Origin of the sequence: Microbacterium sp. P03 (assembly GCF_043556235.1) — a bacterium.
Lineage (GTDB): Bacteria > Actinomycetota > Actinomycetes > Actinomycetales > Microbacteriaceae > Microbacterium.
Genome location: NZ_JBIGIM010000006.1, coordinates 1 through 115343, shown reverse-complemented (window position 1 = coordinate 115343; position 115343 = coordinate 1). Strand labels below are relative to the sequence as shown.

Genomic DNA, 115343 nt, shown 5'->3' with positions numbered 1-115343 from the left:
AGTCCGACCCGGCAGCGGCTCACCCTCCGTGACCGGGTCGAGACACGATCAGCCGAGGGCGGCGAGCCACGAGGAGGCGGGCTGCTCCCACTGCGCGTAACGGTCGGGGTATGCAGAGATCTGCACCGCCTGCGCGGCATCCGCGAAGCTCATGCTCTGCCAGCCCGCGATGTCCAGGAGTCCGCGCGTCGTCGACCCGTTGGGATCCGACGGGCCGCCGAAGAACGCCCGCGCGGCACGGTCGCCGTCGCGCACCTGGTCGGCGCTGCCCCAGCCCATGCTGGGACGCTGTTGGAACAGCCCGAGCGAGTCGCGGTCGCCCCAGTCCAGGTTGCGCAGCCACGATTCCTGCATGGCCGTGCCGAGTGCAATGGTGATGCCACGGTCGGGCACGCCCATCTCGCGGCCGACACGGATGATCAACTGCGCGTTGGCCGCCTGTTCCGCATCGAGGCTCGAGCTTGCCGCGGCGGACAGGGGGGTGACGGATGCGGCGGCGACCATACCCGCGGCCGGAAGGGCGATGCTCTGCCCGGGGTAGATGATCGACGCTGTCGTCAGTCCGTTCGCGTCGAGGATCGCGCGGGTCGTCGTGCCGTGACGGCTCGCGATCGCGCTGATCGTGTCGCCTGCCTCGACGGTGTACGCGCCGGATGTCACGGCGGGGGCCGACGCCGGCACCACGGCGGCGGGCGCCGACGCCGTGGCGGCGACCGACCCGGGGAGGGCCAGAGCCTGACCTGGATAGATGATCGACGCCCGCGTCAGGCCGTTGGCGTCGAGCACGGCTTGGATGCTCGTTCCGTGCGCCCGTGCGATCGCACTGATCGTGTCTCCGGCGGCGACGGTGTACGACCCCGATGCGGCGGGCGGCGTCGCAGGCGCAGCGGACGCGGGCGCGGCGGCGACGGCGCCGTTCAAGCGCAGCACCTGGCCCGGATAGATGACAGAGGAGCGGCTGAGTCCGTTGATCGCGAGCACGTCGGCGGTTCGCAGGTCGAATCTCCCGGCGATCGCACTGACCGTGTCTCCCGCGGAGACGGTGTAGGTGTCGGGTGCGACGGCGCTCTGCACCCGCGCCGAGACCGCGGCGTGGGAGCCGGTCGCCACAGGGTGGACACCGCTGCGAGGTGTTTCGCGCGCGTGGGCGCGCTCGTCTCCGGCTGCGTGCGCGGGCATCGCCGTGAGCGACATTGCGAGCGAGCCGACGATGACGGCGGGTACGCCGATGCCGAACGCGCGGTTCTGCATCGGGTTCGGGCGGGCGGGCGGGCGGTGCATTTCGGGTGGTCGCACGAGTTTTCCCTCTCCGGTGACTTCCCACACCGTGTCACGGAAGTAAAAAGGTGTCAACCAGTGATAAGGGAGTTGCAGGTGGTGCAGAAGTGATGAAAGTGTACTGGGCGTCGACCACGCCGCTGCCGGACGCCCGCCGCGCCGCGGTCACCGGCTCCAGGTTTCCGAAGTGAGATAGTGGACTCGTGACCGGAGAGACCGACCCCCGCATCGAGACCGAATGGCTGACGCTGCCGCAGCTCGTGGACGTACTCGGACTTCCGCTGACCAGAGTGCGTCAGCTCCTGGACGAACGCCATCTGATCGGCACGCGCCGTACGGGTGCGCTCACCGTGCCCTCGGTGTTCATCGTCGAGGACGAGCCGTTGGGCTCCCTTCGCGGAACCATCTTCGTGCTCCAGGACGCCGGCTTCACCGACGACGAGGTCATCGACTGGATGCTCGCGGACGAGGAGTCCATCGGAATGCCGCCGATCGCGGCCTTGCGAGCGGGACGCAAGAGCGAAGTGCGCCGCGTCGCACAGTCCGCCGGCTGAGGGCGGTTCCGTCAGGCGGTGCGAGCGGTCGCGGCGTGCGCCAGCCTGCGTAGTTCGCCCAGTGCATCGTCGGCGAGCGGGGCGCCCGTGAGCGCATCGTCGGCGGCCGCCACGTAGTCGGTGATGAGCGCCTCGACGCGATCGAGCCCGCCGGAGGCGACGATGGCCGTCTGAAGCGACGAGATCTGCGCCGTATCCAAGGATGGATCGCCGATGAGACCGTCCATCCGCGAGCGGTCTTCGGGCGACATCCCCTCGCGGGCATACGCGATGAGCACGGTGCGCTTCCCCTCGCGCAGGTCGTCACCCGATGGCTTACCGGTGACGCTCTCGTCGCCGAAGACCCCCAGAACGTCGTCGCGCAGTTGGAAGGCCATGCCGATCGGGTGACCGAACGCGGAGAGCGCATGCTGCTGCGCCGTGTCGGCGCCGGCCAGGGCCGCCCCGATCAGCAGCGGCTGCTCCACGCTGTAACGCGCGGACTTCAGCGAGGCGACCCGGAGCGCGCGCTCCGCCTGCAACTCGTCGGCCGCGGCGCGGAACGCCGACTCCTCGGCGACGTCGAGGAACTGGCCGACCGTGACGACGCGACGCATGAGCGCGTACTCCCGGCGCGCACCGGCGCCGGCATCGGGGGCGGCCTCGGCGAATCCCTCCTCGGCCAGATCGTCGCTCCACGCCACGAGCAGGTCACCCAGCAGAATGGCCCCGGAACGGCCGAACGCGGCGGCATCGCCCTCCCAGCCCGCCGCGCGGTGCTGCGACTCCAGAGCGCGGTGGGCAGCGGGGCGCCCTCGACGGGTGTCGGAGTTGTCGATCAGATCGTCGTGGACGAGTGCTGCGGCGTGAAAGATCTCGAGAGCGGATGCCGCGGCCACGACGCCGTCGTCGGGCGAAGTCATGCGCCCTGACGCCTCCTCCACAGCCCTCCACCCCGCCAGGCAGAACCGCGCGCGCAGACGCTTCCCGCCCTGGAGGGCGGCGATCGCAGCTTCGATCAGACCTTCGCCTTCGGGGCCCCATTCCTGTGCTTCCACACGTCGGGCGGTGAAGAAGTTGTCCAGACGCTGGGAAACAGCTTGAATCGGATCCGTGGTCGGCGACACAGGCCTAGCCTAGTGATCGACGGCGGACGTAGACTTTACGCCCAGGGAATCTCAGAGGGGGAAGCATGCCACTCTCCGAACAGGAGCAGCGTCTGCTTGACGAGATGGAACGCCATCTCATGCACAACGACGCAGATGTCGTGAGCGCGTCCACGGACGGCCGAACTCTGAGTTATCGGAACATCGTCTACGGCACCATCCTCGTGCTGGTGGGGCTCGGCGGCCTGATCGCCGGGGTGTCCATTCCACTCGTGGTGGTGGGTGTCATCAGCTTCGTCGTCATGCTGGGGGGAGTGATCCTCGCGGTCACGCCGACGCGGGCGGGCAACGGTCGCGTGGCTGCCGATCCGGCACAGCCCGCGAAGGCGAAGGCCTCGTCATCCGGATCCTTCATGGACCGCATGAACGACCGGTGGGAGCGCCGCCAAGAAGACCGCTGAGCACCGAGTCCGCCCGCGTCAGCAGGCGGCGAGAAGTTGCAGAGCACCGACCTTCGGGTCGGTGCTCTTTTTCGTGCGCCCGTCGTCCTGCGTCGTCGCGCGGAGAACCCCCCGCCGGGCGCACGTGGGTCGTCTGCCGCACCAGTCCCGGCAATTCTGTAGGTAAGTGGAGGGAAGTGGAGTAAAGTGGCGAACGCAACCCAGCGGGGCCGGACGAAGGGGGGTGGTGGCGATGCTTCTCGGCACGCACGCTCCCAAGCTCGACGACAAGGGTCGGGTCATCCTCCCCGCGAAATTCCGTGAAGACCTCGGCAACGGCATCGTCGTGACCCGCGGGCAGGAGCGGTGCCTGTACGTGTTCAGCACGGAGGAGTTCGAGCGGGTGCACGAGCGCATCCGCGAAGCGCCGCTCTCCAACAAGCAGGCACGCGACTTCCTGCGCATGTTCCTGTCGGGCGCGAGCGCCGAGAAGCCGGACAGCCAGAACCGCATCACGATCCCGCCGCCGTTGCGCGCGTACGCGGGCCTCGAGAAGGACCTCGTCGTCACAGGGGTCGGTGCGCACGCGGAGATCTGGAACGCGGACGCCTGGAACGCCTACGCCGACAGCAACGAAGACAGCTACGCCGATATGGAGCAGGAGGTGATCCCGGGCCTCTTCTAGCGTCCTCGGTTGCGATCTCCCGCCGCTCACGCCCTGACACACTTCCCCGGTGCCAGGTCGGAGCGGAAGGGGATCGGAATCTGGGAACAGGGCCCCGAGACCATGAGCCTCCGCGACATCCACACCCCCGTCCTGCTCGACCGCTGCGTCGAGCTGCTCGCTCCCGCGCTCGAGCGCGACGGCGCCGTCCTCGTGGACGCGACCCTCGGCATGGGCGGACACTCCGAAGCCTTCCTCGAGCGCTTCCCCGGAATGCGGCTCATCGGGCTCGACCGCGACCACGACGCCCTGCGTATCGCGGGCGAGAGGCTGCAGCCGTTCGGTGACCGCGTCACCCTGGTGCATACGGTCTACGACGGCATCGGCGAGGCGATCACCCGGAGCGGTCTCCGCTCCGTCGACGGGATCCTCTTCGACCTGGGGGTGTCGTCGCTGCAGCTCGATGTCGCAGACCGGGGATTCGCCTATGCACAGGATGCACCCCTGGACATGCGGATGGATCAGAGCGGCGGCACGACGGCCGCCGACATCGTCGCGACCTACGGGGAAGGCGATCTGCGCCGCATCTTCGAGCGGTACGGCGAGGAGAAGCTCGCGGGCCGCTACGCCCGTGCCATCATCTCCGCTCGCGGCGCCGGCCGCATCGAGCGCTCGGGTGAGCTCGTCGACATCCTTCAGGCCGCCACGCCCGCGGCTCTCAAACAAGCCGGTCATCCCGCGAAACGCGTCTTCCAGGCATTGCGCATCGAGGTCAACGGCGAGCTGTCGGTGCTCGAGCGGGCGATCCCCTCGGCTCTCGAGCGTCTGCGTGTCGGCGGGCGCATCGTCGTGATGTCCTATCAGTCCCTCGAGGACCGCCTGGTCAAGCGCGTGCTCGCAGACGCCTCGACCTCGACTGCTCCGGCCGGTTTGCCGGTGGAGCTTCCCGAGCACGCCCCGCAGTTCCGCCTGCTGGTCAAGGGAGCGGAACAGGCTTCGGCCGACGAGATCGCGCGCAATCCGCGCGCGACCCCGGTGCGGCTGCGCGCCGCCGAGCGACTCAAGGAGGCGGCGTGAGCACCGCGACCATCGCGCGGGGCGCTCTTCCCGCCCGCACCACGAGCACACCGACCCGCGGGCTGCGGCCGGTCGCGGCATCCGCTCGCCGCCGCCGCCCGCGGCTGCTGTACGGCATCGTGGCGCTGGCCGGCGCCGTGGCCATCGGCGCCGCCCAGATGGCGCTGTCGATCGTCACGACCCAGGGCTCGTACGAGCTGACGGCCCTGACCCAGCAGCAGCGCGAACTCGACTGGAACAAGCAGATCCTGCAGGACGACATCGCCGGGCTGAATTCGCCGCAGTACCTCGCGGCCAATGCGGCGGCGCTCGGCATGGTCATCGACGAGTCTCCGAGCTATCTGCGGCTCAGCGACGCCGCGATCCTCGGGAGCGGCTCGGCATCGCTGGGGGCGTCTTCCGTCGACGCTCTGGGCCGTGGCACGGTGCCGAACGCCCTCATCACCGAGACTCCTCTGGTGACGGCTCCGGATGCCACGATCCAGGGCGCTCCTGTCCCGACCGTCGACCCGACCGCGGTGACGGAGGACGGCGTATCGAACACGCCGCCGCCACTGACCGACGGTCTGCCGACCCCCAGCACACACTGAGTACATGAGCACGAGAGCCACGCGCAGCCCGCGCCGCCGCACCGTGATCGCTCTCGCGGTCGTGCTGGCGGTCCTCGCGGGCTTCATCGTGCGACTCGTGGACATCCAGGTCGTGAACGCTGAGGAGAACATGGCGCAGGCGAAGTCCTACAGTCTGGGCGCCTCCCGCCCGCTGTACGGCACGCGGGGCGCGATCGTGGACGAGTCCGGGCAGACGCTGGCCGGCAGCATCCTGCTCTACGACGGCGTGCTGGACCCCAAGAACGTCGGCACCTACACGCGCACCACGGCGGCCGGCGTCACCGAGAAGGTCACGTGGGAGCAGGCCTCGGGGGAGATCGCCGGGATCACCGGGCAGAGCGCCGCCGACATCCAGAAGATCGTCGCCTCGGCGCTCGCCGCGGACCCCGCCGACCAGTACGAGCGATTCCAGCGCGGACTCACCACCGAGCAGTATCGCGCCCTGGTGGAGACCGGTGCACCGTATCTCTCGTTCGAGCAGCACCCCGCACGCACCTACCCCGACGGCGCCGTGGCGGGGAATCTCTTGGGATTCATGGGTATCGACGGCGATGCCCTGCAGGGCCTCGAGCTCAGTCAGGACTCCTGCCTCGCCGCCACCAACGGCTCTCTGACGTATGAGAAGGGCAAGGACGGCGTCGTCATCCCCGGCACGGAAACGACGGATCCCGCGGTGAACGGCGGGACGCTGCAGCTCACGATCAACCGGGATCTCAACTGGTACCTGCAGCAGCTCATCGGCGAGCAGGTGCAGGACATGGGCGCGAAGCGCGGCACGATCACCGTCGTGGAGGCGAAGACGGGCAAGATCCGCGCCGCCGCCGAGTACCCCAGCGTCGACCCCAACAATGTGAGCGCCGCCGCCCAGGACGATCAGCGCAGCCACATCTTCACCGACACCTTCGAGCCCGGCTCGACGTTCAAGGCCCTCACCGCGTCCACGGTCCTCGACGCCGGCGGTCAGACCCTGGACTCGACCGTCGTCGCATCCAGCCGTGAGAAGTTCCCGAACGGCGCGTCCGTGCAGGACGCCTTCACGCACGATGCATACGACTACACGCTCGCCGGTGTCCTCATCGATTCGTCCAACGCGGGCATCTCGAAGTTCAGCGAGACCGTGTCGCCGCAGACCCGCTTCGACTACCTCCAGAAGTTCGGCATCGGACAAGGCAGCGCGGTCGGATTCGGTGGTGAGGCCAAGGGTGACCTGGTCCCCGTCGCGAACTGGGACAACCAGCAGACGTACAACACGTCGTTCGGACAGGGCGTCACCACGACGGTCCCCGAACTCGTGGGCGCCTACGGCGCGATCGCCAACGGCGGGCTGAAGATGCCGCTCTCCCTGGTCGAGTCGTGCACGAAGGCGGACGGCACCGTCATCACCCCGACGCTCCCGGAGCCGACGCAGGTGCTGAGTGCGCAGACCTCCGCCGAGATGCGGGAGATCCTCGAGAACGTCGCGATGCAGGCCGGCTACGCCAAGCAGGTCGCGATCCCCGGATATCGGATCGCGACGAAGACCGGAACGGGCGAGAAATCCGACGGCAACGGACGGTACAAGGCGGGCGTCTACTTCACCACGATGATCGGATTCGCCCCCGCGGACGACCCGCAGTACATCGTCGCCGTCACTCTCGACGAGCCCACCACGATAACCTCGTCTTCGGCCAACGCGCCCGCCTTCCAGAAGGCGATGACCCAGGTTCTGAAGACCTACCGCGTCATGCCGTCCACGACACAGCCGACGGTGCTCCCCAAGTTCGGTGAGTGACGCCGCAGACCGACCCACCCCGGTCCGCTCGGAGAAATCATGATCGCCCTCACCCTCACCCAGTTCGCCGACGCGATCGGCGGGGAGCTTCGGCTCACCGGAGCGGACACCGCCGAGACGACGGTCTCGGGGACCGTCGACACCGACTCGAGGGTGATCGGCGCGGGGGACATCTTCGTCGCGAAGCCCGGCGAGGTCACCGACGGCCATCTGTTCGTCGCCGTCGCCGCACAGGCGGGGGCAGCCCTCGCGATCGTGGAGCGTCCCGTCGACGCGCCCGTCTCGCAGATCGTCGTCCCCGACGTCGTGGACGCCCTCGCGACGCTGGCGCGCTTCGTCGTCTCGCAGGTGCGCAGCCTCGGCCGTCTGCGCGTCATCGGCATCACGGGCTCGAACGGCAAGACCACGACGAAGAATATGCTCGCGCGCATCCTCGAGGCCGAAGGTGAGACCGTGGCGCCGCGAGCCTCCCTCAACAACGAGGTGGGTGCGCCGCTGACCATGCTGCGGGTGACCGACGACACGGCGTTTCTGGTGAGCGAGTTCGGTGCGAGCGGGCCGGGGGAGATCGCTCGGTTGGCGGGTCTCGTCGAACCCGACGTCTCGGTCGTGCTCATGGTCGGCATGGCCCACGCCGGCGGCTTCGGTGGAATCGAGGCCACGTTCGCGGCCAAGTCGGAACTCGTCCACGCCACCCGCCCCGGAGGCGTGGCGGTCCTCAACATCGACGACGGGCGCGTCGCCTCGATGGCGACGATCGCGACGGCGCGGGACATCTCGGTGCGCTCCTTCGGTCGCAGCGGAACCGCCGACGTCCGCGCCGACGACGTCGAGGTGAGCGCATCGGGTACGCGCTGCGTCGTCACGATCGACGGCCGGAGCCTTCCGCTGCGCCTGCAGGTTCTCGGTGAGCACCACGTCATGAACGCCCTCGCCGCAATCGCGGCGGCGACCGCGCTGGGAGTGTCCTTCTCCGACAGCGTCGCCCGCGTCGAGACCCTCGAGATCGCGGAGCGGTGGCGTATGGAGCCTCTCGGCTCGGAGCGCGTCCGCATCATCAACGACGCCTACAACGCCAGCCCCGACTCGATGGCGGCGGCGCTGCGCACCCTGGCGCAGCTGACCGGCCCGGGGGAGCGGACGGTCGCCGTGCTCGGCGCGATGAGCGAGCTCGGCGAATACTCCGAGGAAGAGCACGATCGCGTCGGGCTCCTCGCCGTCCGCCTGCGCATCCAGCGCATCGTGATCGTCGGCGCGGACGCCCGGCGGATGTTCCTCGAAGCCATCAGCCAGGGATCGTGGGACGGCGAAGCCGTCTTCTTCCCCGACGCCGACGCCGCCTACGACTATCTGATGGGCGAGCTGCGCGACGGCGACCGCGTCCTCGTGAAGTCCTCCAACGCCGCCGGTCTCCGGTTCCTCGGCGATCGTCTGGGAGAATCGTTCTCGTGAGATCACTCCTGACGGCGGCTGCGATCTCGATGGCCTTCACGCTGTTCCTGACTCCTCTGTTCCTGCGTCTCTTCCGCGCGTGGGGCTGGGGCCAGGTGATCCGTACGCCCGAGAACATCAACAACCCCTCCCACGGCGCCAAGCGTGGTACGCCCACGATGGGCGGCACGATCTTCATCGCGGGCACCATCATCGGCTACCTCGTCGGCAGTTTCACCGGGAACAACCCGCCCACGATCTCGGGGTGGCTCGTGATCTGGATGATGGTCGGCTTCGGGGCGGTCGGCTTCATCGACGACTACATGAAACTTCGCCGACAGCGCAGCCTCGGCCTCAGCGGCTGGCGCAAGATCGTCGGTCAGATCCTGGTCGCCGTCCCCTTCGCCGTCGTGGCACTGAACTTCCCCAATGCGTGGGACCAGACGCCCGCGTCGCCCTTCATCTCGGTCGTGCGTGATGTGCCGATGCTGTCGTTCATGGCCCTCGGTCCGATCATCGGCTGGCTCCTGTATCTGGGGTGGATCTCCCTGGTGGGGGTCGCCACGTCGAACTCGGTGAACGTGAGCGACGGCCTCGACGGACTGGCCGCGGGGGCGGGCATCTTCGTCACCGGGGCCTACAGCCTGATCGCGTTCTGGCAGTTCAACCAGATGTGTCAGACGGCTCCGTCCGCCGCCTGCTATTCCACGCGCGACCCGTTCGACCTCGCCATCATCTCCGCCGCCTTCGTGGGGGCCCTCGTCGGCTTCCTCTGGTGGAACGCACCGAAGGCGCAGGTGTTCATGGGCGATGTCGGATCGATGGCGATCGGCGGTGTCATCGCGGCGATGGCCATCCTGACCCGCACCGAGCTGCTCCTCGTGCTCGTCGCGGGCGTGTACGTGATCGCATCCGGCTCGGTGATCCTCCAGCGCCTCTACTTCAAACTGACCCGCGGCAAACGCCTGTTCCTGATGAGCCCGCTCCACCACCACCTCGAGATGCGCGGGTGGGCGGAGATCACGATCGTCGTCCGCATGTGGATCATCGCCGGCATCCTCGCCGTCCTCGGCGTGGGTCTCTTCTACGTCGAGTGGCTGGCACGCACGTGAGCGCTCCGCGCCTGGATGCATTGACCAGTTGGCACGCCGATTGGCGCGGCCTGCGCGTCGCCGTGCTCGGGCTCTCGGTGACGGGGTTCTCCGTGGCCGACACCCTCGCTGAACTCGGAGCCGACGTCCTCGTCGTCACCGAAGCCGCCGACGAGGAGTACGCCCGGCTCCTGCCCGTCATCGGCGTGAAGCTGTGGACCGGTCCGCTGCAGAACGTGCCGGGAGACCTCGCCGACTTCGCGCCCGAGGTCATCGTCGCCTCACCGGGCTTCTCGCCGCGGCATCCGATCGTGGAGTGGGCCGGAGTGCAGGGCATCGCTCTCTGGGGCGACGTCGAGCTGGCATGGCGGCTGCGCGACAAGGTCGTGCGGCCGGATGGGACACCTGCCGCCTGGGTACTCGTGACCGGCACGAACGGCAAGACCACGACGACGCGGCTCGCCGCGTCGATGCTGGTGGCAGGCGGCCTGCGCGCCGCCCCGGTGGGCAACATCGGTGTGCCGGTCCTCGACGCCGTCCGCGATCCCGCGGGCTTCGACGCGCTCGTCGTCGAGCTCTCGAGCCACCAGCTCTGGTATCTCGGGCAGCAGCGGACACCCCGCCCGGTCTCGCCCCACGCGAGCGTATGCCTGAACCTGGCCGAGGACCACCTCGAATGGCACGGCACCTTCGAGGCGTACCGCGACGCCAAGGCCGTCGTCTACGCGCACACCCGGATCGCCTGCGTCTACAACAAAGCGGATGCCGCGACCCGCACCATGGTCGAAGAGGCCGAGGTCATCGACGGCGCGCGGGCGATCGGCTTCGACCTCGGCATCCCGGGGCCGAGCGATCTCGGCCTGGTCGACGGGATCCTCGTGGATCGCGCCTTCCTGGAGGAGCGCGCCACGAGCGCCCTCGAACTCACGACCGTGGACGATCTCGCCGCACGCGGCCTGGCCGCCCCGCATATGGTCGCCAACATCCTGGCGGCGAGCGCCCTCGCGCGGGCGCTCGGCGTCCCGCCGGCCGCCGTGCGCGACGCGCTCGCGGACTTCCGGCTCGACCCGCACCGCATCGACGTCGTGGCCGTCGCGTCCGGCGTCACCTGGGTGGACGACTCGAAGGCGACGAACCCGCACGCCGCGAACTCATCGCTGGCGGCGTTCCCCGGCGCGGTCTGGGTCGTCGGCGGCCAGCTGAAGGGCGTCGACATCGGCGACCTCGTCGCCGGGCGCGGCAGCAGGGCGAAAGCCGCGATCGTGATCGGGGTCGACCGCGAGCAGATCATGTCGGCGTTCGCGCGACACGCGCCCGAGGTGCCCGTGATCGAGGTGCCGCACGATGAGACTGAAGACGTCATGGCGCGGGTCGTCGAACTGGCCGCCGGTATCGCTCGTGACGGGGACGTCGTTCTTCTCGCCCCCGCCGCGGCATCCTTCGACCAGTTCGCTTCGTACGCGGACCGCGGCCGACGCTTCGCGGCGGCCGTGCAGGACTGGATCGAACGGGGACACGATGGCGGGGAGACCACCGACACGGACCCTTCCGACCGGTTCTGACGGCGACCGCACGGACGGCCGTGGGCTCGCCGCCCGCGTGTCGCTCGGTCGCGTGTTCGCACCGGTGCCGAGCGAATTCCTGCTCATCGCCTCCACCGCTCTGCTGCTCACGGGGTTCGGCCTCGTGATGGTGCTCTCCGCGACATCGGCGACGGCGACTGCAGCGGGCCAGCAGCCCTACGAGGCGGTCATCAAGCAGGCCGTGTTCGCGGTGATCGGCATCCCGCTCATGTTCATCGCGAGCCGGTTGCCGATCGCGTTCTGGAAGAAGATCGCCTGGCCGGCGCTGATCGCGGCGATCATGTTCCAGCTGCTCGTGTTCGTGCCCGGCATCGGCGTCGAGGCGAACGGCAACAGGAACTGGATCCAGATCGCGGGTGTGCAGGCGCAGCCCGCCGAGTTCCTCAAACTGACGCTGGCGCTGTGGATCGGGTACGTCCTGTACCGCAAGCAGACACTCCTCGGTCTCTGGCGGCATGTGTTCATCCCGCTCGTGCCGGTCACCCTGCTCGTGATCGCCACAGTGATGGCAGGGCACGACCTCGGCACGGCGATGATCCTCGCGCTCATCGCCCTGGGCGCGCTCTTCTTCTCCGGTGTCAAGTTGCGCATCTTCCTCCTCCCGCTCATCGCAGCGGCCGGCGGAGTCATCTTCTTCGCGGTCACCAGCCCCGACCGCATGCGCCGCATCATGAGCTTTCTGAACGCGGACTGCCTCGCCGATTACTACACCGACTGCTACCAGCCGCTGCACGGCATCTGGGGACTCGCCGGCGGCGGCGTGTTCGGGCTCGGACTCGGCAACTCGAAGGAGAAGTACGACTGGCTTCCTGCCGCCGCGAACGACTACATCTTCGCCATCGTCGGGGAAGAACTCGGACTCATCGGCTGCGGTGTCGTCCTCGGGCTGTTCGCCCTCTTCGCGATCGGCGCCTTCCATGTCATCCGCAAGACCCACGACCCGTTCGTGCGCATCGTTTCGGGCGGCATCACCATCTGGATCGTGGGTCAGGCGCTCATCAACATCGGCGTCGTGCTCCGGGTGTTCCCGGTGCTGGGCGTGCCTCTGCCGTTCATGTCACAGGGAGGCACGTCGCTCCTGTCGGTACTGATCGCCTCCGGGGTCCTGCTGTCGTTCGCGCGCGCCCTGCCGGCGAAGCGCCAGCCCGCCGCGCCCGTCCGTCCCGTGCGCATTCCGGCGGGCGTCCGCTGACCGCGACGCGGCGCATCGCGACGTCGTCGGGCTCGCGCAGGCGAGCGTGGAAGAATCTCCGGGTGAGCCCCCGTACCTATCTCCTCGCCGGCGGCGGCACCGCCGGGCACGTCAACCCGCTGCTGGCGGTCGCCGACGGGTTGCGGGCACGGGATGCCGCGGCATCCGTGCTGGTTCTGGGCACACGGGAGGGGCTCGAGGCGCGGCTCGTCCCGCTGCGCGGCTATGAGCTGCTGTTCGTGGACAAAGTGCCGTTCCCTCGGCGCCCCGATCGGGCCGCGGCCGCGTTCCCGACTCGTTTCCGTCGTGCCGTCGCACAGGTGAGGGCGCACATCCGCACGCACGACGTGGATGTGGTCGTGGGCTTCGGCGGCTACGCATCCGCCCCCGCGTATGTGGCCGCCGCTCGAGAGGGTGTGCCGTTCGTGGTGCACGAGGCGAACGCCCGCCCCGGCCTCGCCAATGTGCTCGGAGCACGGCGGGCGGCAGCCGTCGGCGTCGCGTTCGCCGGCACCCCCCTGCGTCGAGGGGAAGTCGTGGGCATGCCGCTGCGGCGCGAGATCGTCGACCTCGACGCGACCGCGCTGCGGTCGGAGGCCGCGCGGTATTTCGGGTTGGACGCGGCCCGGTCCACGCTGCTCGTCTTCGGGGGGTCGCTCGGCGCCCAGCGACTCAACGACGCACTCGCCGACTCCTGGCAGGACGTGCTCGACGCCGGTTGGCAGCTCCTGCACGTGACCGGCCAGAGGTCCGAGACGGCCGACCCGGGGGTGGCCGGATACGCACTGCGCCGTTACGTCGACCGGATGGACTTGGCGTTCGCGCTCGCCGACCTGATCGTCTCGCGCTCGGGGGCCGCGACCGTGAGCGAGATCAGCGCGCTGGGCATCCCCGCCGTCTACGTGCCGTACGCGGTGGGTAACGGTGAGCAGGCGCTCAACGCGTCGTCTGCGGTACGCGGCGGAGCGGCGCGCCTCATCTCCGACGCCGACTTCACGGCCGAGCGGGTGCGCAGCGAAATCGTTCCGCTGCTGGGCGATCGCGCGGCGCTCGACGGGATGCGTGCGGCCGCGACATCCGTCGGCAGCCGCACGGGCACCGAGAACGTCCTCACCCTGATCGATCGCGCAGCCGCGAGCCGACGCCGCTGAGCGCCCGTGCGCGCACCTCACAGCGTGCCGGGAGGTGTTGCCGGGCTCGCCAACTTAGGATTGTGGCGTCATGATCAGACCCGATTTGAGCCTTCCCCTGCCCGCCCGCATCGAGGCCGCGCACTTCATCGGCATCGGCGGTTCCGGCATGTCGGGCCTGGCTCGCATGTTCCTCGCGCGGGGGATCCGGGTATCGGGATCCGATCGCGCCGACAGCCCGGCTCTGCAGCAGCTGCGAGCCCTGGGCGCGCGAGTGCACGTCGGGCATGACGCGGCCCACCTCGGTGATGCCGACACGGTCATCCACACCGGCGCGATCTGGCCGGAGAATCCCGAGTTCGTGCGTGCCAGGCAAAGCGGGATGCCCCTCATCCACCGCTCCCAGGCGCTGCACTGGCTGATCGGCGGACGCCCCCTGGTCTCGGTGGCAGGTGCGCACGGCAAGACGACGTCGACGGGCATGATCGTGACGGCCCTGCAGTCGCTGGGTGCCGACCCGAGCTTCGTCAACGGGGGAGTGGTGACCCAGCTCGGAGTGTCGAGCGGCACCGGCGCGGACGACCTCTTCGTGATCGAGGCCGATGAGTCCGACGGAACGTTCCTGCTCTACGACACGTCGATCGCCCTCATCACCAACGTGGACCCCGACCACCTCGACCACTACGGCAGCGAAGACGCGTTCGTCGACGCGTTCGCACGATTCGCGAACGACGCCCGCGACGCCGTCGTCATCTCGTCCGACGACGCCGGCGCCCAGGACGTGCGTGCACGCCTCACGCATCCCCGGGTGCTGACGTTCGGTCGATCGGATGCCGCGGACCTGCACGTGACCGGGATCGTGACGGACGGACCGGTGTCGTTCACACTGTCGTACGACGGCGCGTCCGCCGACGTCCGGCTGGGCGTCCCGGGCGCGCACAACGCGATCAACGCGGCGGGCGCCGTCGGCGTCCTGCTCGCACTCGGGCACGACCTGCGGTCGGCCGCCGCCGCCGTCGAGGGGTTCGCGGGCACGGCACGCCGCTTCGAACTGCACGAGACCGTCCGCGGCGTGCGCGTCTACGACGACTACGCCCACCACCCCACCGAGGTCGCCGCCGCCCTGTCGGCCGCCCGCACCGTGATCGGCGGCGGACGGATCATCGCGCTGCACCAGCCGCACACGTACTCCCGCACACAGCTCATGGCGCGGGAGTTCGCCGATGTGCTCGAGCAGTACGCCGACCACACGGTGGTGCTCGATGTCTACGGTGCGCGCGAGGATCCGATCCCGGGCGTCACCGGCGAGCTGGTCAGCGCGGCGTTCGCGGATGCATCGCACGTGGCCTACGTCGCGGACTGGCAGCGTGCTGCCGACTACACCGCGTCCGTCGCGCGCGACGGGGATTTCATCATCACTCTGGGATGCGGGAACGTGAACCTCATCATCCCCCAGGTCATCGACGCCCTGGAGACTTCCCCCTCCCTACCCGCGCAGCCCGACGTCGTCGCGGCGAAGTAGCGCCGGATGCGTCGCCCCTCGCCCCTGCCCCCACCGCCGGTGGCGCCCCCCGTGGTCCGTCCGGACCGCGATGAGCCGCCACGGGTGCCCGGGGCGCACACCGACGACGAGCGGATCGCACGGACGCGTCGTCCGGTCGCTCCGCCGGACGCGGATGTCGTCGATCCTCCGTCCTCCTCGCCGGATGGGCCGGCCGCGCCGATCCGGGTCCGCGACGTGTGGCGCGCTGCTCGCGCACGGCGACGGGCGCTGCGGGCGGAGGTGCGCCGCTTCACCGTCCGGCAGCGACGGCGACGGCTGGTGTGGATCGGCGCGGCAGCGTCCCTCGTCCTGCTCGTGCTCGTCACGCTGGGAGCCGCGTACAGTCCGCTGTTCGCGGTGGAGAAGATCAGCGTGGTGGGGACATCGCAGCTCGATGCGGCCTCCGTGGAGTCCGCTCTGGCCACGCAGATCGGGACTCCGCTGCCGCTCGTGAGCGAGAGCGACGTCAAGGCGGCGCTCATCGGATTCCCGTTGGTGGAGACGTACTCCCTCGAGGCGCGCCCCCCGCACGAGCTGGTGGTGCGGATCGTCGAGAGGACCCCGATCGGCGTGATGGAGACCCGGGCCGGTTACACCGTCGTGGACGCCGCCGGTGTGGCGCTGTCCACGACCCCGACCGCGCCCGCCGGCCAACCGGTGCTCGACATCACGGGCGGTGCGAAGTCGGCGGCCTTCCGTGCCGCGGGAACCGTCATGCGCTCGCTCCCCGACGACATCCGCGCCCAGGTGACGGCTGTCACGGCCTCCACCGCCGACGACGTGACGATCACGCTCGGGGGCACGAACACGCAGATCATGTGGGGGAGTGCGGACGAGTCCGCGATGAAGGCTGTGGCCCTGGCGGCGACGATGAAGGCCCGACCGCCGTCGACGGTGAGCTCGTACGACGTGTCTTCCCCGGAGGCGGTCGTCGTCGGCTGACGACCCTCCGATCCACGCGTTTTCCTGCGAGTCTCACGACACGCCCACGGTGATCCGGATGGGGCGCCTGCAGCCGCATACCTTCAGATCAGGAATTGCATACCGAGCAATTCTTTATACCTCTACTAGAGGTTGAATGTTGACTTGTCAGGGGCACGGAGGCCGGCATGAGCCAGAACCAGAACTACCTCGCGGTGATCAAGGTCGTCGGGGTCGGCGGCGGCGGCGTGAACGCCGTCAACCGCATGATCGACCTCGGGCTGCGAGGCGTCGAGTTCATCGCGATCAACACGGACGCGCAAGCGCTCCTGATGAGCGATGCCGACGTCAAACTCGACGTGGGCCGCGAGCTCACCCGCGGACTCGGAGCAGGCGCTGACCCTGAAGTGGGACGACGCGCCGCCGAAGACCACGCGGAAGAGATCGAAGAGGCCCTGCGCGGGGCGGACATGGTCTTCGTCACGGCCGGCGAGGGCGGTGGCACCGGAACCGGTGGAGCGCCCGTGGTCGCGAAGATCGCCAAGTCGATCGGCGCGCTGACGATCGGTGTCGTCACGAAGCCGTTCTCGTTCGAGGGTCGTCGTCGTCAAAGCCAGGCGGAGACCGGTGTCGCCAAGCTGAAGGAAGAAGTCGACACGCTCATCGTCGTGCCGAACGACCGACTGCTCGAGATCAGCGACCGCGGCATCTCGATGATCGAGGCGTTCGCGACCGCCGATCAGGTGCTGCTCGCCGGTGTGCAGGGCATCACCGACCTCATCACCACTCCCGGGCTCATCAACCTCGACTTCGCCGACGTCAAATCGGTGATGCAGGGCGCGGGCTCGGCGCTCATGGGCATCGGCTCCGCCCGTGGTGCCGACCGCGCGATCAAGGCTGCCGAGCTGGCCGTCGAGTCCCCCCTGCTGGAGGCGAGCATCGAGGGCGCGCACGGTGTGCTGCTGTCGATCCAGGGCGGGTCGAACCTCGGAATCTTCGAGATCAACGACGCCGCCCAGCTGGTGAAGGAGGCGGCTCACCCCGAGGCCAACATCATCTTCGGTACCGTCATCGACGACACGCTCGGCGACGAGGTGCGCGTGACCGTCATCGCCGCCGGGTTCGACGGCGGAGAGCCCTCTCTCCGCCTGGACCCGGTCACGGCCGCGCGTCCCGCCACAGCCCCGGCACTCCCGGCCACGCCCGCTGCCGAGGTCGTGCGCGAACCCGAAGTGAAGAAGGAATCGGTCTCGGTGGCGGCATCCGTCCCCGACACGAGCTACGACTCGGCGTTCGGTGACGACGATCTCGACATCCCGGACTTCCTCAAGTAGGACCACCACCTCATCGACGCCCTCGACGCGGCGGCCTGCCCACGGGTACGGCCGTCGCGTCGAAGCGTGAAAAGGATCGCCGTGACTTCCGATCTCGCCGACAGGCTCGCCGTCGTCGACCAGCGCATCGTCGAGGCGATGCGCTCCGCGGGACGCGCGCCGGCGGAGCTCACGCGCATCGTCGTGACGAAGTTCCACCCCGCGGCCATCGTCGACGAGCTGTACGAGCTCGGCGTGCGCGATGTCGGCGAGAACAGGCAGCAGGAGCTCAGCGCCAAGCTCGCAGAAGTGGGACCGAAGGACGGACTGCGGTGGCACTTCATCGGGCAGGCACAGGCCAACAAAGCGCGTGCCGTGCGGGCCGCGGCATCCATCGTGCACTCCCTCGACCGAGCGCGCATCGTCGATGCTCTCGAAGCAGCCGGCACCGAGTCTGACCCGCCGCTCGACGTTCTGATACAGATCAACCTCACCGAGGACCCGGCACGCGGTGGCGTCGCGCCGGACGGCCTCGAGCAGCTTGCCGGGCACATCGCCGGATGCCGCACCCTGCGCCTTCGCGGCGTCATGGCCGTCGCTCCGCTCGATGAAAGCCCTGCGGCAGCGTTCGCCCGCCTGCACGCGTACTCCCTGCGCACACGGGCCATCGTGCCCGACGCCACCTGGATCTCCGCGGGGATGACGAACGATTTCGTGGAGGCGATCGACGCGGGCGCGACACACCTGCGGATCGGCTCCGCAATCACCGGTCCGCGCCCCCCGCGCGGCTAACCTCGAAAACAGACAGCGACAACGGAGGATGCGATGTCAAACCCGCTCAAGAAGACCATGGTGTACCTGGGCCTTGCCGACGAAGAGGAAGCCTACGATGAGCCGACTCCGCAGCCGACGAGCCGCAACAAAGTGCAGGCCGTCGAGAAGACTGCCCCGGTGACGCCGATCCACCGCCCGACCGTCGTGCGTCAGCCGGCGCCGTCGGCGATCAGCGAGATCCTCACGGTGCACCCCAAGCAATACCGCGACGCGCAGATCATCGCGGAGAACTTCCGCGACGGCATCCCGGTCATCATCAACCTGTCGCAGATGAGCGATGCGGACGCCCGTCGTCTGATCGATTTCGCGAGCGGTCTCTCCTTGGGCCTGTACGGCCGCATCGAGCGCGTCACCAGCAAGGTCTTCCTGCTTTCTCCCGAGAACGTGGCAGTTTCCGGTGACGGTGCTGTGGCGCAGGCCGATCCGGAGTCTGCGCCCTTCTCACAGCCGTAGTCTCGAGTAGTGAACATCGTCGGGATCCTCGCGTCCGTACTGAACGCCCTCCTGCTCGTCTTCGTCCTCTTCCTGCTGATACGTCTCATCCTCGACTGGATGCCGATGTTGAACCGGGAGTGGCGACCGAAGGGCTTCGGACTGGTGGCGGCCGAGATCGTGTATACGATCACGGATCCGCCGATCAAGCTCTTCCGCCGGTTCATCCCCCCGTTGCGGGTGGGCGCGATCGCCATCGATTTCGCCTACACCGCCACGATGCTCCTGTGCTTCGTCCTGCTGGGGATCACCGGCTCGCTGGCGGCCTGACGCGGCCCCGCAGCGCCCCCTCCCACCTTCGACACTCCCGTAGGCGGTGGCTATGCTGGGTGGGGTACGGTCGGCTCCCGCGGCTCAGCCAGAGACATCTGCCCGCGACCTGAACCCTCGGAAAAGGAAACATCATGGCATTGACCCCCGATGACGTCGTCACCAAGCAGTTCCAGCACGTTCGCTTCAAGGAGGGCTTCGACCCCGATGAGGTCGACGACTTCCTCGACGAGATCGTCGTCGAGTGGCGCAAGACGATCGCCGAGAACGACGAGCTGAAGGCCAAGCTCGCGGCCCTCGAGTCAGGCGACGCCCCGAGCGAAGCTGCTCATGAAGAAGCGCCCGCCGAAGAGACGCCCGCCGAGAGCCCCGCAGCTGAGGCGCCCGCCGCCGAGGCCTCGTCGACCGACTCGCAGGTGTCCGCCGACGTCGCTCCCGCCGCCGCGAGCGCCGGCATCATCGAACTCGCCCAGCGCCTCCACGACGAGCACGTCGCCGAAGGCAAGGCGCAGCGCGACCAGCTCATCTCCGACGCGCAGACGCAGGCTGCGGCTATCGTGTCCGAGGCCGAGGAGAAGGGGCGCATGGAGATGGAGCGCCTCGACCGCGAGCGCGCGACGCTCGAGGGCCGTATCACCGAGCTCCGCAACTTCGAGCGCGACTACCGCACCCAGCTGCGCAGCTGGATGGAGGGAAAGCTCCGCGACCTCGAGACGACCACCACGGCATCCGGAGCGACCCCGGTCTCAGCCATCGGTCTCTAGGCCGGTCTTGTCAGGCCGAGCCCCCCTCCGTACGGCAGCGGCCAGTACCCTCATCGCGATCCTCGCGGTGGCGGTACTGGCCGCTGACCAGTTCACCAAGCACCTCGCGATCCAGAACCTGCCGTCCGAGCGGCCCGTTCCCGTCCTGGGCGACTTCCTGATCTTGTACCTGATCCGCAATCCCGGAGCCGCATTCTCGCTCGGCGAGGGTGTCACCTGGATCTTCACGCTGGCGCTGGCGGCCGTCGCGGTCGTCATCCTCTGGCTGATGATCACGCGCGTGGGATCCCGCGCGTGGGCCATCGTCCTCGGACTGCTGCTGGGAGGTGTGCTCGGCAACCTGACCGACCGTCTGTTCCGTGCGCCGGGCTTCGCCGTCGGCCACGTGGTGGATTTCATCAACACCCCCTGGATGATGCCGGCGATCTACAACGTCGCCGACATCTTCATCGTGACGATGATGATCGGAGTGGCCGTCCTCGTCGTCAGCGGGCTGCATCTCGACGGCACCCGTGAGAACCGCGGGCACGCAGCGGACGACACGACACCCCGCGACGGCGGCGGCGACGGCGGCGAGGAGTCGCCGTCCGACGGAGCGGTCGAGGCGCGACCCGACGGCGAACCCCGAGACGGTCGCTGACGTGGACCGCCGCACGTTGATGGTGCCGGACGGTCTCGACGGTTCGAGGGTCGACGCCGCTCTGGCGAAGATGCTCGGCTTCTCGCGCACCTTCGCCGCGGAGGTGGCCGACGGCGGCGGCGTGTCGTTGGACGGGCGCGGAGCGGGCAAGTCCGACCGCGTACGCGCGGGGTCGTGGCTCGACGTGGAATGGCAGCCCAAGCGCGACCCCGAGATCGTTCCTCAGCTGGTCCCCGACCTCGACATCGTCTACCAGGACGACGACATCGTCGTCGTGAGCAAGCCGGTCGGCGTCGCGGCTCATCCCTCGCTCGGTTGGGAAGGACCCACGGTGCTGGGCGCGCTGGCGGCGGCGGGAGTCCGGGTCGCCACGACGGGCGCCGCCGAACGCCAGGGCGTGGTGCACCGCCTCGATGTCGGAACCAGCGGACTCATGGTCGTGGCGAAGTCCGAGCACGCCTACACCGTGCTCAAGCGCGCGTTCAAGGAGCGCACCGTCGAGAAGATCTACCACGCCGTCGTGCAGGGACATCCCGACCCGCTGTCCGGCACCATCGACGCGCCGATCGGGCGGCATCCGACCCACTCGTGGAAGTTCGCGGTCACGTCCTCCGGCAAGGACTCCGTCACGCACTACGAGACCATCGAGGCCTTCCCCGGTGCGTCGCTCCTGGAAGTGCATCTCGAGACGGGCCGGACGCACCAGATCCGCGTGCACATGGCGGCCCACCGCCATCCGTGCGTGGGGGACCCGCTGTACGGAGCCGACCCGACGCTGTCGGCGCGTCTCGGCCTCACGCGCCAGTGGCTGCATGCGAGGCAACTTTCCTTCCTCCACCCGACGACCGGCGAACGGGTGACCTTCCAATCGGACTATCCGGCGGATCTCGCGCACGCCCTGGACGTCCTGCGTGCGGACTGACGGCGTCCGGGTCTTGCCCGTGTCGGATGCCCGTGCCAACGTCGGGTCATGGCGATCGACGTGCGACCCGCGACCAAATTCACCGACGTCCGCACGATGGTCGGACCGAAGAAGCCGACGTCGAACGTCTGCTGGTGTCTGAGCTACCGCATCCCGTCCGCCCTCAACGGTGAACTGACCGGCCCGGCTCGAGGGGAATTCGTGCGGAAGCTCGTGCGGGAGGAGCCGCCCCCCGGGGTGCTCGCGTACGACGGCGACGAGGTCGTCGGCTGGGCCGGTGTGCACCCCCGCGCAGACACGACGTTCGACCGCTCACGCAGGATCCCGCACGTCGACGACCTCGACGTCTGGTCGGTGTGGTGCATCCGTGTCAGGCCGGGGCATCGCGGCAAGGGCATCTCGCACGCTCTCCTCGATGGTGCGGTGCGATTCGCCGACGAACACGCCGCGCCGGCGATCGAAGGGTATCCGGTCGACAACGAAGGCGCGAAGGTGGATCTCACGATGGCGTACGTGGGGACGCGCGCGCTCTTCGAGAAGGCCGGTTTCCGGAAGGCGGCAGACACCGATTCGGTTCTGAACGGCTTCCCCCGGGTGCTGATGCGTCTCGATCTGCGCTGAAATCCGGTCAGCGCCCGCCTTCGAAGAGCGTGTCGCCGTGCTGGAGCGCAGACGCGATGCGTGCCCGCATGTCGGCATCGATCTCGGGCAGCGCGTCGAGGTCGTACCATCCCACCTCGGTCATCTCGCCGTCGGCGGGGAAGGGCTCGCCCGAGACCCATGAGCACCGGAAGGTCAGGTCGAGATAATCGCTCTGGTCGCCGTTGTCGTAGGTGATGCGCGGAATCTGATGCACCCACGCGAGCCTGTCGACGCGGATCACCACATCAGCCTCCTCGAGGGCCTCGCGGGCTGCGGCGTCCGCAGGTTCCTCGCCGGGGTCGACGATGCCCGTGATCGGAGTGAGCAGGCCGTTGTCGCTGCGTCGACCGAGCAGCGCCCGGCCGTCGCGGATGACCACCGCCGTCACACCGACGAGAGCCAGCGGGGCGTGGCCGATGTGGCGACGCAGGTCGAGAACGAAGTCGGGGGTGGGCATGCCCTCACGGTAGCCGTCGGTCGGTCGCGCTGTCCGACCCCGACCGTAGACTCGAGACGTGGCATCCGATTCCTTCGTCCATCTGCACGTGCACAGCGAATACTCGATGCTCGACGGGGCCGCGCGCATCGGTCCGATGGTGCAGGAAGCCGTGAAGCAGGGCATGCCGGCGATCGCCGTCACCGACCACGGCAACACGTTCGCGGCGTTCGAGTTCTACAAGACCGCGAAAGACGCCGGCATCAAGCCGATCATCGGCATCGAGGCGTACGTCACCCCGGGCACGCATCGCAGCGACAAGGCTCGAGTGCGGTGGGGCACGCCCGAGCAGAACAGCGACGACGTCTCGGGCTCGGGTGCCTACACGCATATGACGCTGCTGTCGGAGTCGACCGAGGGGATGCACAACCTCTTCCGGTTGTCGTCCCGCGCGAGCATGGAGGGCTACTACTTCAAGCCCCGCATGGACCGCGAACTGCTGCAGACGTACGCGAAGGGTCTCATCGCCACGACCGGATGCCCGTCAGGTGAGGTGCAGACACGCTTGCGCCTCGGCCAGTACGACGCGGCGCGCGCGGCGGCGGCGGAGTTCCAGCAGATCTTCGGCAAAGAGAACTACTTCGCCGAGATCATGGACCACGGCCTGAGCATCGAGCGCCGGGTGATGTCGGACCTGCTCAAGATCGCCAAGGACCTCGACATCCCGCTGGTCGGCACGAACGACCTCCACTACACGCATCAGCACGACGCCACCAGCCATGCCGCACTGCTGTGCGTGCAATCGGGTTCGACGCTCGACGACCCGAAGCGCTTCCGATTCGACGGCGACGGCTACTACGTCAAGTCGCCGGCCGAGATGCGGCAGATCTTCCGCGACCACCCCGATGCCTGCGACAACACGCTGCTGATCGCCGAGCGGTGCGACGTCGAGTTCAACACGAGCGCGAACTACATGCCGCGATTCCCGGTGCCCGCCGGCGAGACCGAGGAATCCTGGTTCGTCAAGGAGGTCGAGGCGGGTCTGCAGTCGCGCTATCCGGCGGGTATCCCCGATGCCGTCCGGGCTCAGGCCGAGTACGAAACCACCGTCATCGTCCAGATGGGGTTTCCGGGCTACTTCCTGGTCGTCGCCGACTTCATCAACTGGGCGAAGGAGAACGGCATCAGGGTCGGGCCGGGGCGCGGGTCGGGAGCGGGCTCGATGGCCGCGTACGCGATGAAGATCACCGATCTCGATCCCCTGCAGCACGGGCTCATCTTCGAGCGGTTCCTCAACCCCGACCGCGTGTCCATGCCCGACTTCGACGTCGACTTCGACGACCGCCGGCGCGGCGAGGTCATCCAGTACGTCACCGAGAAGTACGGCGACGAGCGCGTCGCGCAGATCGTCACCTACGGCACCATCAAGGCGAAGCAGGCGCTGAAGGACGCCGGTCGTGTCCTCGGCTTCCCGTTCAGCATGGGGGAGCGGCTCACGAAGGCGATGCCGCCCGCCGTGATGGGCAAGGACATGCCACTGGAGGGCATGTTCGACAAGAACCACCCCCGGTTCAAAGAGGCGTCCGAGTTCCGCACCCTGATCGAGACGGATGCCGAGGCCAAGACGGTCTTCGATACGGCGGTCGGTCTCGAAAACCTGAAGCGGCAGTGGGGTGTGCACGCGGCGGGCGTCATCATGTCGAGCGAACCGCTGATCGACATCATCCCCATCATGCGTCGCGAGCAGGACGGACAGATCGTCACGCAGTTCGACTACCCGTCGTGCGAGTCCCTCGGGTTGATCAAGATGGACTTCCTGGGGTTGCGAAACCTCACGATCATCAACGATGCGCTCGACAACATCGAGGCCAACCGCGGCCATCCCCTCGTCCTCGAAGACCTGTCGCTCGACGATGCGGCCGCGTACGAGCTGCTCTCCCGCGGCGACACCCTCGGCGTGTTCCAGCTCGACGGCGGACCGATGCGGTCACTGCTGCGACTCCTGAAGCCCGACAACTTCGAAGACATCTCGGCCGTCATCGCGCTGTATCGACCCGGCCCGATGGGCGCCAACTCGCACATCAACTACGCCCTGCGTAAGAACGGGCAGCAGGAGATCACCCCGATCCACGAGGAGTTCACCGAATCCCTGCGCGAGATCCTCGACACCAGCTACGGACTGATCATCTATCAGGAGCAGGTGATGGCGATCGCCCAGAAGGTCGCCGGGTTCAGCCTCGGTCAGGCCGACATCCTCCGTCGAGCCATGGGCAAGAAGAAGAAGTCCGAGCTCGACAAGCAGTTCGAGGGCTTCCGAGCGGGGATGCACGCGAACGGATATTCGGATGCCGCGGTGAACATGCTGTGGGAGATCCTGCTGCCGTTCTCGGACTACGCATTCAACAAGGCCCACTCCGCGGCCTATGGTCTGGTCTCGTATTGGACGGCCTACTTGAAAGCCCACTATCCCGCGGAGTACATGGCGGCGCTCCTCACCAGCGTCGGCGACTCGAAAGACAAGATGGCGGTCTATCTCAACGAGTGCCGCCGCATGGGCATCAAGGTGCTGCCGCCCGACGTCGGTCAGTCGATCCGCTACTTCGCCGCCGTCGGCGAAGACATCCGCTTCGGACTCGGCGCGGTGCGAAACGTCGGCGCCAATGTGGTGGACGGCATCGTCACCGCCCGCGCCGACGACAGCTTCGTGAGCTTCCACGACTTCCTCACGAAGGTGCCGCTCCACGTCGCGAACAAGCGCACCGTCGAATCCCTCATCAAGGCGGGCGCATTCGACTCGCTGGGTTCGTCGCGCCGCGCCCTGATGGAGATCCACGAAGACGCCACCGAGGCGGCGGTGGAGACCAAGCGCAAGGCCGCGACCGGGGCGATCGGGTTCGACTTCGACAGCCTGTACGACGAGACCGAGGAGATCAGGCCTGCGAAGGTGCCCGACAGGCCGGAGTGGACCAAGAAGGACAAGCTCGCATTCGAGCGTGAAATGCTCGGCCTCTACGTCTCCGACCACCCGCTGGCGGGTCTCGAGGCACCGCTGGCCAAGCACGCCTCGACGAGCATCCACGACCTGCTGTCTTCGGAGGAGGTCAACGACGGCGACCAGGTGACGGTCGCCGGGCTGGTCACGAGCGTTCAGCATCGCGTGGCGAAGCAGAGCGGCAATCCGTACGGGATGATCACTGTCGAGGATTTCAACGGCGAAGTCACCGTCATGTTCATGGGCAAGACCTACACCGAGTTCGCGAGCATGCTGGTCGGCGATTCGATACTGGTCGTCCGCGGCCGCGTGTCCCGTCGAGACGATGGACTCAACCTGCACGCCCAGTCGGCCTTCTCGCCCGATCTGGGAGCAGTGGACGCCTCCAGCGGGCTCGTACTCGTGGTGCCCGAGCAGCGGGCCACCGAGACGGTGATCAGCGAGTTGGCCGAGGTGCTGCGCCGCCATCGCGGCGACACCGAGGTGATCCTGCGGCTCCACAAAGGCTCGGCCGCAAAGGTCTTCGAGGTGCCGCTGCCGGTGCGCGTGACGGCCGATCTGTACGGCGAGTTGAAGGGGCTCCTCGGGCCGCAATGCCTGGGCTGATTCCCGGGGGTTCATGGTCGTCGCAGGTAGTATCGGGTGCGGCGCAGCCCCGAACGCGTCGCTGATGGAGGAATGACTGTGACCGACCCCGCCCTGAACCCCGCGATCGACGACACGCAGAACGATGAGGCGCAGGCCGACACCGCGGACCGCCCCGATGCGTCGTCGGAGGATGCTCGCACCGAGGAGCAACCGCAGTACGGCGTGGGACCCTTCTCGGTCCGTGAGGTCGCACTCGTCGGCGTCTGGCTCGTCGCGTTCGTGATCTCGTTCTTCTCCTTGAGCGTGGTGGGCTTCTCGTCGCTGTGGACGTCCGGGATCGACTGGATCCTGACGATCGGGCTGCCCACGGTCGCCGTGTTCCTCCTCGTGCTGCGCAGGCTCTCGCCCGACGGAATCCGTCGCGTCGGTTCGCTCGGGATCGATCAGTTCGCCTCCGTGGCGTTCTCGGTGTCGGCGATGATCTGGGTGCAGCTCACCTGGACGACCGTCGCCATCGCCTCGAGCCGGGGTGTCTGGGCGTACTCGTGGGTGCTGTGGCTCGAGCTCGTCCTCATGCTCGCCGGGGTCGTGCTCACGGTGTTCGCCCCCCTGACCCCCGTGCTCCGCGAAGATTTCCTCGGACGCCGCGAGATCCCCGCCCACCGCAATGCCCGACCGATCCGTCCCGTCGTCGCGGCACCGCCGCGCGCGCCGCGTGAGCGACGAGCCGCCACGTCCGACGAATCGGTCGAGGACGACGGGCACGGCGATTCGGCGCCGACGGACGGCTCCCTGCCCGACGGTGACAATCGGTACGACGCGGCGGAGACGGGCGGGTACGCGACCTCCGGCGACACCGGCGCGCACGCCCTGTTCTCGTCCGACAGCCAGGATCTCGAGGGGTACGACGCGCCCCCGACCAACGACACGGGCGATTGGTCGTCCGAGCGCCGCGACGCCGACGACGCCGCGGCATCCGCCCCGCAGCCGACCGTCAGCCGTCAGGCGTTCTGGGCTCTCAGCCCGGTGGAGCGCGACGTCGTCGACGACCGTGGCGTCCCGCTCTTCCGCGTCGGACCCACCGCGTGGGCGCTCGTCATCGAGGACCACGGTTCCATGTTCGTCATCCGTCACGAAGACGGACGGGCTGGGTACCTCCACGACGTCAGCGACGTGACCAGGGGCTGAGGTCTGCAGCGCTCGAGCGCTGACCGCTCCTGCGGAGCGGATAGCCTGGAGGGATGCTTCGCACCATCGATCTCCGCGGACGGACGCTGTCGGCCGCCGAGCTGCTCGCCGCCGTTCCGCGTGCCACTGCGGCGCGCGAGGAGGCGCTGACCACGGCCGCTGCGCTCGTGCAGGATGTCGCCCGTGAGGGCGAGGAAGCATTGCGACGTCAGGCCGAACGCTTCGACGGAGTGAGCGACCATGCTGTGCGCGTCCCGGCGTCGCATCTGTCGGAGGCGCTCGCCGCACTGAGCCCAGACGTACGCGGCGCCCTCGAGGAGGCGATCCGCCGGGTACGCCTCGCGTCGGCCGCGCAGGTCCCGTCACCGGTCGTCACCGATTTGGGCGAGGGCGCCCTCGTCATGCAGCGCTGGCAGCCGGTGCGTCGCGTGGGCGTCTACGTTCCGGGCGGGAAGGCGGTCTACCCGTCCAGCGTGGTCATGAACGTGGTGCCCGCGCAGGTGGCGGGCGTACGTGAAGTGGCGCTCGCATCGCCGCCCCAGCGGGAGTACGACGGTCGGGTGCACCCCGTGATCCTCGCCGCCGCACACCTCCTCGGCGTGACCGAGGTGTACGCGATGGGCGGAGCGGGTGCCATCGGCGCTTTCGCCCACGGCGTCGATTCCGTCGGGCTTTCTCCGGTCGACGTCGTGAGCGGACCGGGCAACAATTTCGTCGCCGCGGCCAAGCGCGCCGTGGCCGGACGTGTCGGCACCGACTCGGAGGCGGGCGCGACCGAGATCCTCATCGTCGCCGACGACAGTGCCGACCCGCGGCTCGTCGCGGCCGACCTGATCAGCCAGGCCGAGCACGACGAGCAGGCGGCCGCCGTGCTCGTCACGGCATCCTCGGCACTCGTCGACGCGGTGAACGCCGAGCTGGCGATGCGCGCTCCCCTCACGATGCACGCAGAACGGGTCGCCGAGGCGTTCGCCGGACCGCAGTCCGCGATCATCCTGGTCGACGACCTGCAGACGGCGACGGACGTCAGCAATGCCTACGCCCCCGAGCACCTCGAACTGCATCTCGCCGACCCCCGGCCCGGCGACTTCGTGCACGCGGGAGCGGTGTTCGTCGGAGATCACTCGCCGGTGAGCCTCGGGGACTATCTCGCCGGGAGCAACCACGTTCTGCCGACGGGAGGTCAGGCCCGTTACGCGCCCGGGCTCTCGGCCGCCACGTTCCTGCGCCCGCAGCAGGTGATCGAGTACACCCGCGACGCCCTTGCCGAGGTGCGTCAGCAGATTGTGACCCTTGCGAATGCCGAAGTCCTGCCCGCCCACGGGGAGGCCGTCGAGGCGCGCTTCGAGCTCGACGCGCGGCACTGACCGTTCCGGACCACCACGGTTGCGTGGCGTAGTCTGTCGATGCCATGCACTGCCCCTTCTGCCGCCATCCCGACTCGCGCGTCATCGACTCGCGGACGAGTGACGACGGACTCAGCATCCGTCGCCGTCGCCAGTGCCCCGAATGCGGGCGCCGATTCTCCACCATGGAGACGGCGAGCCTGAACGTGATCAAACGGTCGGGGGTCATCGAACCGTTCAGTCGGGAAAAGGTCATGTCGGGAGCCCGCAAGGCGTGTCAGGGCCGTCCGGTCACCGATGCCGACCTGGCGATGCTCGCGCAGGCCGTCGAGGAGACGGTGCGCCAGACCGGGTCATCCCAGGTCGACACGAACGAGATCGGTCTCGCAATCCTCGGACCCCTCCGCGAACTCGACGAGGTCGCGTACCTGCGCTTCGCCAGTGTGTACCAGGCGTTCGACTCCCTCGAAGACTTCGAGACGGCCATCGGACTCCTGCGCGCCGACCACGGTACGCAGGCGGAGGCGCATGACCCGCGGTCGACGTCATCGGACGCGCTCGAGGCCCGATAATCTGGCGGGGATGTATCCCCTCCTGTTCCGCACGGTCCTGACCCGCTTCGACCCCGAGACCGCGCACCACGCCGGCATGCTCGTGGTGCGACTCGCCGGGGTCCGGCCGTTCGCATGGATCGCGCGCGCGCTGACCGCGCCCGATCCTGCGCTCCGCACAACCACCCTCGGGCTGCAGTTCTCCACACCCTTCGGCATCGCGGCCGGTTTCGACAAAGACGCCGTCGGCGCGTTCGGCCTCGGGGCCCTCGGGTTCGGACACGTCGAGATCGGCACCGTGACCGCCATCCCGCAGGACGGCAACCCGCGACCCCGCCTGTTCCGGTTGACGGCAGATCGTGCGCTCATCAACCGGATGGGCTTCAACAACGGCGGAGCGGATGCCACGGCCGCACGGCTCCGTCGGCTTCGCACTCGGCGCCATCGACCCGTGATCGGCGCGAACATCGGCAAATCGCGGGTCATCGACGTCGAGGACGCCACGGCGGACTACGTCCGCAGTGCACGCCTCCTGGCTCCACTCGCCGACTATCTCGCGGTCAACGTCTCATCGCCGAACACGCCGGGTCTGCGAACCCTGCAGGCGGTCGAGACGCTGGCACCACTGCTGCGGGCCGTCAAGGACGCCGCCGGCACGACGCCCATGCTCGTGAAGATCGCCCCCGACCTGACCGACGACGAGGTGGTCGCGATCACGCGACTCGCCGTCGATCTGGGGCTTGCGGGACTCATCGCCACCAACACGACGATCTCCCGGGACGCGCTGCGCACCGACGCGGCGACCGTGGCGGCCGCAGGTGCCGGCGGGCTCTCCGGCGCGCCCGTGCGACAGCGCGCACTCGACGTGGTTCGTCTGGTGCGGGGTGCGGCTCCGAGCCCGGAGTTCTGCGTCATCGGGGTCGGGGGAGTCGAGACGGCAGAAGACGTGCGGGCGCTGCAGGAGGCGGGCGCAACCCTCGTCCAGGGATACACGGGGTTCATCTACCGCGGCCCGCTCTGGGCGCGGCACCTCAACCGCGGGCTCTCCCGCAGCCGGTGAGCGCCCCGCTCACGCGGGGTGCTGGCCCCGCTTGACCTGCGGCTTGGGCAGGCGCATGAAGCGCATCTGGATGGTCCGCATCGCGGCGTACCACCCGAGGCCCTTCTCCATGCGTTCGGCGCCGAACTTGTCGCGAACGGCGCGCTTCACGCGGATCGACGTGATGATCATGTCGCCGATGACGAAGAGGATGAAGATCCACAGTGCGATGAACGAGTAGTACTGGATGGCGGGGAGCGGGATGAACGTCGCGACGATCACCAGCACCATCGCAGGCATCACGGCTTCACCGAGGTGCCACCCGGAATCCACGAAGTCGCGGGCAAACCTGCGCTGCGGACCCTTGTCGCGCACCGGGAGGAACTTCTCATCGCCGGCGGCCATGCCGACCCGGGCTTTCTCGCGCTGCGCGGCGAGGTCTGCGCGCGCACGCGCCTTCGCCTCTTTCGTGTCGGCGACGAGCGGCCGCTTGCGCGCAGCCTCCTGCTCGGCGCGAGAGGGCGTCGCGCGCCCCTTGCCGGACGGGCTGACAGTGCCGCCGTTGAGGACCGTTCCCTCGGAGGGCGCTGCGCTGGACGCGGGGGCTTCGGGTGACTTTGCCACGGTGATCCTCAAATGTTGCGAAAGGCGATGGACTTAAGATTACTCGCATGAGCACTGAACTGTCCCGCACTCAGGCCGTACGCGATGCTGCGACCTCCGGCATCCCGGCGGCGCTTGCCGACCTGGGCGCGCTGGTGCGCATCCCGTCCATCGCCTGGCCGGCGTTCGATCAGACCCAGCTGCAGCGCAGCGCCGAGGCTGTGGCCGCCCTCGCCGAGGGAACGGGGGTGTTCGATCAGGTGCAGGTCACGTCCGCAGCGATCCCCGGAACGGATGAGATCGGGCAGCCCGCGGTCCTCGCGACCCGAGCCGCGCGCAACGGCCGACCGACCGTGCTCCTCTACGCCCATCACGACGTCCAGCCCATGGGCGACGAGGCGCTGTGGGAGACGCCGCCCTTCGAGCCGACGGTCCGCGACGGTCGGCTGTACGGGCGCGGCGCGGCCGACGACAAAGCGGGCGTGATGGCCCACATCGCCGCGCTCCGCGCGCTGCGCGAGGCGCTGGGCGACGATTTCGACCTGGGAGTCGCCCTGTTCATCGAGGGCGAGGAGGAATACGGGTCCCGATCTTTCGCACAGTTCCTCTCCGACAATGTGGACGCCTTGCGCAGTGACGTGATCGTCGTGGCGGACTCGGGCAACTGGGACCTGAACACACCGGCCGTGACGGTCTCGCTGCGGGGGAACGCCCGTTTCACGCTCACGGTGCGCACCCTCGATCACGCCTCCCACTCGGGCATGTTCGGCGGGGCGGTGCCCGACGCACTGATGGCGACGGTCACGTTGCTGGCGACGCTGTGGGACGCGGACGGGGCCGTCGCCGTCGAGGGGATGACCGAGCGCGAGGGCACGACGCCGGAGTACTCGGAGGCCACCCTGCGCGACGAGGCGGGGCTGCCCGAGGGTGTTCAGCCGATCGGGCGGGGGACGATCCTCAGTCGCATCTGGAACAAGCCCGCGATCACGATCACCGGGATCGACGCGACCAGCGTGGCCGAGGCATCCAACACCCTCGCTCCGTCCGCATCCGTCGTGATCAGCGCCCGCGTCGCTCCGGGACAGCCCGCCGAGGACGCCTATGCGGCTCTGGAGGCGCACCTGCGCTCTCACGCGCCGTTCGGTGCTCAGCTGGAGTTCACCGACGTCGACCTCGGCAACGGATTCCTCGTCGACACGAGCGGCTGGGCGGTCGACGCGGTGCGCGAAGCGCTCCACGAGGGGTACGGCGTCGAGCCGATCGACATCGGCGTCGGCGGTTCCATCCCGTTCATCGCCGATCTCGTCGAGTCGTTCCCCGAGGCGCAGATCCTCGTGACCGGCGTCGAAGACCCGCACACACGCGCGCACAGCCCCAACGAGTCGCTGCATCTGGACACGTTCCGCCACGCCGTGCTCTCGGAGGCGCTCCTGCTCGAGGGTCTCGACGCGCGCACCGTCTGAGGAGCCCTCGCGACCGGATGCCGCGTCCGGGCGTAGAATCGACGAAGACAACCGATCGCCCCGCCGTCAAGGAGAGTCATGACCGACACCGCCCTGTCTCCCGACCAGACCGTCAACGCCCACGGCGTGCAGCTGACGGACGCCGCCGCGGCGAAGGTCAAGCACCTGCTCGCCCAGGAGGGCCGCGACGACCTGCGTCTGCGCGTCGCCGTCCAGCCCGGCGGATGCTCGGGCCTGATCTATCAGCTCTATTTCGACGAGCGCTACCTCGATGGTGACAACACCGTCGACTTCGACGGCGTCGAGGTCATCGTGGATGACATGAGCGTCGCGTACCTCGACGGCGCCTCGATCGATTTCAAGGACACGATCTCGGAGCAGGGCTTCACGATCGACAACCCGAACGCCGCAGGCAGCTGCGCGTGCGGCGACAGCTTCCACTGATCTTCCGACGAGGAGCGCCCCAGGACTTCGCCGTCCTGGGGCGCTTTTCGGCGTCTGACGCCCGCGCGGATATGGTTCGACGACGTCCCATCGTGCTGAGCGGATGGCCCGAATACCGTGTGAGGTTGCCGTAGACTGACGGCAGTTCTTTTACCCCCGGGAAGGTGCACAGTGCAGTCGAATCGAGCTCCTTCGAAACGCCGTATCCGGTGGGCGATCCTTCCGATCGGTATCGCCGCCGCGGTCGTCCTGGCCGGGTGCACGCAGCAGGAGCTGCACGGTTACCTCCCCGGTTTCGTCGAGGGCGAGCCGCCCGCGACGAACCGCACGGAGATGGTGGCCGGCCTCTGGGTCAACTCCTGGATCGTGCTGCTGGTCGTGGGAATCGTGACGTGGGCACTGATGGGTTGGGCTGCCATCGCGTACCGCCGCCGGAAGGGCCAGACCGGTCTTCCCGTGCAGATGCGCTACAACATGCCCATCGAGATCTTCTACACCGTGGTGCCGCTGATCCTGGTCGTGGGCTTCTTCGCCTTCACCGCCCGCGATCAGAACATCCTCGAGACGCAGACCGAGAACCCGGATGTCTCGATCACGGCCATCGGCAAGCAGTGGGCGTGGGACTTCCAGTACAACGGCGATGACGAGGACAACTCGGACGCCGTCTGGACGATCGGCGTCCAGGCCGAGCCCGCCGCCAACGGCGACGTCGACCAGGACAAGCTGCCGACCCTGTACCTGCCGGTGGACAAGACGGTCAAGATCCAGCTGCAGTCGCGCGACGTGATCCACTCCTTCTGGATCATCGACTTCCTGTACAAGAAGGACATGTACATCGGCAAGGACAACTACTGGTCGTTCACGCCGACTCGCGAGGGCACCTACGAGGGCAAGTGCGCAGAGCTCTGCGGCGAGTACCACTCCGCGATGCTCTTCAACGTCAAGGTCGTCAGCGACGACGAGTACGAGTCGTACCTGTCCTCGCTCCGTGCGCAGGGCAACACCGGAGACATCACCGACGAGTACGACCGGTTGCAGAATCAGCCGGGCACCGGCGCCGAGGGGAACGAGTAATCATGGCGACCACGCTTCCGTTGCAAGAGTCGGGTTCCGGCCGTCCGACGACGCTGCCGGCGCGGCAGGCGGCTCTTCTGAGTTCGACGCGTGTCGAGCAGAAGGGCAACATCGTCGTCAAGTGGATCACGTCCACCGACCACAAGACGATCGGGTACATGTACCTGATCGCATCCGTCGTGTTCTTCATGCTCGGCGGCGTGATGGCCCTCATCATCCGCGCCGAGCTCTTCGAGCCGGGCATGCAGATCGTCCCGACCAAGGAGCAGTACAACCAGCTGTTCACGATGCACGGCACGATCATGCTGCTGATGTTCGCGACGCCGTTGTTCGCGGGTTTCGCGAACGTGATCATGCCTTTGCAGATCGGTGCGCCCGATGTCGCGTTTCCGCGGCTGAACGCGTTCGCGTTCTGGCTGTTCCTGTTCGGCTCCACCATCGCCGTCTCGGGCTTCCTCACCCCGCAGGGTGCCGCTGCGTTCGGATGGTTCGCCTACCAACCTCTCGCGGGGGCGACCTTCTCGCCGGGGGCTGGGGGTAATCTCTGGATGCTCGGCCTCGGGATGAGCGGGTTCGGAACGATCCTCGGTGCGGTGAACTTCATCACGACGATCATCACGATGCGCGCGCCCGGTATGACCATGTGGCGCATGCCGATCTTCACCTGGAACACCCTGGTGACGAGCATCCTCGTGCTGATGGCGTTCCCCGTTCTGGCTGCTGCCATCCTCGCCGCGGCTGCGGACCGGGTTCTCGGTGCCCACATCTACGATCCGGCCAATGGCGGGGTGCTGCTGTGGCAGCACTTGTTCTGGTTCTTCGGGCATCCGGAGGTGTACATCATCGCGTTGCCGTTCTTCGGGATCGTGTCGGAGATCTTCCCGGTGTTCAGCCGGAAGCCGATCTTCGGGTACAAGACTCTGGTGTACGCGACGATCGCGATCGCGGCCCTGTCGGTGGCGGTGTGGGCGCACCACATGTATGTGACGGGCTCGGTGCTGCTGCCGTTCTTCGCCCTCATGACGATGCTGATCGCGGTGCCCACCGGGGTGAAGATCTTCAACTGGATCGGCACCATGTGGCGGGGCTCCGTCACCTTCGAGACGCCGATGATGTTCGCCCTCGGGTTCCTGGTCTCGTTCGTCTTCGGCGGGCTGACGGGTGTCATCTTGGCGTCGCCGCCGCTCGACTTCGCGCTGTCGGACTCCTATTTCGTCGTCGCGCACTTCCACTACGTGGTGTTCGGGACGGTCGTGTTCGCGATGTTCGCGGGCTTCTACTTCTGGTGGCCGAAGTTCACCGGCCGCATGCTGAACGAGCGCCTGGGGTACATCCACTTCTGGATGCTGTTCGTCGGCTTCCACATGACCTTCCTCATCCAGCACTGGCTGGGAGTCGACGGCATGGTGCGTCGCTACGCCGACTACTCCGCAGCGGACGGCTTCACGTGGGAGAACCAGGTGTCGACCATCGGTTCCGTCATCCTCGGCGCATCGATGATCCCGTTCCTGTTCAACGTGTGGGTCACCGCGCGGAAGGCGCCGAAGATCACGGTGAACGACCCGTGGGGATATGGCGCGTCATTGGAATGGGCGACGTCGTGCCCGCCGCCGCGGCACAACTTCACGTCGATCCCGCGCATCCGCAGCGAGCGCCCCGCCTTCGATCTCAACCACCCCGAGGCCGGACTGCCCGTCGGAGTGGGACCGGCGAAGGATGCCCCCGATGCGCCCGTCGTCGACGCCGACCAGGGAAAGGTCAAGTAGGTGCGCACCAACACCGGACTCTGGTGGTTGCTCACCGTCTTCTTCTTCCTCGTCTTCGCCATGTACACGGCGTGGAACATCATCGCGCACGTCTCACCGGAGGTCGCCTGGTATCACGCGATCGAGTGGGTCGGCAGTGTCGCCCTGCTGTTCAGTGCGCTGATGGCGGCGCTCATCGCGTTCTACATCGGTCGTGTGCACAGCGCTCAGGGCGGTGAGCTGCCCGAGGACATCCTCACGGCCGACATCGACGACGGCGACCCCGAGCTCGGCGAGTTCAGCCCGTGGTCGTGGTGGCCCATCGTGCTGGCGTCATCCGCCGCGATCGGCATGATCGGCCTTGCCGTCGGTTCGTGGATGTTCCCGATCGGCCTCGCCGTCTTCGCCGTCGCCATCGTCGGCTGGGTGTACGAGTACTATCGCGGATACTTCGCCCGCTGACTCTGTGCGTCTTCTCGCCGCCGCTGTCTCCGACGTAGGCCTCCACCGGTCGGTCAATCAGGACGCGGCGTTCACCGCCCCGTGGGGCGCAGTGGTCGCCGACGGCGTCGGTGGCGGGCCCGCCGGCGACTTGGCTTCGTCGTCGCTCCTGCACAGGCTCGCCGCGACCGGCGCATACCGGCGTGACGACCCGGAGGGACTGCAGGAGCGGATCCTGGTCGCCAACTGGGAGCTGTCCGCCCACGCTGCGCGGGACCCTTCGCTCGTCGGCATGGCGACGACGTTGACAGGCATCTTCTGCGGAGCGACGGCGAACACCCTGCTGCTGGCCCATACCGGCGATTCGCGTGGCTATCGTCTGCGACGTGGCGTTCTGACCCGGATGACCAGAGATGACTCCTACGTCCAGGAGCTCGTCGACCAGGGGATCCTCTCGCTCGCAGATGCCGCTTCCCATCCACGTCGCAACATCATCACTGCGTCCCTCAGCGGTGACGAGGATGATGTCGTCCGCGTGACGAGACACGAGGCGGAGGACGGTGACCGTTGGCTGCTGTGCAGCGACGGGGTGACGGATTATGTTCCGGAACCGTACCTCGAACAGCTGCTCGTCTCCGTCGCCGACCCGCACGATGCGGCGGACGCGGTGGTGCGACTCGCTCTGCGCGCGGGCACCATGGACAATGTCACCGCCGTGGTCTGCGACACGACGACGGATGCGCTCGACTACGCGCCTTCCGCCCCCGCCTTCACCGGGGCCGCGGCATCGTGGTTCGTCGACGATTTCGACCTCGATGTCGAGACGGCCTGAGAGAGCGGGTCAGCGCACCACCATGGTCAGCGGATCGAAGACCCGGGGGAGTGGTCCGTCTGAGTCCTCGGTGGGCTGACCTTCGCGAACCCAGTACTCGTACCCGCCGATCATCTCTCTGACGGTGTACCCCAGTCGTGCGAAGGCGAGAGCCCCCTTCACGCCCGCGTTGCAGCCCGGGCCCCAGCAGTAGACGACGACGGGGGAGTCGAGGGGTATCTCCGCGGAGGCTTGTTCGGCGATCATGGCGTGCGGCAGGTGGATGGCCCCGCTGATGCGCCCCTGGGCCCACGCAGCGTCACTGCGCACGTCGACCAGCGTGAACTCCTCACCGGCCCGTTGTGCGGCGTAGACGTCTGACGGGTCTGTCTCGTGTGCGAGACGCTGAGCGAAGAAGGAAGCCGTGTCGGTCATGATCTCGACGCTACGCGGCGAACTCGATCGCGGTACGCCGTCTCCCGGTCACCCCGAGCACGATTCCTGCCGTCATCGAGCCGGCTCGACCCCGAGCTGAACAGAAGGATGCCCGGTACGATCCCCTCGCGGGTGATCGTACCGGGCATCCTGCTGTTCAGCCGGCTACTTGTCGTCGGGAGACGAGCCCTTCGAAGCGTCGGGCTTCTCCGGGATGATGATGTTCGACGGACGGACGGCCGTCTCGGACTGGTTGCCGTCGTCGATCGGACGGTGCGGCGCGTCGGGGACCCCGGCGCGATCGTGCGCACCTTGGATCTCAGCGTCCTCTTCGGCGGCGATGTGATCCAGCGAGTGGTGCTGGTGAGCCACGGCGGCGTCGAGCTCAGACTGCGTGAGGGGCGTGAGCCGGTCCTCGAAGAACCAGCGCGAGATGGACGAGCGGACGTTCTCGTGCCATGGGATGCGACCGTGCGCGTTGGGACGGACGACCAGCGGCTCGTTGTCAATGTGCGAGACGAGCTTCCACCGGTCGTACTCATCGACGGGCTGATGAACCTCGATGTACTCGCCGCCGGGAAGACGGACGATACGACCGGATTCGTAACCGTGCAGAGCGATCTCGCGGTCCTTCTTCTGCAGCGCGATGCAGATGCGCTTCGTCACGAAGTAGGCGACGACCGGGCCCACGATCAGGAGCGCCTGGAGGGTGTGGATGACACCTTCCATGGTCACCCAGAAGTGGGTCGCGATGATGTCCGATGATGCTGCGGCCCACAGGACTGCGTAGAACGTGACGCCGGCGGCTCCGATGGCCGTGCGGGTGGCCGCGTTGCGCGGACGCTGAGCGATGTGGTGCTCGCGCTTGTCACCCGTGACCCAGGCCTCGATGAAAGGGTAGATGAGAACCAGCACGATGAAGACGCCGATCACTCCGAGAGGCAGGAGGATGTTCCACGAAATGGTGTGGTTGAACAACACCGTCTCGAGGTGCGGCGGAACGAGTCGGAGTGCGCCGTCGGCGAAGCCGATGTACCAGTCGGGCTGGGTGCCCGCCGACACGGGGGACGGGTCGTACGGGCCGTAGTTCCAGATCGGGTTGATCGTGAACAGCGAGGCGATCAGCACGATGACACCGAAGGTGATGAAGAAGAAGCCGCCCATCTTCGACATGTACACGGGCATCATCGGGTAACCCACGACGTTGCTGTTCGTGCGGGCCGGACCGGCGAACTGCGTGTGCTTGTTGATCACCATGAGCATCAGGTGGAGCACCAGGAGCCCGACCAGGATCGCGGGGAGCAGCAGGATGTGCAGCGTGTACAGACGACCGACGATCTGATCGCCCGGGAACTCGCCTCCGAACAGCAGGAACGAGATCCACGTGCCGACCAGGGGGATGCCCTTCACCATGCCGTCGATGATGCGCAGGCCGTTACCCGAGAGCAGGTCGTCCGGCAGCGAGTAGCCGGTGAAGCCCTCTGCCATCGCGAGGATGAAGAGGATGAAACCGATCACCCAGTTGAGCTCGCGGGGCTTACGGAATGCGCCGGTGAAGAAGATGCGCAGCATGTGCACGCCGATACCGGCGACGAAGACGAGAGCCGCCCAGTGGTGGATCTGACGGACGAGCAGACCGCCGCGGATGTCGAACGACAGTCGCAGCGATGAGTCGAGCGCCGCCGACATCTCGACACCGCGCATCGGGATGTACGCGCCGTCGTAGTGGGTCGGCACCATGGACGCCTGGAAGAAGAACGTCAGGAACGTGCCCGAGATGAGGACGACGACGAAGCTCCACAGCGCGATCTCACCGAGCATGAACGACCAGTGATCGGGGAAGATCTTGCGGCCGAGCTCCTTGACCAGCCCGGAGAGGCTGGTGCGCTCGTCGAGGTAGTTCGCTGCGCCGGCGACGAACTTACCGCCGAGCGGCTTGTCCGATGCCTTTCCCTGGAAGTTTGCCGGCTGGGCCTTCGTGCTCGAGGCCGCCTCGAAGGCGGGTACGCCCGATCCTGATGCGGATGCGGTAGTCATCAGTGACGCTCCCAGAAGCTCGGGCCGACCGGTTCGTTGAAGTCGCTGCGGGCGACGAGATAGCCGTCCGCGTCGACGGTGATGGGCAGCTGCGGAAGCGGCCGGGCGGCGGGGCCGAAGATCACGGCTGCGCCGTTGGCCACGTCGAACTGGGACTGGTGGCAGGGGCACAGGAGATGGTGCGTCTGCTGCTCGTACAGAGCGACTGGGCAACCGACGTGGGTGCACACCTTCGAGTACGCGACGATGCCGTCGTACGACCAGTCCTTCTTGTCGTCGGCCTCGGTGATCTGCTCGGGCAGCATGCGCATGAGCAGCACGATCGCCTTCGCCTTCTCTTCGAGGTAGCCCTCTTCGTGCCCGAGGGAGGCGAGCTCCTCGGGGATGACGTGCACGGCCGAGCCGAGTGTGACGTCCGACGCGCGGATCGGCTCACCCGACGGGTCGTGCGCGAGTCGCATGCCCTCGGCCCACATCGTGTGGCTGAGAAGGAAAACCGGGTTGCCCGCGTTCGGGTTCTCCGGCGTGTCCTGGGGGGCCAGGCCGCGAAAGAGCGTGACGCCAGGGATGACCGAGGCGGCGAGTGCGGCGAACAGCGAGTTGCGGATCATGACGCGACGCCCGAAGCCGGACTCCTCATTGGCTTCGGCGAACGCCGCCACCACGGCTTCGCGGGTCGTGTCGCGGCCACGGGTCGCGTGCCGGTCCTCGATGTACTCCTTGTCGGACATGATCGCCTTGGCCCAGTGCGTCGCACCGATGCCGATGGCGAGCAGCGCGAGCGCGATGCCCAGACCGATGAAGAGGTTGTTGTGCCGGATGCTGAGGATCTCGCCGTCTTCGATCGGGAAGATCATGTACGCGACCATCGCCCAGATGCTGGCGGCGACGGAGAGGTAGAACAGCGTGTAGACGGTCCGGACGGCGCGCTTCATCGCGGCCGGGTCCTTGTCGGTGACGCGCTCGCGATGCGGCGGGAGCGGCGGAGGCTGCACCGGGTCGGTGACCGCGATCTCCAGCCCCGAAGACGGCTTCCAGGAAGCCCTCTCGTGCTCGAGCGCATTCTGCTCGTGTGCCATGGTGCTCCTCGTGCGTTCTTCTGTCAGCGGGCGATCAGTTTGATTTCGCGGAGATCCACACCGTGAGCGCGATCAGCGTTCCGATGCCGAAGATCCAGATGAACAGACCTTCCGACACGGGGCCGAGCGAGCCGAGGGCGTAACCGCCGGCGGATTCGTTGTTCTGCATGTAGAGCAGAGAAGAGATGATGTCGCGCTTGTCTTCTGCCGTGAGGTTCAGGTTGTTGAAGACGGGCATGTTCTGCGGACCCGTCACCATCGCCGCGTACATGTGCAGGGCGCTGGTCTCGGTGAGCGCGGGCGCGTACTTGCCCTCGGTGAGCGCACCACCGGCGGCCGCCACGTTGTGGCACATCGCGCAGTTGATACGGAACAGCTCGGCGCCCCGGGCGACGTCGCCCTCGCCGTCGAGGACCTCCTCGTCGGGGTACGTCGGGCCGGGAGAAGTGGACTGCACCCACGCCGCCATGGCCTGGATCTGCTCTTCCGTGAACTGGACCGGCTTCTGCGGCGCCTGCGGGCCCTGCATCTGCAGCGGCATGCGTCCCGTCGACACCTGGAATTCGACGGCGAGCTCGCCCACGCCGTAGAGCGAGGGACCCGCCTCCGTACCCTGGAGATCGAGTCCGTGGCAGGTGGCGCAGTTCGCCTGGAAGAGCTTCTTGCCGTCATCCGCGGTCAGCGTGGACGTGACCGCCGTGTCTGTGGGCGAGGCCATCGCTGCGGACGCGCCGGCGTAGATCCCGCCGGTCAGCAGCAGGCCGATGCCGATGAGCGCAGCTGCGGCGACGGGGCTGCGGCGTCCGGTCGCTCGGCGCTTCTTCTCTCGTGCCATGTCGAGTACGGCTCCGCTCTTATTTCAGGAAGTAGATGACGAGGAACAGGGCGATCCAGACGACGTCGACGAAGTGCCAGTAGTACGACACGACGATCGAGGTGGTCATCTCTTTGCGCCCGAAGTTCTTGACCGCGAATGCGCGGCCGATCACCAGGAGGAAGGCGATCAGGCCGCCGGTCACGTGGAGGGCGTGGAAGCCGGTGGTGATGTAGAACGCCGAGGCGTACGAGTCCGCCGAGATCGGCATCCCCTCCGCCACGAGCTGCGCGTACTCCCACACCTGACCGGTGACGAAGATCGCGCCCAGCGCGAAGGTGAGGAAGAACCACTCGACCATGCCCCAGCCGAGCACACCGCGCTTCTTGGTCGAATACGGCTGGAACCGCTCCGCCGCGAAGACACCCATCTGGCAGGTCACGGACGACAGCACGAGGATGATCGTGTTGACCGTCGCGAAGGGCACGTTCAGCAGCTCGGTCCGCTCCGCCCAAAGCTCCGGGGAGGTGTTGCGCAGGGTGAAGTAGATCGCGAAAAGACCCGCGAAGAACATCACCTCGCTACCGAGCCACACGATGGTTCCGACAGCGACCGGATCGGGCCGCTTGACGGACCGCATCGCCTGAGAATAGGTCGCTGTCGTGGTCGTCACATTCCCCATTATGACCGATCTGGAGGGGGTGAGCTCGCACTTGAGGGCCTTGTTTTGACCAGCTCTGAACTTAGGATCGCCTCAGAGCGGCCTGCCAATGCGCCCTCCGCCGCCTGAGCGCCGCGTGTGAGCCTTCAGACCATCGAAAGGTCGGTCCGAAGTCACGATCCGACTACGATCGGGAGCTATGGCTGAGCTTCACTCCTGGCCCGACATCCTCACCTCGTTGCTGGACGGACGCGACCTCAGCATCTCCGAAGCGACATGGGCGATGCGGCAGGTCATGACGGGTTCGGCGACGCCGTCGCAGCTCGCGGGTTTCCTCATCGCCCTGCGGGCGAAGGGCGAGACCGTCGACGAGGTCGTGGGCTTCCGCGATGCGATCCTCGAGTCGGCCGTCCCGCTCCCCGTCGATGCCAACGTGCTCGACATCGTCGGCACCGGTGGCGACCGGTTCGGAACGGTCAACATCTCGACGATGTCGGCGGTCGTGGCCGCGGCATCCGGCATCCCCGTCGCCAAGCACGGCAACAGGGCGGCCAGCTCCGCCTCGGGCTCGTCCGACGTCCTCGGCGCGCTCGGGCTCGATCTGACGCTCGATCCGTCCGCGGTCGCCGAGACGCTGGCGCGGACCGGGATCACCTTCGCGTTCGCCTCGGCGTTCCACCCCGGCTTCCGCCATGCGGGGCCGACGAGGTCGGAGCTGGGAGTGCCGACGGTCTTCAACATTCTGGGCCCGCTCTGTAACCCCGCTCGGGCCGAGGCCAATGCGGTCGGTGTGGCGAGCCTGGACCGGGTGCCGCTCATCACGGGCGTCTTCCGGACGCGTGGAGCGACCGCGCTGGTGTTCCGTGGCGACGACGGGCTCGACGAACTGACGACGACGGGCCACAGCAGGCTCTGGGAGATCAGCCGCGGCGACGTCCACGAGCACGATCTCGATCCGCGTGACCTCGGCATCCCCCTGGCGGACATCGACGATCTGCTCGGAGGCGACCCGGCGCACAATGCCGGCGTCGTCCATCGCGTGTTCGCGGGCGACCGTGGACCGGTGCGCGACATCGTGCTGCTGAACGCCGCAGCGGGAATGGTCTCGTACCGCCTGTTCCGCGATTCCACGCAGGCGCAGCGCCCGATCCTCGAGCGTCTCGCCGAGGCGCAGGACGACGCGGCGGCCGCCATCGACTCCGGCGGTGCGGCGGCCAAGCTCGACGAGTGGGTGTCCGTCACTCAGGAGTTGGCGTCGGCGGTCCGTTGACCGACGACGGTCCGGTGAGCGGCTTCGACGACATGAGACTGGCCTGACGTGGACCCGCTTGAGGCGCTGAACGAGATCGCCACGCTGCTGGAGCGCGAGCGGTCGTCGCGTTACAAGTCGAAGGCCTTCCGCACCGCGGCCGAGGCGATCTCCGACATGTCGGAAACCGAGCTGCGGGACACGGCATCCCTCAAGCGCCGGAAAGGCGTCGGGGACTCGACCTTCGCCGTGATCCAGCAGGCTCTTGAGGGTCGCGTGCCGGACTACCTCGCCGACCTGCGGGAGCGCGCGGGCGGTCCGAAGCCGAACGCCTTGCGCGCACTCCTCCGCGGAGACCTGCATTCGCACAGCGACTGGTCGGACGGTCTGACATCGATCGATCTCATGGTCGACGCCGGTCGTGCGCTCGGTCACGAATACCTCGCGCTCACGGATCACTCACCGCGACTGCGCGTCGCGAACGGGCTGTCCGCCGAGCGGCTGCGCGCCCAGCGCGAGGTCATCGCCCAGCTCGGCGGCGACGGCTTCACACTGCTCTCGGGTATCGAAGTCGACATCCTCGAGAACGGCGACCTCGACCAGGAGCCCGCTCTGCTCGACGAACTCGACATCGTCGTGGCATCCGCTCATTCGAAGCTGCGGATGGAGAGGGGACCGATGACGCGGCGTCTCGTCACGGCGGTCCGAAGCGGTCGCGCCGATGTGCTCGGACACGTCACCGGCAGGCTGGTGGAGGGCTCGAGGGGAACACGACCGCCGTCGAGCCTCGACGCGGCCGCCGTGTTCGCGGCGTGCGCCGAGCACGACGTCGCGGTCGAAATCAATTCCCGCCCCGAACGGCAGGATCCGCCGGATGAGCTCATCGCGATCGCTCTGGACGCCGGATGCCTGTTCTCGATCGATTCCGACGCGCATGCTCCCGGCCAGCTGGCGCTGCTGGACTATGGAGCCGAACGGGCCGAGCGCGCGGGCGTGCCGGCCGAACGCATCGTGACGACGTGGCCGCTGGACCGCCTGCGCGAGTGGGTCGAGACGCGACGGGCATGATCCCGAGGCTGAACGCTGGACGCCGCGACGCTCGTCGGCGGTCCTGACACGGCCGAGGCCGTCGCCGCCCCAGCGCTCAGGCCGGTGGTGCGGCGTTCGCGCGGATGACCTCCAGGCGCGCCCGGTACTCCACCTCGTCGATGTCACCCTGGGCGAACCGCTCGGCGAGCGTGGTCTCCGCACGGCGCACGGGGCTCAGGCGCCCGCCGGGTCCCCCTCCGTTCGCCGCGGCGGCGCGACGCCAGCGTCGGCCGAAGACGGCGAACAGGATCGCGAACACAGCGATCCAGAACAGCGGGATGAGCAGGAACAGCCAAGGCGCGAAGCCGGCCGGTCCGCCGAAGTGCGCGGCGGCGGCGGTGGTGATGTCTCCCGATGACATGGGGTGTCCTCTCGTCATGATCGCGGCGCGGACCGCTGCGATCGGATGCTCCGAGTCAACGCCCGCGCGCTGTCGGACGAATCCGGCGGAGGAGGTGTCTCCTCATGCTCCCCCGGGAGTACGTCGAGTGGAGGGTCGTGCTCCTAACCCCAGCCGCGTGTCACCAGGCCGGACTCGTACGCGAGGACGACCAGCCGCACGCGATCGCGCGCGTGCAGCTTCTGCATGATCCGCGACACGTGCGTCTTCGCCGTCAGCGGGGAGAGGAACAGCTCCGCCGCGATCTCGTCGTTCGAGAGACCGCGTCCGACGAGCAGCAGGACTTCGCGCTCGCGATCCGTGAGTGCGGTGAGGGGCGAAGGGCTCGCGGCATCCCGCAGCCCTTCCGCAGCGCGTTCGAGCAGTCGTCGTGTGATGCCGGGGGAGAGCAGCGCATCGCCTTCGGCGACCACGCGGACCGCGCGGATCAGGTCGACCGGCTCCGTGTCCTTCACGAGGAAACCGGCGGCGCCCGCGCGGATCGCGCGGGCGACATACTCGTCGAGCTCGAAGGTCGTGACGATGACGACCCGCACGTCCGACAAGGCGGGGTCCGCGGCGATCTGCTCGGTCGTCCACAACCCGTCGCCGTCGGGCATCCGGATGTCGAGCAGAGCGACATCCACCGGTGTCGCCCGGATGGCGCGCAGGAGGTCTTCCCCGCCGGACGCCTCGACCACGACCTCGATGTCGGGTTCGGAGTTCAGCAGGGCGCGGAACCCGGCCCGCACCAGCTGGTGGTCGTCGGCGAGAGCGACCCGGATCACCGGGGGCCCTCCCAGGGCAGCCGGGCGATGACGACCGTGCCGCCGCGCGGACCCGTGCCGACGGTGAGGGTGCCGTCGGCGAGATCAGCGCGCTCGCGCATCCCGCGCAGTCCCGCACCCTCGACATCGGCGGGGGCGATGCCCATGCCGTCGTCCTCCACCTCGACGACGAGATCCGAGCCGTTGTGGTCGACGGTCACGGTGGCGGTCGTCGCGGCGGAGTGCCGCACGACGTTCGTCAGCGCCTCCTGCACGATGCGGTACGCGGTGGTCTGCACAGCGCTCCGCGGCGCGGCATCCTCTCGCGTGTCCCTCAGCGTCACGGTGAGTCCCATCGCCGTGCGCTCACGCACCAAGGCGGCGAGGTCGGCCAATTGAGGCTGGGGGGTCAGCGGAGCGGTCTGCGGGTTCGACGCTTCGTCTCCACGCAGGAAGGAGAGCACACCCCGCACCTCATCGAGACCGACGGCACTCAGCGCGCGGATGCTCGACAACGCCTCGCGGGCACGTTCGGGCTCTCGGTCGAAGAGGTGCAGACCCACGCCGGACTGCACGGAGATCTGGCTCAAGGAATGCGCGAGCACGTCGTGCAGCTCGCGGGCGATGCGGGTGCGCTCATCCTGTTCGGCGGTGCGACGTCGTTCGGCCAGCTGGTCGCGTCGCGCGGCGGCGTGGGCGAGGCGTGCGCGGATGCTCTCGCCGATCGCGAAGCAGAGGGCGAGTCCGAATGTCGTGAGGGCGATGCGGAACGGGTGCCACGTGGTGTCGAGCAGTCCGCTGCCGATCACCGCCGCGAGCCACCCCACGCCCACCGAGACGAGCGCCCAGAGGCGTGCGCCGCGCAGGCATGCGGCGATGATCGCGAAGGCGAGGGCGACGAAGGGCGGCCCGGCGTCGGGTGGCACGAACAGGTCCACCGCGGTGAGCGCGGCGACGACGGCGACCGTCGGGCCGGGATGCCGGCGGGCCGCGAGCAGGCAGAGGGCGGATGCCGCAGCCAGCGTGACGCTCAGCGCCGCCCACCCGCGGGGACTGTGCATCCAGAACGAGATGCCGATCGCGGCGGGAACCTGGATCAGGAACGAGATCACGACCGGCACGAGCAGTCCCACGGTGGACGGCGGTCCGAAGCGGGGCGGGGCGTCGGCGCCGTCGGCGCGCGCGGACCGCTCCCACACGACACCAGGCATGCACGAGATGCTACGCCGGGGGCTGCTGGGAGGCATCTGACCGCGGGAGTGGTCCGGGTACTCCCGCGGGAGTACCTCCATCCAGGGATGGCGCGATGTCCGGTCTTCCGCCGCGTCGCCCGCGGAATCGACGCCGAGGCCGCTCGCCCGACCGATGCCGCAGACGTCGCGGGCGTCGGCTCAGCGGTCGAGCGCCGCGACGATCCGGTCGATCGTGGTGCCCAGGCCGCGGCGCTCGGCCAGGGCCGAGGCATCCGCCCTCTTCTCGGCGGTGAGGGGTCGCAGGCGGAAGTCGGCCTTCTCGAGCGGAAGGTTTTTGACGACGGCGACGACGGTCGGGGCGACCTCGAGGTAGGGGAGTGCCGCCGCGATCTTCGCCTGCATACCGGCCGACATGCCTTCGCCCGCGGCGGCCGCGACGAGGATGCCCTCGAGGTCACCGTGGGCGGCGAGCAGGGTCGCGGCGGACTTCTCTCCGATACCCGCGACGCCGGGGAGCCCGTCGGAGGAATCGCCTCTCAGGGTGGCGAAGTCGGCGTACTGCGTCGGAAGGACACCGTATTTCGCGACGACGGTCGCGTCGGTGACGACCTCCAGATTGCTCATGCCGCGAGCGGTATAGATCACCCGAACGCCGCGGGCGTCGTCGACGAGCTGGAACAGGTCGCGGTCGCCGGTGACGATGTCCACGGGCATCTCGGCGACGGTCGCGAGGGTGCCGATGACATCGTCGGCCTCATGCGCGGCAGCCCCCACGATGGGGATGCCCAGCACGCCGAGCGCCTCTCGGATGACCGGCACTTGGACTTCGAGCGGATCGGGGACCACCTCGACGTCGGGGCCCACGTCGATGACCTGGGCAACCCGGTGCGTCTTGTAGGTGGGGATCAGGTCGACCCGCCATTGCGGTCGCCAGTCATCGTCCCAGCACGCGACGAGATGGGTCGGCTCGTACATGGTGACGAGCTTCGTGATGATGTCGAGAAACCCCCGGACCGCATTCACGGGCGAGCCGTCGGGAGCTTTGATCTTGTCGGGCACCCCGTAGAACGCGCGGAAGTAGAGCGACGCGCTGTCGAGCAGCATCAAACGGTCGGGCATGCGCTCATCCTGTCACGGGGTCTGTCGCGGCGATCAGCAGCCGGGGCCGGAAGGATTCTCGAGGCACGTCTTGTCGACCAGCGCGGTGTGCACCTCGACGACGCGCACTTCGTACCCACCGGCCGTCGCTTCGACGAATCCGGCCACCGGCCGCCAGCCGTCGCCGAAGTTCACGGCGGCCGAGTACTGCACGGTGGCCGCCGCCACATAGGTGCCGCGCGCGCTGTAGACGTGGCTCGTGGCCGTCGGGGTGAACTGCGCCTGACCGAGTGCCGACCAGCTGGCACCGCCCGCCGGCGAGAACGACGTGGTGCCGTCGCCGTGGGAGAAGCGGAAGCCCGCCGGCGTGAAACGGACGACCACCGGGCGCTCGAAGATGACCCCCTGGATGTCTTGGGCGGATGCCGCGGCGACGAAGTTCGTCGGCATGCCGACGACACCCAGCCCGGCGGGCTCCCCGTCGAGCGACGGGCGGGCGGGGGTGAAGGAGGCGAGATCGGCCAGCGTCACCTCGGGGATCGGGATTAGGACCACGTCGTAGTTGCCGCGGCACGGATCGAATGCGCATTCCACTTCGGGTGCGACGGGGACGACGATCTGTCCGTCTCCGGAGCCGGGGTTGTCGTTGTCGTGTGACTCGCCGCCGCCGGACCCGCCACTACCGCCGGATCCGCCCTGCGACCCCGTGCCGCCGATGTCAACGCTGGTGCCGGTGTTTGAGATTTCACAGTTCTCGAAGTAGCCGTTTGCGTCGCAGTTGGTCGCAGCAAACGCGGTCTGAGGAGCGCCGAAAAAGCAGATGCAGGCTAGTGCGCTGGCCAGTATCAGCCCCGGTCGCATGAGGGCGCTCCTTCTCTACCGTCAATATTGCTAACGAGGAGTTTGGTCGGGGACTCGACGCTGACTTTGAGAGAGATGAGCATGCTTTGCACATCTCTCCGATCGGGGCTGACGACCGATTTCCCCTCCGCGTCGGTCCCTGTGATGTCGGATACATCCAGGCAAACGGCCAAATCGTAAATTCCAGCATCTCCCGCTTCGCGCGGATGAGGCTCGACTAGGGCCAGAGAGGATTCACCGCTCACCTGCCATCCATCTGCGTGCATCCTCGTATAGGACTCCCGTGCGTTGGCGTTCGCGTCCCCCGTCGTCCACGCGTACACGGGCTCGAACGTCGACGGGTCGCTGAGGTCGACCTGATTGAGTGCGTCGACGTAGTTGCGGTAGGTCTGCTCCGCCGCGGCGAACGCCTCGTCCTCCGAGGAGAAGAGCGGAGTCGATTCGGCCGGCGCGGGCTGTCCGATGCATCCGCTCAGCATGGCGGTCGCGACGACGAGGGTCGCGACGGCGGCGGCGATGCGGCGGATCACGCCACCACCGTAGCCGGGCGTGCTCGCGCGCGGCCATCGTTGTCCACAGCCGGCGTCCCGGGGAGGAGTCGCCGACCCGGGCGCTGAGCTGCGTGTCAGCCGATGACGGCGGCGCAGGCCATGAGCAGCGCCGAGGCACCCATCGCGGCGAACTGGGTGCGTTCCCGCCATCCGTGCGCCCGCCCGGCCCACGCTCCCGACAGTGCGGCGTACCCGACGGCGGTCACGACGAGCATCGCCGAGAAGCCGTCGGCGCTGAGACCATGGCCGTGTCCCTGCGCCCCCGCGCCGGCGTGCGCACCCATCCCCAGCAGCAGCGCGGCCATCAGCACGAGGCCGAGGGTGGTGTGCAGCGTCATCGCCCTGCCGTCCGCCGCCCTGCTGCTGCCCAGCCGGCTGCCCGGACCGCTGCGCGCCACCCGGCCGGGCAACAGCCCCCGCATGCCCGAGCCTGCAGCACTCGCCCCCTCGACGGGAACGGCCCGGCGTGCCCCCCGCGCTGCCGCCAGCACCATCGCGCAGATAATGAGCGCCGCGGCCCAGACGACGACCGGCAGCACCGGCGCGGGGCTCACCGCATCGAGCATGGCGAGCATCATCAGAGCGGCGGCCGCGAGTTCGAGCGCCCGCGCCCGCCGTCGATCGGCGGCCACGCAGCACGCGCCGATCGCGGCGGGGGCGAGTGCCCACGCGTGCAGGATCTCCGTCACGGATCAGTGGTGAGGTGCGGACGCACCGTGGTCGTGCCCGTCCGTGTGCGATGGGTGACCGGTCGCGCTCGGGTCGGCGGGCACGTCCGCGTGGTGTCCGTGGCCTGCGTGCTCCGCGTGGGCGCCGCTCGTGCCCGCCGAGCAGTGATCCGACATCGCCGGCGCCGGCACGTTGAGCGTAGGGTTGCGCTCGAAGAAGTTGTAGGGCTTCAGCGTGAACTTGGCGTAGTCCATCGGCATGACGGGCCAGTCCTCATTGCGGGGGAAGTGCGTGAGCCCGAACGTGTGCCAGAGCACGACGTCCTCCCCGATGAGAGGCTCGTCGCCCTCGATGAACGTCGGGATGCCCGCGCCACCCGGATGCTGGTTGACGAAGTCGCCCGCCGCGTAGCGCTCTGCGGGGTCGTACTTGGTGACGAAGAGGTTCTTGGTCGCGAACCCGGCGCGCGAGGCGATCGAGGACTCGTCGGCGGCCAGCAGCGTCGGCGTCTCGGTCGGGTACAGCACGTATGACGTGGGCTGACCCATCGTGGTCGTCTTCTCGGTCGACGCGATCTGCCACACGCGGTTGAGGGAGCCGTCGGCCACGCGCCCGGACGTCTTCTCCGATGCGATCGGCGTGACCCGCTTCGTGAAGGCGTTGCCGGCCGGGTTGAGCTCGGAGATCGGCATGCGGACGGCGTCGATCTCGTTCACGACGTTCGCGACGCCGTCGACGGTCATGTCGAGACGGGCGGAGAAGAGGTGCTGGTGGTAGGGCGCGCCCAATCCGGGCGCGACTTCCGAGGCGAACGGGTACGGGGAGCCGTCCTCCGCGAGACCGGGATAGGCGGAGGTGAAGAGGATGCCGGTCAGCTTCGCCTCGCACTCGATCGTGCCGTCGAGGTAGAGGTACCAGTAGAAGCCGTAGTCGTAGTTGCCGACGGTCGTGAAGAACGAGATGACCAGACGCCGTGATCGCCGCACCTCTGCGGAGCCGGTGAACAGATCGGTGTGCTTCCAAAGTGTGCCGAAGTCCTCCTCGTGCATGCACACGCCGTTGCGCACCGTGCGTGGCATCCCCAGTTCGTCGGCGAGCGTCGCGTCGAAGTAGCGGATCTCGCCCACGCAGTCGCAGCCGAGCGAGAGCTCGTTGGTGTAGCGCCCGAAGAGGTACTCACCGGTGTCGAAGTAGTTCTGCCAGAACCGGTTCGGCGACGGGTCGGCGTACGGCACGAGCATCTCGTTGATCGAGCCGCGGTACATCACCGGCCGGTCGGCGAAGGACAGCTGGCGCAGGATGAGGCCCTCGCGTGTGTCGAAACCGATGCGCAGGTCCCACTGACCCCACTGCACACGCTCGCCGTCGACGTGGAAGCTCGCACCCTCGGGCTGAGTGATCACGATCGGGGTGAGGCCCTCGAGCGGCGCGCCCTGCAGCGCGGGGTCGTCGAAGTTGCCGCTCGTCTCGGGCACCGCGAATCCCGGAGTGTCGACGATCTCGATGACACGCCGCGCCGCCGTGTCGATGTAGGCGGTGAGTCCGTCGACGGGGTGCGCCCACGGATGGTCGGCGGGGTGATCCTGCCGGAACGCGAAGGTGCGCAGGATGCGGCGGCCTTTCTCTTCCTCGTAGCCGTAGCTGCCTGCCGACAGAGGCACGAGCACGACGTCATCGACCGTCAGCCCTCGTGAGGCCAGTGCGGCGACCCATCCCTCGTCGGCGTTCGCGATCAGCCCGACCTCCTCGAACTCCGCGTCGAGGATGGGGAGCTGTCCGTCCGAGCCGTCCAGGACCGCCGACGACAGCACCGCACCGCTGTCGATCGAGATGACGAGGTCGACGGAGTAGCCCGTCGCCATGTCGAGGAGCTGCACACGCGCGCGCCGTTCCGGCAGCGCGCCGGTGCCCTCCTGCCACGCCAGCACATCGCCCTTCACCGGTTCCTCCAGGCCCACATACGCGAACCGGATCGTGTCGGTGGCCTCGGGCAGGCTCAGCACGACGCCGCGGACGGCCTCGATCTCGACGGCCGTCAGCGACGAGAGCGGGTGCTCGGGGGCGGGCGGCGCGTCGTAGATGTCGGTGGTCTGAAGGTCGGTGATGCTCATGGGTTCTCCTTGCGGGTGGGGTGGGAAGTGAGAGGGGAGGATGCTGCGGCCGGGATCACGCGGACCGACGCGTGCGCGGCATCCATCAGCCGCCGATGGTGTCGATGAGCTTGGCGTAGGCGGCGGGCCTGCGGTGCTTGATCCACGCGGCCTGGGCATAGCCGAGGAGGGGGAAGACGACGACCAGGGCCAGGAGGAACCAGCTCACCGCACCGAACACGGGGCTGCCCTGGCCGTCGACGTCACCGACCATGATCGGGAAGTACGCGATGATCAGCACCGCCGACACGATCAGTCCGATGAAGCCCAGTGCGGGCGCGACGATCGTGTTCCAGACGCGGCGGTCCTTCTTGGTGCGCAGGAAGTACACGATCACGGCGACGGAGGTTACGGCCATGAGGATGGCGATCGCCAGTGTGGCCACACCCGCGAACCAGGTGAACACCTGCAGCACCGGGTCGAGCTGGAAGAGCGCGAAGACCGCGATCAGCACGACCGAGGTGACCGTCTGCACCAGCGAGGAGACGTGCGGCGAGAGGTGCGCGTGGTGCACGGCGGCCACCTTGTCCGGCAGGACGCCGGCGTTCGACATGGAGTGCTGGTAGCGGGTGATGACGTTGTGGAACGACAGGACGCACGCGAACATCGACGTGATGAGGAGCACGTTGACCGTGATCTCCCCGGCGACACCCAGGTAGCGCGAGACGGTGCGGAGGATGAGCGTGCCGGGGTCGGCGGCCGCCTCGTCGAGGATGTTGTCGGGTCCCCAGGCCATGACCATGGCCCAGGACGCCAGCGTGTAGAAGATGCCGATGCCGATCACGGCCGCGTAGGTGGCCCGGGGGATCGTACGGTTCGGGTCGCGCGCCTCGTCGCGGAAGATCGCGGTCGCCTCGAAGCCGATGAAGGCCGCGATGGCGAACATCAGGCCGACGCCGGGGGAGCCGCTGACGATCTGGGCGGGTTCGAACGGCTCGAGGCTCAGACCCTGCGCACCGCCGCTGAACATCACTGCGGCGACCATGAGCAGCACGATGCCGACCTCGGCGATGAGCAGCACACCGAGGACCTTGCTCGACAGGTCGATGTGGCGGTAGCCCAGGATGCCGACGAGCGCGATCATGGCGAGGGAGTACAGCCACCACGCGATCGTCGGGCCTCCGATCGAGGCGACCGTGACGCTGAGGATGTACCCGATGTAGCCGTAGACCGACACCTGGATGGTCGTGTACGTCAGCATCGCGACCCAGGCGGCCGCCAGACCCGAGGGGCGCCCGAGACCGTAGCCGACGTAGGTGAAGAAGGCGCCCGGCTTGGGCACGTGCCGCGTCATGACCGCCAGGCCGACAGCGAACAGCAGCAGGATCACCGCGCTGATGGCGTAGAGCGCCGGGAAGCCGACGCCGTTGCCGAGCAGGATGCCCAACGGAGCGGCACCTCCGATGACGGTGAGGGGTGAGGCGGCCGCCACCACCATGAACACGATGGCGGTGACTCCGAGCGAGCCGCGCAGTGCGCGCCGGTCGGATGTCACGACTCCGGGTGATTCGAGCTTCGTCATGTCGGTCCTTCGCAGAGACAGCACGGGGGAGATGGATTCTCCGAGCATCGCGGTGTGGGATTGCCTTGCGGTCTCGTCGGTGTGAAACCTCGGGTGCGCCGTCTGAGAAGCCGCCCGGCGGGTGTCTCATTCGACGGACACGAGCGCGAAACATGGTCTTCGCGACGGCGCAACGGCACCGGGGTAGCGTCACGGGGGAATCCGGAGGCGACCATGACCGCACTCGAGCGGGCGATCGCGACGCCCGACCCCGTCCACGACTTCGGCGCGCGGTCGCCGCTGGACGGACTCGACCGTCGGAGCGTCGGATTCGCGGACGTGCTGGCGCAGTCCGTCGCCGCCGTGGCGCCGTCGGCGGCCGCGACGACCATGATCGTGCTGGTCGCCGGCGTCTCATCGGGGGGCACCGTCATCGCCGTCGTGATCGCGACCGTCATCGCGCTCATGGTCGCCCGAACACTCAACGTCTTCGCCCGCCGGATGGTGACCTCCGGGAGCCTCTACACGTATGCCGCGAAGGGACTCGGCCGCGCAGCCGCTCTCGCGGCAGGTGTCGCGAACCTGGCGGGGTACGGCTTCATCTCGATGTTCGCCCTCCTCGGCGGCGCGCACTACAGCTCCCTCCTGCTGCAGCGGCTCTGGCCCGGAGCGGCTTCTCCCGTCGCCGTCGTCGGCATCCTCGTGATCGAGGCGGTGATCCTCGCCGTCGTCCTCGTGCGCGGCATCCGGTTCTCGACACGCGTCGCCCTGATCGTCGAGCTGATCTCGGTGGCGATCATCGTGGGACTGCTGACCGTGCTGCTGGTCCGGATCGGACCCCTCGATCCTGCGGCGATCGTGCCGGCGGGCGGCTTCTCCGTGGCGGGTTCGGCGGCCGGTGTGGTGCTGGCGCTCACGGCTTTCGTCGGGTTCGAGAGCTCGGCCACGCTGGGGGTCGAGGCGCGCTCGCCGCTGCGGAACATCCCCCGGTCGATCGTGTGGACCGTCCTCGTCGCCGGTGGGCTCTTCGTCCTGGCGGCGTATGCGCAGGTGGCCGGCTTCCGCGTGCTCGGTCGTGAGCTCGCGGACTCCGCGGCACCCGTCAACGAGCTCGCGTCCGCGTACGGCCTCGATCAGTGGGGGATGACGGTCGACATCGGCATCGCGGCATCTTTCCTCGCCTGTGCCGTCGCGTCGACCACCGCTCTGACCCGGGTGCTGTTCGCGATGAGCCGTGACGGGGTCGTGCCTTCCCGGCTCGGCCGAGCGCACTCGCGCTTCCGCACCCCCATCGGTGCCGTCCGGGTGGCCGTGCCGGTCATCGTCGCCGTGCCGATCGTCCTGATCGCCGCCGGGGTGGAGCTGTGGGACGCGATGCAGGCCGTCCTCGTCATCGCCGCGGTCGGCTACATCGTCGCCTACACCCTCGTCTGCGTCGCCGCACCGGTGTTCCTCCGCAGGATCGGCGAGCTCACGCTCGGTACCGTCCTGGTGGCGGGCATCGCCGCGACGGCATTGGTGGCCGCGCTCGGCGTCTATCTGATCGTCGAGGGCCAGCGCGGCAACCCCGGCGTGTGGATCGCGGCGGCGCTGGCGGCGATCGCGGGCATCGCGATCGCGTGGCGCATGCGGCGGTCCTCGTCCGAACCTCTGGATCTCGGCGGCTACGACGAGCCGCTCGCATCGGAAGTCCTCGGCGGAGTGGCCCGGCGGGGTTCCGATGGCTGAGGCAGCGGCCGACCCTCCACCGGCCCCCACACTGACGGCCCGACAGCCGCGCGCGATCCACAGCGCACTCACGGTCCTCGAGGCCGTGGCCGCCCTCGGCGCGGGCGTCACGGCGAGGGAGATCTCCGCCACCCTCGGGCTGCCGCGAGCGACGACGTATCGCCTGCTGAACCTGCTCGTGCAGGACGAGTTCCTCGTGCGCACCCCGGATCTCGCAGGGTTCGCCCTCGGCGCGAAGGTCGTGCAGCTCGCCGTGGTGGCGGCGCCCGTGCGCCTGCCCACCGCCGCACGTGACGTGCTCGCGCAGACCCGGTCACAGGTGCGCGGGGGCGTCCACGTCGTCGTCTTCTCGGGCGGTCGACTGTCGGTCGTCGACGCCGACCCCGACTTCCCCCTGAGCGACGGGGTCCGTCTGGCGAGAGAACCGGAGCGGTTCGCGCTCGGTCGTCTCATGCTCGTCAGCGACGATCCCGGGACGGCCCGGCGGGCGACGACCGAACCGCGCGCGCACATGCTCGCCGCTGCCGCCGACGATCTGCGCCGTCACGGCGCGACCCGTCAGATGGGCGAAGTCCTCCCCGGATTCGGATGCCTCGCCGTGCCGATCCGCGACGCGCAGGGGTCCGTCGCCGGAGCGGTGGGCTTCTCGGGACCGCAGCATCGCGTCGAGCATCCGCAGGCCGTCGTGCGCCTGCTGCGCCCGGCGGCGGACCTCCTCAGCCCACTTCTGACCTGACCGTGTGAACACCCTGGACATACGCCTCGCATCCCGCCAGCGGCATGTACGTATGCCTAGACTGAAATCAGCGATCGGCTCCCGCCGTTGGCTTTTATTCACGGACCGCGTCCCGTCCCGCGAGTTTGCCAACTGAGAAGGTGTTGCCATCGCTACTGTCTCCGCACCCGAATCGCGCCTCGGACCCATCCGTCAGACGTATGCGGGAAACGACTCGTTTCCGCACCTGACCCACGCCTACACGCAGGTTTCGCAGGTCGTTCGCGAGACGGGCCTGCTCGGGCGTCGCCAGGGCTTCTACGCCATGGTCGGCGGTGTGCTCGCTCTGCTCTTCGCCGGCGCGATCACCGGTTTCGTCCTGCTGGGGGACAGCTGGTTCCAACTGCTGATCGCCGCCGCTTTCGGCATCCTGTTCACGCAGGTGGCGTTCCTCTCCCATGAGGCTGCGCACAAGCAGATCCTCGCCTCGGGTCCGGCCAACGATCGTCTGGCACGCATCCTCGCCGTCGGTGTCGTCGGCATCAGCCTCGGCTGGTGGAACTCGAAGCACACGCGTCACCACGCGAACCCGAACCGCGTGGGCAAGGACCCCGACATCGAAGTCGACACGGTCTCGTTCACCGAGGAGGACGCGGCGAAGGCATCGGGTGCGCTCGGCTTCATCACGCGCCGTCAGGGATGGCTCTTCTTCCCCCTCCTCACGCTCGAGGGCCTGAACCTGCACTACCTCGGCTTCAAGCACCTCCTGAGCCGCGGGCCCGTCAAGGATCGCTGGGCGGAGCTGGCCCTGGTCACCGCGCGCTTCGTGATCGTGCTCACCCCGATCTTCGTCTTCCTCCCCCTCGGGATGGCGTTCGCCTTCATCGGCGTCATGCTGGCCGTGTTCGGTGTGTACATGGGAGCGTCCTTCGCCCCCAACCACAAGGGCATGCCGATCATCGACGCCGGCGCGAAGCTCGACTTCTTCACCAAGCAGGTGCGCACGTCACGCAACATCTCCGGCGGCTGGTGGGCGACCATCTTGATGGGCGGTCTGAACTACCAGATCGAGCACCACCTCTTCCCGAACATGCCCCGGCCCCATCTCGCGAAAGCGCGCGAGCTCGTCCGCGAACACTGCGAGAGCCTCGACGTGCCCTACACCGAGACGACACTCATCCAGTCGTACTGGATCGTCATCCAGTACCTAAACCGCGTCGGTCTCGCCGCGCGCGACCCGTTCGACTGCTACATCGTGGAGCGCTTCCGCAAGGCGTAGCACCCGCCTCACCGGTCGAAAGGGCCGCCCCGCTCATCGCGGGGCGGCCCTTTCGCGTTTGCGGAGCCGTGTCGCTCGTCGCGACTCCCGGACATGCGGAAAGGCCGCCCTGCAAAGCAGGACGGCCTTTCGTCGTTCGAAGCTGTGAGGCGCTCAGAGCGGGCGGATGTTCTCCGCCTGCAGGCCCTTGGGGCCCTGCGCGACGTCGAACTCGACCTGCTGGTTCTCCTCGAGGTTGCGGAAGCCGCCCGTCGAGACGATCGCGCTGTAGTGCGCGAACACGTCGGGGGTGCCGTCGGCCGGGGCGATGAAGCCGTAGCCCTTTTCGGAGTTGAACCACTTCACGGTTCCAGTTGCCATGATTTCTTCTTTCTTTCGGTGTTCGGCACGGCTTGTGCGGTGCCAATCGACCACGCCGTGCAAGGTGTGGACAGTGGAGGAGGCCTAAGGCCGGGGAAGGAAGCGCATCGGCCGTTCGAAACGGCCGGCGCAGGATGCGGCGATCAGATGCGCCACAGACGCCGTATGCGGCGTGGGAGAGATGGGGATTCAGTCTTCTTTCGCTCCGCGCCGAGGGCGTCGGGAGTGTCTTCTCAGGCGGTGTGAACCGTCGCGGGTGATCAACGGCCGATGTTCCGACACGTCAGCGACACGATGGCGAGCATCCTGCGAACTGTGATCACCACTGAGCCTACACGCTATGGATCTCCTGCACACGCGTCGGGCGCGATCCGTGTCACCTCGACGCTCTCCGAGCAGCGTGGGTGCCGGCCGGGGTCGGGTTCAACGGCGCCTTCTGCGTAGTGCGCCGCCGACGCGATCCAGCCCGACGATCGCGAAGGCGAGCACGACGACGATCGCGATCACGCGGAGCAGGCCGATGACGAGGTCGCCCGGCGCCATGGACGTGAAGTCGACGAACGGGTAGGGGAAGCGGTCGGCGATCGTGGGCGCGGCCGCAGCACGGACGAGGACGACGACGCCGTAGCCGACCGGGTAGAGCACCCACAGCGCGGTGTCGCGCCAGCGGACCTTGCGGTGCGGCCCGAACGCGACCCAGTCGACGAGGACGAGTACAGGCGTGACGTAGTGCAGAAGGAAGAGCGACTGATTGGTCAGTGCCTCGGCGGGGTCGGGCACGAAGAGGCCGGGGAGGGGATTCGCACCGCCGCTCAGCAGGAAGTGCGCGACGAGTCCCGTCACGGTGATCCACAGGGTCACACCTCCGCGCAGACGTGGGGCCGGGGCATCCGACGTCCGGCGTCTGCCCATCCCGTAGAGAGCGCCGCTGAAATAGGCGAAGACGATGATGTTGCTCTGCGTCGTGAAGAAGATGACGCGGTGGTCGGCGGTGACCAGGCCGACGCCGCAGCTCACGAGGATGAGGATGCGCCACCAGAAGGCAGGGGTCCGCCAGAGCGAGAAGGATCGGGTCATGACGCGTTCTCCCCGCGGAGTGCCTCATGGATACGGTGGAGGTCTTCGAGCATGGAGCCGATGAGCACCCAATGCGAGGGGGAGGGGGCGCTGATCGTGAGCGGGGCCGTCAGCGCGGGGGCTTCGCGGAACGACGGAGGCGTCGCAGCATCCAGCCCCGCGGACAGGCGCACATCGTGTGCTGCCCGACGCAGCTGCTCGGCGATCGCACGCAGCGCCGGCTCGCCGGTGAGCCCGGGATCGCCGTGGTCGCGCATGGCCCGCGTCATGCCGATCACCTGGGTGACGATCGGCCCGAAGCGCTCGAGCTGTGTGCTCAGTTCGGAGAACTCGGCGCGATGGCCGCGGCCGCGGGGATTGAGCGCGAGAGAATCCTCGCCGGTGACGATCGCCGTCTCAGCGGCATCGCGCATCGGCCTCATCAGGCGCGCCTGCCGCAGCAGCTCTTCGAGTTCGGCAGGGGTCTGCGGGCGCTCCAGCGCGTGGGCGAGTCGCTCGAGCGATGCCGCCAGCTCCTCGGCCAGGTCGTCGACGGCGGTGCGGGCGGGAGCCAGGGCCACGGGCGGCACGAGCGCGAGGTTGACGATGATGCCGATCGCGGCGCCGATCATGGTCTCGAGGATGCGGTCGAGCGCGTAGTTGGGCGTGGCCGCCCCCAGCGCGAGCACGAGCATCGCGCTGATCGCCACCTGATTGGTCGTGGGCGCCGTCATGCGCAGCGCCCACGCGATCACCAGGGCGATCACGATCGCCACCAGGATGACCCATTCGGCACCGCCGAAGGCCATGCCGAGCAGCGACGCGATACTCACTCCCGCGATCACGCCGACACTGCGTTCGATCGCCTTGCTGAGCGACTGGTTGAGACTCGGCTGCACCACCAGCAGAGCGGCGATCGCAGCGAAGACCGGCAACGGGCCGGGGATGAGCCACCCCGCGACGAGCCAGGCGGCGACGGCGGCGACGGCGGACTTCGTGATCTGCAGCAGCGGTACGCGGCGCGAAGACCTGATCGCTGCGGTCATATCCATGGGTCCACGGTACGGCGTGCCCGGGCGCTGGACTCCGACGGGCGTTCCGGCCCCCTCCGCCCGTGCGAGGGTGAGTCCGTGACCCCTCGTTCCCCCGCCGCCTCGGGCCGCCGTGGGATCGCCTCCGACGCCCCCTGCCCGTGCGGCAGCGGCGAACGCTTCGACGGATGCTGCGGGCCGCTGCTCGACGGTGCGCCGGCACCACGGCCCGAAGCCCTGATGCGGTCGCGATACACGGCGTTCGCCCTGGGCGACGCTCCCCACCTGCGCGAGTCATGGCATCCGGGCACGCGACCCGACACGATCGACCTGGACGCGGCGACCCGGTGGATCCGGCTCGAGATCCTCGACGTCGAGGGTGGAGGTCGCGACGACCGACGGGGCACCGTCGAATTCCGGGCGTGGTACCGGGATCCGGGTCGCCCTGAGACGTCACTGCACGAGCGCAGCCGATTCGTCCGACAGAGCGGGCGCTGGTGGTATCTGGACGGTGCGGTGCGATGAGGGGGCGTGGCGCCGTCGTGTCAGGGCTTGCCCGTGTCCGGTTCGCCGGCGTCGCCGGGGTCTTCGGCATCCTCGCGGGCGGCGTCCGCGTCGCCCGCATCGGTCGCCTCGTTCCGAGGACCGCTCGCGCGGGCGTCCGGCTCGCCGTCCGGTGCGGAGGAGTCCGTCGCCAGCAGGAGCGCGAGCGCCTCATCGAAAGCGGCGTCCTCCGTGGGCGCCGTCAGCGCCGGTTCGGCGGCCAGCGTGAGGGCGATCACGGTGGTGAGCAGATCGCGCGTGGTCGGAGACCGCAGAAGCGCGAGTTGGTCGATCTCCGAGAGCGGGGCGATCGCGGCGAGTTGCCAGCACGCTTCCACGGGGTCGTCCGAGAGCTCCACATCGGGATCCCACGCCACGGTGCCGAACTCGATCACCCGCGCCAGCACCCGGCGGACGGTGCGCTCGGCATCGACGCGAAGGTCGGTGAGGTCGTCGTCCCAGACGAGGTCGGGGATGTCGCGGACCTCGGCGACGGGGTGCGGGTCTTCTTCGAGCCAGCGGACGACCTCGACGCGCCGCCCGCCCTGGGCGACGAGCGCCACATCGTCGTCACGCGGGGTGACCTCCGTGATACGGGCCATCGTCCCGATGTCGAAGCGCCGGTCGCCGCCGCCGGCCGCCTCGTGACCGCGCTCGATCAGCACCACTCCGAACTCGGGATCGCCGCTGTTGAGGACGCGCGCGAGCATGACGAGGTAGCGGTCTTCGAACACGCGCAGCGCCACCGGCATGTGCGGGAACAGCACGCTGCCGAGGGGGAACATCGCTTCCTCGGTCATGCGTCCAGTCAAGCAGGCCCTGTACCCCGCCGGGGCGGAGATTTCATGTTGGCCGACGCGTACGGACTTCTCTCCGCGCCCTCGTGAGGGAGCACCATAGAATTCCCGGATGCCGAGCCTCGCCGCGTCACTCGCCGCCGCACCCATCGTCCTCGACGGGGGTCTGGGCACCCTTCTGGAGGCGCACGGGCACGATCTCACGTCCGACCTGTGGTCTGCGCGGCTTCTCGCCGACTCGCCCGGGGCCGTCCGTGCCGCTCATCGCGAGTTCTATGAGGCGGGCGCGCGGGTCGCGATCAGCGCGTCGTACCAGGTCAGCTACGAGAGACTCGCTGCGGCGGGGTTCGACACCTCGGCTGTCGATGCCCTCCTCGCCCGCAGCGTTCACGTCGCGCGCGAAGCGCGGGAGGAGGCCGGTCTCGCCGACCCGTCGGCAGTCGTGGCCTCGGATGAAGAGGTGGGCTGGGTCGCGGCATCCGTCGGCCCGTACGGCGCCATGCTCGCCGATGGAAGCGAATACACGGGGGACTACGGCATCGGCGTCGCTCAGCTGCGCGCATGGCATCGCCCACGACTGCGCGCTCTCGCGGAGTCGGGCGCCGACGTCCTCGCCGTCGAGACGCTGCCGTCGCTCGCGGAGGTCGAGGCGGTCGTCCGTGAACTCGACGGTATCGGCGTGCCCGCGTGGGTCAGCGTCACGGTCGCGGGTGGCGCACTGCGCACGGGGGAATCGCTGGCGGATGCGGCGGCCATCGCCTCCTCGGCGCCCGAGGTGATCGCCTTCGGCGTCAATTGCTGCGACGCCGGCGAGGTCACCGGCGTTCTCGGCGAGGCTGCGCTCTGTGCTCTGCCGGGGGTCGCCTACCCGAACAACGGCGAGCAGTGGCATGCCGGAGGACGGACCTGGTCGGGAGATCCCGTGACCGTTCACGACAGGGTCGCGGAGTGGGTCGACGCGGGTGCCCGACTGGTCGGCGGATGCTGCCGAGTGGGTCCCGCCGAGATCGGCCAGATCGCGGCGGCGGTGCGCCGGGGTGGCCGCGAGCGCCCGTCGTCCGCGGAATAGCCCACGCGAGGCATCCGTTTGTCCTCTCGTGAATGAGTCTGACCCGCGGCACGTCGACGTGGTGGTGATCGGCGCGGGTCAGGCAGGTCTCTCGGCGGGCTATCACCTGCAACGGCGGGGATTCGAGCCGTGGGACGCCACCTCCGACGCGCTGCGGCGCACGTTCGTGGTGCTCGATGCGAACCCGGCCGCCGGTGGAGCGTGGCAGCATCGGTGGCCGTCCCTGCGCATGGGAACCGTCAACGGCATCCACGAGCTACCCGGCGCGACGGTTCCGCCGGCCGATCCACGGGCCGCGAGCCGGGACACGCTGCCACCGTATTTCGCCGACTACGAGCAACGGTTCGACCTGCGTGTGCAGCGCCCGGTGCAGGTGCGTGCCGTCCGCCGCGCGGACGCAGACCCCCGCGGACGTCTCCTCGTCGAGACCGATCACGGCACGTGGGCGGCGAGGTACGTCATCAATGCCACCGGTACGTGGACGAAGCCGTTCTGGCCGTCCTACCCCGGCCGGTCGCGGTTCCGGGGGCGTCAGCTGCACGTCGCCGACTACTCCTCCGCGGAGGAGTTCCGTGGGCAGCGCGTGATCGTGGTCGGTGCGGGTGTCTCCGGCGTGCAGCTCCTCGATGAGATCTCCCACGTCGCGGACACCGTGTGGATGACGCGGCGCCCGCTGCAGTGGATCGACGACGACTTCGATGTGCCCGCGCGGGTCGCGGCGATCGCCGGCGTGGAGGATCGCGTGCGGCGGGGGTTGCCCCCGGGCAGCGTCATCTCCGTGACCGGCATGCACTGGACGCCGTGGGCCCGCGCTGCGCAGGCTCGCGGCGTGCTGGTGCGGCACCCCATGTTCTCCTCCATCGAGGAGAACGGCGTGCGGATGCCAGACGGCTCGTTCCTGGCGGCGGACGCCATCCTGTGGGCGACGGGCTTCCGTGCCGCCCTGGATCACCTCGCACCCCTCCACCTGCGCACACCCGGGGGAGGCATCCGCGCCGACGCCTCGCGGGCGACGGACGAGCCCCGCTTGTTCCTCGTCGGCTACGGGCCGTCCGCATCCACCGTGGGCGCGAATCGCGCGGGGAGGGCGGCCGTCGCCCAGATCATCGCCGACCTCGACGAGCGCCGGGGGACGGACGGGACCATCCACGAAGCGCACCCGGCCCCTGCCCCTCGGATCGACGTAGCCTGACATCATGCGTCGCCCCGATCCGCTTCCCGTTCACCCCGGCCAGGAATCGGTGTGGTCCTACCCTCGGCCACCACGGGTCGAGCGCATGTCCGAGCTCGTGACGATCGATCTCGGCGGAGTGCGCATCCTCGAGACGGACGACGTGGTGCGGGTGCTCGAGACCAGCCATCCGCCCGTGTACTACGTGCCGATCTCGGCGTTCGCGGACGACGCGTTGGTCGCGGCATCCGGGTCGTCCTTCTGCGAATTCAAAGGTGCCGCGCGCTATCTCGACGTGCGGGGCGGGGATGCCTCGGCCGAGCGGGCGGCCTGGAACTATCCGTCGCCTTCTCCCGGCTATGAATCGCTCCACGGTCGGGTCGCGGTGTACGCGGGAGCCATGGACCGGTGCACCGTCGACGGCGAGACCGTCGTGCCGCAGCCCGGCGGCTTCTACGGCGGCTGGATCACCTCACGCATCGTCGGACCTTTCAAGGGTGTGCCGGGGTCCATGGGCTGGTGACGACGGCATCGCGCGGTCCGGCGGGGGGACGGTAGCGTCGAAGCCATGACAAGCCCCCTCGAGAAAGCCCAGTCCCTGTCGGCCCTTCACGCCGCCCCCGAGATCCTCCGTGTCGTGAACGTCTGGGATGTCATCTCAGCCAAGGCCGTCGCCGAACTTCCCCAGACGAAGGCGCTCGCCACCGCCGGCCACTCGATCGCCGCGTCATACGGCTACCCGGACGGCACCATTCCCCTGGACGTCTCACTCGGGATGATCTCCCGCATCGTCGAGGCGACCGAGCTCCCGGTGTCGTCCGACCTCGACGACGGGTACGAGGATCCGGCCGAGACCGTACGCCGCGCGATCGGCGTCGGCATCGTGGGAGCCAACATCGAGGACCGCCTCCGCCCGCTGGCGGAATCCGCCGCGCGGGTGGCGGCCGTCATTAAGGCAGGCGAGTCCGAGGGCATCCCCTTCGTCCTCAACGCCCGAACCGACGCGTTCGTCCGTGGCGGGGATCGCCCCGTCGCCGAATCGATCGCCGACGCGATCGAGCGCGGCCGAGCCTTCCTCGACGCGGGTGCCAGCCTCGTCTTCGTCCCGGGCGTCCTCGACGCGGATGTCACCCGGCAGCTGGTCGAGGGCATCGGCGAGCGCAAGATCAGCGTGATCGGTCTTCCCGGCGCGCTCACCGCGGCCGAATACGAGGCGCTCGGAGTCGCGCGCATCTCGTACGGGCCGATGACGCAGCGCGTGGCTCTGACGGCCCTGCAGGACCTTGCGACGGACCTCTACGCCGACGGCGTCATCCCCGCGTCCACCCGCGCTCTGAACTGACGGCATGCCTCGCGCCGACGACGAAGGGTTCCGCGCCGAATCCGCGGTTCTCCTCCGTCGGCGGCGGGAGGCGCTGCTGGCCGAGCTCGGGACGACCGAAGCGCAGCTCGTCGAGATCAGAACCGCGAAGGGGGACACCTCCACCGACGACGAGCATGATCCGGAAGGCCCCACGCTGGCGGTCGAATGGTCGCGGGCGGAAGGCCTTCGGGCTGCCTCCGAGAGGGAGCTCGCGGAACTGCAGGATGCTGCGGCGCGCGTGGCCGCGGGCACCTACGGGGTCTGCGTCGACTGCGGTCTCGAGATCCCGATCGAGCGTCTGCGGGTGCGACCGTCGGCCGCGCGCTGCGTACCGTGCGCCGAGGCTGCCGCGGCCCGCTGACGACGTCGGGCACCAGGCCCTGCAGCCGAAAGCGCGATCAGTCGTCCGTGAGCGCCAGCGAGAAGACCGCGATCGTCCTGGTCGTCCTCTTCTCGTATTCCGCGAAGCCCGGCGACGCGGCCACGAAGCGCGCCCACGCGGCGTCGCGGTCGGCGCCGGTGAGCTCCCGGGCGGTGGCGGGGTGTTCCCCGTCTCCCGTCTCGACGGTGACCTGCGGGTGTGCGCGGAGGTTGTGCGCCCAGGCGGGTTCGTCGGGCGCGCCGGCCTTGGACGCGGCGATGAGCCAGCCGCCGTCTGCGGGGATCCCCATCAGCGGGCTGACACGCACCGTGCCCGATTTCGCGCCGGTGTGGTGGAGGAGGATGAGGCTGTCGCCGAAGCCTGCGGTGGTGACGCGACCGTGATGTGCGCGGAACTCGGCGATGATCTGCTCGTTGAAGTCGCTCATGCGCCCACCCTACGAGCAGCGCGGAGGATGCCGCGCGGGGCCCGAGGACACCCGGGGATCCGCCGGCCTTCTCGTGGCCGGGTCCGTCGCCGCGCAATAGGCTCGTGACATGCTTGCAACCCTCATCCATGCCCCCCGCGACATCCGTGTCGAAGAAGTGCCCGACCCGGTGCTGTCCACCGGCGGCGATGCCATCGTGCGGGTGGTGGCCGCGTGCGTGTGCGGTTCGGACCTCTGGCCCTACCGCGGGGTGGTCCCGACCGATCATCCCCACCGGATCGGGCACGAGTTCGTGGGAGTCGTCGAAGCGGTCGGTCCCGACGTGCGCGCGGTCGCGCCCGGCGACTTCGTCATCGCGCCCTTCTACGTCTGCGACGGAACGTGCGCCAACTGCCGCAACGGCGTGAGCACGTCTTGCCTCGCCGGCGGCTGGTGGGGCAGCGACGACCAGGTCGGAGGCTTCGCCGACGGCGGCCAGGGTGAACGCGTACGCGTGCCTCTCGCCGACGGCACACTGGCCGTCGTGCCCGGACCGGTGGCCGACGAGGAGATCCCCGGACTGCTGACCCTGAGCGACGTCATGGGCACGGGTCACCACGCGGCGGTCTCGGCGGGCGTCGGCCCCGGCGACGCCGTGGCCGTCGTGGGAGACGGCGCCGTGGGCCTGTGCGCGATCATCGCCGCCAAGAGGCTCGGTGCCACGACGATCATCGCGATGTCACGGCATCCCCAGCGTCAAGAGCTCGCCCGTCGCTTCGGGGCGACGCACATCGTCGAGGAGCGCGGCACGGACGGCATCGAACGCGTGCGCGAGCTGACGGGCGGAATCGGCGCCGATCGGGTGCTCGAGTGCGTCGGCACTAAGGAGTCGATGGACCAGGCGCTGAGGTCCACCCGCCCCGGGGGCATGGTCGGCTACGTCGGCGTGCCCAACGGCGGTCCGGAGCTGCCGGTGCGCCAGATGTTCGGCAGCAATGTGGGCGTGAACGGCGGGGTCGCACCGGTACGCGGCTACATCGAGGAGCTGCTCCCGGACGTACGATCCGGAGCCATCACGCCAGGGCTCGTGTTCGACCTCGATCTGCCGCTCAGCGAGGCCGCCGAAGCGTATGCGGCGATGGACGAGCGCCGCGCGACGAAGGTGCTCCTCCGCCCGTAGCGCCGGCCCACCGCCGATCCTGCCCGCCTACGCTGGATCAGGCACACCCCTACGAAGGAGTCATCATGTCACGCATCATGCTCGTCGGCGGTCACGGCAAGGTCGCTCTGCTGCTCGCCCCTCTCCTCTCCGCTCGAGGAGACCAGGTCTCCGCCGTGATCCGGAATCCCGACCACAGCGAAGACGTCTTGGCGGCCGGCGCGGAGCCGGTGGTGGCCGATGTCGAGAAGCTGGACGTGCCGGGGCTGACCGACCTCGTCGCGGGTCAGGACGCGATCGTGTGGACGGCCGGCGCGGGCGGCGGCAGCGCCGAGCGCACGTGGGCGGTCGACCGCGATGCCGCGATCCGCTCGATGGACGCCGCTTCGGCCGCCGGAGTCGACCGGTACGTGATGGTGTCGTACTTCGGCGCAGGTCCCGACCACGGTGTGCCCGAAGACGACTCCTTCTTCGCCTACGCCGAGGCGAAGAGCGCTGCGGACGCGCATCTGAGCGCGACCGACCTCGCGTGGACGATCCTCCAGCCCAGTGCGCTGACCCTCGACCCGCCCACCGGCCGTATCGACGTCGAGGCCGCCGAGTCCGAGAGCGTCGGTCGTGCGGACGTCGCCGCGGTGGTCGCCGCGGTTCTGGTAGACGAGTCCACGGTGGGGCGCAGCATCCGGTTCAACTCCGGCGACGTGCCGATCGTCGAGGCCGTCGCGGGGGCATAGCGTCGTCGTCGACGACTCACTCGATCCTGGTGAACCGCGGGCCGAGATGACCCTCGTGCTCGACGGTCTCGACCCACATCGTCGCCGGACGGATCCACAGCGAGGCCGGGTCGTCGCGGGGGCGGTACACGACATGCACCTCTTCGGTCTCGCTGTGACGGGCGGTGCCGATCACGTCGTAGAGCCCGCCCTTGAAATGTCGATACGTCCCCGGGTCGATGGTGTCCATGCCGCGACCCTAGGCCCGGCGCGCGCCGACCGTTCTCTGTTACCCTTGAATGTCATTCGCGTGACTCGCTCGTCATGCGCTCGCGACATCGCACAACCAATCCAACTGCTTCGATCCGAGGCATCCGTTCGCCTGCGGGCTGCGGACGCCGGCAGCATCGTGTCGAAGCCCGACACCCCACCCCTACAAGGACAACCCACTACATGACTATCGCAACCGCCCCGGCCACCAAGCAGGTCGCCATCAATGACATCGGATCTGCTGAGGACTTCCTGGCCGCGGTCGAGAAGACACTGAAGTTCTTCAACGACGGAGACCTCATCGAAGGCACCGTCGTGAAGATCGACCGCGACGAGGTCCTCCTCGACGTCGGCTACAAGACCGAGGGCGTCATCCCCTCGCGTGAGCTTTCGATCAAGCACGACGTCGACCCCAACGAGGTCGTCAAGGTCGGCGACGCCGTCGAGGCCCTCGTCCTCCAGAAGGAGGACAAGGAAGGCCGTCTGATCCTGTCCAAGAAGCGCGCGCAGTACGAGCGTGCCTGGGGCGACGTCGAGAAGATCAAGGAGAACGACGGTGTGGTCACCGGTTCGGTCATCGAGGTCGTCAAGGGCGGTCTGATCGTCGACATCGGCCTCCGCGGCTTCCTGCCCGCGTCGCTCATCGAGCTGCGCCGGGTCCGCGACCTCACGCCGTACCTCGGCCAGGAGATCGAGGCGAAGATCCTCGAGCTCGACAAGAACCGCAACAACGTCGTGCTCTCGCGTCGCGCCCTCCTCGAGCAGACCCAGTCCGAGTCGCGCACCACGTTCCTCAACAACCTGCACAAGGGCCAGGTCCGCAAGGGCACGGTCTCGTCGATCGTCAACTTCGGTGCGTTCGTCGACCTGGGCGGCGTGGACGGCCTTGTGCACGTCTCCGAGCTCTCGTGGAAGCACATCGAGCACGCGTCGGAGGTCGTCGAGGTGGGCCAGGAGGTCACCGTCGAGATCCTCGAGGTCGACCTCGACCGCGAGCGCGTCTCGCTGTCGCTCAAGGCGACGCAGGAGGACCCGTGGCAGGTCTTCGCCCGCACGCACGCCATCGGGCAGGTCGCGCCGGGCAAGGTCACCAAGCTCGTTCCGTTCGGCGCGTTCGTGCGCGTCGCGGACGGCATCGAGGGCCTCGTCCACATCTCCGAGCTCTCCGGCAAGCATGTCGAGCTCGCAGAGCAGGTCGTTTCCGTCGGTGAAGAGGTCTTCGTGAAGATCATCGACATCGACCTCGAGCGTCGTCGCATCTCGCTGTCGCTCAAGCAGGCCAACGAGCTGGTCGACCCCAACGGCACCGAGTTCGACCCGGCGCTGTACGGCATGGTCACCGAGTACGACGACAACGGCGAGTACAAGTACCCCGAGGGCTTCGACGTCGAGACCAATGCCTGGAAGGAAGGCTCGGACGAGGCCCGCGAGAAGTGGGAGCAGGAGTACGCCGCTGCCCAGGGTCGCTGGGAGGCTCACAAGGCCGCTGTCGCTAAGGCCGCTGAGGCCGAGGCGAACGCCCCGACCGAGACCTCGAGTGCATCGTCGTCGTTCTCGACCGACAGCAACGGCGGCGGTACGCTCGCCGACGACGCGGCTCTCGCGGCGCTCCGCGAGAAGCTCTCGGGTCGCTGATCCACAGGTAGACACGCGATGATCGACTGACGTCGAGAATCATCGAGAAGGCCGGAACCCTCGGGTTCCGGCCTTCTTGCATATCCGGACCGCGGATGCCGCGTCCTCAGGAACCTCCGAGGGATCGACCGTAGCGTGAAGCGATCCGCACACTCCACGGAGGACATGATGGGTTTCTGGGACCGGCTGGTCGGCAACGACGACACCGCGCGGCAGGCTGCGCCCGGCCAGGGCGCACCCGGAGGGCCACCGCGCTCCGAGGACGACATCGCGATCGAGCGTTATCGCTATCTCTTGCGCACCGCACCGCCGGAAACCATCGAGCAGGTGCATGCGGAGGCGTTCGCGCGGCTGACCGACGACCAGCGGCGGCAGGTGCTGGCCGACCTCTCGGCAGGCCTGCCACCCACGGAGCGGCCGCGCTCCGACGACCCGGCCGCCCTCGCCCGCGCGGCAACCCGGGCCGAGACGATGAACCCGGGGTTCATGGAGCGTTCGTTCGGGGGGTCGGGCGCGGCGCGCTCCGGGCCCGGTTTCGGCTCGATGGTGGGGTCGTCCATCCTGGGCACGGTCGCGGGTTATGTGATCGGCTCCGCGCTCGTGAGCACGTTCTTCGCTCCCTCCTTCGCCGAGGGTGGCGGAGCCGACGGGTCGGAGAGCACGTCGGATGCCGGGACCGCGTCCGACGGCGGCGCCGCGCCCGACAGCGGCGCTTCGGACGGAGGCTGGGCGGACGGCGGTGCGACCGACGCCGGATTCGGCGACTTCGGTGGTGACTTCGGCTTCTGACCTGCCCGCAGCGGCTGCGGGCGCCCGGCCCCGCGTGTGCCTGATGGCTGACGGTGGAGCGACGCGATAACGTCGGTTCATGGCATTCCCCGGTGTCGCCGGCATGCGCGCCGGTGACCAGCCCGAGCGCGCGGTCGAAGCGGTGCTGGACCGCACCCGCGAGCGGACGGCGAGCCTGAATCAGCTCCTCTTCGGAGCGGCTGTCGTGGTGATGTCGATCCTCGTCGCCACCACACCCTTTCCCGGGGATGCCGCCCTTTTCTACGCAGCGGTCGTGCTGGTCTTCCTCATCACCGGCGCGACGATCGTCATCCCCTGGAACCGGTTGCCGCTGCCGCTGCTCGCGGCGGTGCCGGTGCTGGACATCGTGGCGATCACCATGATGGAGCTGGCCAGTCCCGACACCGGACTCGGGCTGCTGTGGATCTTTCCCGCGATCTGGCTTCCGGCCAGCTTCGGCGTCGTGGGCCTGGTCGGCGGGCTCGTGCTCATCGTCGGCATCTACATCTCGACGATCGCCCTCACGCAGGATCATGAGCCCGACTTCTCGACCTACCTGCTCGTCCCCGTCATCGTGGCCGTCAGCGGCTCCAGCTTCCTCACCGCGCGTCGGGCCGCCGCGCAGCGGATGCTCCTCGACAAGCAGGCGAGGCTGCTCGGACACGCCCTCGAGCGCACACGGCGGCAGGAGCAGATCGTGACCGAGGTTCTCGACGCGGTCGACTTCGGCGTCATCCGCATCGAGAAGGACGGCTCCATCTCGATGGCCAACGAAGCGCACGACCGACTGCAGCAGACACTTCCGCAGGCGAGCGAGGGCGGCAGCCCCGCGTTCCGGCAGGACGGCGTCACCCCCGTCCCGGCGGGTGGACTTCCTCTCGAACGCGCCCTGCGAGGTGAGGCCTTCGACGGGCAGATCGTGTGGTTCGGCGAGCCCGGTGCCGATTCGCGTGCGATGAGCGTTTCGGCACGGCGTCTGAAGGATGAGAACGGCGGCGAAGCCGGGGCCGTCCTGATCTCCCGCGACCTCACCGGCGAATTGAACGCGCTGCGCGCCAGGGACGAGCTCGTCGCGTCGGTCTCCCACGAGCTGCGCACGCCCCTGACGGCCATCCTCGGCTACATCGATCTCGTCATCGACGACGACCGCATACCCGAGAGCGCCCGGGCCAAGCTGGAGATCGCCGAACGCAACGCCGAACGGCTCCTGGGCATCGTCGCCGACATCCTCGCGGCATCCAGCGCCTCGCAGTCGTCCGTCGAACTCACGATCACGCCCGATGACATCGACATCGCCGATGTGCTGCGAGCCGCCGCCGAGTCGCTCCAGCTGCGCGCGGACGAGCGGAACGTGTCGTTCGACCTCACCGGGCTCGAGCCCGCGCACGCGTACGCGGATGCCCAGCGCCTGCGACAGGTCATCGACAACCTCATCAGCAACGGCATCAAGTACAACCGTGACGGGGGTGTCGTGACGATCGGATGCACGGTGGACGGCGACTCCACATGGATCCTCGTCCGCGACACCGGCATCGGGATGACCGAGGAAGAGGCCGCCGGACTGTTCGAGCGCTTCTATCGCGCGGAATCCATCCGCAGCTCCGGCGTGCGGGGGACAGGTCTCGGGCTGGCGATCAGCCGCGACATCGTGCGCGCGCACGGCGGCGACATCACCGTGCGCAGCTATCCGCAGATCGGGTCGACCTTCGTGGTGCGTCTGCCCTCCACCCGCGCCGCAGCGGCCCCGGCGCCGCGGGTCCCTCCGCGGGACGAAGAGGACGCCGCGTCGACGGACGAAGGGGTCCTCTGATGCTCGACCCCCAGTCCGTATCGGTCATGACCGCCCTCGTCGTCCTGGTGAGCGGCGCCGCCTTCGTCGTCGAGACACTCATCCGTCGCGATGAAGGCGCGGGTCGCATCTGGGCGCTGGCCTTCCTCGCGGGCATGCTGACCACCGTCTGCTACCTCGCGTGGGCCTATGTGCCCTCCGCCTGGTGGATGGTCGGGATCGGCAACGCGGCGTTCGTGGCGACCACCGGCTGCATGTGGCTCGGATGCCGACGGTACAACGGTCACGCCATGATCACTTCTGCGGCCGCGGTGTCGGTCTGCGCGGTGGTCGCCGCCGGCGTCGCGGTGCTGGAGGGTTCCGACGGAGGCGCCTGGGCCGGAGCGCTCTGGATGTTCGCCGTTCTCGCGGTCTTCGCCGCACTGGGGGCGGTCGAGACCCTTCGCGGCGACCTGGGGCGGACGCGCACGGCGAGGGCGCTCACCGTCGTCTTCGTCATCCAGTCGGTCTTCTACGTCGCGCGCTCGGCGGTGTTCCTGACATCCGGCCCCGACAGCGATGTCTTCCAGCGGTGGTTCTCGACGGTCAGCACGAGTTTCGTGACGATCACGCTGACGATCGTGGCGCTCGTGGTGACGTCGGTGCTGCGCGCGGGGCGCGCGCAGCTGAGGAACTCCACGCTGTCGGAGGGGAAGGGTGCTCGCGGCGACGGCATCCTGTCTCTGCCTCTGTTCACGCGCATCGTCGGCGACGTGCTCTCCCGCTCGCAGCGTCGGCACGAGCTGGGCGCCGTCGTCTCCGTGCGCCTGGAGGACCTGGAGCAGATCTCGTCGGCATTCGGCAGCGAGACCGTGCGGGCGCTGCTGGCGCAGTGGCGCGAAGCTGTCCGGCTCCTGGCGCCGTCGGACGCGATCATCGGCGAGGACGGATCGGGCGGTCTGCTCCTGGGCATGCTGGAGGAGTCCGGCAGCGATGCCAAACGCCACGCGACCCTGATCTATGCGGGCCTCTTCGAGCGGCTGGGAACGGTGACGGGCGGGATCATCCCCATCGTCGGCGTCGGTCTGGCGCTCACGAGCACATCCGGCTACGACGTCGAGGATCTCAGCCGCGTCGCCCGGATCGCCGCTCGTCGCGCAGCCGACCAGGCCGACGCATCGGTCGTCGTCGGCGGTGTGGAGGACTGGACGAGGCGGTGAGGCCCGCCGTCACTGCGCGGTGAGGCGGTAGCCCACGCCGCGGACCGTCTCGATCCACCGCGGGTTCTGCGGCGATTCTCCGAGCTTGCGGCGGATGTTGGCCATGTGCACTTCGATCGCCCGAGCGTCGCTGTCACTGAGGAACTCGGTGCCTGTGTAGCGCTCGCCGCGCAGCATCAGGGCGAGCTCGCCCTTGCTGCGGACACGGCGGCCCGCCTGGAGAAGCTCGACGAGGATGTCGAATTCGCTGCGGGTCAGCTCGAGGGTGTCGTCGCCCAGCGCCGCGACCCGCATCTCGGGGTGGATCCGCAGGCCGTTGTGGCCGAGCCATCCGGCTCCGTCGTCGTGCGCGGTCTCGCGGTCGTTCGGCGTCGTAGCGGCGGCCGCCTGGGCGGGGGCGTCGATGGCCGCGGTGTGCACGCGCGGGCGTCGCAGCATCGCTTCGATGCGCGCGCGCAGCTCGCGCGGCCGGAAAGGCTTGGTCATGTAGTCGTCGGCGCCGGATTCCAGACCCTGCAGTGCGTCGATCTCCTCGGTGCGCGCCGTCAGCATCACGATGTACGTGTTGCTCGTGGCGCGGATGCGCTTGGCGGTCGCGAACCCATCGATCCCGGGCATGTTGACGTCGAGCGTGGTGACGATCGGATTCACGGTGCGCACCAGCTCGATGCCGTCGAGTCCGTTCGACGCCGTGTGCACCACGAAACCCGCCTGCTCGAGCACGTCGGCGAGCAGCGAGCGGATGTCCGCTTCGTCCTCGACGACGACCGCGACGCGCGCTTCGTCCACTGGATAACCCCCCTGGTCGCGACTCTCCGCCAGCGGAGGGTCGGTGACCTCGGTCAGGATATCCCAGAACGCAGCGGTGAACGCTTCACCGGGCATGCGGAAATTCTCCGCTGCTCATCGCCGCCTCCTCTGCCGCCGGGCGACGCGTTCGCCTCGACCGGGAGGTGGGGCGCCGTGTTCGGGTCACGGCGCCCCGTCCCCGACACGGTCGGGGAGTGTGCGCGACTGTCCGGGGGTGCCCGAAATCGTCTGCCACTCCTGACGCTACGACGAGCCCCTCAGTGCGACCTCAGTGCCCGCTCATGCCGTCCCGAGGATCGCGACCTGAGCGAATGCTGAGGAAGCGCCCAGCGCCGTCGATGAGGCGGCACCGCGCCGTGGCATCCTCGATGCATGCCCCTCATCGCCCTCACCGGAGGCATCGCGTCCGGCAAGTCGACCATCGCCGCACGTCTGGCCGAACTCGGCGCCGTGATCGTCGACGCGGACGCGATCGTGCGCGACGTGCAGCAGCCGGGCTCGCCGGTGCTCGCGGCGATCGCGGCGGAGTTCGGGAACGGGATGCTGCGTCCCGACGGCTCGCTCGATCGCGCGGCGCTGGGTGCAACCGTGTTCGCCGATCCGGCGAAGGTCGCCGCTCTGAACGCCATCGTCCACCCGGCCGTCCGCATCGAGTCGCAGCGGCGTTTCGACGACGCGCTCACCTCCGATCCCGCGAACATCGTGGTCTACGACGTGCCGCTGCTGGTCGAGGCGCGCGCGTATGACCCGTGGCAGCTCGTCATCGTGGCGCATGCACCGCGCGATGTGCGGCAGCGGAGACTGATCCAGGTGCGGGGTATGTCGGAAGCCGACGCGGCGGCCCGCATCGACGCGCAGATCTCCGACGAGGAGCGCCTGGCCTTCGCCGACGTCGTGATCGACACGGCAGGTGCCCTCTCCGACACGTACGCGCAGGTCGATGCGCTCTGGCAGGAGCTTCCCGAGCGCGTCGCCGCCCGGGCAGCCGACTGATCCGCCTCGACACGCGGGCCGACATCGGGGGGATATGCCTCCGACACGGCCTGTTCACACGCCGGGCGTAGCGTCGGACGCATGACGTGAGCACCACCGGCGGAGGGATCGCGCATGGCACCGCACGAACCTCGACGGCGTTCGTGGCCGGCGGTTCCCGACGACGGCGACTGGGACGACTTCGCCACCGGCGACTTCGAATCCGGCGAGGACGAATCGGTGTGAACACCCGCGAGATCAGCGCTGGGCGAACCCCGGCCGCGATGTCGGAACCCCCGCCTACGCTGGAATGATGCAGGCTACTCGTTCCGTCCGACCGTTCGAGGTCGTCAGCGACTACGTCCCCTCCGGTGACCAGCCGCAAGCCATCCGGGAGCTCGCCGGGAGGATCAACGCCGGCGAGACCGACGTCGTCCTGCTCGGAGCGACCGGTACCGGCAAATCGGCGACGACCGCCTGGCTCATCGAGCAGGTCCAGCGTCCGACGCTCGTCCTCGCGCACAACAAGACGCTCGCGGCCCAGTTGGCGAACGAATTCCGCGAGTTGATGCCGAACAATGCCGTGGAGTACTTCGTCTCCTACTACGACTACTACCAGCCCGAGGCGTACGTCCCGCAGACCGACACCTTCATCGAGAAGGACTCGTCGGTGAATGCCGAGGTCGAGCGTCTGCGGCATTCGACGACGAACTCGCTGCTGTCGCGGCGCGACGTCGTCGTCGTCTCCACCGTGTCGTGCATCTACGGGCTGGGCGCCCCCGAGGAGTATCTGCGGGCGATGGTGGCTCTGCAGGTGGGGGAGCGCTACGATCGCGACGCGCTCATCCGCAAGTTCATCTCGATGCAGTACAACCGCAACGACGTCGACTTCTCGCGCGGCAACTTCCGCGTGCGCGGCGACACGATCGAGATCATCCCGGTGTACGAGGAGTACGCGATCCGCATCGAGCTGTTCGGCGATGAGATCGAAGCGCTGTACATGCTGCACCCGCTGACGGGCGACGTGGTGCAGAAGATGGAGGCCGTGCCGATCTTCCCGGCCTCGCACTACGTCGCCGGCACCGACACGGTTCAGCGGGCGATCGGAACGATCGAGACCGAGCTCGAGTCCCGTCTGAAGGAGCTCGAGTCGCAGAACAAGCTGCTCGAGGCGCAACGCCTGCGGATGCGCACGACGTTCGATCTCGAGATGCTGCAGCAGCTGGGCTTCTGCTCGGGCATCGAGAACTACTCCCGGCACCTCGACGGGCGTGCGGCCGGCGAAGCGCCGCACTGCCTCCTGGACTTCTTCCCCGACGACTTCCTCGTCGTGATCGACGAATCGCACGCGACGGTCCCGCAGATCGGTGCCATGTACGAGGGTGACGCCTCGCGCAAGCGCACGCTCGTCGAGCACGGGTTCCGTCTGCCGAGCGCGATGGACAATCGGCCGCTGCGGTGGGATGAGTTCAAGAACCGGGTCGGACAGACCGTCTACCTCTCGGCCACACCGGGCCGTTACGAGATGGGCATCGCCGACGGCGTGGTCGAGCAGATCATCCGCCCGACCGGGCTGATCGATCCGCAGATCATCGTCAAGCCCTCCAAAGGCCAGATCGACGATCTGCTCGAGCAGATCCGCGTCCGGGTGGGTCGGGATGAGCGCGTTCTCGTCACGACCCTGACGAAGAAGATGGCAGAAGAGCTGACGGACTTCCTCGGCGAGCACGGCGTGCGGGTGCGTTATCTGCACTCGGACGTCGACACCCTTCGGCGTGTCGAGCTGCTCACCGAACTGCGCGCAGGGGTCTACGACGTCCTGGTCGGCATCAACCTGCTGCGCGAAGGCCTCGACCTCCCGGAGGTCTCCCTCGTCGCGATCCTCGATGCGGATAAAGAAGGGTTCCTGCGCAGCGGCACCTCGCTGATCCAGACCATCGGGCGCGCGGCGCGCAACGTGTCGGGCGAGGTGCACATGTACGCCGATAACATGACGGACTCGATGCGCAAAGCGATCGAAGAGACCGACCGTCGTCGAGACAAGCAGATCGCCTACAACCTCGAGCACGGCGTCGACCCGCAACCCCTGCGTAAGAAGATCGCCGACATCACGGAAGCCCTCGCGCGTGAGGGGGCCGACACTGCGGCGATGCTCGCATCGCGCGGCGGCCGCACCGGGTCGACGGGCAAGGGCAAGTCGCCCACTCCTCGGCTGCGTCGGGAGGGTATCGCCGCCGACGGGGCCAATCAGCTGGAAGCGACCATCGGCGACCTGAGCGGTCAGATGCTGGCGGCGGCGGGAGAGCTCAAGTTCGAGTTGGCCGCACGCCTGCGTGACGAGGTGCAGGATCTGAAGAAGGAGTTGCGGGCGATGGAGCGCGCGGGTCACGCCTGAGGCCTGTGACGTCCGGCGAGGGGCGTTGCGGGCGGGGCCGTGCTCGGAGCGGAATCACACGCAGGCGCAAGCGCTCGACGCCGCGGCGGTCAGGCGTGCGGCGAGGGTTCGGTCACGGGCAGTGCATGAGTGGTTTGGGCCCGCTCCGATCGAACGAGTGGAGAGACATCGCCGAGCCGCAGAGAGGGCAGGGTCGCTCCGAGCGCTCCGGCTCCGGGACGGTGTCATAGGGTCCGACCGCGGCCGGACCGGCCACGCGGATGAGCCTGGTGTTGAACCATGCGTACCACCCGCCCGCGGCCTTCGCCCGCTCGCGAAGAGTGGGTCGATCGCCGGGCTCGGCATCCATTCGTGTCATGATCATTAGTGTACTAACTGATGTCGAGGAGGGACGCGATGGCGACGACGACGGACGACCTGCTCAGGCTCGACAACCAGGTGTGCTTCGCGATCGTCACAGCGGCGCGCAACGTGGTCTCGCTGTACCGGCCCGTGCTGGAGCCTCTCGGCCTCACCCACCCGCAGTACCTCGTGATGCTCGCACTGTGGGAGAGCTCGCCGCGCTCGCTCGGGGAGCTGGCGGACGAGCTGGCGATGGAGCCCGCCACGCTCTCTCCGCTGGTCAAGCGACTCGAGACTCAAGGCAGGCTCACCCGCACCCGCCGGATCACCGACGAGCGGGTCCTCGATATCGCTCTGACGAGCGAGGGGCGCGAGCTGCGACGAGAAGCGCTCGCCGTGCCCGGGCAGATCATGGTGAAGACGGGAATGGATGCCGCCCAGCTCACGGCGCTGCGCGACGGGCTGGCGCCCTTCTCCGGACCTGCGGCGTCGCGTCACTGATGCGGCCGCCGTTCTTTACGCTTGCGTGAACTCTCTCTCACTTTCATAGGCATCCTCCCAGCCGAAACATACGCTCGAGTGATCACGGCTCCGCGCGGATCTCGACCGGTGCGCGGCCGTGCTCCGTCCCCATCGGCACAGCAAGAGGAAGCACACATGCGCTCTCGGTCTCCCCACGACCACTCCCGTCCCTCCCGCACCCGGCGTCGTCTCGCCGTCGGCGCCGGGCTCACCGTCGCCGCCGTCGGTGCAGCGCTGCTGACGGCTCCGGCCGCGCAGGCCGCCGACCCGGTCGCCATCAACCTCGTCACCGTCAACGACTTCCACGGACGCATCGAAGCGGCCGCCCCCGCCGGTGGCATCGCCGCGCTCGCGACGGCCGTGGACCAGATCCGCGCCAAGAACCCGAACACGGTGTTCGCCGCAGCCGGCGACATGATCGGCGCGTCGACCTTCACGTCCTTCATCCAGCAGGACAAGCCGACCATCGACACGCTGAACGCCGCCGGGCTGGATGTGAGTTCGGTCGGCAACCACGAGTTCGACAAGGGCTGGGCCGACCTGCGCGATCGCGTCCAGGGCCTCGCCGATTGGGAGTACCTGGCCTCGAACGTCTTCCTGAAGGGTACCGACACGCCGGCGCTTCCGGAGTACTGGACCACGACGTTCGACGGTGTCACGGTCGGGTTCGTCGGTGCGGTCACCAATGAGCTTCCCTCCCTCGTGAGCCCGGCCGGCATCGCCGACCTCGAAGTCCGTGACGTCACCGAGAACGTCAACCGGGTCGCGGACGAGCTGAGCGACGGGAACCCCGACAACGGCGAGGCCGACGTCGTCGTGCTCCTGGTGCATGAGGGCGCCTCGCAGCCGACCGTGGAGTCGGCGACCGACCCCGCCACGCCCTTCGGCAAGATCGTGAACGGTGTGGACGACAACGTCGACGCGATCGTCTCAGGGCACACGCATCTCGCCTACAACTTCGTCATCGACGACCGACCGGTCATCTCGTCGGGTCAGTACGGCGAGAAGTTCAGCGACATGGCGATCGAAGTCGATCCCGATTCGAAGCAGATCCTGTCGATGGTGAACACGACGTATTCGATGTACAGCGGCGCCGGCACCACCGCGTCACCGTACGTCGCGAACTACGCCCCCGATGCGGCCATCGCCGGAGCAGTGGCCGAATCGGTCGCCTACGCCAAGGTCGAAGGCTCGAAGAAGGTCGGTGACATCACGGCCGACTTCAACAGAGCGCTGCAGCCCGTGCCCGTGACCGCGCAGACCCCGACGGGCATCGGAGAAGCGCGCGGAGCGGAATCGACGCTCGGGAACTTCGTCGCCGACGTGCAGCTGTGGGCCACGCAGCGACAGGTTCCGGGCACCCAGATCGCTTTCATGAACCCGGGCGGACTCCGTCAGGACATCAAGTACGCGGGCACCTCCGACACCGATCCCGCCGGGAATGTGACGTTCGCCGAGGCCGCCGCCGTGCAGCCCTTCGCGAACACTCTCGTGACGATGTCGCTCACCGGTGACCAGATCCGCCAGGTGCTCGAGCAGCAGTGGCAGCCGGCCGGTGCGTCGCGCCCGTTCCTCAAGCTCGGCGTGTCGAAGGACCTGACCTACACGGTCGATTACACCGCGGCAGCGGGCTCCCGCGTGCAGAACCTCGCGCTCGCAGGTGCCGCGCTCGACCCGTCGGCCGCCTACACCGTTGTCGTCAACTCATTCCTCGCCGCGGGCGGAGACAACTTCACCGTGCTGGCGCAGGGGACGAGCAAGGCGGACACCGGTCAGATCGATCTGCAGGGGATGGTCGACTGGTTCGCCGCGAACAAGACCGCCACGCCCGATCTCGCTCAGCGTTCGATCGGTGTGACGCTCTCCGCGCCGGGCGCAAGCGGCTACACGACGGGATCGACGATCGATCTGACCCTGTCGTCGCTCGACTTCACGACGACCGAGACCCCCGCGGCCACGGTCGATGTGGCGATCGGCGGCATCGCCGTGGGTTCGGCCGCCGTCGACCGCAGCCTGGTGGCCGTGACCGACGAGGCCGGTCGGGCGACGCTGTCCGTCACCGTTCCGGCCGGAGTGAGCGGCACGGTGCCGCTCACGATCACGACGGCCACGGGGACATCGTTCGAGGTCCCGATCCAGGTCGTCGAGCCGGTGAAGTCGACCACGTTCGGCTGGCCCAGCAAGATCATCGCCAAGAAGGGCTCGGCCGTCGCCTACACGGCGATCGTCCTCGCCGGCGGCGTCGTGCCCACGGGCACCGTGAACATCCTCGACGGCTCGAAGGTCATCGCCACAGCGACGCTGACCGAGACCGACAACGGCCGGGTCACGGTCACCCTTCCGTCGCTCGCCCGCGGCCTGCACAAACTGTCGGCGCAGTTCGTCGGCAGCGACACGGTGAAGACGTCGACGAGCTTCTGGCTGCCGCTGATCGTCTGGTGACGCACACCCGATGAACGACGGATGCCGCGGGGCTCAGCCCCGCGGCATCCGTGTTCCCGGCCGTCTCCCCGACACGCCCGGAAGCCGGCGACGTCCGCCACCAGCGAAGCCCGTGCCCGGTGTCGGAGGCCCCGCCTAGACTTGACCGGTGCCCATCGTTCCTGTCGCCGCGCCCGGAAAACTCAGTGTTCGTGGTGCCCGCGTGCACAATCTCAAGAACATCGATCTCGACATCCCGCGCGATTCCCTCGTCGTCTTCACGGGTCTGTCGGGGTCCGGTAAGTCGAGCCTCGCGTTCGACACGATCTTCGCCGAAGGGCAGCGGCGGTACGTCGAGTCCTTGAGCGCGTACGCCCGCCAATTCCTCGGTCAGGTCGATCGCCCCGATGTGGATTTCATCGAAGGGCTGAGCCCTGCGGTCAGCATCGACCAGAAGTCGACCAACCGCAATCCGCGTTCTACGGTGGGCACGATCACCGAGATCCACGACTACATGCGTCTCCTGTGGGCACGCATCGGCGTGCCGCACTGCCCGGTCTGCGGCGAGGTCATCCAGCGCCAGACGGTGCAGCAGATCGCCGACCAGCTCATCGAACTGCCCGAGAAGACCCGGTACCAGATCGTCGCGCCGGTGGTGACGCAGAAGAAGGGCGAGTTCGTCGACCTCTTCCGCGAGCTCGGCGCGAAGGGGTATGCCCGAGCAGTGGTCGACGGCGAGCTCATCCAGCTGGCGGAGCCTCCGACGCTCAAGAAGAGCTACAAGCACGACATCGCCGTCGTGGTGGACCGGCTCGTCGCGAGTCCTGACATCCTGAGCCGCATCACGGACTCCGTCGAGACCGCGCTCGGCCTGGCTGACGGCATCATGCAGATCAACTTCGTCGACGAAGAGGGCGATGCCGCGTGGCAGAACTTCTCCGAGAAGCTCGCCTGCCCGAACGGACACCCGCTGCAGCTGACCGAGATCGAGCCACGGACCTTCTCCTTCAATGCGCCGTTCGGCGCGTGCCCGACGTGCTCGGGACTCGGAACCCGGATGTCGGTCGACGTCGATCTGATGCTCGCCGATGACGAGCTCTCGATCCGCGACGGCGTGCTCATCCCCTGGACCACACAGGGAAAGGGCCTGTTCCAGTACTACGAGCGCCTGCTCGAGGGACTCGCGCGCGACCTGAACTTCTCGCTGGACACGCCCTGGCGCGATCTGCGTGTCGACGTGCAGGAGGCGGTGCTGCGCGGCGAGGACTACAAGGTCACGGTCAAATGGAAGAACCGCTACGGCCGCGAGATGCGCTACGCCTCCGGGTTCGAGGGCGTGGTGCCGTACATCGAGCGCCAGTACGCGCAAGCCGAGTCCGACAATCAGCGGCAGCGCTGGTCGGAGTATCTGCGTGAGGTGCCGTGCGCGGTCTGCAACGGCGACCGACTCAAGCCGGAGGTGCTGGCCGTTCAGGTGCACGGGCACTCGATCGCGGATGCCTCGCGCCTGAGCCTCTCGGACGCGCAGGCCTTCTTCGCCGACCTGGAGTTGACTCCCCGCGAGGCGAAGATCGCCGCGCAGGTGCTTCGCGAGATCCGGCTGCGATTGGACTTCCTCATCCAGGTCGGTCTCAACTACCTCAACCTCTCTCGCTCCGCCGGCTCGCTCTCGGGCGGCGAGGCGCAGCGGATCCGCCTGGCGACGCAGATCGGCTCCGGGCTCACCGGGGTGCTTTACGTCTTGGACGAACCGTCCATCGGATTGCACCAGCGCGACAACCGCAGACTGATCGAGACGCTGCTGACCCTGCGCGACCTCGGCAACACGCTCATCGTCGTCGAGCACGACGAAGAGACGATCCACGCATCGGATTGGGTCGTCGACATCGGACCTCGCGCGGGAGTGAACGGCGGCAACGTCGTGCACTCCGGGCCGCTCGCATCGCTCCTCACCGAGCGCGAGTCCATCACGGCCGATTACCTCACGGGTCGACGCGAGATCCCGACGCCGAAGAAGCGACGCCGCATCGACAAGACCCGCAAGATCTCGGTCGTCGGTGCCCGCGAGAACAACCTCCGGAACGTCTCGGTCGATTTCCCCCTGGGCGTCCTCACGGCCGTCACCGGCGTCAGCGGCTCGGGCAAGTCCTCTCTGGTGAACGACATCCTGTACGAAGTGCTGGCGGGCCGGCTCAACGGCGCCCGTCGCGTGCCCGGCAAGCACACCCGCGTCACCGGCACCGACGAACTCGACAAGGTCGTGCACGTCGATCAAGGGCCGATCGGTCGCACGCCGCGGTCGAACCCCGCCACCTACACGGGGGTGTTCGACCGCATCCGCACCCTCTTCAGCGAAACGCCCGAGGCCAAGGTGCGCGGCTACCAGCCCGGGCGCTTCAGCTTCAACGTGAAGGGCGGTCGCTGCGAAGCGTGCTCGGGTGACGGCACGATCAAGATCGAGATGAACTTCCTGCCCGACGTGTACGTCGACTGCGAGGTCTGCCACGGCAAGCGCTACAACCGGGACACGCTCGCCGTGCACTACAAGGGCAAGAACATCGCCGAGGTCCTCGAGATGCCGATCGAGGAGGCTGCGGCGTTCTTCGAGCCGATCCAGGCGATCCACCGCTACCTCAAGACCCTCGTCGATGTCGGGCTCGGGTACGTCCGGCTCGGGCAGTCCGCGACGACGCTGTCCGGTGGTGAGGCGCAGCGGGTGAAGCTGGCCACCGAACTGCAGCGTCGCAGCAACGGGCGGAGCATCTACGTGCTCGACGAGCCGACGACCGGCCTCCACTTCGAGGACGTCGCGCGCCTGCTGGAAGTGCTCAACGGTCTGGTCGACAAGGGCAACACGGTGATCGTCATCGAGCACAACCTCGACGTGATCAAATCCGCGGACTGGCTCATCGACCTCGGACCCGAGGGCGGCGCCGGCGGGGGAGAGATCCTGGCGGTCGGCACACCCGAGCACCTTGCGCGCGTCGAGGGCAGCTACACCGGTGCGTTCCTGGCCGAAGTGCTGGGCGATGCTCGGGTGGCCCGCAAGGCGGGCTGACCGTGGCACCGTCTCAGCGGGTGTCGCAGCTCTCCTACCGCCCGAAGCCCGGTGAGATCCCGACCAACCCGGGCGTGTACCGCTTCCGTGACGCCGACGGCCGCGTGCTCTACGTGGGCAAGGCGAAGAACCTGCGGGCGCGGCTGTCGAACTACTTCGCTCCGCTGCGGTCGCTGCACGAGCGCACCCGTCGCATGGTCACGACCGCGGCGTCGGTGGAGTGGACCGTCGTTCCCAGCGACGTCGATTCGCTCCAGCTCGAGTACATGTGGATCAAGGAGTTCGATCCGCCGTTCAACGTGCGCTACCGCGACGACAAGTCCTATCCGTTCATGGGCATCACCCTCGGCGACGAGGCGCCGCGGGTGATCGTCACCCGCAATCGACGCATCCCCGGAGCGAAGTACTTCGGGCCCTACCCGAAGGTCTGGGCGGTCCACGACACGATCGACCTGCTCATCAAGGTGTTCCCGATCCGCACGTGCAGCGACGCGTCGTACAAGAAGGCGATGCAGACCGGACGGCCCTGCTTTCCCGGGCAGATCGGTCGCTGCGGCGGCCCGTGCTCGATGAAGGTCACGATCGAGGAGCACCGCGCGATCGTCGACGACTTCGTGGCATTCATGTCGGGCGGCGATCAACGGTTCACCAAGGCCCTGACGGCACGCATGCGCGAAGCATCCGCCGCCATGGACTATGAAGCCGCAGCGCTGTACCGAGACAGGCTGCAGGCGATCGACGCCGTCCTCAAGCGCAGCGCGCTGGTGCTCTCGGAAGACACGGATGCCGACCTCTTCGGTATCGCCGAAGACGAGCTGGCGGCCACGGTGCAGCACTTCGTGATCCGCGGGGGCAGGGTGCGCGGTGTGCGCGCGACCACCATCGAGAAGGAGCTCGACATCTCGGGTGCCGACCTCGTCGACCAGGTGCTGCAGCGCACGTACGGCGATGCGCGCCCCGAGGACATTCCGCGGCAGGTGCTGGTGCCGTCCCTGCCCGAAGACGCGGCCGACCTCGAGCAGTGGCTGCGCGACCGTCGCGAGCGACCGGTGACGATCCAGATCGCTCAACGGGGTCGCAAGGCCGAGCTGATGAAGACCGCGACGCTCAACGCCCAGCAGGCCCTCATGCTGCACAAGACACGGCGGACGAGTGATTACGTTGCCCGGTCGCAGGCACTCACGGATCTGCAGCAGGCGCTGGGCCTGGAGGAGGCGCCGCTGCGCATCGAGTGCTACGACGTGTCGCACCTGGGCGGGACGAACGTCGTGGCCTCGATGGTCGTGTTCGAGGACGGGCTGCCGCGCAAGGATCAGTACCGCTCGTTCACCATTCCTGAGACCACCGACGACACCGACTCCATTCACCAGGTGCTCACACGTCGCCTGGCCTACGTGGACCGCCCGGATGAGCAGGACGACCCGCTCTCCGGTGTGCCCGCTCCCTCGTCCTCCGGGTCGGGGGAGTCGGACCCCACGGACGCGGGCGACGGGGAGGAAGCTCCGGTGGTGACGTCCCGCAAGCGCCCGCGTTTCGCCTACCGCCCGCAGCTGCTGGTCGTGGACGGCGGCAAGCCCCAAGTGGAGGCCGCCGCTCGTGCCCTCGCGGATGCCGGCCACTCCGAGATCGCCCTCTGCGGCATCGCCAAGCGTCTGGAGGAGGTGTGGCTGCCGGGCGAGGACTTCCCGGTGATCCTGCCGCGCACGAGCGAGGCGCTCTACCTCCTGCAGCGTCTGCGCGACGAAGCGCATCGCTTCGCCATCACCCACCAGCGCAAACGCCGGCGACGGGACATCTCCAGCGTGCTGGAGGAGGTGCCGGGCCTGGGCGCGGCACGTATCAAGGCACTGCTGCGCCACTTCGGCTCGGTGACCGCGCTCAAAGAGGCCACGCCGGACGAGATCGCCCAGCTGCCCGGCATCGGTCCGAAGCTGGCCGAATCGATTCATGCGCATCTCACGACTGGGTAGGCTGGGACGAGACAACCGGGGGTGGTCATGACGGACGCGGCGCGGCAGGAGCCGGGCGAGGTGCTGATCGTGACCGGCATGTCGGGAGCGGGCAGGTCGACGGCCGCGAACGCGCTCGAGGACCTCGGGTGGTACGTGGTCGACAACCTCCCGCCGCAGATGCTCAAGCCGCTGCTGGAGCTGACGGAACTCGCCGGGGGCGCCCTGCCCCGTGTCGCCGTGGTCGTAGACGTGCGCGGCCGCGAGCTGTTCGCCGACCTCCCGGCGATCACGCACGCCCTGCGCGACAACCGTCAGCTCCGCGTCATGTTCCTGGATGCCTCCGACGAAGTGCTCGTGCGTCGTTTCGAGGCGGTGAGGCGTCCCCATCCCCTCCAGGGGGAGGGCACGATCCTCGACGGCATCCGTCGGGAGCGGGCACGGCTCGCGGCCGTGCGCGAGAGCGCCGACGTCATCCTCGACACGTCGAGCTTCAACATCCATCAGCTGTCGACGCAGGTGATCGGTCTCTTCTCCGCGGAGGGTTCCGCGCGGCACACCCTCACGCTCATGAGCTTCGGCTTCAAGTACGGGCTCCCGCCCGACGCGGATCTCGTGGCCGACATGCGGTTCCTCCCGAACCCCTTCTGGAGCGAAGAGCTGCGGGCCCTGAACGGGCAGGACGAGCCGGTGCGCGATTTCGTGCTCGCGCAGGAAGGCGCGCAGGAATTCGTCGACGCCTATGTGGCGGCGCTCACGCCTGTCCTGGCCGGTTACCAGCGCGAGAACAAGCGGCACTCGGTCGTCGCCGTGGGCTGCACCGGGGGCAAGCACCGATCCGTCGTCGTCGCCCTCGAACTGGCGTCGCGGCTGGCCGCGCTGCCCGGCGTCGCGGTTCGCGTCACACACCGGGACCTCGGCCGCGAGTAGGCTGGACCCTCGTTCCCCGCCCCGCTTCGTTCCCGACGCGGTGCGCCGACACGAAGAGATTTCGAGGATTACCGTGCCGCTGACCGCCGATGTGAAAGCCGAGCTGATCTCCGTACGCGACCCGCGGCCCAGTGCCCGCGTCGCCGAGCTGACCTGCTTGCTGCGCTTCTCCGGCGGTCTGCACTCGATCGCGAACCGCGTCGCCGTGGAGGCTGAGCTCGACTCCGATCTTCTCGCCCGGCGGGTCGCCCGCGATCTCATGGAGATCTACGGCGTCCGCCCCGAGCTCGTGCACGTGCAGGGCTCAGGTGGCCGCACCGGAAGTCACTACGCCGTCCGCGTGATCGAGGGCGGCGAGACGCTGGCCCGCCAGACGGGCCTGCTCGATCAGCGCCGCCGTCCCGTGCGCGGCCTGCCGAACAAGCTCACGACCGGGTCGCGCGGAGACCTCGCGGCGCTCTGGCGCGGCGCATTCCTGGCGTCGGGTTCGCTCAGCGAGCCGGGTCGATCGGCAGCGCTCGAGATCGCCTGCCCGTCGGGGGAAGCCGCCATGGCGCTCGTCGGCGCGGCGCACCGACTGGGCATTCCCGCCAAGGCTCGAGAGGTGCGCGGGATGCCGCGGGTCGTCGTGCGCGACGGTGAGGCCATTCGGGCCACCCTGGCCGAGATGGGCGCGAAGCGCACAGCCGCCGAGTGGGATCAGCTGCGTCAGCGCCGCGAAGTGCGCGCGGGCGTCAACCGCCTCGTGAACTTCGACGATGCGAACCTGCGCCGTTCGGCCCAGGCGGCCGTCGCGGCGTGCGCCCGCGTGGAGCGCGCGCTGGAGATCCTCGGCGACGACGTCCCCGATCACCTGAAGGAGGCCGGGGACCTGCGTCTGGCGCACCGCGATGCCAGCCTCGACGAGCTCGGCCACCACGCCGACCCCCCGCTGACGAAGGACGCCGTCGCCGGGCGCATCCGTCGCCTCCTCGCGATGGCGGACAAGAAGGCCGAACAGGACGGCATCCCCGACACCGAGTCGGCCGTTCCCGTCGGCGCGGAAGACTGACCGCATCCCTCTCAGGGACTCTCGCCGAAGCTCGCGATATACCCGCCTGCCGGTGGGAAGCAACCCACTGCGTCGCGCGTTGCCGCTCATTAGGATGAAGACGTCACCCTCGCTGCGTCGGGGTTCTCCACGCAGCGCCGACTGGAAGAAGAGAACATGGCGAAGTACACACTGCCCGACCTCCCGTACGACTACGCAGCGCTCGAGCCGCACATCAGCGGCAAGATCATGCAGCTGCACCACGACAAGCACCACCAGGCGTACGTCACCGCCGCCAACACGGCCCTCGAGCAGATGGCCGAGGCCCGCGACAAGGGCGAACTGGGCAACATCAACAAGCTCGAGAAGGACCTCGCCTTCAACCTCGGCGGGCACGTCAACCACTCCATCTTCTGGACGAACCTCTCACCGGACGGCGGCGGCCGGCCCGAAGGCGAGCTGTCGGCGGCGATCGACGAGTTCTTCGGGTCGTTCGACAAGTTCCAGGCTCACTTCACCGCGGCGGCGACCGGCATCCAGGGCTCCGGGTGGGCTGTTCTGAGCTGGGACACGATCGGCGAGCAGCTCATCATCCAGCAGCTCTTCGACCAGCAGAGCAACACCGCGCAGGGCACGATCCCGGTGTTCCAGCTCGACATGTGGGAGCACGCCTTCTACCTCGATTACCTCAATGTGAAGGCCGACTACGTCAAGGCCGTCTGGAACATTGCGAACTGGCAAAATGTGGCGCAACGCCTCGATGCCGCCCGTGAGAAGACTGCAGGTCTCCTGGTACTGTCATAAACGGTGCGGGTGTCCCGGTGGGGCCTCCTGCCGGGACACCGCTGTCCGAGGTCTGAATCGCTATAACTGCGCGCGAGCGCTCGACACATCAGGAGAATTTCCGTGGCTGTCAAGATCGGAATCAACGGCTTCGGCCGCATCGGACGCAACTACCTGCGAGCCGCGCTCGCGCAGGGTGCAGATCTCGAGATCGTGGCGGTGAACGACCTCACCGACAACAAGACCCTCGCGCACCTGCTCAAGTACGACTCGGTCGGCGGCCCGCTGTCTGAAGAGGTCTCCTACGACGAGGACTCGATCACCGTCGGCGGTCACAAGATCAAGGTGTTCGCGGAGCGCGACCCCGCGAACCTGCCCTGGGGCGAACTCGGAGCCGACATCGTCATCGAGTCGACGGGTCGCTTCACGAAAGCGGAAGACGCCAGGAAGCACATCGCGGGCGGTGCCAAGAAGGTCCTCATCTCGGCCCCCGCGACCGGTGACGACGCCACGATCGTCATGGGCGTGAACGAAGAGACCTACAACCCCGAGACCGACGTCATCATCTCGAACGCGTCGTGCACGACGAACTGCCTCGCGCCGCTCGCGAAGGTGTTCAACGACGAGTTCGGCATCGAGCGCGGATTCATGATGACCGCCCACGCGTACACGGCCGACCAGAACCTCCAGGACGGTCCGCACAGCGATCTGCGGCGCGCCCGTGCCGCTGCCATCAATATCGTCCCGGCCTCGACCGGCGCGGCGAAGGCCATCGGCCTGGTCATCCCCGAACTGCAGGGCAAGCTCAGCGGGTCGTCCTACCGCGTGCCCGTCCCCACCGGCTCGATCGTCGACCTCACGATCGTCACCCCCACCGAGGGACTGACGGTCGAGAAGATCAACGCGGCGTACAAGACGGCCGCTGCCGAGGGACGTCTCGCCGGATACCTCGAGTACACCGCCGACCCGATCGTGTCCAGCGACATCCAGCTCAACCCGCACTCGTCCGTCTTCGACTCGGAGCTGACCAACGTCAGCGGCAACCTCGTGAAGGTGTCGGCGTGGTACGACAACGAGTGGGGCTACTCGAACCGACTCGTTGACCTGACCGAGTACGTGGCTGAGCGCCTCTAGGCGATCATCATGGCTCTGCGCACCCTCGATTCGCTGGGGTCGCTCGCAGGCAAGCGCGTCGTCGTCCGTTGCGACCTCAACGTCCCCTTGCGGGACGGGGTCATCACGGACGACGGGCGCGTGCGTGCGTCGCTTCCCACTCTGAACGCCCTCATCAACCAGGGCGCCCGCCTCGTCGTCTGCTCGCACCTGGGTCGCCCCGACGGCGAACCCAATCCGGAATACAGCCTCGAGCCGGTCGCCCAGCGGCTGTCCGAGCTGCTCGGCTCCCCGGTGGCGTTCGCCCGCGACACCGTGGGGGAGTCCGCCCAGGAGGCCGTTGCCGCTCTCGAGGACGGCGGCGTGGCGGTCATCGAGAACCTGAGGTTCAATCCCGGTGAAACGTCGAAGGACGCGGGGGAGCGCACGGAGTTCGCCGAGCAGCTCGCGACGCTGGGCGACGCTCTCGTCTCGGACGGCTTCGGTGTCGTGCACCGCAAGCAGGCGAGCGTCTACGAATTGGCCGAGATCCTCCCGTCGGCTGCGGGCCTGCTGATCGCGACCGAGCTCGACGTCCTCGACCGCCTCACCGAGAAACCCGAGCGCCCGTACACGGTCGTCCTCGGCGGATCGAAGGTCAGCGACAAGCTCGGGGTCATCTCGCACCTGCTTCCGCGCGTCGACCGTCTCCTGGTCGGCGGCGGCATGTTGTTCACGTTCCTCGCCGCCGCCGGCCACAAGGTCGGCGCGAGCCTCCTCGAGGTCGACCAGCTCGACATCGTCAAGGGCTACATCGACGAGGCCCGGGAGCGCGGCGTGGAGCTGGTGCTGCCGACCGACGTCGTCGTCGCAGCGAGCTTCAGCGCCGACGCCGACCATGTCGTGACGGCGGCCGACGCCATCGAGGAGACGCCGTTCGGAGCATCCGGACTCGGTCTGGACATCGGCCCCGACACGGCCGCTGCGTTCGCCGAGGCGATCCGGGGCAGCAGGACGGTGTTCTGGAACGGCCCGATGGGCGTCTTCGAGCTCGCGCCGTTCGCGGCGGGAACGAAGGCGGTCGCGCAGGCGCTCACCGAGGTCGATGGCCTCAGCGTGGTGGGTGGCGGTGACTCCGCCGCGGCCGTGCGCCAGCTGGGATTCACCGATGACCAGTTCGGCCACATCTCCACGGGCGGGGGCGCCAGCCTCGAGTTCCTCGAAGGCAAGAAGCTCCCCGGACTGGAGGTCCTCGGATGGTCGTGACAGATCCCACGGGCGCGCCGCGTGCGCGCACCCCGTTCATCGCAGGCAACTGGAAGATGAACCTCGACCACCTGCAGGCGGTCGCCACGGTGCAGAAGCTGCACTGGACGTTGAAGGACGCGAAGCACGAGGACGGATCGGTCGAGGTGGGCATCTTCCCGCCGTTCACCGATCTGCGCACCGTGCAGACGCTGCTGGACGCCGACAAGATCCCGTTCTCGCTCGGTGCGCAGGACCTGTCGACGAAGGACTCCGGTGCCTACACGGGGGAGATCTCCGGACAGTTCCTGGCGAAGCTCGACTGCGGCTACGTCATCATCGGCCACTCGGAGCGCCGCGAATACCACGCCGAATCCGACGAGGTCGTGGCGGCGAAGGTCCAGGCGGCTCTGCGGCACGCACTGGTGCCGGTGATCTGCGTCGGCGAGACGGCGGAGGACCTCGACAGATTCGGGGCGAGCGCCGTGCCGGTCGGACAGCTGGAGGTGGCGCTGGAAGGCGTTCCGGCCGACGCCGACATCGTGGTGGCGTACGAACCGGTGTGGGCGATCGGCTCCGGCCAGGCGGCCACCCCCGAGCAGGCGCAGGATGTCTGCGCCAAGCTGCGCAGCGTGATCGGCGAGAAGCTCGGAGCGGATGCCGCGGCCCGCACCCGCGTGCTCTACGGCGGTTCGGTCAAGTCGGGGAACATCGCGAGCTACATGCGCGAACCCGACGTCGACGGCGCCCTCGTGGGCGGCGCGAGCCTGGTCGTCGACGAGTTCGCCGCGATCATCCGGTTCCAGAAGCACGTCGGCGTCTGAACGCCGAGACAGGTCCGGTCACCGCGGTGCGGGACCGGACCTGTCTCGTCGGTGGGCTCTGCACGGCGTCGGGGCCCGACCCGTATACTTGACCCCTGTGCGATCCGCACGATCGCGGCGAAAGGCTTCAACGACTGTGGACATCCTCCAGTTCGTCCTGCAGGTTCTGCTCGGTATCACGAGCCTCCTGCTGACGCTCCTCATCCTTCTGCACAAGGGTCGCGGTGGCGGCCTCTCCGACATGTTCGGCGGTGGCATGTCCTCGGCGATGGGCTCCTCCGGGCTCGCCGAGCGCAATCTCAACCGGTTCACGGTGGTGCTCGCCCTGGCGTGGTTCGTGTCGATCGTCGCCCTCGGGCTCATCACGAAGTTCCAGGGCATCTGATGGCCACGGGAGGCAACGCCATCCGCGGCACGCGCGTCGGTGCCGGACCCATGGGCGAGCAGGACCACGGCTTCCACGCCGATCGCGTGGCGATCTCTTACTGGGATGCCCTCGGCAATGAGACGGTCCGCTACTTCGCGGCCGGCATCACCGAGGAGGAGATCCCCGAGACGATCGACTCCCCGCACTCCGGACTGCCGGCCGGACGCGACAAGGCGAACCCGCCGGCCCTGTCGAAGTCCGAGCCCTACAAGACGCACCTCGCCTACGTGAAGGAGCGCCGCACCGAGGAAGAGGCTGAAACCCTCCTCGACGACGCCCTGCAGCAGCTCCGCGAACGACGGGGTCAGTAGCCGATACGACGGTGGAATGCGAAGAGCGGATGCCAGGTGGCATCCGCTCTTCGCATTCTCCGGACGGTCAGTACTCGCCGTCGATGAGTTCAGGTGGCACCTGGGCGGCCGCCGCCTGGTCGACGAACAGGATCGTCCGCTTGCGGCCCTTGGCTCCGGCTGCGGGCACGCTGCGATAGTTCGCCCCGGCGAGGGCGAGACCGAGCGCGGATGCCTTGTCGGCGCCCGCCATGACCATCCAGACGCGCTGCGACGAATTGATCACCGGACGCGTGAACGAGATGCGCTCGGGGGGTGGCTTCGGGGAGTCGCGCACGGCGACGACCGCTTCGTCGACGATGCCGATCTCGGCGCGATCGGGGAACAGTGAGGCGATGTGCCCGTCCGGTCCCACTCCGAGGAAGCAGATGTCGAACGAGGGCCACGCGCCCGTCTCGGAGCGGTCGGCGGGTGCGAATTGCGCCAGCTCGTCGGCGTAGGCGACGGCGGCCGCGTCCAGATCGAGGTGGCCGTCGCTGGAGGCCATCGCGTGGATGTTCGCGGCCGGGATGTCGAGGGAGTCCAGGAACGCGTCGCGTGCCTGCTTCTCGTTGCGGTCGGGATCATCGCGACCGACGAACCGCTCATCGCTCCACCAGAAGTGCACGCGCGACCAATCGATCTTGGCGCACTTCTTGCTCGCGGAGGCGGCACGAAGCACGGCGATGCCGCTCGTCCCCCCGGTCAGCGAGATGTGCACGGTGTCGCCGGCCTGCACGCCCTTCGAGACGCGCTGGAGGAAACGAGCTGCGACGGATTCCGCCAGGTGCGCAGGATCAGGACTGATCACCACGCGCTTCTCGACGTTGTACTCAGCCATCGGACTCCCGGCTCAGAGGCGGACCCAGAAGCTCCCAGCCCTCGGTGATCACTCGACCATACAGGACGTCCGGATCGAGGCGGCGGAGCTCCTCGGCCAGGCATTCCCGGAGCGTGCGACGCGGGAGGACGAGGTCGTGGTCGGGCTGCCCGCCCTGGTGGAGGCAGGCGATCGAGGCCGATGAGCGCTCGAGGACGACGTCCGATGACGCACGGGTCAGGCGCACGGAGCGGATGCCGTCGCGCCATTCCTCTTCGGGGAGGTACTCCCACTCGACCGGCACGTCCAGCATCAGACGCAGCCAGGCCGCGAGAAGAGCCGTCGACGGCGACGTGCTCGCGCCGCTGACGCTGACCCCCGTGACCGCCTCGTACGGCGGCTGGTCGAGCACGGCCGCGAGCTGCTCGCGCCAGTGCGTGAGGCGCGTCCATGCGAGATCGGTGTCTCCGGGGGCGTGATGCTCCCCGAGGTCGCTCAGACGGTGCGCGTCGTACGGGCGGGTCGAGGCATCCGTGATCCTTCGCTGGGCGATCTTGCCGAGCGGCGAGGTGGACGGTGTCGTCGGCGGGTGGTCCGGCCACCACACCACGACCGGCGCATCCGGCAGGAGCAGGCCGGTGACGAGGCTCTCCTCGTTGGAGGCCGCGGCGCCGGACGCATTCAGCACGATGACCTCGCTCGCCCCGGCGTCACCGCCGACGCGGATCTGCGCGTCGAGACGCGAGGGCGCATCCGGGTCGTCGTTGATCATGAGGACGATCACCCGCATCGGGTGCTCTCGGGACGCGTCGTTGGCGGCCTCGATCACGGCCTCCTCGCGGCCCTGGCGCGTGGCGATCATCAGGGTGAGAACGCGTCCGAGAGCGACGACGCCGCCTTCTTCGCGCACGCTGACCAGCGCACGGCTGATCTTGCTGACATTCGTATCGGGCAGATCGACGATCACGGGCGCCTCCAGACGCGTCCATCGCGGGCGAGGAGCTCGTCCGCGGAGTCGGGGCCCCACGAGCCCGGCGAGTACTGGTCGAGCGCGCCGCCCTGGGCCGCCCAGAAGTCCTCGATCGGGTCGAGGATCTTCCAGCTGAGCTCGACCTCCTCGTGGCGGGGGAAGAGCGGGGGATCGCCGAGCAGCACATCGAGGATGAGCCGCTCGTAGGCCTCGGGGCTGGCTTCGGTGAAAGCGTGGCCGTAGCCGAAGTCCATCGTGACGTCGCGCACCTCGGTGCCCGCGCCGGGGACCTTGGAGCCGAAGCGGATCGTGATGCCCTCGTCGGGCTGGACCCTGATGACCAGCGCGTTCTGGCCGAGCTCGGACGTCTGGTTGCGCGTGAACAGGTGCTGCGGAGCACGCTTGAAGACCACCGCGATCTCGGTGACCCGGCGGCCGAGCCGCTTGCCGGTGCGGAGATAGAAGGGCACGCCGGACCAGCGGCGCGTGTTCACCTCGAGCTTGACGGCGGCGTACGTCTCGGTCGTCGATTCGGGATTCATCCCGTCTTCTTCGAGGAACCCGGTGACGTGCTCGCCGCCCTGCCACCCGCCCGCGTACTGCCCGCGCGCGGTGGACTGGGAGAGGTCCGCCGGAAGCGTGACGGCCGCGAGCACCTTCTCCTTCTCGGCGCGCAGGTCTTTGGCCTGGAAGGTGATGGGCTCCTCCATCGCGGTGAGGGCCATCAGCTGGAGCAGATGATTCTGGATGACATCGCGTGCCGCTCCGATGCCGTCGTAGTACCCGGCACGGCCGCCCACGCCGATGTCCTCGGCCATGGTGATCTGCACGTGATCGACGTAGTTGCGGTTCCAGATCGGCTCGAACAGCTCGTTCGCGAAGCGGAGCGCCAGGATGTTCTGCACCGTCTCCTTGCCGAGGTAGTGGTCGATGCGGAAGATCGAGTCGGCGGGGAAGGCAGAGCGCAGAGCGTCGTTGAGCGCCCGCGCGGAGGCCAGATCGTGACCGAACGGCTTCTCGATGACCACGCGGCGCCAGCGGTCGGGTTCGTCGGCGGTGTCGTCCACCAGCCCCGAAGCCTTCAGTTGCTTCGCGACGAGCGGGAAGTCCTTCGGCGGGATCGAGAGGTAGTAGGCGTGGTTTCCCATGGAGCCGCGTTCGACATCGAGCTTCTCGACCGTCTCGCGCAGCTTGGCGAACGATTCCTCGTTGTCGAATTCACCGGAGACGAAGCGGATGCCCTCGAGCAGCTGCTTCCAGGTCTCCTCGCGGTACTCGGTGCGCGCGTGCTGCTTGACGGCCTCGTGCACGACGTCGGCGAAGTCCTCGTCCTCCCAGTCGCGGCGGGCGAACCCCACGAGTGCGAAACCGGGCGGCAGCAGACCGCGATTGGCCAGGTCGTACACCGCGGGCATGAGCTTCTTGCGCGACAGGTCGCCGGTGACGCCGAAGATGACCAGCGCACTCGGCCCGGCGATGCGGTTGAGCCGGCGATCGTCGGGGGTGCGGAGCGGGTTGTGGCCGCGGGTGATGTCGATGACCATGTCTACTGCGCCGCCTCGAAAAGTGTCAGTACTTCGATCTGTGGATCCGTCAGGGTCAGCGTGACGACCGGTCGGCCGTGCTGCTCGGCGAGCACCCCGGCGTCTCCGGCGGCCTGCGCCTCGATCAGCTGGCCGAAGGTGAACGGACGGCCGGGAATCTCCAGATCGACGTCGGTGCGCTCGAGGATCTGGAGGAACACGCCCGTAGCCGGACCTCCCTTGTGGAACTGCCCGGTGGAGTGCAGGAACCGCGGTCCCCAGCCGAAGGTCGTGGGCCGGCCGGAGTCGGCGGCGACGAGCTCGCGCAGCCCCTGCAGCCGGTCCACGCGCAGACGATCGACATACGCCTGGACACTGACGTAGCCGTCGGCGGGGATCCGCGCCCAGAGTGCGTCGAGCACGCCCGCGATCGTGCCGGAGGCTGCGAGTGCGGGATCGGAGGTGCGGACCTCGACGCCGTCCGCGACGAAGGCCGGTGCAGAACGTTCGGGGCGTGCGTCGAGCAGACCTCGGGTGGCGACCTTCGCCGATTCGACATCGGGCTGATCGAACGGATCGATCCCCAGCATCCGTCCGGCGATCGCGGTCGCGTATTCCCACACGATGAACTGCGCGCCGAGAGAGCCGCTGATCAGCACCTCGCCGTGATGGTGCTCGCGGAAGTGGAACTGATTCGCCTCGTCGACCAGACGCACGATCTGCAGATCTTCGGGCAGGGAGTCCAGTTCGGGCGAGACGGGCAGAAGCACGACCGGAAGGATGCCGGTGCCGTTCTTGCCCGTCGACTCGGCGACGAGCTGTTCGATCCAGTCGGGGAGTCCGACGATGTGGGTTCCGTCGGTGATCAGTCCGAGCTTGTCGCGCCGGGGCTCACCGCCCGCGATCGCTGCGGCCAGCACCAGGGCGGGATTCTCGGGACTGTCGATCGCGACCTCGAGGAGCGTGGCCTCGGCCTCGTCGAGCAGTTCGGAGATGTCCACGCCCGCGAGGCCGCTGGGCACGAGACCGAACGCCGTGAGCGCCGAATAGCGCCCGCCCACGGTCGGGTCGGCGTTGAACACACGGTATCCGTCCGCTCTGGCGGTCTCGTCGAGCGGTGAGCCGGGATCGGTGACGACGACGATCCGCTCGAGCGGATCGATGCCGAGGTCTCGGAAAGCCGCCTCGAACGCCCGCTTCGCGGAGTCCGTCTCGACGGTCGAGCCCGACTTCGAGGAGACGACGAGGACGGTCTGCTCGAGTCCGCCCGACTCGCTGTCGCCGTCGATCGCCGCGAGGACCTGACCGGGGGAGGTCGTGTCCAGGATGACCAGCGGAACACCGGCCGTCTGCGCGATGACCTCGGGAGCGAGTGAGGAGCCCCCCATTCCGGCGAGCACGACGCGCGTGACGCCGGCGGTCACGTACTGAGCGCGGAGCGCATCGATCTCGGGCACCAGCGGGCGCGAGACGCTCACCGCCTCGACCCAGCCCAGACGGTGGGCTGCCCCCGCCTCGGCGGCGGCTCCCCACAGTGACGAGTCCTGCGCCGTGATGCCTGATGCGACCAGATCGGCGATCAGCGCCGGGAGGGTCTGGTCGACGACCGACTTGACCCGCCCGGTGAGGTGGATGTCAAAGCTCAACGTGCGGCCTCGGAGGCGTCCTTCAACGCGGCCGCCGTCGTCTCCTGCAGATCGTGCCAGGAAGCGATGAACTTTTCGACGCCCTCGTCCTCGAGCACCTGCGTGACATCGGCGATGTCGATGCCGACGGCGGCGAGACCGTCGATGACGGCGTGCGCGTCCGCGTAGTTGACCGTGATCGTGTCACCGGTGATGACGCCGTGATCGAACGTCGCCTGAAGGGTCTTCTCGGGCATCGTGTTCACGGTCCCCTCCGCGACGAGCTCCGTCACGTACAGGGTGTCCGGAAGTGCGGGATCCTTGACGCCCGTCGATGCCCACAGCGGACGCTGCGGGTTGGCGCCCAGCGCCTGAAGGTCGGTAGCGCGTTCCTCGGCGAACTTCTGCTCGTAGAGCTCATAGGCCAGGCGCGCGTTGGCGATGCCGGCCTTGGACAGCAGCGCGGTCGCCTCGTCCGTGCCGATGGCCTTGAGGCGCTTGTCGACCTCCGTGTCGACGCGCGACACGAAGAACGATGCGACGGAGTGGATGCCGGCCAGGTCGATGCCCGCGTCCCGCGCCCGCTCCAGCCCGGCGAGGTACGCATCGATCACGTCGTTGTACCTCTCGAGGCTGAAGATCAGCGTGACGTTGACGCTGATGCCCGCTGCGATGGTCTCGGTGATGGCCGGGAGGCCCGCCTTCGTGGCGGGGATCTTGATGAGCACGTTCGGGCGATCGACGGCCTTGTGCAGCTCTGCGGCCTGAGCCGTCGTCGCATCGGTGTCGTGGGCGAGGTCGGGGGAGACCTCGATCGACACGCGCCCGTCCACGCCGTTCGTCGCGTCATAGATCGGACGGAAGATGTCGCACGCGCTGCGGACATCGGTGGTCGTCAGGGAGAAGATCGTGTCGTCGGCGCTCGCCCCCTTCGCCGCCTGGGCGGAGATCGCCTCTTCGTAGCCGATGCCGGCCGAGATCGCACCCTGGAAGATCGTCGGGTTGGTGGTGACCCCGACGACGTTACGGGTGTCGATGAGCTCCTGCAGGTTGCCGGACGTGATGCGCGACCGCGACAGGTCGTCGAGCCAGATGCTCACGCCTGCGGCGGAAAGGTCTGCGGTGGGGGTGCTCATGCGTTCTCCTCGGAGTTGCTCGTGCCGGCGGCGGCGATGCTCTCGCGCGCCGCCGCGATGACGGCTTCGGTCGTGATGCCGAATTTCTGGAAAAGGGTCTTGTAGTCGGCAGAGGCGCCGAAGTGCTCGATCGAGATCGAGCGGCCGGCGTCGCCGACGATGTCACGCCAGGTGAGCGCGATCCCGGCCTCGACCGAGACTCGAGCCTTCACGGCGGCGGGAAGCACCGACTCCCGGTAGGCGGCATCCTGCTCGTCGAACCACTCGAGCGAGGGCACCGAGACGACCCGGGCGTTCACGCCTTCACCGGCCAGGGTCTCGCGCGCATCGACGGCCAGCTGCACTTCGGAGCCCGTCGCGATGAGGATCACGTCGGGCGTTCCGCCCGGCGCCTCGGCCAGCACGTAGGCGCCCTTGACGGCGAGGTCGGCCGAGGCGAACGTGTCGTCGGTCGCCTCGCCCTTGCCCCGGGCGAACACCGGGATGTTCTGACGGGTCAGCGCGAGACCGGCGGGTCCGGCGTTGCGGCGCAGGAGTTCGAGCCAGACGACCGCGGTCTCGTTCGCGTCCGCGGGGCGGACGACGGCGAAGTTCGGGATCGCCCGGAGCGTCGCGAGCTGCTCGATCGGCTGGTGGGTGGGACCGTCCTCGCCGAGGGCGACCGAGTCGTGCGTCCACACGAACAGCGACGGGATGTTCATGAGCGCTGCGAGACGCACGGGCGGGCGCATGTAGTCGGAGAAGATCAGGAACGTACCGCCGAACGGCCGTGTCGGGCCGTGCAGCTTGATGCCGTTGATGATGGCGCCCATGGCGTGCTCGCGGATGCCGAAGTGCAGCACGCGACCGTAGGGGCTGCCCGTCCACTCGTGGGTGGACCATTCCGCCGGGATGAACGACTTCGCGTCCTTGATCGTCGTGAGGTTGGATTCCGCGAGGTCCGCCGATCCGCCCCAGAGCTCGGGCAGTTCCGCAGCGAGCGCGTTGATGACCGTTCCGGATGCCGCGCGGGTCGACACGTCCTTCCCCGCCTCGAACACGGGAAGCGCATCGGCGATGCCCTCCGGGAGCTCGCCGGCGTAGAGGCGATCGAACAGGGCCTTGGCCTCGGGGTTGGCGTCTGCCCAGGCATCGAACCCGACCTGCCACTCGGCGTGCTCGGCTGCTCCGCGTTCGACGAGTTCGCGGGTGTGCGCGAGCACGTCGTCGGCGACGACGAAGGACTTCTCCGGGTCGAACCCGAGGACCTCCTTGGTCGCCTTCAGCTCGTCGCCGCCGAGGGCGGAGCCGTGGATCTTGCCGGAGTTCTGCTTTCCGGGGGAGGGCCAGCCGATGATCGTCTTCAGGATGATGATCGACGGCTTCGCGGTCTCGCCCTTCGCGGCGTCGATCGCCGCGTTCAGCTCGGCGACGTCCTCGACGTACTGGCCCGTCTTCTTCCAGTCGACCGTCTGCACGTGCCAGCCGTACGCCTCGTAGCGCTTCGCGACGTCTTCGGTGAAGGCGACGTTCGTGTCGTCCTCGATCGAGATCTGATTGGAGTCGTAGATCGCGATCAGGTTGCCGAGCTCCTGGTGACCGGCGAGGGAGGATGCCTCGGAGGTGACACCCTCCTGCAGGTCGCCGTCACCCGCGATGACGTAGACGAAGTGGTCGAACGGTGACGTTCCGGCCGCAGCATCCGGATCGAAGAGTCCGCGCTCGTACCGTGCGGCGTACGCGAACCCGACGGCCGACGCCAGACCCTGACCGAGCGGACCCGTGGTGATCTCGACACCCTTCGTGTGCCCGTACTCCGGGTGGCCCGGAGTCAGCGAGCCCCACGTGCGCAGCTCTTCGAGATCTTTCAGCTCGAGACCGAACCCACCCAGGTAGAGCTGGATGTACTGGGTGAGCGACGAGTGCCCGACCGAGAGGACGAAGCGGTCGCGCCCCACCCAGTGCGTGTCCGACGGGTCGTGCCGCATCACCCGCTGATAGAGGAGGTACGCGGCGGGCGCGAGGCTCATCGCCGTGCCGGGGTGGCCGTTGCCGACCTTCTCCACTGCATCCGCTGCCAGAACACGAACCGTGTCCACGGAGCGCCGATCGATTTCATCCCACTGCAGAGCCGACACCCGGCCGCCTTTCTCGAGGAAGCGCCCAGACCAGCCCGTCCGCAGCTGACATCCGTGAGGAGAAAGGGGGGAACGGCGCATGGGCGCGCGTGTTTTCAGCATAGCGAAGGCGCCCGCGGCAATGGGGGGAAGCGTCGTTGTGCGACGACCCTTGCGTCGCCGGGGTCATGGGTGTTACGCATCCACCACCCCGCCTTCGGCGATGCGGGGCCACGACGGACGCCTCCTCGGATCGACCGTGGATGCTCATGCCCTAGACTTGGAGCGTCTTCACGGCGGCGGTACAACGGGGGAAAATGGACATCTCGACGGGCATCTCAGTCCCGTCGACGGCGACCGTTCCGGTCGCTGGTCGCACCTTCGGTCGCAAGGTCCGCGCGTACGTCGCCCTCACGAAGCCGCGCGTGCTCGAACTGCTGCTGGTGACGACCGTCCCCGTCATGATCCTCGCGCAGGGCGGGCTCCCCGACCTGTGGCTCGTGCTCGCGACCGTCGTCGGCGGATCGCTCAGCGCCGGGTCGGCCGCGACGTTCAACATGTACCTCGACCGCGACATCGACGCGCACATGCAGCGCACCGTCAATCGGCCCCTCGTGACCGGCGAAGTGTCGCCGCGCGGCGCGCTCGTCTTCGCGTGGACGCTGGCCGCGGCATCCACCGTCTGGCTCGCCCTGACGACGAATTGGCTCGCGGCCGTGCTGTCCGTCGGCGCCATCTTCTTCTACGTCGTGATCTACACGATGATCCTCAAGCGCCGCACCGAGCAGAACATCGTGTGGGGCGGGATCGCCGGCTGCTTCCCCGTTCTGATCGGATGGACCGCGGTCACGGGATCGCTGGCGTGGACGCCGATGATCCTGTTCGCGCTCGTGTTCCTCTGGACGCCGCCGCACTACTGGCCCCTGTCGATGAAGTACAAGGATCAGTACGAGGACGTGGACGTTCCCATGCTGGGCGCCACACGCAGCGGTTCGCAGGTGGGGCTCCAGGTGATCCTGTACGCGTGGGCGACAGTGGCCTGCTCCCTGCTGCTGATCCCGGTGGCGTCGATGGGCCTGGTGTACACGGTGTCGGCGCTGGTGTTCGGCGGGTGGTTCGTCTACGAGTCGCACCGTCTCTACACGCGGGCGGTCCGCGGAACCGAGCCGCGGCCCATGCGGGTGTTCCACGCGTCGATCACGTATCTGACGCTTCTGTTCGTCTCGATCGCGATCGACCCACTGCTGCCGTTCTAGCGGTCGCCGTCACGGTCCGCTGGTCGGCCGGACGCGGGCGACGGGTCGGGCGCGTCCGGGCGGCCAGAGGACCCTCACGCACGGCGCCGCGGCGCGTGTTCTGGATTCAGCGGGCGCCGGTGGTCTCTCCGGCATCGGTCTGCGTCCGGGGCGCGGGCTCGTATCCCACGATCCGACCGTCGGCGTCGTCGACCTCCACCACGGTGTCCGTGTCGGTGAACGGGGCTGCCGCCGCGGGGGCGGCGGCGGGGAGGGTGTCGAGGTCCTCGTCGAAGTCGTCGGACGCCGCGATCTCGATCTCCTCGACGACGGCCGCGGGCAGGAACGACCGGACGACGGCCAGGGTGAGCACCAGCACGAGGCCGATCAGACCGGCGGTGAGGAGGCCTGCCCCGACGGTGACCCAGGCCTGGCCTGCGTACACCTCGACACCTGTGGCGCTGCCGTCGGTGATCGTGGAGGTCATGGTGCCGATCTTGTCGAGCACGAGCCAGATGCCGAGTGCGGCGCTGGCGATCGAGCCGATGAGGAGCACCCAGAACGGGATGCTGCGGATCAGGCGGGGACGAACGGACATGTGTGATGCTCCTTGCGGTGGGGGAGCCGCATCGAGTGCGGCTTCGGTCAGCCTGGGGTCTCTACCCATGCGGATCCTCTCCGCATCCTATGCGTGGGCTGTGCGCGCCCCGACCGCGCGGATCGGGAGCGACGGCGACGGGCGCCCTCGGCACGCCGATCGGCGAAGGGGGTGCGCGCGCACGGCCGCGTCGTCAGCGACGGATCGCCGGCGCCGCAGAGCCGGGACGCATGCGGTCCGAGACCTCGTCGTCCGCGGGGGCGAGGGGAACAGGAGAGACGGCCTGCGTGAGGTGCACGAGCGCGGCGGTCATCGCCGCGACAAGCAGCATCGCGAGCACCATGTGGATGTTCACCAGCACGATCGGCAGCCCGGTGCGCGCCTGCCACACACCGACGACGATCTGCACCACCTCCACCGACAGCAACAGCGTCGCCCACAGGGTGAGCCGTTGGGCGGCACCCGTCCAGCGTGCGCCGATGAGCAGCGCCAGAGTGAGTCCGAACGTCGCATAGGCGGGCCAGGAGTGCACGTGCTGCATGAGCTCGGGGTCGAGCCCGTTCCTCGAGGCGCCGCCGTCACCGGCGTGCGGACCGGACCCGGTGACGAGGATGCCGACGACGACCGTGATCACCGTCAGGACAGCCGTCGCCCAGGCGAGCGTCGAATACCACCGGGGGACCGCGCGGGCGCGCGGGCCCGGCACGGCGTACACCCGCGCCACGAGGAGCGCGGACAGCGCCACCAGGATCGCGGACGCGAAGAAGTGGAGGCCGACGACGTACGGGTTCAGGTTCGTCAGCACCGTGATACCGCCCAGCACCGCCTGCAGCGGGATGTACAGGCCGATCACCAGGGCGAGCCAGAACAGATCGCGCCGTGTGCGCCGCATCCGCACCACGAACAGGAACATGGCGATCGCCACGATCGCCAGGACGAAAGTCAGCAGGCGGTTGCCGAACTCGATGACACCGTGGATGCCCATTTCCGGTGTCGCCACGAGGGAGCCGTTTGTGCATTCCGGCCAGGTCGGGCATCCGAGACCCGAGCCCGTCAGACGGACCAGGCCGCCCGTGCCGACGATGCCGATCTGCACCACGAGGGTCGCCCAGGCGGCGACGACCACCCGCCGGTCGATCGTGCGGGGCAGCCGGTCTCGGAGCGCTCGCAGGAGCGATGGACGGGTGTCGATGGTGCGGTCCGCGGACATGCTGTCTCGCCTTCAGGTGCGACGCGCCCCGCGGGAGCGGGGAGGTGGCTCCGTCTGCCCGGGGGACGGCGAAGCCTGTAGAATCGGGGGGTCGGGATGCGGATGATTTCAGCGATCCGCTCCACTGACAGTGTAGGCGCGCAAGACGGCGCCACTTGAGAGGGCCCACCAGCGGCATCCCACTCCCCGGACTTCCTGGGAAGCGGAATGCCGGGGCGGATGACACCGTTGTGGCCCAGAGGAGAGTGACTTCATGTCTGATGTGCTGATCGATCGACCCGAGCTCGCAAGTCTCGGCCAATACGAGTTCGGATGGCACGACGCGGATGCCGCGGGAGCCGCTGCGCAGCGCGGACTCAGCGAGAGCGTCGTGCGCGGGATCTCCGCGCTCAAGAACGAGCCCGAATGGATGCTCAAGAACCGCCTCAAGGCGCTTGACCTGTTCGGTCGCAAGCCGATGCCGACGTGGGGTGCAGACCTCAGTGACATCGATTTCGACAACATCAAGTACTTCGTGCGTTCGACCGAGAAGCAGGCGACCACGTGGGAGGAGCTCCCCGAGGAGATCCGCAACACCTACGAACGCCTCGGCATCCCCGAAGCCGAACGTCAGCGGCTGGTCGCCGGCGTCGCCGCGCAGTACGAGTCCGAGGTGGTGTACCACCAGATCCGCGAGGACCTCGAAGAGCAGGGTGTCATCTTCATGGACACCGACACGGCGCTCCGCGAGCACCCGGAGTTCTTCGAAGAGTACTTCGGCACCGTGATCCCCTCCGGCGACAACAAGTTCGCGGCGCTGAACACCTCGGTGTGGTCGGGCGGATCGTTCGTCTACGTCCCGAAGGGCGTGCACGTCGAGATTCCGCTGCAGGCCTACTTCCGCATCAACACCGAGAACATGGGCCAGTTCGAGCGGACGCTGATCATCGCCGACGAGGACTCCTACGTCCACTACATCGAGGGCTGCACGGCGCCGATCTACAAGAGCGACTCGCTGCACTCCGCGGTCGTCGAGATCATCGTGAAGAAGAATGCGCGTGTGCGCTACACGACGATCCAGAACTGGTCGAACAACGTCTACAACCTCGTGACGAAGCGCGCGATCGCGCACGAGGGCGCCACGATGGAATGGATCGACGGCAACATCGGGTCGAAGGTCACCATGAAGTACCCGTCGATCTTCCTGGTCGGCGAGCACGCCAAGGGCGAGACACTCTCCGTAGCCTTCGCAGGGCCCGGTCAGCACCAGGACGCCGGCGCCAAGATGGTTCACATGGCGCCGTACACGCAGTCATCCATCGTGTCGAAGTCGATCGCGCGCGGCGGCGGTCGTGCGGGCTACCGCGGCGAGGTGCGGGTCGAGGCGAACGCGCACCACTCGGCCAACACGGTCCGCTGCGACGCGCTGCTCGTGGACTCGATCTCGCGCTCCGACACGTATCCGTCGATCGACATCCGTGTCGACGACGTGCAGCTCGGCCACGAGGCCACGGTCTCGAAGGTCAGCGAGGAGCAGCTGTTCTACCTGATGAGTCGGGGCATGCCGGAGGACGAGGCCATGGCCATGATCGTCCGCGGCTTCATCGAGCCCATCGCCCGCGAGCTCCCGATGGAGTACGCCATGGAACTGAACAAGCTCATCGAGATGGGCATGGAAGGGTCCGTGGGCTGATGGTCTCGCTCACCCAAGCCCCGGCGACCACACCGTCGGGGGCACCTGTCGCGGGCAGCACTGCGCACTCCGACGGTGCTTTCGTCCCCGTGCAGACCCGATCCGACCGTCCCTGGTCTTATGCGGTCGCGGACTTCCCCGTCCCGACCGGTCGCGAGGTCAACTGGAAGCATGTTCCGGTCGCACGTCTCGGCACGATCTTCCAGGACGAGGAGTCGGATGCCGGCGCGCTGACTTACGACGTCGATGCGCCCGCGGGGATCATCGTCGATTCGACGGGGTGGGACGCACCGGTGCGCGGAGAGGTCTTCCGCCCCGAGGACCGCGCCAGTGCCATCGCCTGGACCCGGTCGGCAGACGCTCTGCACCTCCGTGTTCCCGCAGGTCGCGAACTCGAGGACCCGATCCGGGTGCGCATCGAAGGATCGGGCGCGGGCCGCAAGGGCACCGCGCACCTGATCATCGAAGCGATGCCGCAGTCGGTCGCCACGGTGATCCTCGAGCACACGGGGTCGGCCGAGTTCGCGCAGAACGTCGAGATCGTCGTCCGCGACGGGGCGCACCTCACGGTCATCACGGTGCAGGACTGGGCTGACGACGCAGTGCACGCCTCGGCGCACCAGGCTCGCGTCGACCGCGATGCCAACCTGCGCCACATCGTTGTCAGCCTCGGCGGCGGCGTCGCCCGTATCAACCCCTCCGTCGAACTGGCGGGCACCGGCTCGTCCGGTGACCTGTTCGGTCTCAGCTTCGCCGATGCCGGGCAGCATCTCGAGAGCCAGGTGTATCTGCACCACAAAGGCGCCGAGACGCGTGGCAACGTGCTGTACAAGGGCGCGCTCCAGGGGGAGTCTGCGCGCAGCGTGTGGATCGGGGACGTCCTCATCGGTCCGAACGCCACCGGGACAGACTCCTACGAGGCGAATCGCAATCTGGTGCTCACGGACGGCGCTCGCGCCGAGTCCATCCCGAACCTCGAGATCGAGACCGGCGACATCCGCGGGGCCGGTCACGCGAGTGCAACCGGTCGTTTCGACGACGAGCAGCTCTTCTACCTCCAGTCGCGCGGCATCTCGGAGTCGGAGGCGCGTCGCCTGGTCGTCCGCGGATTCCTCGCCGAGATCGTCCAGCGCATCGGGGTGACCGAACTCGAGGACCGCATCAACCTGGCGATCGAACGCGAGCTTCTCGCCTCCGAGCATCTGGTCGCGGGAGCCTCCTCGTGAGTGCGTCGCGCGTCTGTGCGCTCAGCGAGCTCGAGCAGGATGCCGCGGTCCGCTTCGAAGTGGACGGCGTGCCGATCGCCGTGGTGCTCGACTCGGCCGGCGAGGTCCACGCCATCGGCGACACCTGCACGCACGGCGACATCTCACTCGCCGAGGGATTCGTGGAAGGCGACACGCTCGAATGCTGGGCGCACGGATCCGCCTTCTCGCTCCGCACCGGCAAGCCCCTCAACCTCCCCGCGTACGAACCGGTCCCGGTCTACGCCGTCACGATCGAGGGGGACGATGTGCTCATCGATCCCTCCGTGCTCAAGGCACCGTGACCACCGAATCGAATCGACGAAGGAAGCACAGAATGTCTGTCCTCGAAATCCGTGACCTCCATGTGACGGTCGAAACGGAAGCCGGCACCACCCCCATCCTCAACGGCCTCACGCTCACGATCCGCACGGGCGAGACGCACGCCATCATGGGGCCCAACGGCTCCGGCAAGTCCACCCTCGCCTACACGATCGCCGGTCACCCCAAGTACACCGTGACGAGCGGAACGATCACCCTCGACGGCGACGATGTGCTGGCGATGACCGTGGACGAGCGTGCGCGCGCGGGCCTCTTCCTCGCGATGCAGTACCCGGTCGAGATCCCCGGCGTGACGGTGACGAACTTCCTGCGCACGGCGAAGACCGCGATCGACGGCGAGGCCCCGCCCATCCGCACGTGGACGAAAGACGTCAAGGCGTCGATGAAGAACCTCCGGATGGACCCGAAGTTCGCTCAGCGCAACGTCAACGAGGGCTTCTCCGGCGGCGAGAAGAAGCGTCACGAGATCCTCCAGCTCGAGCTGCTCCGCCCTCAGATCGCCGTCCTCGACGAGACCGACTCCGGTCTCGACGTCGATGCGTTGAAGATCGTCTCCGAGGGGGTCAACCGCGCGAAGGCCGAGACCGGCCTCGGCGTGCTCCTCATCACGCACTACACGCGCATCCTGCGGTACATCCATCCCGACTTCGTCCACGTGATGGTGGCGGGTCGCATCGTCGAGGAGGGCGGTCCGGAACTGGCCACCCGCCTCGAGGACGAGGGCTACGACCGCTTCACCGAGCCGGTGCTCGAGGGCTCCGCCGACCTGGACGCGTAGGATCACCGCCATGGCTGCGACCCTCACGCCCGAGAAGTACGACGATGTCACCGAGGCTCTCAAAGACGTCATGGATCCCGAGCTGGGGATCAACGTCGTCGACCTCGGCCTCATCTACGATCTCGCCTGGGACGACGAGAACGACGCGCTGGTCATCCACATGACGCTGACATCCGCCGGGTGTCCGCTGACCGATGTGCTCGAGGAGCAGACCGCCCAGGCGCTCGATGCGGTCGTCGACCGCTTCCGCATCAACTGGGTGTGGATGCCGCCGTGGGGTCCGGAACGGATCACCGACGACGGGCGCGACATGATGCGGGCTCTAGGTTTCGCGATCTGACCCCGGGGCCGCCCACCCGAGGTCGGGTGGGCCCGTGCGTCCTTCTGCGACGCGCGGGGCGAAGCCGACGGAGCGTCGTCGATAGGCTCGAACGGTGAACGCGACACTCCTTCAGGCGCTGCCGATCGAAGAGCTGCGTCAGCGATCGAGCACGAAATGGCGGCGCTACCCCGTGGACGTGCTGCCGCTCTTCGTGGCCGAGACCGACTATGCCCTCGCCCCCGCCATCACACGCGCCCTCACGCGCGCCGTCGAGCTCGGAGACACCGGCTACACGCCTCCCCAGCCCGGTGTGAGCGACGCGTTCGTCGGTTTCGCCGAGCGTCGGTGGGGGTGGCACATCGACCCCGCCACGGTCCGCTGGACGGGCGACGTGATGATGGGCGTCGTCGAGATCCTCCGACGCGTCATCGACCCGGGCGACCGCGTCGTGGTCATGCCTCCCGTCTACCCGCCGTTCTTCGACACCGTCGAGGAGGCGGGTGGCGTCGTCGAGCGTGTCCCGCTCGCTCGCACCACGACCGGATGGGAGATCGATCTGGCCGCCCTGGAAGCCGCCCTCATCCGTGGCGCTCGCGCGGTCCTGCTGTGCAGCCCGCACAACCCGACGGGGACGGTGCATTCCGCGGCGACACTGGCAGCACTCGCCGAACTCGCCGAACGGTTCGGAGCTGTGGTCGTCAGCGACGAGATCCACGCCCCGCTCACGCACGTTCCGCATGCCTTCGTTCCGTTCCTGGCCGCGTCGGACGCGGCATCCCGCGTCGGGTACGCCGTGACGAGCGCGAGCAAGACGTTCAACCTCGCCGGTCTGAAGTGCGCGGTGATGATCGCCGGCGGCCCCGCACAGGCGCGCGTTCTGCAGTCGCTGCCCTGGGAGGTCGAGTGGCGCACCGGTCTGTTCGGAGCTCTGGCCAACGTCGCGGCCTATTCCATCGAGAGCGACGAGTGGTTGGACAGCCTCGGGGCGACGCTCCTGGAGAGCCGGGGCCTGCTCGCCAGGCTGCTCGCCGAGCACCTCCCCGAGGCCCGCTTCCTCCCGCCCGAGGCGGGGTTCCTGGGGTGGGTGGACGTGTCGGCCTACGGCTGGGGAGACAATCCGTCTCGTCGGATCCTGCGGGACGCGAAAGTCGCGCTCCACCACGGGCCGCTTTTCGGGACCGAGGGGATCGGGCACGTGCGTATCAACTTCGCGTGCTCCCCGGACCTGCTCGCCGAGGCGGTGAGGCGTATCGGTGCGCTCCGCGCGCCGTGAGCGCAATCGATCGCAGCGCACCGCCCGGCATCTGGAGCGCCGAGTACGTCGCCGTCACGGTGGGTGCCGTGGCGCTCATCTTCCTTGCTGCACTGCAGTCGCTGGCGGTGACGACGGTCATGCCGGTGGTCAGCGCAGATCTGGATGGGGCAGCACTGTACGCCGTGGCGTTTTCGGGAACCCTCGCGACGAGTGTCATCGGAATGGTCGCCGCCGGCGCCTGGGCCGATCGGTCGGGGCCCGTGGCTCCGCTCACGACCGCCGTCGTGCTGTTCGTGATCGGCCTCTCGCTGGCGGGCCTCGCGGGTGACATGCCGACCCTGGTGGTCGGCCGGCTCATCCAGGGCCTCGGTACGGGCGGCCAGACCGTCGCCCTGTACGTGGTCGTGGCGCGCGTGTACCCGGCTGCCCTGCATGGACGGGTGTTCGCGGCGTTTTCGGCGGCGTGGGTGGTCCCGTCGCTGATCGGGCCCTTTCTCGCGGGAGCGGTGACGGAGTACCTGCACTGGCGATGGGTGTTCCTGGGCGTCGCGATCCTCACCGTCGCTGCTTTCGCCTCCGTGCTCGCCCGCCTCCACGGCCGCGACGTCCGCACCGCCGATCCCGTGCACGAGCCCGTGGTCGGTCGTCTGCTGTGGGCAGTCGGCGTGGCGGTCGCCGCGCTGCTCCTCAGCGTCTCGGGTGAACTCGGCGGATGGGCGGGGACGGCGGTCGTCGCATCCGCTGTTCTCCTCGTGATCGCCATCAAGCCGCTCCTCCCCTCGGGCACCCTGCGCATCGCCCGTGGTCTCCCGAGCGTCGTGCTGATGCGCGGCCTGATCGCGGGCGCACTGTTCGGCGCGGAGATCTACGTGCCGTACCTCCTCATCGACGAATACGAGTTCTCACCCACCTGGGCCGGTCTCGGGCTCACGGCCTCGGCGCTCGCCTGGGCGTTCGGCGCACAGGTGCAGGGCCGCCACGGCGACCGCATCGGCAACGCCCGTATCACCCTTCTCGGCACGACGCAGCTGGCCGCCGCGATCGCGATCGCCGGCCTCACCGCGCTCCTGCATCTGCCGGCCGCCGTCGCCATCATCGGCTGGACGCTGTCGGGGCTGGGCATGGGGTTGATGTATCCGAGGCTGACCGTGCTGACGCTCGCGTACTCGCGGCCGCAGAATCAGGGCTTCAATTCGTCCGCACTGTCCATCGCCGATTCCATCGGCGCCGCGACCGCGATCGCGGTGATGGGGCTCGTGTTCACCTCGTTGGCGGGAACCGGGGTCGCCTTCGCGGCCGCGTTCGGCATCGCACTGGTGCTCGCCCTCGGCGCGGTCGTCCCGGGTCTCAGGCTCGGCCGTGTCCACGACACGGGCGGGGACTGACCGCCCGGCTCAGTTCTCGGCGCGACCGAGTCGCCAGTAGCCCATGAACGCGACGGCACGGCGGTCGACCCCGTGATCGGTGACCAGGTGCCGCCGCAGTGCTTTGATCGCGCCGGCCTCGCCCGCGAGCCACGCGTAGAGCGGCGCGCTCTTGAGGGCGGCGCCGCCCTTCGCGGTGCGCGGCACCTCCCAGAGGATGTCGGAGTCGATGTCGATCTCCTCGACTTCGGCGCCTCTGCCCTCCGGTACGAGCTGCGCTGCCACATCCTCCACCGCCCGCACGAGGTGCGCGTGCCGCGCACCGTCTCCGCGCGCTGCGACGACGTAGTCGAAACCCGGGTGCCGCGGCAGATAGGCGATGTCGTCGGCGTGCGGGACCTCGAGCACCACCGTGCCGCGGGCGTCCGCGGCGAGCTGCTCGAGGATCACGGCGATCGCGGGCGCGGCCGTCTCATCGCCGGCGAGAAGGATGCGCTCGGACCGCGCCGGCGGAACGAAGTCGATGCCGAAGCTGACACCTTCGTGCGCCGTCGTCGGCCCGCAGATCAGGACTTCGTCTCCGACGGACGCCTGCTCGATCCACGCCGACGCGGGACCGAGCACATCATGCGCGACCATGTCGATGTCGACCTCGTTCCTGAGGTTCCGCACCGCTCGCGTGGTGTAGGTGCGGAACGTCGGCCGAGCATCCTCGGGCATGTCGCGCCACGTGGCGTACCAGGCGTCGTCGACGGGCATGGTGTCCAGGCCGGCCTCCGGCGCGGGGAACACCACCTTGACGCGCTGATCGAAACCCGGGTCGCCGTAGTCGGCGAGGTCGTCGCCACCGAAGGTGAAACGGCGGAAGCTGGGCGTGAGGTCGGTGATGGCCGTGACCCGGGCGCGGAAGAAGCGTGCCGTGCGGATGGCGGTGGACGTCATGAGAAGATCTCCGGTTCGGATGGGGAGCGTGAGGCAGCGCCCGGCTCGACAGCCCGGGGCAGGACGTGATGGCGGCCGCGCGGCAGGACGATGGGCGTGCCCGAGACGGGATCGGGGATGACGACGCACTCGAGATCGAAGACCTCGCGGATGAGCTCCGCCGTCATCACCTCGCCCGGCCGCCCCTCGGCGATGATCTGCCCCTCCCGCATCGCGAAGACATGGTCGGCATAGCGGGCAGCGAGGTTGACGTCATGCAGCACCATGACGATCGTGGTGCCCCGGTCGCGGTTGAGGTCGGTGAGCAGGTCGAGCACCTCGATCTGGTGCGCCACGTCGAGGAAGGTCGTCGGCTCGTCCAGCAGCAGGATGTCGGTCTCCTGCGCGAGGGCCATCGCGATCCACACCCGCTGGCGCTGGCCGCCGGAGAGCTCGTCGACGGCTCGGTCCGCGAGATCGGTCGTGCCCGTCGCGGCGAGGGCGTCCGCCACGACCTGGTAGTCGCGGTCGTTCCAGCGGGCGAGCAGCTTCTGATGGGGGTGGCGCCCGCGGCCCACGAGGTCGGCGACCGCGATCCCCTCCGGTGCGATCGGGCTCTGCGGCAGCAGCCCGAGCGTGCGCGCGATCTCCTTCGAGTGCCCGGTGTGCAGCGCCTTGCCGTCGAGCACGATCCGGCCGGATCGTGGCGCGATCAGGCGCGCCAGTGCACGCAGAAGCGTGGACTTGCCGCATCCGTTCGCCCCCACGATGGCCGTGATCTCGCCGGGCGGAATCTGCAGATCGAGGTGGTCGACGATCGTGCGGTCGCCGTAGCCGAGAACCACGGACTCTGCCGCGAGACTGTGCGCGTGCGTCATAGCGCGCCTCCTGAACGATTCATCCTGATGAGAAGGAAGATGAGATAGGGCGCGCCGAGCACGCCGGTGATGACGCCGACCGGGTACCGGGAGTCGAAGGCGAACTGCCCGATGAGGTCGGCCGTCAGCACCAGCAGGGCACCGACGAATCCGGCCGGGATCAGCAGCGAGGAACCCGGGCCGACGATGCGTGCGGCGATCGGACCCGCCATGAACGCGACGAAGGCGATCGGCCCGCTCGCGGCGGTCGCGATGGCCAGGAGGGCGACGGCCGCGATGATGAGCACCATGCGGGTACGACCCACGCGCACGCCGAGACTCGCAGCGGAGTCGTCGCCCAGTCGGAGCACGCCGAGCCCCCGGGCCTGCGAGAGGAGCAACGGAACGAGGACCAGGCAGGCGATCGCGACAGGGACGACCGTCTGCCAGGTGGCTCCGTTGAGACTGCCGGTCAGCCAGCGCATGGCGGTCTGCAGATCCCAGGTGGCGGCGCGCGAGAGGACATAGGTGACGACGCTGTCGAGCATGGCGGCCACGCCGATGCCGATCAGGATGAGGCGGGTGCCCGCGAAACCACCGCGATTCGAGAGGAGGTAGATCGCTCCCGCGGTGAGGAGAGCTCCGACGAGCGCGAACACGGAAACGGTCGCCTCGTCGAGCGACAGCACGATGAGGGCGATCACCGCCGCGGCGCTGGCGCCGGCGGAGATGCCGATGATGTCGGGCGAGGCCAGGGGGTTGCGCAGCATCGTCTGGAAGGTGACACCCGCGACGCCGAAGCAGAGACCTGACAGCAGTCCCAGAGTCGCGCGCGGCAGACGGAGGTCGCCCACGGCGAAGGATGCCCCGGGCACGGTCTGCCCGAGCATCACGCGGAGGACTTCGCCGGGCCCGTAGAACGTGTTGCCGACCATGAGCGACGCCGCGAACACGACGAGGACGGCGGCCGCAAGCACGCCCGTGATGAGCGCACGACGCCGGGTGCGGCGGCGGCGCCCTCTCGCGACATCCTGCACGGCGGAATGGGCCGGAGCCAGGCGGGTGCTCACAGCTCGCGTACTTTCTGGCGCCGCACGATCCAGATGAAGAAGGGTGCGCCGACCAGAGCGGTGATGATGCCGACCTCGATCTCGGACGGGCGCGCCACCACTCGGCCGATGATGTCGGCCGTGACCAGCAGCCCGGCGCCGGTGAGCGCGGAGAAGGGGATGAGCCAACGGTGGTCGGTGCCGACGAGCAGTCGGCAGAAGTGGGGGATCACCAGACCGACGAAGCCGATCGGACCGGCGATCGCGGTGGCGGCTCCGCACAGGATCACTGCCCCGGCGGACGCGACCAGCCGGGTGCGCATCACCTTCTCGCCGAGTCCCGCGGCGAGATCGTCGCCGAGGGCGAGGGTGTTCATCCCTCGCGCGGTGGCGAGGCAGATGAGTGCGCCGACCGCGAGCACGGGCAGCGCGATACCGATGCGATCCCAGGTCGCGCCGCCGACGCCGCCGATCTGCCAGAAGCGGAACTGCTCCATGATGTCGGCGCGCGGCAGGAGGATGGCGCTCACGAGCGACATGAACGCGGCGGACGTCGCTGCTCCCGCGAGCGCGAGCTTGAGCGGCGTGGCGCCGCCGCCGCCGAGCGAGCCCACCGTGTAGACGAACACCGCGGCTCCCGCGGCACCCACGATCGACAGCGCCATGGTCGTGTACGGGCTGCTGACGCTGAAGAAGGCGATGCCGATGACGACCGCGAGCGCTGCGCCGCCCGAGACGCCGAGGATGCCCGGGTCGGCCAGCGGATTGCGGGTGACCGCCTGCATGGCGGCTCCCGACACCGCCAGCGCCGCTCCGACCAGGAGGGCGAGGACCGTTCGCGGGACTCGCGCGATGACGGCCGCCTGACCGACGGTGCTGACGTCGCCGCCGAGGGCCGCGAAGATCTCGGTCAGCGAGACGGTGCGCGTGCCGAAGGCCACGGATGCCACGCAGAGCAGTGCGACCAGAACCAGGGTCGCCCCCAGCCACGCCAGACGCACCGCTGCCGGACGACGCAGGCGTGCGGCGTCCGGCAGCGGTGTGCGCGTCTGCGTGACGGTCACGTGATCAGCGCAGCGCGCCTGCGAGCAGCGCGAAGTAGTCGTGGATGCCCCAGCCGATGGAGAGCGGCGAGGGGTTCGCCGATGCGGCCAGCGGCGTGCTGTTCTCGAGGACGGCGACGTGGCCGGCGGCGATGGCCGGGATCTGGGAGAGCAGGGGGTCCGCCTGCATCTGCGCGACGATCGCGCCGTCGGCGTCGCCGTAGGTGACGAACACGTCGACATCGTCGAAACGGTCGGCCTCTTCGGCGCTCACCGTGCCGAGGAAGGCATCGCTCTTCGCGGTCTCGTCGGCCACGACAGTCGGGGTCGGCATGCCGAGGCTCTCCAGGAACCCGGGACGGGTGTCATGGCTGGTGTAGAAGCCGATCTGGCTGAGATCGGCCGGATCGAAGTAGGAGAACAGCACCGTCGATTCGGCGAGCTCGGGGAAATCCGCGAGGGCGGTCTGCACCTCGGTGTGAAGCTCTTCGATGAGCGCCTCGCCCTCGGTCGGCAGGCCGATCGCCTTCGAGTTCATCGTGATCATGTCCTCGTAGGACGTGCTCCAGGCCACGTCGGGGTACGCCACGACGGGCGCGATCTTCGACAGGGTGTCGTAATCCTCCTGCGTCAGGCCGGAGTACGCGGCCAGGATCACATCGGGCTGCGTGTCGGCCACCGCTTCGAAGTCGATCCCGTCGGTCTCGTCGAACAGCACCGGCGTCTCGGCACCGAGCTCTTCGAGCTTGTCCTCGACCCAGGGCAGGACTCCGTCACCGTCGTCGTCTCCCCAGGTGGCCTTGCTCATCCCGACCGGGACCACGCCGAGAGCGAGCGGCACTTCGTGATTCGCCCAGGCGACGGTTGCGATGCGCTCGGGCTTGGATTCGATGGTCGTCTCACCCAGCGCATGCTCGATCGTGACGGGGAAGCCGTCGGACGAACCGGGCGCGGCGGCGGTCTCACCGCTCGCGGACGCACCGGAGCATCCGGCGAGAAGTAGGGCGGCGGCTGCGGCGGTCGCCATTGCTGCGGCGAGGCGGGTGCGGGTGCGGGGCACGGGGATCCTCCAGGTAGATAGGTAAGGAAACCCTAACATCCTCCCAGAACGGCGTTCGAGTCCCCGCTGATTCATCCGTCGGCACCCACACGAGGCTTCTGACACGCGCCCCGAGCGACCGCCGCACGCACAGGAGCG

Annotated in this window: 109 protein-coding genes; 71 read left to right on the top strand and 38 right to left on the bottom strand. The window is 68.5% G+C overall.

The window, feature by feature from the left end:
• Positions 1 to 48: 48 nt before the first annotated feature.
• Positions 49 to 1296 carry a LysM peptidoglycan-binding domain-containing protein gene (locus ACFXOO_RS14830; RefSeq protein ID WP_394563971.1) on the bottom strand — a complete coding sequence of 416 codons (1248 nt, stop codon included), beginning with the start codon at positions 1294 to 1296 and terminating at the stop codon, positions 49 to 51.
• A 185-nt stretch (positions 1297 to 1481) separates the two neighbouring features.
• On the opposite strand from ACFXOO_RS14830, the gene ACFXOO_RS14825 reads away from it, so the two are divergent.
• Entirely contained in the window at positions 1482 to 1832 is a 351-nt protein-coding gene (locus tag ACFXOO_RS14825; protein WP_378840250.1) for an Rv2175c family DNA-binding protein, read from the top strand.
• A gap of 11 nt (positions 1833 to 1843) precedes the next feature.
• Here ACFXOO_RS14825 and ACFXOO_RS14820 read toward each other — a convergent pair whose 3' ends face one another.
• Positions 1844 to 2938, bottom strand: a complete 1095-nt coding sequence (locus ACFXOO_RS14820) for a polyprenyl synthetase family protein (RefSeq protein ID WP_378840248.1) — start codon at positions 2936 to 2938, stop codon at positions 1844 to 1846.
• Positions 2939 to 3003: 65 nt separating this feature from the next.
• On the opposite strand from ACFXOO_RS14820, the gene ACFXOO_RS14815 reads away from it, so the two are divergent.
• The 20 genes from ACFXOO_RS14815 to ACFXOO_RS14720 all read left to right on the top strand — a co-directional run bounded on the left by ACFXOO_RS14815 (position 3004) and on the right by ACFXOO_RS14720 (position 22227).
• Positions 3004 to 3378 (top strand): DUF3040 domain-containing protein, encoded by a 375-nt coding sequence (locus ACFXOO_RS14815; protein ID WP_378840241.1) that lies wholly within the window; start codon positions 3004 to 3006, stop codon positions 3376 to 3378.
• Positions 3379 to 3610: 232 nt separating this feature from the next.
• A complete protein-coding gene (gene mraZ, locus ACFXOO_RS14810; protein WP_378840685.1) occupies positions 3611 to 4042 on the top strand; it encodes a division/cell wall cluster transcriptional repressor MraZ in 432 nt (143 codons plus the stop codon).
• Positions 4043 to 4144: 102 nt separating this feature from the next.
• Positions 4145 to 5098, top strand: coding sequence for a 16S rRNA (cytosine(1402)-N(4))-methyltransferase RsmH (gene rsmH, locus ACFXOO_RS14805; RefSeq protein ID WP_378840238.1), 954 nt, complete (start codon positions 4145 to 4147; stop codon positions 5096 to 5098).
• A complete protein-coding gene (locus ACFXOO_RS14800) occupies positions 5095 to 5688 on the top strand; it encodes a hypothetical protein (protein WP_378840236.1) in 594 nt (197 codons plus the stop codon). The genes rsmH and ACFXOO_RS14800 overlap by 4 nt, the downstream gene beginning before the upstream one ends.
• A gap of 4 nt (positions 5689 to 5692) precedes the next feature.
• On the top strand, positions 5693 to 7480 hold the full coding sequence (locus tag ACFXOO_RS14795; RefSeq protein ID WP_378840234.1) for a peptidoglycan D,D-transpeptidase FtsI family protein: 1788 nt from the start codon (positions 5693 to 5695) through the stop codon (positions 7478 to 7480).
• Between the two features lie 39 nt (positions 7481 to 7519).
• A complete protein-coding gene (gene murF, locus ACFXOO_RS14790; RefSeq protein ID WP_394563970.1) occupies positions 7520 to 8932 on the top strand; it encodes a UDP-N-acetylmuramoyl-tripeptide--D-alanyl-D-alanine ligase in 1413 nt (470 codons plus the stop codon).
• The gene (gene mraY, locus ACFXOO_RS14785) at positions 8929 to 10023 is read left to right on the top strand and encodes a phospho-N-acetylmuramoyl-pentapeptide-transferase (RefSeq protein WP_378840228.1); all 1095 of its coding nucleotides are present in this window, start codon (positions 8929 to 8931) and stop codon (positions 10021 to 10023) included. The genes murF and mraY overlap by 4 nt, the downstream gene beginning before the upstream one ends.
• Positions 10020 to 11564 (top strand): UDP-N-acetylmuramoyl-L-alanine--D-glutamate ligase, encoded by a 1545-nt coding sequence (gene murD, locus ACFXOO_RS14780; protein ID WP_378840224.1) that lies wholly within the window; start codon positions 10020 to 10022, stop codon positions 11562 to 11564. Before mraY ends, murD begins: the two co-directional genes overlap by 4 nt.
• Complete coding sequence (ftsW, locus tag ACFXOO_RS14775) at positions 11521 to 12777, top strand: putative lipid II flippase FtsW (protein ID WP_378840221.1); 1257 nt, start codon at positions 11521 to 11523, stop codon at positions 12775 to 12777. Before murD ends, ftsW begins: the two co-directional genes overlap by 44 nt.
• 62 nt (positions 12778 to 12839) lie before the next feature.
• Positions 12840 to 13928: a UDP-N-acetylglucosamine--N-acetylmuramyl-(pentapeptide) pyrophosphoryl-undecaprenol N-acetylglucosamine transferase gene (locus ACFXOO_RS14770; RefSeq protein WP_394563969.1), complete on the top strand. Its 1089-nt coding sequence runs from the start codon at positions 12840 to 12842 to the stop codon at positions 13926 to 13928.
• Positions 13929 to 13998: 70 nt separating this feature from the next.
• On the top strand, positions 13999 to 15429 hold the full coding sequence (murC, locus tag ACFXOO_RS14765) for a UDP-N-acetylmuramate--L-alanine ligase (RefSeq protein WP_378854320.1): 1431 nt from the start codon (positions 13999 to 14001) through the stop codon (positions 15427 to 15429).
• Positions 15430 to 15435: 6 nt separating this feature from the next.
• On the top strand, positions 15436 to 16392 hold the full coding sequence (locus tag ACFXOO_RS14760) for an FtsQ-type POTRA domain-containing protein (RefSeq protein WP_378854318.1): 957 nt from the start codon (positions 15436 to 15438) through the stop codon (positions 16390 to 16392).
• A gap of 167 nt (positions 16393 to 16559) precedes the next feature.
• A complete protein-coding gene (gene ftsZ, locus ACFXOO_RS14755) occupies positions 16560 to 17705 on the top strand; it encodes a cell division protein FtsZ (RefSeq protein ID WP_378840212.1) in 1146 nt (381 codons plus the stop codon).
• A gap of 81 nt (positions 17706 to 17786) precedes the next feature.
• A complete protein-coding gene (locus ACFXOO_RS14750) occupies positions 17787 to 18476 on the top strand; it encodes a YggS family pyridoxal phosphate-dependent enzyme (RefSeq protein WP_394563968.1) in 690 nt (229 codons plus the stop codon).
• A gap of 33 nt (positions 18477 to 18509) precedes the next feature.
• A complete protein-coding gene (locus ACFXOO_RS14745; protein WP_378840207.1) occupies positions 18510 to 18971 on the top strand; it encodes a cell division protein SepF in 462 nt (153 codons plus the stop codon).
• A gap of 9 nt (positions 18972 to 18980) precedes the next feature.
• On the top strand, positions 18981 to 19280 hold the full coding sequence (locus ACFXOO_RS14740; RefSeq protein ID WP_378840204.1) for a YggT family protein: 300 nt from the start codon (positions 18981 to 18983) through the stop codon (positions 19278 to 19280).
• A gap of 134 nt (positions 19281 to 19414) precedes the next feature.
• Entirely contained in the window at positions 19415 to 20044 is a 630-nt protein-coding gene (locus ACFXOO_RS14735) for a DivIVA domain-containing protein (protein ID WP_394563967.1), read from the top strand.
• Positions 20045 to 20051: 7 nt separating this feature from the next.
• On the top strand, positions 20052 to 20684 hold the full coding sequence (gene lspA / locus ACFXOO_RS14730; protein ID WP_394563966.1) for a signal peptidase II: 633 nt from the start codon (positions 20052 to 20054) through the stop codon (positions 20682 to 20684).
• 19 nt (positions 20685 to 20703) lie between these two features.
• A complete protein-coding gene (locus ACFXOO_RS14725; RefSeq protein ID WP_378840682.1) occupies positions 20704 to 21606 on the top strand; it encodes an RluA family pseudouridine synthase in 903 nt (300 codons plus the stop codon).
• 48 nt (positions 21607 to 21654) lie between these two features.
• A complete protein-coding gene (locus tag ACFXOO_RS14720; RefSeq protein WP_378840196.1) occupies positions 21655 to 22227 on the top strand; it encodes a GNAT family N-acetyltransferase in 573 nt (190 codons plus the stop codon).
• Between the two features lie 7 nt (positions 22228 to 22234).
• Here the strand turns inward: ACFXOO_RS14720 and ACFXOO_RS14715 are convergent, their stop codons facing one another.
• Positions 22235 to 22705 carry an NUDIX domain-containing protein gene (locus ACFXOO_RS14715; RefSeq protein ID WP_394563965.1) on the bottom strand — a complete coding sequence of 157 codons (471 nt, stop codon included), beginning with the start codon at positions 22703 to 22705 and terminating at the stop codon, positions 22235 to 22237.
• 106 nt (positions 22706 to 22811) lie between these two features.
• Between ACFXOO_RS14715 and dnaE the strand changes: the two genes are divergently transcribed.
• From dnaE to ACFXOO_RS14690, 5 genes are all read left to right on the top strand, one after another.
• Positions 22812 to 26282: a DNA polymerase III subunit alpha gene (dnaE, locus tag ACFXOO_RS14710; RefSeq protein WP_378840679.1), complete on the top strand. Its 3471-nt coding sequence runs from the start codon at positions 22812 to 22814 to the stop codon at positions 26280 to 26282.
• A 78-nt stretch (positions 26283 to 26360) separates the two neighbouring features.
• Positions 26361 to 27452, top strand: coding sequence for a hypothetical protein (locus ACFXOO_RS14705; RefSeq protein WP_394563964.1), 1092 nt, complete (start codon positions 26361 to 26363; stop codon positions 27450 to 27452).
• A 53-nt stretch (positions 27453 to 27505) separates the two neighbouring features.
• Positions 27506 to 28819, top strand: coding sequence for a histidinol dehydrogenase (gene hisD / locus ACFXOO_RS14700; protein WP_378840188.1), 1314 nt, complete (start codon positions 27506 to 27508; stop codon positions 28817 to 28819).
• A 44-nt stretch (positions 28820 to 28863) separates the two neighbouring features.
• Positions 28864 to 29370 carry a transcriptional regulator NrdR gene (gene nrdR, locus ACFXOO_RS14695; RefSeq protein WP_394563963.1) on the top strand — a complete coding sequence of 169 codons (507 nt, stop codon included), beginning with the start codon at positions 28864 to 28866 and terminating at the stop codon, positions 29368 to 29370.
• Between the two features lie 10 nt (positions 29371 to 29380).
• Positions 29381 to 30409, top strand: a complete 1029-nt coding sequence (locus tag ACFXOO_RS14690) for a quinone-dependent dihydroorotate dehydrogenase (protein ID WP_378840184.1) — start codon at positions 29381 to 29383, stop codon at positions 30407 to 30409.
• Positions 30410 to 30418: 9 nt separating this feature from the next.
• On the opposite strand, the gene ACFXOO_RS14685 is transcribed toward ACFXOO_RS14690, so the two are convergent.
• A complete protein-coding gene (locus ACFXOO_RS14685; RefSeq protein WP_378854303.1) occupies positions 30419 to 31012 on the bottom strand; it encodes a DUF3043 domain-containing protein in 594 nt (197 codons plus the stop codon).
• A gap of 47 nt (positions 31013 to 31059) precedes the next feature.
• On the opposite strand from ACFXOO_RS14685, the gene ACFXOO_RS14680 reads away from it, so the two are divergent.
• The 6 genes from ACFXOO_RS14680 (at position 31060) to ACFXOO_RS14655 (ending at position 36990) form a co-directional block, all read left to right on the top strand.
• The gene (locus tag ACFXOO_RS14680; protein ID WP_378840181.1) at positions 31060 to 32454 is read left to right on the top strand and encodes a dipeptidase; all 1395 of its coding nucleotides are present in this window, start codon (positions 31060 to 31062) and stop codon (positions 32452 to 32454) included.
• A 78-nt stretch (positions 32455 to 32532) separates the two neighbouring features.
• A complete protein-coding gene (gene erpA, locus ACFXOO_RS14675) occupies positions 32533 to 32898 on the top strand; it encodes an iron-sulfur cluster insertion protein ErpA (RefSeq protein ID WP_378840179.1) in 366 nt (121 codons plus the stop codon).
• Positions 32899 to 33069: 171 nt separating this feature from the next.
• The gene (coxB, locus tag ACFXOO_RS14670; protein WP_378840177.1) at positions 33070 to 33972 is read left to right on the top strand and encodes a cytochrome c oxidase subunit II; all 903 of its coding nucleotides are present in this window, start codon (positions 33070 to 33072) and stop codon (positions 33970 to 33972) included.
• 2 nt (positions 33973 to 33974) lie between these two features.
• Positions 33975 to 35738 (top strand): cytochrome c oxidase subunit I, encoded by a 1764-nt coding sequence (gene ctaD / locus ACFXOO_RS14665; protein WP_378840174.1) that lies wholly within the window; start codon positions 33975 to 33977, stop codon positions 35736 to 35738.
• Positions 35739 to 36179, top strand: coding sequence for a cytochrome c oxidase subunit 4 (locus ACFXOO_RS14660; RefSeq protein ID WP_394563962.1), 441 nt, complete (start codon positions 35739 to 35741; stop codon positions 36177 to 36179).
• A 4-nt stretch (positions 36180 to 36183) separates the two neighbouring features.
• Positions 36184 to 36990: a PP2C family protein-serine/threonine phosphatase gene (locus ACFXOO_RS14655; protein ID WP_378850087.1), complete on the top strand. Its 807-nt coding sequence runs from the start codon at positions 36184 to 36186 to the stop codon at positions 36988 to 36990.
• A 9-nt stretch (positions 36991 to 36999) separates the two neighbouring features.
• Here ACFXOO_RS14655 and ACFXOO_RS14650 read toward each other — a convergent pair whose 3' ends face one another.
• The 5 genes from ACFXOO_RS14650 to ACFXOO_RS14630 all read right to left on the bottom strand — a co-directional run bounded on the left by ACFXOO_RS14650 (position 37000) and on the right by ACFXOO_RS14630 (position 42016).
• A complete protein-coding gene (locus tag ACFXOO_RS14650; RefSeq protein WP_394563961.1) occupies positions 37000 to 37404 on the bottom strand; it encodes a rhodanese-like domain-containing protein in 405 nt (134 codons plus the stop codon).
• Positions 37405 to 37569: 165 nt separating this feature from the next.
• Entirely contained in the window at positions 37570 to 39441 is a 1872-nt protein-coding gene (locus ACFXOO_RS14645) for a cytochrome bc complex cytochrome b subunit (protein WP_378850093.1), read from the bottom strand.
• Complete coding sequence (locus ACFXOO_RS14640) at positions 39441 to 40520, bottom strand: Rieske 2Fe-2S domain-containing protein (RefSeq protein ID WP_378840162.1); 1080 nt, start codon at positions 40518 to 40520, stop codon at positions 39441 to 39443. Before ACFXOO_RS14640 ends, ACFXOO_RS14645 begins: the two co-directional genes overlap by 1 nt.
• A 34-nt stretch (positions 40521 to 40554) precedes the next feature.
• A complete protein-coding gene (locus tag ACFXOO_RS14635) occupies positions 40555 to 41355 on the bottom strand; it encodes a c-type cytochrome (protein ID WP_378840159.1) in 801 nt (266 codons plus the stop codon).
• Positions 41356 to 41374: 19 nt separating this feature from the next.
• Positions 41375 to 42016 carry a heme-copper oxidase subunit III gene (locus ACFXOO_RS14630; RefSeq protein ID WP_378840157.1) on the bottom strand — a complete coding sequence of 214 codons (642 nt, stop codon included), beginning with the start codon at positions 42014 to 42016 and terminating at the stop codon, positions 41375 to 41377.
• 178 nt (positions 42017 to 42194) lie between these two features.
• Between ACFXOO_RS14630 and trpD the strand changes: the two genes are divergently transcribed.
• Together trpD and ACFXOO_RS14620 are read left to right on the top strand one after the other, a co-directional pair.
• On the top strand, positions 42195 to 43265 hold the full coding sequence (gene trpD, locus ACFXOO_RS14625; RefSeq protein WP_378840154.1) for an anthranilate phosphoribosyltransferase: 1071 nt from the start codon (positions 42195 to 42197) through the stop codon (positions 43263 to 43265).
• A 48-nt stretch (positions 43266 to 43313) separates the two neighbouring features.
• The gene (locus tag ACFXOO_RS14620) at positions 43314 to 44312 is read left to right on the top strand and encodes a PHP domain-containing protein (RefSeq protein WP_394563960.1); all 999 of its coding nucleotides are present in this window, start codon (positions 43314 to 43316) and stop codon (positions 44310 to 44312) included.
• Between the two features lie 76 nt (positions 44313 to 44388).
• On the opposite strand, the gene ACFXOO_RS14615 is transcribed toward ACFXOO_RS14620, so the two are convergent.
• The 9 genes from ACFXOO_RS14615 to ACFXOO_RS14575 form a co-directional block, all read right to left on the bottom strand.
• Positions 44389 to 44694 carry a hypothetical protein gene (locus ACFXOO_RS14615; RefSeq protein ID WP_378850098.1) on the bottom strand — a complete coding sequence of 102 codons (306 nt, stop codon included), beginning with the start codon at positions 44692 to 44694 and terminating at the stop codon, positions 44389 to 44391.
• 143 nt (positions 44695 to 44837) lie between these two features.
• Entirely contained in the window at positions 44838 to 45500 is a 663-nt protein-coding gene (locus ACFXOO_RS14610) for a response regulator (RefSeq protein WP_394563959.1), read from the bottom strand.
• A complete protein-coding gene (locus ACFXOO_RS14605) occupies positions 45497 to 46690 on the bottom strand; it encodes a sensor histidine kinase (RefSeq protein ID WP_394563958.1) in 1194 nt (397 codons plus the stop codon). Before ACFXOO_RS14605 ends, ACFXOO_RS14610 begins: the two co-directional genes overlap by 4 nt.
• 180 nt (positions 46691 to 46870) lie before the next feature.
• Positions 46871 to 47791, bottom strand: a complete 921-nt coding sequence (locus ACFXOO_RS14600; RefSeq protein ID WP_394563957.1) for a 5'-3' exonuclease H3TH domain-containing protein — start codon at positions 47789 to 47791, stop codon at positions 46871 to 46873.
• 33 nt (positions 47792 to 47824) lie between these two features.
• Entirely contained in the window at positions 47825 to 48325 is a 501-nt protein-coding gene (locus ACFXOO_RS14595) for a hypothetical protein (protein ID WP_394563956.1), read from the bottom strand.
• Between the two features lie 290 nt (positions 48326 to 48615).
• A complete protein-coding gene (locus ACFXOO_RS14590) occupies positions 48616 to 49161 on the bottom strand; it encodes a hypothetical protein (RefSeq protein ID WP_394563955.1) in 546 nt (181 codons plus the stop codon).
• A gap of 95 nt (positions 49162 to 49256) precedes the next feature.
• On the bottom strand, positions 49257 to 49871 hold the full coding sequence (locus ACFXOO_RS14585; protein ID WP_394563954.1) for a hypothetical protein: 615 nt from the start codon (positions 49869 to 49871) through the stop codon (positions 49257 to 49259).
• Positions 49872 to 49874: 3 nt separating this feature from the next.
• On the bottom strand, positions 49875 to 51962 hold the full coding sequence (locus ACFXOO_RS14580) for a primary-amine oxidase (RefSeq protein ID WP_394563953.1): 2088 nt from the start codon (positions 51960 to 51962) through the stop codon (positions 49875 to 49877).
• A gap of 85 nt (positions 51963 to 52047) precedes the next feature.
• Positions 52048 to 53523: an APC family permease gene (locus ACFXOO_RS14575; RefSeq protein WP_394563952.1), complete on the bottom strand. Its 1476-nt coding sequence runs from the start codon at positions 53521 to 53523 to the stop codon at positions 52048 to 52050.
• Positions 53524 to 53736: 213 nt separating this feature from the next.
• On the opposite strand from ACFXOO_RS14575, the gene ACFXOO_RS14570 reads away from it, so the two are divergent.
• From ACFXOO_RS14570 to ACFXOO_RS14560, 3 genes are all read left to right on the top strand, one after another.
• Positions 53737 to 55230, top strand: a complete 1494-nt coding sequence (locus tag ACFXOO_RS14570) for an APC family permease (RefSeq protein WP_394563951.1) — start codon at positions 53737 to 53739, stop codon at positions 55228 to 55230.
• Positions 55223 to 55966, top strand: coding sequence for an IclR family transcriptional regulator (locus ACFXOO_RS14565; protein ID WP_394563950.1), 744 nt, complete (start codon positions 55223 to 55225; stop codon positions 55964 to 55966). Before ACFXOO_RS14570 ends, ACFXOO_RS14565 begins: the two co-directional genes overlap by 8 nt.
• 148 nt (positions 55967 to 56114) lie before the next feature.
• The gene (locus ACFXOO_RS14560) at positions 56115 to 57224 is read left to right on the top strand and encodes a fatty acid desaturase family protein (protein WP_394563987.1); all 1110 of its coding nucleotides are present in this window, start codon (positions 56115 to 56117) and stop codon (positions 57222 to 57224) included.
• A 153-nt stretch (positions 57225 to 57377) separates the two neighbouring features.
• Here ACFXOO_RS14560 and ACFXOO_RS14555 read toward each other — a convergent pair whose 3' ends face one another.
• From ACFXOO_RS14555 to ACFXOO_RS14545, 3 genes are all read right to left on the bottom strand, one after another.
• Positions 57378 to 57584, bottom strand: coding sequence for a cold-shock protein (locus ACFXOO_RS14555; protein WP_378840122.1), 207 nt, complete (start codon positions 57582 to 57584; stop codon positions 57378 to 57380).
• Between the two features lie 423 nt (positions 57585 to 58007).
• Entirely contained in the window at positions 58008 to 58661 is a 654-nt protein-coding gene (locus ACFXOO_RS14550; protein ID WP_394563949.1) for a Pr6Pr family membrane protein, read from the bottom strand.
• Positions 58658 to 59692 (bottom strand): aromatic acid exporter family protein, encoded by a 1035-nt coding sequence (locus ACFXOO_RS14545; protein WP_378840117.1) that lies wholly within the window; start codon positions 59690 to 59692, stop codon positions 58658 to 58660. Before ACFXOO_RS14545 ends, ACFXOO_RS14550 begins: the two co-directional genes overlap by 4 nt.
• Before the next feature lie 78 nt (positions 59693 to 59770).
• On the opposite strand from ACFXOO_RS14545, the gene ACFXOO_RS14540 reads away from it, so the two are divergent.
• Entirely contained in the window at positions 59771 to 60196 is a 426-nt protein-coding gene (locus ACFXOO_RS14540) for a YchJ family protein (RefSeq protein WP_394563947.1), read from the top strand.
• A 20-nt stretch (positions 60197 to 60216) separates the two neighbouring features.
• Here ACFXOO_RS14540 and ACFXOO_RS14535 read toward each other — a convergent pair whose 3' ends face one another.
• Positions 60217 to 61014, bottom strand: a complete 798-nt coding sequence (locus ACFXOO_RS14535; RefSeq protein WP_378850133.1) for an LON peptidase substrate-binding domain-containing protein — start codon at positions 61012 to 61014, stop codon at positions 60217 to 60219.
• A gap of 109 nt (positions 61015 to 61123) precedes the next feature.
• Between ACFXOO_RS14535 and mmuM the strand changes: the two genes are divergently transcribed.
• From mmuM to ACFXOO_RS14510, 5 genes are read left to right on the top strand one after another with little or no spacing between them, the layout of a single operon-like run.
• A complete protein-coding gene (gene mmuM / locus ACFXOO_RS14530) occupies positions 61124 to 62080 on the top strand; it encodes a homocysteine S-methyltransferase (protein ID WP_394563946.1) in 957 nt (318 codons plus the stop codon).
• Between the two features lie 28 nt (positions 62081 to 62108).
• Positions 62109 to 63272 carry an NAD(P)-binding domain-containing protein gene (locus ACFXOO_RS14525; protein ID WP_394563945.1) on the top strand — a complete coding sequence of 388 codons (1164 nt, stop codon included), beginning with the start codon at positions 62109 to 62111 and terminating at the stop codon, positions 63270 to 63272.
• A 4-nt stretch (positions 63273 to 63276) separates the two neighbouring features.
• Positions 63277 to 63774 carry a DUF427 domain-containing protein gene (locus ACFXOO_RS14520; RefSeq protein ID WP_378840103.1) on the top strand — a complete coding sequence of 166 codons (498 nt, stop codon included), beginning with the start codon at positions 63277 to 63279 and terminating at the stop codon, positions 63772 to 63774.
• A 45-nt stretch (positions 63775 to 63819) separates the two neighbouring features.
• Positions 63820 to 64593: an isocitrate lyase/phosphoenolpyruvate mutase family protein gene (locus tag ACFXOO_RS14515; RefSeq protein WP_394563944.1), complete on the top strand. Its 774-nt coding sequence runs from the start codon at positions 63820 to 63822 to the stop codon at positions 64591 to 64593.
• Between the two features lie 4 nt (positions 64594 to 64597).
• Positions 64598 to 64975 carry a TraR/DksA family transcriptional regulator gene (locus tag ACFXOO_RS14510; protein ID WP_378840098.1) on the top strand — a complete coding sequence of 126 codons (378 nt, stop codon included), beginning with the start codon at positions 64598 to 64600 and terminating at the stop codon, positions 64973 to 64975.
• A 37-nt stretch (positions 64976 to 65012) separates the two neighbouring features.
• Here the strand turns inward: ACFXOO_RS14510 and ACFXOO_RS14505 are convergent, their stop codons facing one another.
• Complete coding sequence (locus ACFXOO_RS14505) at positions 65013 to 65423, bottom strand: nitroreductase/quinone reductase family protein (protein WP_394563943.1); 411 nt, start codon at positions 65421 to 65423, stop codon at positions 65013 to 65015.
• Positions 65424 to 65532: 109 nt separating this feature from the next.
• On the opposite strand from ACFXOO_RS14505, the gene ACFXOO_RS14500 reads away from it, so the two are divergent.
• Both ACFXOO_RS14500 and ACFXOO_RS14495 read left to right on the top strand, forming a co-directional pair.
• Positions 65533 to 66582 (top strand): zinc-dependent alcohol dehydrogenase family protein, encoded by a 1050-nt coding sequence (locus ACFXOO_RS14500; RefSeq protein WP_378840093.1) that lies wholly within the window; start codon positions 65533 to 65535, stop codon positions 66580 to 66582.
• A gap of 65 nt (positions 66583 to 66647) precedes the next feature.
• On the top strand, positions 66648 to 67295 hold the full coding sequence (locus ACFXOO_RS14495) for an NAD(P)H-binding protein (protein WP_378850150.1): 648 nt from the start codon (positions 66648 to 66650) through the stop codon (positions 67293 to 67295).
• A 16-nt stretch (positions 67296 to 67311) separates the two neighbouring features.
• On the opposite strand, the gene ACFXOO_RS14490 is transcribed toward ACFXOO_RS14495, so the two are convergent.
• Entirely contained in the window at positions 67312 to 67524 is a 213-nt protein-coding gene (locus tag ACFXOO_RS14490) for a DUF1653 domain-containing protein (protein ID WP_394563942.1), read from the bottom strand.
• Positions 67525 to 67727: 203 nt separating this feature from the next.
• On the opposite strand from ACFXOO_RS14490, the gene rpsA reads away from it, so the two are divergent.
• The 4 genes from rpsA (at position 67728) to ACFXOO_RS14470 (ending at position 72956) form a co-directional block, all read left to right on the top strand.
• Positions 67728 to 69179: a 30S ribosomal protein S1 gene (gene rpsA, locus ACFXOO_RS14485; RefSeq protein ID WP_394563941.1), complete on the top strand. Its 1452-nt coding sequence runs from the start codon at positions 67728 to 67730 to the stop codon at positions 69177 to 69179.
• Positions 69180 to 69314: 135 nt separating this feature from the next.
• Positions 69315 to 69968, top strand: a complete 654-nt coding sequence (locus tag ACFXOO_RS14480) for a hypothetical protein (protein WP_394563940.1) — start codon at positions 69315 to 69317, stop codon at positions 69966 to 69968.
• 79 nt (positions 69969 to 70047) lie between these two features.
• Positions 70048 to 71778 carry a sensor histidine kinase gene (locus ACFXOO_RS14475; RefSeq protein WP_394563939.1) on the top strand — a complete coding sequence of 577 codons (1731 nt, stop codon included), beginning with the start codon at positions 70048 to 70050 and terminating at the stop codon, positions 71776 to 71778.
• Entirely contained in the window at positions 71778 to 72956 is a 1179-nt protein-coding gene (locus tag ACFXOO_RS14470) for a hypothetical protein (RefSeq protein WP_378840076.1), read from the top strand. Before ACFXOO_RS14475 ends, ACFXOO_RS14470 begins: the two co-directional genes overlap by 1 nt.
• 9 nt (positions 72957 to 72965) lie before the next feature.
• On the opposite strand, the gene ACFXOO_RS14465 is transcribed toward ACFXOO_RS14470, so the two are convergent.
• Positions 72966 to 73841 carry a response regulator transcription factor gene (locus ACFXOO_RS14465; protein ID WP_378840074.1) on the bottom strand — a complete coding sequence of 292 codons (876 nt, stop codon included), beginning with the start codon at positions 73839 to 73841 and terminating at the stop codon, positions 72966 to 72968.
• 297 nt (positions 73842 to 74138) lie between these two features.
• Here ACFXOO_RS14465 and coaE point away from each other — a divergent pair, with 297 nt between their 5' ends.
• The 14 genes from coaE (at position 74139) to ACFXOO_RS14395 (ending at position 92067) form a co-directional block, all read left to right on the top strand.
• Positions 74139 to 74759, top strand: coding sequence for a dephospho-CoA kinase (gene coaE / locus ACFXOO_RS14460; protein WP_394563938.1), 621 nt, complete (start codon positions 74139 to 74141; stop codon positions 74757 to 74759).
• Between the two features lie 292 nt (positions 74760 to 75051).
• Entirely contained in the window at positions 75052 to 77133 is a 2082-nt protein-coding gene (uvrB, locus tag ACFXOO_RS14455; protein WP_378840069.1) for an excinuclease ABC subunit UvrB, read from the top strand.
• Between the two features lie 396 nt (positions 77134 to 77529).
• Positions 77530 to 77976: a MarR family winged helix-turn-helix transcriptional regulator gene (locus ACFXOO_RS14450; protein WP_394563937.1), complete on the top strand. Its 447-nt coding sequence runs from the start codon at positions 77530 to 77532 to the stop codon at positions 77974 to 77976.
• A gap of 156 nt (positions 77977 to 78132) precedes the next feature.
• Positions 78133 to 80439 carry a 5'-nucleotidase C-terminal domain-containing protein gene (locus tag ACFXOO_RS14445; RefSeq protein WP_394563936.1) on the top strand — a complete coding sequence of 769 codons (2307 nt, stop codon included), beginning with the start codon at positions 78133 to 78135 and terminating at the stop codon, positions 80437 to 80439.
• Between the two features lie 148 nt (positions 80440 to 80587).
• Positions 80588 to 83476: an excinuclease ABC subunit UvrA gene (gene uvrA, locus ACFXOO_RS14440; protein ID WP_378840062.1), complete on the top strand. Its 2889-nt coding sequence runs from the start codon at positions 80588 to 80590 to the stop codon at positions 83474 to 83476.
• A gap of 2 nt (positions 83477 to 83478) precedes the next feature.
• Positions 83479 to 85446, top strand: a complete 1968-nt coding sequence (gene uvrC, locus ACFXOO_RS14435) for an excinuclease ABC subunit UvrC (RefSeq protein WP_378840060.1) — start codon at positions 83479 to 83481, stop codon at positions 85444 to 85446.
• A gap of 27 nt (positions 85447 to 85473) precedes the next feature.
• Complete coding sequence (gene rapZ / locus ACFXOO_RS14430) at positions 85474 to 86355, top strand: RNase adapter RapZ (RefSeq protein WP_378840058.1); 882 nt, start codon at positions 85474 to 85476, stop codon at positions 86353 to 86355.
• Positions 86356 to 86428: 73 nt separating this feature from the next.
• A complete protein-coding gene (gene whiA / locus ACFXOO_RS14425; protein ID WP_378840055.1) occupies positions 86429 to 87406 on the top strand; it encodes a DNA-binding protein WhiA in 978 nt (325 codons plus the stop codon).
• 156 nt (positions 87407 to 87562) lie between these two features.
• Entirely contained in the window at positions 87563 to 88189 is a 627-nt protein-coding gene (locus ACFXOO_RS14420) for a superoxide dismutase (protein WP_378840052.1), read from the top strand.
• Between the two features lie 102 nt (positions 88190 to 88291).
• Entirely contained in the window at positions 88292 to 89302 is a 1011-nt protein-coding gene (gene gap / locus ACFXOO_RS14415) for a type I glyceraldehyde-3-phosphate dehydrogenase (RefSeq protein ID WP_378840049.1), read from the top strand.
• 9 nt (positions 89303 to 89311) lie between these two features.
• Complete coding sequence (locus tag ACFXOO_RS14410; protein ID WP_394563935.1) at positions 89312 to 90526, top strand: phosphoglycerate kinase; 1215 nt, start codon at positions 89312 to 89314, stop codon at positions 90524 to 90526.
• Positions 90523 to 91329, top strand: coding sequence for a triose-phosphate isomerase (gene tpiA / locus ACFXOO_RS14405; RefSeq protein WP_378840044.1), 807 nt, complete (start codon positions 90523 to 90525; stop codon positions 91327 to 91329). Before ACFXOO_RS14410 ends, tpiA begins: the two co-directional genes overlap by 4 nt.
• Before the next feature lie 136 nt (positions 91330 to 91465).
• Complete coding sequence (gene secG, locus ACFXOO_RS14400; protein WP_378840042.1) at positions 91466 to 91714, top strand: preprotein translocase subunit SecG; 249 nt, start codon at positions 91466 to 91468, stop codon at positions 91712 to 91714.
• A complete protein-coding gene (locus ACFXOO_RS14395; protein WP_378840040.1) occupies positions 91714 to 92067 on the top strand; it encodes an RNA polymerase-binding protein RbpA in 354 nt (117 codons plus the stop codon). Before secG ends, ACFXOO_RS14395 begins: the two co-directional genes overlap by 1 nt.
• Before the next feature lie 67 nt (positions 92068 to 92134).
• Here ACFXOO_RS14395 and pgl read toward each other — a convergent pair whose 3' ends face one another.
• The 6 genes from pgl to tkt are packed head-to-tail and all read right to left on the bottom strand — an operon-like array spanning position 92135 to position 100276.
• Positions 92135 to 92926, bottom strand: coding sequence for a 6-phosphogluconolactonase (pgl, locus tag ACFXOO_RS14390; protein WP_378840038.1), 792 nt, complete (start codon positions 92924 to 92926; stop codon positions 92135 to 92137).
• Complete coding sequence (locus tag ACFXOO_RS14385; RefSeq protein ID WP_378840036.1) at positions 92919 to 93872, bottom strand: glucose-6-phosphate dehydrogenase assembly protein OpcA; 954 nt, start codon at positions 93870 to 93872, stop codon at positions 92919 to 92921. Before ACFXOO_RS14385 ends, pgl begins: the two co-directional genes overlap by 8 nt.
• Positions 93869 to 95419 (bottom strand): glucose-6-phosphate dehydrogenase, encoded by a 1551-nt coding sequence (gene zwf, locus ACFXOO_RS14380; protein ID WP_394563934.1) that lies wholly within the window; start codon positions 95417 to 95419, stop codon positions 93869 to 93871. The genes ACFXOO_RS14385 and zwf overlap by 4 nt, the downstream gene beginning before the upstream one ends.
• 2 nt (positions 95420 to 95421) lie before the next feature.
• Entirely contained in the window at positions 95422 to 97044 is a 1623-nt protein-coding gene (locus ACFXOO_RS14375) for a glucose-6-phosphate isomerase (protein ID WP_394563933.1), read from the bottom strand.
• Positions 97041 to 98159, bottom strand: a complete 1119-nt coding sequence (gene tal / locus ACFXOO_RS14370) for a transaldolase (RefSeq protein WP_378850179.1) — start codon at positions 98157 to 98159, stop codon at positions 97041 to 97043. The genes ACFXOO_RS14375 and tal overlap by 4 nt, the downstream gene beginning before the upstream one ends.
• Entirely contained in the window at positions 98156 to 100276 is a 2121-nt protein-coding gene (tkt, locus tag ACFXOO_RS14365) for a transketolase (RefSeq protein ID WP_394563932.1), read from the bottom strand. The genes tal and tkt overlap by 4 nt, the downstream gene beginning before the upstream one ends.
• A gap of 296 nt (positions 100277 to 100572) precedes the next feature.
• Between tkt and ACFXOO_RS14360 the strand changes: the two genes are divergently transcribed.
• Complete coding sequence (locus tag ACFXOO_RS14360) at positions 100573 to 101511, top strand: heme o synthase (RefSeq protein ID WP_394563931.1); 939 nt, start codon at positions 100573 to 100575, stop codon at positions 101509 to 101511.
• Positions 101512 to 101617: 106 nt separating this feature from the next.
• Here ACFXOO_RS14360 and ACFXOO_RS14355 read toward each other — a convergent pair whose 3' ends face one another.
• Together ACFXOO_RS14355 and ACFXOO_RS14350 are read right to left on the bottom strand one after the other, a co-directional pair.
• On the bottom strand, positions 101618 to 102088 hold the full coding sequence (locus ACFXOO_RS14355) for a hypothetical protein (protein WP_378840023.1): 471 nt from the start codon (positions 102086 to 102088) through the stop codon (positions 101618 to 101620).
• Between the two features lie 193 nt (positions 102089 to 102281).
• Positions 102282 to 103298, bottom strand: a complete 1017-nt coding sequence (locus tag ACFXOO_RS14350) for a heme A synthase (protein ID WP_394563930.1) — start codon at positions 103296 to 103298, stop codon at positions 102282 to 102284.
• Positions 103299 to 103551: 253 nt separating this feature from the next.
• On the opposite strand from ACFXOO_RS14350, the gene sufB reads away from it, so the two are divergent.
• The 7 genes from sufB to ACFXOO_RS14315 all read left to right on the top strand — a co-directional run bounded on the left by sufB (position 103552) and on the right by ACFXOO_RS14315 (position 110296).
• Positions 103552 to 104970, top strand: a complete 1419-nt coding sequence (gene sufB, locus ACFXOO_RS14345; protein ID WP_378840018.1) for a Fe-S cluster assembly protein SufB — start codon at positions 103552 to 103554, stop codon at positions 104968 to 104970.
• Entirely contained in the window at positions 104970 to 106196 is a 1227-nt protein-coding gene (sufD, locus tag ACFXOO_RS14340) for a Fe-S cluster assembly protein SufD (RefSeq protein WP_378850194.1), read from the top strand. The genes sufB and sufD overlap by 1 nt, the downstream gene beginning before the upstream one ends.
• On the top strand, positions 106193 to 106519 hold the full coding sequence (locus ACFXOO_RS14335; RefSeq protein ID WP_378840013.1) for a non-heme iron oxygenase ferredoxin subunit: 327 nt from the start codon (positions 106193 to 106195) through the stop codon (positions 106517 to 106519). The genes sufD and ACFXOO_RS14335 overlap by 4 nt, the downstream gene beginning before the upstream one ends.
• Before the next feature lie 32 nt (positions 106520 to 106551).
• Positions 106552 to 107334 carry a Fe-S cluster assembly ATPase SufC gene (gene sufC, locus ACFXOO_RS14330; protein ID WP_378840011.1) on the top strand — a complete coding sequence of 261 codons (783 nt, stop codon included), beginning with the start codon at positions 106552 to 106554 and terminating at the stop codon, positions 107332 to 107334.
• A 10-nt stretch (positions 107335 to 107344) separates the two neighbouring features.
• A complete protein-coding gene (locus ACFXOO_RS14325; protein WP_394563928.1) occupies positions 107345 to 107674 on the top strand; it encodes a metal-sulfur cluster assembly factor in 330 nt (109 codons plus the stop codon).
• 94 nt (positions 107675 to 107768) lie between these two features.
• Positions 107769 to 108929 carry a MalY/PatB family protein gene (locus ACFXOO_RS14320; protein ID WP_394563927.1) on the top strand — a complete coding sequence of 387 codons (1161 nt, stop codon included), beginning with the start codon at positions 107769 to 107771 and terminating at the stop codon, positions 108927 to 108929.
• The gene (locus tag ACFXOO_RS14315; protein WP_394563925.1) at positions 108926 to 110296 is read left to right on the top strand and encodes an MFS transporter; all 1371 of its coding nucleotides are present in this window, start codon (positions 108926 to 108928) and stop codon (positions 110294 to 110296) included. The genes ACFXOO_RS14320 and ACFXOO_RS14315 overlap by 4 nt, the downstream gene beginning before the upstream one ends.
• A gap of 9 nt (positions 110297 to 110305) precedes the next feature.
• Here the strand turns inward: ACFXOO_RS14315 and ACFXOO_RS14310 are convergent, their stop codons facing one another.
• The 5 genes from ACFXOO_RS14310 to ACFXOO_RS14290 are packed head-to-tail and all read right to left on the bottom strand — an operon-like array spanning position 110306 to position 115172.
• Positions 110306 to 111217, bottom strand: a complete 912-nt coding sequence (locus tag ACFXOO_RS14310) for a siderophore-interacting protein (protein ID WP_378840000.1) — start codon at positions 111215 to 111217, stop codon at positions 110306 to 110308.
• On the bottom strand, positions 111214 to 112074 hold the full coding sequence (locus ACFXOO_RS14305) for an ABC transporter ATP-binding protein (protein WP_378839997.1): 861 nt from the start codon (positions 112072 to 112074) through the stop codon (positions 111214 to 111216). The genes ACFXOO_RS14310 and ACFXOO_RS14305 overlap by 4 nt, the downstream gene beginning before the upstream one ends.
• Positions 112071 to 113123 (bottom strand): FecCD family ABC transporter permease, encoded by a 1053-nt coding sequence (locus ACFXOO_RS14300; RefSeq protein WP_378839994.1) that lies wholly within the window; start codon positions 113121 to 113123, stop codon positions 112071 to 112073. Before ACFXOO_RS14300 ends, ACFXOO_RS14305 begins: the two co-directional genes overlap by 4 nt.
• Positions 113120 to 114166, bottom strand: coding sequence for a FecCD family ABC transporter permease (locus ACFXOO_RS14295; protein WP_378850210.1), 1047 nt, complete (start codon positions 114164 to 114166; stop codon positions 113120 to 113122). The genes ACFXOO_RS14300 and ACFXOO_RS14295 overlap by 4 nt, the downstream gene beginning before the upstream one ends.
• Before the next feature lie 4 nt (positions 114167 to 114170).
• Positions 114171 to 115172, bottom strand: a complete 1002-nt coding sequence (locus ACFXOO_RS14290) for an iron-siderophore ABC transporter substrate-binding protein (protein ID WP_378850215.1) — start codon at positions 115170 to 115172, stop codon at positions 114171 to 114173.
• Positions 115173 to 115343 lie beyond the last annotated feature (171 nt).

Excerpts from the sequence above, each read along its gene's own strand:
- ACFXOO_RS14635 (WP_378840159.1), bottom strand. The coding sequence starts at position 41,355 with ATGGCACGAGAGAAGAAGCGCCGAGCGACCGGACGCCGCAGCCCCGTC.
- ACFXOO_RS14420 (WP_378840052.1), top strand. The coding sequence starts at position 87,563 with ATGGCGAAGTACACACTGCCCGACCTCCCGTACGACTACGCAGCGCTC.
- ACFXOO_RS14535 (WP_378850133.1), bottom strand. The coding sequence starts at position 61,014 with ATGACCGAGGAAGCGATGTTCCCCCTCGGCAGCGTGCTGTTCCCGCAC.
- trpD (WP_378840154.1), top strand. The coding sequence starts at position 42,195 with ATGGCTGAGCTTCACTCCTGGCCCGACATCCTCACCTCGTTGCTGGAC.
- erpA (WP_378840179.1), top strand. The coding sequence starts at position 32,533 with ATGACCGACACCGCCCTGTCTCCCGACCAGACCGTCAACGCCCACGGC.
- ACFXOO_RS14410 (WP_394563935.1), top strand. The coding sequence starts at position 89,312 with ATGGCTCTGCGCACCCTCGATTCGCTGGGGTCGCTCGCAGGCAAGCGC.
- ACFXOO_RS14575 (WP_394563952.1), bottom strand. The coding sequence starts at position 53,523 with ATGACGAAGCTCGAATCACCCGGAGTCGTGACATCCGACCGGCGCGCA.
- ACFXOO_RS14690 (WP_378840184.1), top strand. The coding sequence starts at position 29,381 with ATGTATCCCCTCCTGTTCCGCACGGTCCTGACCCGCTTCGACCCCGAG.
- ACFXOO_RS14520 (WP_378840103.1), top strand. The coding sequence starts at position 63,277 with ATGCGTCGCCCCGATCCGCTTCCCGTTCACCCCGGCCAGGAATCGGTG.
- ACFXOO_RS14515 (WP_394563944.1), top strand. The coding sequence starts at position 63,820 with ATGACAAGCCCCCTCGAGAAAGCCCAGTCCCTGTCGGCCCTTCACGCC.
- ACFXOO_RS14505 (WP_394563943.1), bottom strand. The coding sequence starts at position 65,423 with ATGAGCGACTTCAACGAGCAGATCATCGCCGAGTTCCGCGCACATCAC.
- ACFXOO_RS14475 (WP_394563939.1), top strand. The coding sequence starts at position 70,048 with ATGGCATTCCCCGGTGTCGCCGGCATGCGCGCCGGTGACCAGCCCGAG.
- rsmH (WP_378840238.1), top strand. The coding sequence starts at position 4,145 with ATGAGCCTCCGCGACATCCACACCCCCGTCCTGCTCGACCGCTGCGTC.
- ftsW (WP_378840221.1), top strand. The coding sequence starts at position 11,521 with ATGGCGGGGAGACCACCGACACGGACCCTTCCGACCGGTTCTGACGGC.
- ACFXOO_RS14545 (WP_378840117.1), bottom strand. The coding sequence starts at position 59,692 with ATGGATATGACCGCAGCGATCAGGTCTTCGCGCCGCGTACCGCTGCTG.
- ACFXOO_RS14615 (WP_378850098.1), bottom strand. The coding sequence starts at position 44,694 with ATGTCATCGGGAGACATCACCACCGCCGCCGCCGCGCACTTCGGCGGA.
- ACFXOO_RS14745 (WP_378840207.1), top strand. The coding sequence starts at position 18,510 with ATGTCAAACCCGCTCAAGAAGACCATGGTGTACCTGGGCCTTGCCGAC.
- ACFXOO_RS14640 (WP_378840162.1), bottom strand. The coding sequence starts at position 40,520 with ATGGCACACGAGCAGAATGCGCTCGAGCACGAGAGGGCTTCCTGGAAG.
- ctaD (WP_378840174.1), top strand. The coding sequence starts at position 33,975 with ATGGCGACCACGCTTCCGTTGCAAGAGTCGGGTTCCGGCCGTCCGACG.
- ACFXOO_RS14465 (WP_378840074.1), bottom strand. The coding sequence starts at position 73,841 with ATGCCCGGTGAAGCGTTCACCGCTGCGTTCTGGGATATCCTGACCGAG.
- sufB (WP_378840018.1), top strand. The coding sequence starts at position 103,552 with ATGTCTGATGTGCTGATCGATCGACCCGAGCTCGCAAGTCTCGGCCAA.
- ACFXOO_RS14565 (WP_394563950.1), top strand. The coding sequence starts at position 55,223 with ATGGCTGAGGCAGCGGCCGACCCTCCACCGGCCCCCACACTGACGGCC.
- ACFXOO_RS14470 (WP_378840076.1), top strand. The coding sequence starts at position 71,778 with ATGCTCGACCCCCAGTCCGTATCGGTCATGACCGCCCTCGTCGTCCTG.
- nrdR (WP_394563963.1), top strand. The coding sequence starts at position 28,864 with ATGCACTGCCCCTTCTGCCGCCATCCCGACTCGCGCGTCATCGACTCG.
- ACFXOO_RS14555 (WP_378840122.1), bottom strand. The coding sequence starts at position 57,584 with ATGGCAACTGGAACCGTGAAGTGGTTCAACTCCGAAAAGGGCTACGGC.
- ACFXOO_RS14795 (WP_378840234.1), top strand. The coding sequence starts at position 5,693 with ATGAGCACGAGAGCCACGCGCAGCCCGCGCCGCCGCACCGTGATCGCT.
- ACFXOO_RS14725 (WP_378840682.1), top strand. The coding sequence starts at position 20,704 with ATGGTGCCGGACGGTCTCGACGGTTCGAGGGTCGACGCCGCTCTGGCG.
- ACFXOO_RS14550 (WP_394563949.1), bottom strand. The coding sequence starts at position 58,661 with ATGACCCGATCCTTCTCGCTCTGGCGGACCCCTGCCTTCTGGTGGCGC.
- ACFXOO_RS14650 (WP_394563961.1), bottom strand. The coding sequence starts at position 37,404 with ATGACCGACACGGCTTCCTTCTTCGCTCAGCGTCTCGCACACGAGACA.
- ACFXOO_RS14630 (WP_378840157.1), bottom strand. The coding sequence starts at position 42,016 with ATGGGGAATGTGACGACCACGACAGCGACCTATTCTCAGGCGATGCGG.
- ACFXOO_RS14760 (WP_378854318.1), top strand. The coding sequence starts at position 15,436 with ATGCGTCGCCCCTCGCCCCTGCCCCCACCGCCGGTGGCGCCCCCCGTG.
- sufD (WP_378850194.1), top strand. The coding sequence starts at position 104,970 with ATGGTCTCGCTCACCCAAGCCCCGGCGACCACACCGTCGGGGGCACCT.
- ACFXOO_RS14580 (WP_394563953.1), bottom strand. The coding sequence starts at position 51,962 with ATGAGCATCACCGACCTTCAGACCACCGACATCTACGACGCGCCGCCC.
- ACFXOO_RS14500 (WP_378840093.1), top strand. The coding sequence starts at position 65,533 with ATGCTTGCAACCCTCATCCATGCCCCCCGCGACATCCGTGTCGAAGAA.
- ACFXOO_RS14325 (WP_394563928.1), top strand. The coding sequence starts at position 107,345 with ATGGCTGCGACCCTCACGCCCGAGAAGTACGACGATGTCACCGAGGCT.
- ACFXOO_RS14715 (WP_394563965.1), bottom strand. The coding sequence starts at position 22,705 with ATGCCCACCCCCGACTTCGTTCTCGACCTGCGTCGCCACATCGGCCAC.
- ACFXOO_RS14445 (WP_394563936.1), top strand. The coding sequence starts at position 78,133 with ATGCGCTCTCGGTCTCCCCACGACCACTCCCGTCCCTCCCGCACCCGG.
- ACFXOO_RS14735 (WP_394563967.1), top strand. The coding sequence starts at position 19,415 with ATGGCATTGACCCCCGATGACGTCGTCACCAAGCAGTTCCAGCACGTT.
- rpsA (WP_394563941.1), top strand. The coding sequence starts at position 67,728 with ATGACTATCGCAACCGCCCCGGCCACCAAGCAGGTCGCCATCAATGAC.
- dnaE (WP_378840679.1), top strand. The coding sequence starts at position 22,812 with ATGCTCGACGGGGCCGCGCGCATCGGTCCGATGGTGCAGGAAGCCGTG.
- mmuM (WP_394563946.1), top strand. The coding sequence starts at position 61,124 with ATGCCGAGCCTCGCCGCGTCACTCGCCGCCGCACCCATCGTCCTCGAC.
- ACFXOO_RS14355 (WP_378840023.1), bottom strand. The coding sequence starts at position 102,088 with ATGTCCGTTCGTCCCCGCCTGATCCGCAGCATCCCGTTCTGGGTGCTC.
- ACFXOO_RS14450 (WP_394563937.1), top strand. The coding sequence starts at position 77,530 with ATGGCGACGACGACGGACGACCTGCTCAGGCTCGACAACCAGGTGTGC.
- hisD (WP_378840188.1), top strand. The coding sequence starts at position 27,506 with ATGCTTCGCACCATCGATCTCCGCGGACGGACGCTGTCGGCCGCCGAG.
- ACFXOO_RS14570 (WP_394563951.1), top strand. The coding sequence starts at position 53,737 with ATGACCGCACTCGAGCGGGCGATCGCGACGCCCGACCCCGTCCACGAC.
- uvrB (WP_378840069.1), top strand. The coding sequence starts at position 75,052 with ATGCAGGCTACTCGTTCCGTCCGACCGTTCGAGGTCGTCAGCGACTAC.
- pgl (WP_378840038.1), bottom strand. The coding sequence starts at position 92,926 with ATGGCTGAGTACAACGTCGAGAAGCGCGTGGTGATCAGTCCTGATCCT.
- mraZ (WP_378840685.1), top strand. The coding sequence starts at position 3,611 with ATGCTTCTCGGCACGCACGCTCCCAAGCTCGACGACAAGGGTCGGGTC.
- ACFXOO_RS14720 (WP_378840196.1), top strand. The coding sequence starts at position 21,655 with ATGGCGATCGACGTGCGACCCGCGACCAAATTCACCGACGTCCGCACG.
- ACFXOO_RS14490 (WP_394563942.1), bottom strand. The coding sequence starts at position 67,524 with ATGGACACCATCGACCCGGGGACGTATCGACATTTCAAGGGCGGGCTC.
- ACFXOO_RS14350 (WP_394563930.1), bottom strand. The coding sequence starts at position 103,298 with ATGTCCGCGGACCGCACCATCGACACCCGTCCATCGCTCCTGCGAGCG.
- zwf (WP_394563934.1), bottom strand. The coding sequence starts at position 95,419 with ATGGTCATCGACATCACCCGCGGCCACAACCCGCTCCGCACCCCCGAC.
- coaE (WP_394563938.1), top strand. The coding sequence starts at position 74,139 with ATGCCCCTCATCGCCCTCACCGGAGGCATCGCGTCCGGCAAGTCGACC.
- ACFXOO_RS14360 (WP_394563931.1), top strand. The coding sequence starts at position 100,573 with ATGGACATCTCGACGGGCATCTCAGTCCCGTCGACGGCGACCGTTCCG.
- ftsZ (WP_378840212.1), top strand. The coding sequence starts at position 16,560 with ATGAGCCAGAACCAGAACTACCTCGCGGTGATCAAGGTCGTCGGGGTC.
- murF (WP_394563970.1), top strand. The coding sequence starts at position 7,520 with ATGATCGCCCTCACCCTCACCCAGTTCGCCGACGCGATCGGCGGGGAG.
- ACFXOO_RS14680 (WP_378840181.1), top strand. The coding sequence starts at position 31,060 with ATGAGCACTGAACTGTCCCGCACTCAGGCCGTACGCGATGCTGCGACC.
- murC (WP_378854320.1), top strand. The coding sequence starts at position 13,999 with ATGATCAGACCCGATTTGAGCCTTCCCCTGCCCGCCCGCATCGAGGCC.
- rapZ (WP_378840058.1), top strand. The coding sequence starts at position 85,474 with ATGACGGACGCGGCGCGGCAGGAGCCGGGCGAGGTGCTGATCGTGACC.
- ACFXOO_RS14395 (WP_378840040.1), top strand. The coding sequence starts at position 91,714 with ATGGCCACGGGAGGCAACGCCATCCGCGGCACGCGCGTCGGTGCCGGA.
- ACFXOO_RS14815 (WP_378840241.1), top strand. The coding sequence starts at position 3,004 with ATGCCACTCTCCGAACAGGAGCAGCGTCTGCTTGACGAGATGGAACGC.
- ACFXOO_RS14510 (WP_378840098.1), top strand. The coding sequence starts at position 64,598 with ATGCCTCGCGCCGACGACGAAGGGTTCCGCGCCGAATCCGCGGTTCTC.
- ACFXOO_RS14495 (WP_378850150.1), top strand. The coding sequence starts at position 66,648 with ATGTCACGCATCATGCTCGTCGGCGGTCACGGCAAGGTCGCTCTGCTG.
- ACFXOO_RS14605 (WP_394563958.1), bottom strand. The coding sequence starts at position 46,690 with ATGCCTGGTGTCGTGTGGGAGCGGTCCGCGCGCGCCGACGGCGCCGAC.
- ACFXOO_RS14600 (WP_394563957.1), bottom strand. The coding sequence starts at position 47,791 with ATGCCCGACCGTTTGATGCTGCTCGACAGCGCGTCGCTCTACTTCCGC.
- ACFXOO_RS14310 (WP_378840000.1), bottom strand. The coding sequence starts at position 111,217 with ATGACGTCCACCGCCATCCGCACGGCACGCTTCTTCCGCGCCCGGGTC.
- ACFXOO_RS14305 (WP_378839997.1), bottom strand. The coding sequence starts at position 112,074 with ATGACGCACGCGCACAGTCTCGCGGCAGAGTCCGTGGTTCTCGGCTAC.
- ACFXOO_RS14645 (WP_378850093.1), bottom strand. The coding sequence starts at position 39,441 with ATGACTACCGCATCCGCATCAGGATCGGGCGTACCCGCCTTCGAGGCG.
- sufC (WP_378840011.1), top strand. The coding sequence starts at position 106,552 with ATGTCTGTCCTCGAAATCCGTGACCTCCATGTGACGGTCGAAACGGAA.
- ACFXOO_RS14290 (WP_378850215.1), bottom strand. The coding sequence starts at position 115,172 with ATGGCGACCGCCGCAGCCGCCGCCCTACTTCTCGCCGGATGCTCCGGT.
- tal (WP_378850179.1), bottom strand. The coding sequence starts at position 98,159 with ATGAGCACCCCCACCGCAGACCTTTCCGCCGCAGGCGTGAGCATCTGG.